Annotated in this window: 112 protein-coding genes, 2 tRNA genes, 6 pseudogenes and 1 riboswitch (1 of these 121 cut by a window edge); of the genes and pseudogenes, 68 read left to right on the top strand and 52 right to left on the bottom strand. The window is 57.0% G+C overall.

The window, feature by feature from the left end; translation table 11 throughout:
• From ACZ1HN_RS14975 to ACZ1HN_RS14960, 4 genes are all read right to left on the bottom strand, one after another.
• A protein-coding gene (locus ACZ1HN_RS14975; protein WP_472728084.1) for an NADP-dependent isocitrate dehydrogenase crosses the window boundary here: on the bottom strand, nt 1–262 show its start. The gene continues 953 nt to the left of window position 1, outside the view; 262 of the gene's 1215 nt are visible here — the first part of the coding sequence; the start codon lies at nt 260–262; the stop codon falls past the left edge of the window.
• A gap of 100 nt (nt 263–362) precedes the next feature.
• On the bottom strand, nt 363–938 hold the full coding sequence (locus tag ACZ1HN_RS14970) for an HD domain-containing protein (RefSeq protein ID WP_472728083.1): 576 nt from the start codon (nt 936–938) through the stop codon (nt 363–365).
• Nucleotides 935–1174 carry a hypothetical protein gene (locus ACZ1HN_RS14965; protein WP_472728082.1) on the bottom strand — a complete coding sequence of 80 codons (240 nt, stop codon included), beginning with the start codon at nt 1172–1174 and terminating at the stop codon, nt 935–937. Before ACZ1HN_RS14965 ends, ACZ1HN_RS14970 begins: the two co-directional genes overlap by 4 nt.
• Entirely contained in the window at nt 1174–1827 is a 654-nt protein-coding gene (locus ACZ1HN_RS14960) for an alpha/beta hydrolase (protein WP_299198384.1), read from the bottom strand. Before ACZ1HN_RS14960 ends, ACZ1HN_RS14965 begins: the two co-directional genes overlap by 1 nt.
• A gap of 158 nt (nt 1828–1985) precedes the next feature.
• Between ACZ1HN_RS14960 and iscR the strand changes: the two genes are divergently transcribed.
• The 13 genes from iscR to ACZ1HN_RS14895 all read left to right on the top strand — a co-directional run bounded on the left by iscR (nt 1986) and on the right by ACZ1HN_RS14895 (nt 12139).
• A complete protein-coding gene (gene iscR, locus ACZ1HN_RS14955) occupies nt 1986–2447 on the top strand; it encodes a Fe-S cluster assembly transcriptional regulator IscR (protein WP_299198381.1) in 462 nt (153 codons plus the stop codon).
• A 54-nt stretch (nt 2448–2501) separates the two neighbouring features.
• Nucleotides 2502–3545, top strand: coding sequence for a cysteine desulfurase family protein (locus ACZ1HN_RS14950; RefSeq protein WP_472728081.1), 1044 nt, complete (start codon nt 2502–2504; stop codon nt 3543–3545).
• A 28-nt stretch (nt 3546–3573) separates the two neighbouring features.
• Complete coding sequence (sufB, locus tag ACZ1HN_RS14945) at nt 3574–5088, top strand: Fe-S cluster assembly protein SufB (protein ID WP_472728080.1); 1515 nt, start codon at nt 3574–3576, stop codon at nt 5086–5088.
• Between the two features lie 3 nt (nt 5089–5091).
• Nucleotides 5092–5283, top strand: a complete 192-nt coding sequence (locus ACZ1HN_RS14940; protein ID WP_472728079.1) for a hypothetical protein — start codon at nt 5092–5094, stop codon at nt 5281–5283.
• Entirely contained in the window at nt 5280–5534 is a 255-nt protein-coding gene (locus ACZ1HN_RS14935; protein ID WP_472728078.1) for a hypothetical protein, read from the top strand. Before ACZ1HN_RS14940 ends, ACZ1HN_RS14935 begins: the two co-directional genes overlap by 4 nt.
• A 90-nt stretch (nt 5535–5624) precedes the next feature.
• A complete protein-coding gene (locus ACZ1HN_RS14930) occupies nt 5625–5957 on the top strand; it encodes a hypothetical protein (RefSeq protein WP_299596733.1) in 333 nt (110 codons plus the stop codon).
• 10 nt (nt 5958–5967) lie between these two features.
• Nucleotides 5968–6282 (top strand): heavy metal-binding domain-containing protein, encoded by a 315-nt coding sequence (locus ACZ1HN_RS14925; RefSeq protein WP_299201084.1) that lies wholly within the window; start codon nt 5968–5970, stop codon nt 6280–6282.
• A gap of 32 nt (nt 6283–6314) precedes the next feature.
• Nucleotides 6315–7070, top strand: coding sequence for a Fe-S cluster assembly ATPase SufC (gene sufC / locus ACZ1HN_RS14920; RefSeq protein WP_472728077.1), 756 nt, complete (start codon nt 6315–6317; stop codon nt 7068–7070).
• A complete protein-coding gene (gene sufD / locus ACZ1HN_RS14915; protein WP_472728076.1) occupies nt 7070–8344 on the top strand; it encodes a Fe-S cluster assembly protein SufD in 1275 nt (424 codons plus the stop codon). Before sufC ends, sufD begins: the two co-directional genes overlap by 1 nt.
• Nucleotide 8345: 1 nt before the next feature.
• Nucleotides 8346–8828, top strand: coding sequence for a YIP1 family protein (locus ACZ1HN_RS14910; RefSeq protein WP_299198295.1), 483 nt, complete (start codon nt 8346–8348; stop codon nt 8826–8828).
• Complete coding sequence (locus ACZ1HN_RS14905) at nt 8825–9430, top strand: Yip1 family protein (RefSeq protein ID WP_472728075.1); 606 nt, start codon at nt 8825–8827, stop codon at nt 9428–9430. The genes ACZ1HN_RS14910 and ACZ1HN_RS14905 overlap by 4 nt, the downstream gene beginning before the upstream one ends.
• Nucleotides 9423–10643 carry a cysteine desulfurase gene (locus ACZ1HN_RS14900; protein ID WP_472728074.1) on the top strand — a complete coding sequence of 407 codons (1221 nt, stop codon included), beginning with the start codon at nt 9423–9425 and terminating at the stop codon, nt 10641–10643. The genes ACZ1HN_RS14905 and ACZ1HN_RS14900 overlap by 8 nt, the downstream gene beginning before the upstream one ends.
• 266 nt (nt 10644–10909) lie before the next feature.
• Nucleotides 10910–12139: an MFS transporter gene (locus tag ACZ1HN_RS14895; protein WP_472728073.1), complete on the top strand. Its 1230-nt coding sequence runs from the start codon at nt 10910–10912 to the stop codon at nt 12137–12139.
• 85 nt (nt 12140–12224) lie between these two features.
• Here the strand turns inward: ACZ1HN_RS14895 and ACZ1HN_RS14890 are convergent.
• The 3 genes from ACZ1HN_RS14890 to mepK all read right to left on the bottom strand — a co-directional run bounded on the left by ACZ1HN_RS14890 (nt 12225) and on the right by mepK (nt 15120).
• A tRNA-Arg gene (locus tag ACZ1HN_RS14890) sits at nt 12225–12301 on the bottom strand.
• An 83-nt stretch (nt 12302–12384) separates the two neighbouring features.
• Nucleotides 12385–14343, bottom strand: coding sequence for a bifunctional 2',3'-cyclic-nucleotide 2'-phosphodiesterase/3'-nucleotidase (locus ACZ1HN_RS14885; protein ID WP_472728072.1), 1959 nt, complete (start codon nt 14341–14343; stop codon nt 12385–12387).
• Between the two features lie 231 nt (nt 14344–14574).
• Nucleotides 14575–15120 carry a peptidoglycan L,D-endopeptidase MepK gene (gene mepK, locus ACZ1HN_RS14880; protein ID WP_472728071.1) on the bottom strand — a complete coding sequence of 182 codons (546 nt, stop codon included), beginning with the start codon at nt 15118–15120 and terminating at the stop codon, nt 14575–14577.
• Nucleotides 15121–15499: 379 nt separating this feature from the next.
• On the opposite strand from mepK, the gene ACZ1HN_RS14875 reads away from it, so the two are divergent.
• Genes ACZ1HN_RS14875 through ACZ1HN_RS14860 form a run of 4 tightly spaced genes read left to right on the top strand, consistent with a single transcriptional unit; the run spans nt 15500 to nt 19696 of the window.
• A complete protein-coding gene (locus tag ACZ1HN_RS14875) occupies nt 15500–17065 on the top strand; it encodes a L,D-transpeptidase family protein (protein WP_299768091.1) in 1566 nt (521 codons plus the stop codon).
• A 37-nt stretch (nt 17066–17102) separates the two neighbouring features.
• Nucleotides 17103–18194 (top strand): UDP-3-O-(3-hydroxymyristoyl)glucosamine N-acyltransferase, encoded by a 1092-nt coding sequence (gene lpxD / locus ACZ1HN_RS14870; RefSeq protein WP_472728070.1) that lies wholly within the window; start codon nt 17103–17105, stop codon nt 18192–18194.
• Between the two features lie 33 nt (nt 18195–18227).
• Entirely contained in the window at nt 18228–18488 is a 261-nt protein-coding gene (locus ACZ1HN_RS14865) for an acyl carrier protein (protein ID WP_472728069.1), read from the top strand.
• Entirely contained in the window at nt 18488–19696 is a 1209-nt protein-coding gene (locus ACZ1HN_RS14860) for a beta-ketoacyl-[acyl-carrier-protein] synthase family protein (protein ID WP_472728068.1), read from the top strand. The genes ACZ1HN_RS14865 and ACZ1HN_RS14860 overlap by 1 nt, the downstream gene beginning before the upstream one ends.
• A 46-nt stretch (nt 19697–19742) precedes the next feature.
• Here ACZ1HN_RS14860 and ACZ1HN_RS14855 read toward each other — a convergent pair whose 3' ends face one another.
• A complete protein-coding gene (locus tag ACZ1HN_RS14855; protein WP_472728067.1) occupies nt 19743–20387 on the bottom strand; it encodes an invasion associated locus B family protein in 645 nt (214 codons plus the stop codon).
• Between the two features lie 417 nt (nt 20388–20804).
• Here ACZ1HN_RS14855 and ACZ1HN_RS14850 point away from each other — a divergent pair.
• Nucleotides 20805–22345: pseudogene (locus tag ACZ1HN_RS14850) on the top strand (helicase HerA-like domain-containing protein).
• Between the two features lie 120 nt (nt 22346–22465).
• Nucleotides 22466–22705 carry a Dabb family protein gene (locus ACZ1HN_RS14845; protein ID WP_367278529.1) on the top strand — a complete coding sequence of 80 codons (240 nt, stop codon included), beginning with the start codon at nt 22466–22468 and terminating at the stop codon, nt 22703–22705.
• On the opposite strand, the gene ACZ1HN_RS14840 is transcribed toward ACZ1HN_RS14845, so the two are convergent.
• The 8 genes and pseudogenes from ACZ1HN_RS14840 to ACZ1HN_RS14805 form a co-directional block, all read right to left on the bottom strand.
• On the bottom strand, nt 22695–23378 hold the full coding sequence (locus ACZ1HN_RS14840) for a DUF2306 domain-containing protein (protein ID WP_472728066.1): 684 nt from the start codon (nt 23376–23378) through the stop codon (nt 22695–22697). The two genes, ACZ1HN_RS14845 and ACZ1HN_RS14840, sit on opposite strands and share 11 nt — an antisense overlap.
• Before the next feature lies 1 nt (nt 23379).
• On the bottom strand, nt 23380–24684 hold the full coding sequence (locus ACZ1HN_RS14835) for a branched-chain amino acid ABC transporter permease (protein ID WP_472728065.1): 1305 nt from the start codon (nt 24682–24684) through the stop codon (nt 23380–23382).
• The gene (locus ACZ1HN_RS14830) at nt 24681–25691 is read right to left on the bottom strand and encodes a branched-chain amino acid ABC transporter permease (protein ID WP_299198077.1); all 1011 of its coding nucleotides are present in this window, start codon (nt 25689–25691) and stop codon (nt 24681–24683) included. The genes ACZ1HN_RS14835 and ACZ1HN_RS14830 overlap by 4 nt, the downstream gene beginning before the upstream one ends.
• Nucleotides 25691–25903 carry a hypothetical protein gene (locus tag ACZ1HN_RS14825; protein ID WP_472728064.1) on the bottom strand — a complete coding sequence of 71 codons (213 nt, stop codon included), beginning with the start codon at nt 25901–25903 and terminating at the stop codon, nt 25691–25693. The genes ACZ1HN_RS14830 and ACZ1HN_RS14825 overlap by 1 nt, the downstream gene beginning before the upstream one ends.
• Before the next feature lie 181 nt (nt 25904–26084).
• A pseudogene (locus ACZ1HN_RS14820) lies at nt 26085–26795 on the bottom strand (ABC transporter ATP-binding protein); the annotation flags it as partial.
• Nucleotides 26795–27367 (bottom strand): hypothetical protein, encoded by a 573-nt coding sequence (locus tag ACZ1HN_RS14815; RefSeq protein ID WP_472728063.1) that lies wholly within the window; start codon nt 27365–27367, stop codon nt 26795–26797. The pseudogene ACZ1HN_RS14820 and the gene ACZ1HN_RS14815, both read right to left, overlap by 1 nt.
• Entirely contained in the window at nt 27364–28146 is a 783-nt protein-coding gene (locus ACZ1HN_RS14810; RefSeq protein WP_299768058.1) for an ABC transporter ATP-binding protein, read from the bottom strand. The genes ACZ1HN_RS14815 and ACZ1HN_RS14810 overlap by 4 nt, the downstream gene beginning before the upstream one ends.
• Before the next feature lie 88 nt (nt 28147–28234).
• The gene (locus tag ACZ1HN_RS14805; protein ID WP_472728062.1) at nt 28235–29434 is read right to left on the bottom strand and encodes an ABC transporter substrate-binding protein; all 1200 of its coding nucleotides are present in this window, start codon (nt 29432–29434) and stop codon (nt 28235–28237) included.
• Nucleotides 29435–29592: 158 nt separating this feature from the next.
• Between ACZ1HN_RS14805 and ACZ1HN_RS14800 the strand changes: the two genes are divergently transcribed.
• The 3 genes from ACZ1HN_RS14800 (at nt 29593) to ACZ1HN_RS14790 (ending at nt 31613) form a co-directional block, all read left to right on the top strand.
• Nucleotides 29593–30681, top strand: coding sequence for a PQQ-dependent sugar dehydrogenase (locus ACZ1HN_RS14800; RefSeq protein WP_472728061.1), 1089 nt, complete (start codon nt 29593–29595; stop codon nt 30679–30681).
• A 40-nt stretch (nt 30682–30721) separates the two neighbouring features.
• Nucleotides 30722–31102, top strand: coding sequence for a VOC family protein (locus tag ACZ1HN_RS14795; RefSeq protein WP_299197943.1), 381 nt, complete (start codon nt 30722–30724; stop codon nt 31100–31102).
• A 79-nt stretch (nt 31103–31181) separates the two neighbouring features.
• Nucleotides 31182–31613 carry a hypothetical protein gene (locus tag ACZ1HN_RS14790; protein ID WP_472728060.1) on the top strand — a complete coding sequence of 144 codons (432 nt, stop codon included), beginning with the start codon at nt 31182–31184 and terminating at the stop codon, nt 31611–31613.
• Between the two features lie 422 nt (nt 31614–32035).
• Here ACZ1HN_RS14790 and ACZ1HN_RS14785 read toward each other — a convergent pair.
• Nucleotides 32036–32125 (bottom strand) — tRNA-Ser (locus ACZ1HN_RS14785).
• 208 nt (nt 32126–32333) lie between these two features.
• On the opposite strand from ACZ1HN_RS14785, the gene ACZ1HN_RS14780 reads away from it, so the two are divergent.
• Nucleotides 32334–33113: a DUF2059 domain-containing protein gene (locus tag ACZ1HN_RS14780; RefSeq protein WP_472728059.1), complete on the top strand. Its 780-nt coding sequence runs from the start codon at nt 32334–32336 to the stop codon at nt 33111–33113.
• Nucleotides 33114–33884, top strand: coding sequence for a DUF2059 domain-containing protein (locus ACZ1HN_RS14775; protein WP_472728058.1), 771 nt, complete (start codon nt 33114–33116; stop codon nt 33882–33884). It begins immediately after the preceding gene.
• Between the two features lie 24 nt (nt 33885–33908).
• Here the strand turns inward: ACZ1HN_RS14775 and ACZ1HN_RS14770 are convergent, their stop codons facing one another.
• The gene (locus tag ACZ1HN_RS14770; RefSeq protein ID WP_472728057.1) at nt 33909–34922 is read right to left on the bottom strand and encodes a Hint domain-containing protein; all 1014 of its coding nucleotides are present in this window, start codon (nt 34920–34922) and stop codon (nt 33909–33911) included.
• A 294-nt stretch (nt 34923–35216) separates the two neighbouring features.
• Between ACZ1HN_RS14770 and ACZ1HN_RS14765 the strand changes: the two genes are divergently transcribed.
• The 9 genes and pseudogenes from ACZ1HN_RS14765 to ACZ1HN_RS14725 all read left to right on the top strand — a co-directional run bounded on the left by ACZ1HN_RS14765 (nt 35217) and on the right by ACZ1HN_RS14725 (nt 41976).
• Nucleotides 35217–35906 carry a 50S ribosomal protein L21 gene (locus tag ACZ1HN_RS14765; protein WP_299768041.1) on the top strand — a complete coding sequence of 230 codons (690 nt, stop codon included), beginning with the start codon at nt 35217–35219 and terminating at the stop codon, nt 35904–35906.
• Nucleotides 35907–35918: 12 nt separating this feature from the next.
• Nucleotides 35919–36188 carry a 50S ribosomal protein L27 gene (gene rpmA, locus ACZ1HN_RS14760; protein ID WP_189370744.1) on the top strand — a complete coding sequence of 90 codons (270 nt, stop codon included), beginning with the start codon at nt 35919–35921 and terminating at the stop codon, nt 36186–36188.
• A 93-nt stretch (nt 36189–36281) separates the two neighbouring features.
• The gene (locus ACZ1HN_RS14755; RefSeq protein WP_472728056.1) at nt 36282–36785 is read left to right on the top strand and encodes a GNAT family N-acetyltransferase; all 504 of its coding nucleotides are present in this window, start codon (nt 36282–36284) and stop codon (nt 36783–36785) included.
• Nucleotides 36782–37333 (top strand): GNAT family N-acetyltransferase, encoded by a 552-nt coding sequence (locus tag ACZ1HN_RS14750; protein WP_472728055.1) that lies wholly within the window; start codon nt 36782–36784, stop codon nt 37331–37333. Before ACZ1HN_RS14755 ends, ACZ1HN_RS14750 begins: the two co-directional genes overlap by 4 nt.
• Nucleotides 37330–37932 (top strand): LysE family translocator, encoded by a 603-nt coding sequence (locus ACZ1HN_RS14745; RefSeq protein WP_299197579.1) that lies wholly within the window; start codon nt 37330–37332, stop codon nt 37930–37932. Before ACZ1HN_RS14750 ends, ACZ1HN_RS14745 begins: the two co-directional genes overlap by 4 nt.
• Nucleotides 37929–38470: pseudogene (locus ACZ1HN_RS14740) on the top strand (GNAT family N-acetyltransferase). The gene ACZ1HN_RS14745 and the pseudogene ACZ1HN_RS14740 overlap by 4 nt, the downstream one beginning before the upstream one ends.
• A 36-nt stretch (nt 38471–38506) precedes the next feature.
• The gene (gene obgE, locus ACZ1HN_RS14735) at nt 38507–39541 is read left to right on the top strand and encodes a GTPase ObgE (RefSeq protein WP_299768035.1); all 1035 of its coding nucleotides are present in this window, start codon (nt 38507–38509) and stop codon (nt 39539–39541) included.
• Nucleotides 39529–40635, top strand: coding sequence for a glutamate 5-kinase (proB, locus tag ACZ1HN_RS14730; protein ID WP_299197550.1), 1107 nt, complete (start codon nt 39529–39531; stop codon nt 40633–40635). The genes obgE and proB overlap by 13 nt, the downstream gene beginning before the upstream one ends.
• A 75-nt stretch (nt 40636–40710) precedes the next feature.
• Nucleotides 40711–41976, top strand: a complete 1266-nt coding sequence (locus ACZ1HN_RS14725; RefSeq protein ID WP_472728054.1) for a glutamate-5-semialdehyde dehydrogenase — start codon at nt 40711–40713, stop codon at nt 41974–41976.
• On the opposite strand, the gene ACZ1HN_RS14720 is transcribed toward ACZ1HN_RS14725, so the two are convergent.
• Nucleotides 41973–42566 carry a histidine phosphotransferase family protein gene (locus ACZ1HN_RS14720; RefSeq protein ID WP_472728053.1) on the bottom strand — a complete coding sequence of 198 codons (594 nt, stop codon included), beginning with the start codon at nt 42564–42566 and terminating at the stop codon, nt 41973–41975. The two genes, ACZ1HN_RS14725 and ACZ1HN_RS14720, sit on opposite strands and share 4 nt — an antisense overlap.
• Nucleotides 42567–42604: 38 nt before the next feature.
• Here ACZ1HN_RS14720 and ACZ1HN_RS14715 point away from each other — a divergent pair, with 38 nt between their 5' ends.
• The 6 genes from ACZ1HN_RS14715 (at nt 42605) to pip (ending at nt 47609) form a co-directional block, all read left to right on the top strand.
• Nucleotides 42605–42787: a DUF3553 domain-containing protein gene (locus ACZ1HN_RS14715; RefSeq protein ID WP_472728052.1), complete on the top strand. Its 183-nt coding sequence runs from the start codon at nt 42605–42607 to the stop codon at nt 42785–42787.
• Nucleotides 42788–42881: 94 nt separating this feature from the next.
• Entirely contained in the window at nt 42882–43643 is a 762-nt protein-coding gene (olsB, locus tag ACZ1HN_RS14710) for an L-ornithine N(alpha)-acyltransferase (RefSeq protein ID WP_472728051.1), read from the top strand.
• A complete protein-coding gene (olsA, locus tag ACZ1HN_RS14705; RefSeq protein WP_472728050.1) occupies nt 43640–44497 on the top strand; it encodes a lyso-ornithine lipid O-acyltransferase in 858 nt (285 codons plus the stop codon). The genes olsB and olsA overlap by 4 nt, the downstream gene beginning before the upstream one ends.
• A gap of 364 nt (nt 44498–44861) precedes the next feature.
• A complete protein-coding gene (gene rpsB, locus ACZ1HN_RS14700; RefSeq protein WP_472728049.1) occupies nt 44862–45677 on the top strand; it encodes a 30S ribosomal protein S2 in 816 nt (271 codons plus the stop codon).
• 73 nt (nt 45678–45750) lie between these two features.
• The gene (tsf, locus tag ACZ1HN_RS14695) at nt 45751–46626 is read left to right on the top strand and encodes a translation elongation factor Ts (RefSeq protein ID WP_299197475.1); all 876 of its coding nucleotides are present in this window, start codon (nt 45751–45753) and stop codon (nt 46624–46626) included.
• A 71-nt stretch (nt 46627–46697) separates the two neighbouring features.
• The gene (gene pip, locus ACZ1HN_RS14690) at nt 46698–47609 is read left to right on the top strand and encodes a prolyl aminopeptidase (RefSeq protein WP_472728048.1); all 912 of its coding nucleotides are present in this window, start codon (nt 46698–46700) and stop codon (nt 47607–47609) included.
• Nucleotides 47610–47978: 369 nt separating this feature from the next.
• Here the strand turns inward: pip and ACZ1HN_RS14685 are convergent, their stop codons facing one another.
• The 5 genes from ACZ1HN_RS14685 to ACZ1HN_RS14665 all read right to left on the bottom strand — a co-directional run bounded on the left by ACZ1HN_RS14685 (nt 47979) and on the right by ACZ1HN_RS14665 (nt 51301).
• Nucleotides 47979–48581 (bottom strand): histidine phosphatase family protein, encoded by a 603-nt coding sequence (locus ACZ1HN_RS14685; RefSeq protein ID WP_472728047.1) that lies wholly within the window; start codon nt 48579–48581, stop codon nt 47979–47981.
• Nucleotides 48581–49330 carry a LuxR family transcriptional regulator gene (locus tag ACZ1HN_RS14680; RefSeq protein ID WP_472728046.1) on the bottom strand — a complete coding sequence of 250 codons (750 nt, stop codon included), beginning with the start codon at nt 49328–49330 and terminating at the stop codon, nt 48581–48583. Before ACZ1HN_RS14680 ends, ACZ1HN_RS14685 begins: the two co-directional genes overlap by 1 nt.
• A complete protein-coding gene (aroQ, locus tag ACZ1HN_RS14675) occupies nt 49327–49770 on the bottom strand; it encodes a type II 3-dehydroquinate dehydratase (protein WP_472728045.1) in 444 nt (147 codons plus the stop codon). The genes ACZ1HN_RS14680 and aroQ overlap by 4 nt, the downstream gene beginning before the upstream one ends.
• Nucleotides 49771–49832: 62 nt before the next feature.
• Nucleotides 49833–50303, bottom strand: coding sequence for a MaoC family dehydratase (locus tag ACZ1HN_RS14670; RefSeq protein ID WP_472728044.1), 471 nt, complete (start codon nt 50301–50303; stop codon nt 49833–49835).
• Nucleotides 50300–51301 (bottom strand): NADP-dependent oxidoreductase, encoded by a 1002-nt coding sequence (locus ACZ1HN_RS14665; RefSeq protein WP_472728043.1) that lies wholly within the window; start codon nt 51299–51301, stop codon nt 50300–50302. The genes ACZ1HN_RS14670 and ACZ1HN_RS14665 overlap by 4 nt, the downstream gene beginning before the upstream one ends.
• Nucleotides 51302–51327: 26 nt before the next feature.
• Here ACZ1HN_RS14665 and ACZ1HN_RS14660 point away from each other — a divergent pair, with 26 nt between their 5' ends.
• The gene (locus tag ACZ1HN_RS14660) at nt 51328–51990 is read left to right on the top strand and encodes a histidine phosphatase family protein (RefSeq protein ID WP_472728042.1); all 663 of its coding nucleotides are present in this window, start codon (nt 51328–51330) and stop codon (nt 51988–51990) included.
• On the opposite strand, the gene ACZ1HN_RS14655 is transcribed toward ACZ1HN_RS14660, so the two are convergent.
• Nucleotides 51987–52982, bottom strand: a complete 996-nt coding sequence (locus ACZ1HN_RS14655; protein ID WP_472728041.1) for an NADPH:quinone oxidoreductase family protein — start codon at nt 52980–52982, stop codon at nt 51987–51989. The genes ACZ1HN_RS14660 and ACZ1HN_RS14655 overlap by 4 nt on opposite strands.
• A 138-nt stretch (nt 52983–53120) precedes the next feature.
• Here ACZ1HN_RS14655 and ACZ1HN_RS14650 point away from each other — a divergent pair, with 138 nt between their 5' ends.
• From ACZ1HN_RS14650 to ACZ1HN_RS14605, 10 genes and pseudogenes are all read left to right on the top strand, one after another.
• The gene (locus tag ACZ1HN_RS14650; protein WP_472728040.1) at nt 53121–53945 is read left to right on the top strand and encodes an SDR family NAD(P)-dependent oxidoreductase; all 825 of its coding nucleotides are present in this window, start codon (nt 53121–53123) and stop codon (nt 53943–53945) included.
• On the top strand, nt 53942–54826 hold the full coding sequence (locus ACZ1HN_RS14645) for an SDR family NAD(P)-dependent oxidoreductase (protein ID WP_472728039.1): 885 nt from the start codon (nt 53942–53944) through the stop codon (nt 54824–54826). Before ACZ1HN_RS14650 ends, ACZ1HN_RS14645 begins: the two co-directional genes overlap by 4 nt.
• Before the next feature lie 91 nt (nt 54827–54917).
• The gene (locus ACZ1HN_RS14640) at nt 54918–56114 is read left to right on the top strand and encodes an acetyl-CoA C-acyltransferase (RefSeq protein WP_472728038.1); all 1197 of its coding nucleotides are present in this window, start codon (nt 54918–54920) and stop codon (nt 56112–56114) included.
• Nucleotides 56115–56178: 64 nt separating this feature from the next.
• Complete coding sequence (locus ACZ1HN_RS14635) at nt 56179–57177, top strand: NAD(P)H-dependent flavin oxidoreductase (protein WP_472728037.1); 999 nt, start codon at nt 56179–56181, stop codon at nt 57175–57177.
• Nucleotides 57177–58206, top strand: a pseudogene (locus ACZ1HN_RS14630) (phosphotransferase family protein). The gene ACZ1HN_RS14635 and the pseudogene ACZ1HN_RS14630 overlap by 1 nt, the downstream one beginning before the upstream one ends.
• Before the next feature lie 183 nt (nt 58207–58389).
• On the top strand, nt 58390–59631 hold the full coding sequence (locus ACZ1HN_RS14625; RefSeq protein WP_472728036.1) for a branched-chain amino acid ABC transporter substrate-binding protein: 1242 nt from the start codon (nt 58390–58392) through the stop codon (nt 59629–59631).
• Between the two features lie 75 nt (nt 59632–59706).
• Complete coding sequence (locus tag ACZ1HN_RS14620; protein WP_299596509.1) at nt 59707–60726, top strand: branched-chain amino acid ABC transporter permease; 1020 nt, start codon at nt 59707–59709, stop codon at nt 60724–60726.
• Nucleotides 60723–62021, top strand: coding sequence for a branched-chain amino acid ABC transporter permease (locus ACZ1HN_RS14615; RefSeq protein WP_472728035.1), 1299 nt, complete (start codon nt 60723–60725; stop codon nt 62019–62021). The genes ACZ1HN_RS14620 and ACZ1HN_RS14615 overlap by 4 nt, the downstream gene beginning before the upstream one ends.
• Nucleotides 62018–62773 (top strand): ABC transporter ATP-binding protein, encoded by a 756-nt coding sequence (locus ACZ1HN_RS14610; RefSeq protein ID WP_472728034.1) that lies wholly within the window; start codon nt 62018–62020, stop codon nt 62771–62773. Before ACZ1HN_RS14615 ends, ACZ1HN_RS14610 begins: the two co-directional genes overlap by 4 nt.
• A complete protein-coding gene (locus ACZ1HN_RS14605) occupies nt 62770–63474 on the top strand; it encodes an ABC transporter ATP-binding protein (RefSeq protein ID WP_472729331.1) in 705 nt (234 codons plus the stop codon). Before ACZ1HN_RS14610 ends, ACZ1HN_RS14605 begins: the two co-directional genes overlap by 4 nt.
• Nucleotides 63475–63558: 84 nt before the next feature.
• Here ACZ1HN_RS14605 and ACZ1HN_RS14600 read toward each other — a convergent pair whose 3' ends face one another.
• Nucleotides 63559–64170 (bottom strand): glutathione S-transferase family protein, encoded by a 612-nt coding sequence (locus tag ACZ1HN_RS14600; RefSeq protein WP_472728033.1) that lies wholly within the window; start codon nt 64168–64170, stop codon nt 63559–63561.
• 77 nt (nt 64171–64247) lie between these two features.
• Here ACZ1HN_RS14600 and ACZ1HN_RS14595 point away from each other — a divergent pair, with 77 nt between their 5' ends.
• Complete coding sequence (locus tag ACZ1HN_RS14595) at nt 64248–65456, top strand: serine hydrolase domain-containing protein (protein ID WP_472728032.1); 1209 nt, start codon at nt 64248–64250, stop codon at nt 65454–65456.
• Nucleotides 65457–65469: 13 nt separating this feature from the next.
• A complete protein-coding gene (locus tag ACZ1HN_RS14590; protein ID WP_472728031.1) occupies nt 65470–66339 on the top strand; it encodes an acyl-CoA thioesterase in 870 nt (289 codons plus the stop codon).
• On the opposite strand, the gene ACZ1HN_RS14585 is transcribed toward ACZ1HN_RS14590, so the two are convergent.
• Nucleotides 66336–67100 carry an SDR family oxidoreductase gene (locus ACZ1HN_RS14585; protein WP_472728030.1) on the bottom strand — a complete coding sequence of 255 codons (765 nt, stop codon included), beginning with the start codon at nt 67098–67100 and terminating at the stop codon, nt 66336–66338. The two genes, ACZ1HN_RS14590 and ACZ1HN_RS14585, sit on opposite strands and share 4 nt — an antisense overlap.
• A gap of 351 nt (nt 67101–67451) precedes the next feature.
• Here ACZ1HN_RS14585 and ACZ1HN_RS14580 point away from each other — a divergent pair, with 351 nt between their 5' ends.
• The 3 genes from ACZ1HN_RS14580 (at nt 67452) to ACZ1HN_RS14570 (ending at nt 72920) form a co-directional block, all read left to right on the top strand.
• Nucleotides 67452–68984, top strand: coding sequence for an ABC-F family ATP-binding cassette domain-containing protein (locus ACZ1HN_RS14580; RefSeq protein WP_472728029.1), 1533 nt, complete (start codon nt 67452–67454; stop codon nt 68982–68984).
• Between the two features lie 167 nt (nt 68985–69151).
• A complete protein-coding gene (locus tag ACZ1HN_RS14575; protein WP_472728028.1) occupies nt 69152–70972 on the top strand; it encodes a sigma-54-dependent Fis family transcriptional regulator in 1821 nt (606 codons plus the stop codon).
• A gap of 145 nt (nt 70973–71117) precedes the next feature.
• On the top strand, nt 71118–72920 hold the full coding sequence (locus tag ACZ1HN_RS14570; protein WP_472728027.1) for an NAD(P)-binding domain-containing protein: 1803 nt from the start codon (nt 71118–71120) through the stop codon (nt 72918–72920).
• 120 nt (nt 72921–73040) lie between these two features.
• Here the strand turns inward: ACZ1HN_RS14570 and ACZ1HN_RS14565 are convergent.
• From ACZ1HN_RS14565 to dctP, 5 genes and pseudogenes are all read right to left on the bottom strand, one after another.
• Nucleotides 73041–74554: pseudogene (locus ACZ1HN_RS14565) on the bottom strand (malonate--CoA ligase).
• 16 nt (nt 74555–74570) lie between these two features.
• Nucleotides 74571–75809: a malonyl-CoA decarboxylase gene (locus ACZ1HN_RS14560; RefSeq protein WP_472728026.1), complete on the bottom strand. Its 1239-nt coding sequence runs from the start codon at nt 75807–75809 to the stop codon at nt 74571–74573.
• Entirely contained in the window at nt 75806–77122 is a 1317-nt protein-coding gene (locus ACZ1HN_RS14555) for a TRAP transporter large permease (protein ID WP_472728025.1), read from the bottom strand. Before ACZ1HN_RS14555 ends, ACZ1HN_RS14560 begins: the two co-directional genes overlap by 4 nt.
• Nucleotides 77122–77670, bottom strand: coding sequence for a TRAP transporter small permease (locus tag ACZ1HN_RS14550; protein ID WP_472729330.1), 549 nt, complete (start codon nt 77668–77670; stop codon nt 77122–77124). The genes ACZ1HN_RS14555 and ACZ1HN_RS14550 overlap by 1 nt, the downstream gene beginning before the upstream one ends.
• 65 nt (nt 77671–77735) lie before the next feature.
• Complete coding sequence (dctP, locus tag ACZ1HN_RS14545) at nt 77736–78722, bottom strand: TRAP transporter substrate-binding protein DctP (RefSeq protein WP_472728024.1); 987 nt, start codon at nt 78720–78722, stop codon at nt 77736–77738.
• A gap of 140 nt (nt 78723–78862) precedes the next feature.
• On the opposite strand from dctP, the gene ACZ1HN_RS14540 reads away from it, so the two are divergent.
• Nucleotides 78863–79510 carry a GntR family transcriptional regulator gene (locus ACZ1HN_RS14540; protein WP_299197032.1) on the top strand — a complete coding sequence of 216 codons (648 nt, stop codon included), beginning with the start codon at nt 78863–78865 and terminating at the stop codon, nt 79508–79510.
• A gap of 92 nt (nt 79511–79602) precedes the next feature.
• Here ACZ1HN_RS14540 and ACZ1HN_RS14535 read toward each other — a convergent pair whose 3' ends face one another.
• From ACZ1HN_RS14535 to ACZ1HN_RS14500, 8 genes are all read right to left on the bottom strand, one after another.
• Nucleotides 79603–80334 carry an ABC transporter permease gene (locus ACZ1HN_RS14535; RefSeq protein ID WP_472728023.1) on the bottom strand — a complete coding sequence of 244 codons (732 nt, stop codon included), beginning with the start codon at nt 80332–80334 and terminating at the stop codon, nt 79603–79605.
• Nucleotides 80331–81059, bottom strand: a complete 729-nt coding sequence (locus tag ACZ1HN_RS14530) for an ABC transporter ATP-binding protein (RefSeq protein ID WP_472728022.1) — start codon at nt 81057–81059, stop codon at nt 80331–80333. The genes ACZ1HN_RS14535 and ACZ1HN_RS14530 overlap by 4 nt, the downstream gene beginning before the upstream one ends.
• Nucleotides 81056–81742, bottom strand: a complete 687-nt coding sequence (gene tenA, locus ACZ1HN_RS14525) for a thiaminase II (protein ID WP_472728021.1) — start codon at nt 81740–81742, stop codon at nt 81056–81058. The genes ACZ1HN_RS14530 and tenA overlap by 4 nt, the downstream gene beginning before the upstream one ends.
• Entirely contained in the window at nt 81739–82677 is a 939-nt protein-coding gene (locus ACZ1HN_RS14520) for an ABC transporter substrate-binding protein (protein WP_472728020.1), read from the bottom strand. Before ACZ1HN_RS14520 ends, tenA begins: the two co-directional genes overlap by 4 nt.
• Entirely contained in the window at nt 82674–83492 is an 819-nt protein-coding gene (thiD, locus tag ACZ1HN_RS14515) for a bifunctional hydroxymethylpyrimidine kinase/phosphomethylpyrimidine kinase (RefSeq protein ID WP_472728019.1), read from the bottom strand. The genes ACZ1HN_RS14520 and thiD overlap by 4 nt, the downstream gene beginning before the upstream one ends.
• Nucleotides 83489–84127, bottom strand: coding sequence for a thiamine phosphate synthase (gene thiE / locus ACZ1HN_RS14510; protein ID WP_472728018.1), 639 nt, complete (start codon nt 84125–84127; stop codon nt 83489–83491). Before thiE ends, thiD begins: the two co-directional genes overlap by 4 nt.
• Nucleotides 84124–84897: a hydroxyethylthiazole kinase gene (gene thiM / locus ACZ1HN_RS14505; RefSeq protein ID WP_472728017.1), complete on the bottom strand. Its 774-nt coding sequence runs from the start codon at nt 84895–84897 to the stop codon at nt 84124–84126. The genes thiE and thiM overlap by 4 nt, the downstream gene beginning before the upstream one ends.
• A gap of 45 nt (nt 84898–84942) precedes the next feature.
• Nucleotides 84943–85032, bottom strand: a riboswitch (TPP riboswitch).
• A gap of 282 nt (nt 85033–85314) precedes the next feature.
• Nucleotides 85315–86634: an aspartate aminotransferase family protein gene (locus tag ACZ1HN_RS14500; protein WP_472728016.1), complete on the bottom strand. Its 1320-nt coding sequence runs from the start codon at nt 86632–86634 to the stop codon at nt 85315–85317.
• Between the two features lie 108 nt (nt 86635–86742).
• Between ACZ1HN_RS14500 and ACZ1HN_RS14495 the strand changes: the two genes are divergently transcribed.
• The 4 genes from ACZ1HN_RS14495 to ACZ1HN_RS14480 all read left to right on the top strand — a co-directional run bounded on the left by ACZ1HN_RS14495 (nt 86743) and on the right by ACZ1HN_RS14480 (nt 91764).
• Nucleotides 86743–87606 (top strand): MurR/RpiR family transcriptional regulator, encoded by an 864-nt coding sequence (locus ACZ1HN_RS14495; protein WP_472728015.1) that lies wholly within the window; start codon nt 86743–86745, stop codon nt 87604–87606.
• Nucleotides 87607–87641: 35 nt separating this feature from the next.
• Nucleotides 87642–88610, top strand: a complete 969-nt coding sequence (locus ACZ1HN_RS14490; protein WP_472728014.1) for a TAXI family TRAP transporter solute-binding subunit — start codon at nt 87642–87644, stop codon at nt 88608–88610.
• A gap of 104 nt (nt 88611–88714) precedes the next feature.
• Nucleotides 88715–91327 carry a TRAP transporter permease gene (locus tag ACZ1HN_RS14485; protein ID WP_472728013.1) on the top strand — a complete coding sequence of 871 codons (2613 nt, stop codon included), beginning with the start codon at nt 88715–88717 and terminating at the stop codon, nt 91325–91327.
• A complete protein-coding gene (locus ACZ1HN_RS14480; protein WP_472728012.1) occupies nt 91324–91764 on the top strand; it encodes a universal stress protein in 441 nt (146 codons plus the stop codon). Before ACZ1HN_RS14485 ends, ACZ1HN_RS14480 begins: the two co-directional genes overlap by 4 nt.
• 266 nt (nt 91765–92030) lie before the next feature.
• Here the strand turns inward: ACZ1HN_RS14480 and ACZ1HN_RS14475 are convergent, their stop codons facing one another.
• Nucleotides 92031–92384 (bottom strand): hypothetical protein, encoded by a 354-nt coding sequence (locus tag ACZ1HN_RS14475; protein ID WP_299596438.1) that lies wholly within the window; start codon nt 92382–92384, stop codon nt 92031–92033.
• Nucleotides 92385–92759: 375 nt separating this feature from the next.
• Here ACZ1HN_RS14475 and ACZ1HN_RS14470 point away from each other — a divergent pair, with 375 nt between their 5' ends.
• The 5 genes from ACZ1HN_RS14470 (at nt 92760) to ACZ1HN_RS14450 (ending at nt 98763) form a co-directional block, all read left to right on the top strand.
• Nucleotides 92760–93377 (top strand): hypothetical protein, encoded by a 618-nt coding sequence (locus ACZ1HN_RS14470; protein WP_472728011.1) that lies wholly within the window; start codon nt 92760–92762, stop codon nt 93375–93377.
• A gap of 193 nt (nt 93378–93570) precedes the next feature.
• Nucleotides 93571–95544 carry a winged helix-turn-helix domain-containing tetratricopeptide repeat protein gene (locus ACZ1HN_RS14465; protein ID WP_472728010.1) on the top strand — a complete coding sequence of 658 codons (1974 nt, stop codon included), beginning with the start codon at nt 93571–93573 and terminating at the stop codon, nt 95542–95544.
• Entirely contained in the window at nt 95525–96472 is a 948-nt protein-coding gene (locus ACZ1HN_RS14460) for a phosphatase PAP2 family protein (protein ID WP_472728009.1), read from the top strand. The genes ACZ1HN_RS14465 and ACZ1HN_RS14460 overlap by 20 nt, the downstream gene beginning before the upstream one ends.
• Nucleotides 96418–96747 (top strand): hypothetical protein, encoded by a 330-nt coding sequence (locus ACZ1HN_RS14455; protein ID WP_472728008.1) that lies wholly within the window; start codon nt 96418–96420, stop codon nt 96745–96747. Before ACZ1HN_RS14460 ends, ACZ1HN_RS14455 begins: the two co-directional genes overlap by 55 nt.
• A gap of 12 nt (nt 96748–96759) precedes the next feature.
• Entirely contained in the window at nt 96760–98763 is a 2004-nt protein-coding gene (locus tag ACZ1HN_RS14450) for a S8 family serine peptidase (RefSeq protein ID WP_472728007.1), read from the top strand.
• A gap of 178 nt (nt 98764–98941) precedes the next feature.
• Here the strand turns inward: ACZ1HN_RS14450 and ACZ1HN_RS14445 are convergent.
• The 6 genes from ACZ1HN_RS14445 to ACZ1HN_RS14420 all read right to left on the bottom strand — a co-directional run bounded on the left by ACZ1HN_RS14445 (nt 98942) and on the right by ACZ1HN_RS14420 (nt 101791).
• A protein-coding gene (locus tag ACZ1HN_RS14445) for an IS5 family transposase (RefSeq protein WP_472726858.1) occupies nt 98942–99699 on the bottom strand; the annotation gives its coding sequence in 2 pieces (ribosomal slippage) (nt 98942–99375 and nt 99375–99699; 759 coding nt in all).
• Nucleotides 99700–99727: 28 nt separating this feature from the next.
• Nucleotides 99728–100021 (bottom strand): ferredoxin reductase domain-containing protein, encoded by a 294-nt coding sequence (locus ACZ1HN_RS14440; protein WP_472728006.1) that lies wholly within the window; start codon nt 100019–100021, stop codon nt 99728–99730.
• An 811-nt stretch (nt 100022–100832) separates the two neighbouring features.
• Complete coding sequence (locus ACZ1HN_RS14435; protein WP_472728005.1) at nt 100833–101030, bottom strand: hypothetical protein; 198 nt, start codon at nt 101028–101030, stop codon at nt 100833–100835.
• 142 nt (nt 101031–101172) lie between these two features.
• Nucleotides 101173–101397, bottom strand: coding sequence for a hypothetical protein (locus ACZ1HN_RS14430; protein WP_472728004.1), 225 nt, complete (start codon nt 101395–101397; stop codon nt 101173–101175).
• The gene (locus ACZ1HN_RS14425; RefSeq protein WP_472728003.1) at nt 101394–101567 is read right to left on the bottom strand and encodes a hypothetical protein; all 174 of its coding nucleotides are present in this window, start codon (nt 101565–101567) and stop codon (nt 101394–101396) included. The genes ACZ1HN_RS14430 and ACZ1HN_RS14425 overlap by 4 nt, the downstream gene beginning before the upstream one ends.
• Nucleotides 101564–101791 carry a hypothetical protein gene (locus ACZ1HN_RS14420; protein WP_472728002.1) on the bottom strand — a complete coding sequence of 76 codons (228 nt, stop codon included), beginning with the start codon at nt 101789–101791 and terminating at the stop codon, nt 101564–101566. The genes ACZ1HN_RS14425 and ACZ1HN_RS14420 overlap by 4 nt, the downstream gene beginning before the upstream one ends.
• Nucleotides 101792–102395: 604 nt before the next feature.
• On the opposite strand from ACZ1HN_RS14420, the gene ACZ1HN_RS14415 reads away from it, so the two are divergent.
• The gene (locus tag ACZ1HN_RS14415) at nt 102396–103187 is read left to right on the top strand and encodes an inositol monophosphatase family protein (protein ID WP_472728001.1); all 792 of its coding nucleotides are present in this window, start codon (nt 102396–102398) and stop codon (nt 103185–103187) included.
• Between the two features lie 570 nt (nt 103188–103757).
• Here ACZ1HN_RS14415 and ACZ1HN_RS14410 read toward each other — a convergent pair.
• The 5 genes and pseudogenes from ACZ1HN_RS14410 to ACZ1HN_RS14390 form a co-directional block, all read right to left on the bottom strand.
• Complete coding sequence (locus ACZ1HN_RS14410) at nt 103758–104819, bottom strand: ABC transporter ATP-binding protein (RefSeq protein WP_472728000.1); 1062 nt, start codon at nt 104817–104819, stop codon at nt 103758–103760.
• A gap of 12 nt (nt 104820–104831) precedes the next feature.
• Nucleotides 104832–107046 (bottom strand): annotated as a pseudogene (locus tag ACZ1HN_RS14405) (ABC transporter permease).
• Nucleotides 107047–108072, bottom strand: coding sequence for an ABC transporter substrate-binding protein (locus tag ACZ1HN_RS14400; protein ID WP_299196867.1), 1026 nt, complete (start codon nt 108070–108072; stop codon nt 107047–107049).
• A gap of 57 nt (nt 108073–108129) precedes the next feature.
• Complete coding sequence (locus ACZ1HN_RS14395) at nt 108130–108597, bottom strand: NUDIX hydrolase (RefSeq protein ID WP_472727999.1); 468 nt, start codon at nt 108595–108597, stop codon at nt 108130–108132.
• Nucleotides 108594–110255, bottom strand: a complete 1662-nt coding sequence (locus ACZ1HN_RS14390) for a Na/Pi cotransporter family protein (protein ID WP_472727998.1) — start codon at nt 110253–110255, stop codon at nt 108594–108596. The genes ACZ1HN_RS14395 and ACZ1HN_RS14390 overlap by 4 nt, the downstream gene beginning before the upstream one ends.
• A gap of 168 nt (nt 110256–110423) precedes the next feature.
• Between ACZ1HN_RS14390 and ACZ1HN_RS14385 the strand changes: the two genes are divergently transcribed.
• Entirely contained in the window at nt 110424–111260 is an 837-nt protein-coding gene (locus tag ACZ1HN_RS14385; protein ID WP_472727997.1) for a DeoR/GlpR family DNA-binding transcription regulator, read from the top strand.
• A gap of 10 nt (nt 111261–111270) precedes the next feature.
• On the top strand, nt 111271–112245 hold the full coding sequence (gene phnD, locus ACZ1HN_RS14380) for a phosphate/phosphite/phosphonate ABC transporter substrate-binding protein (protein ID WP_299699989.1): 975 nt from the start codon (nt 111271–111273) through the stop codon (nt 112243–112245).
• Nucleotides 112246–112249 lie beyond the last annotated feature (4 nt).

Genomic DNA, 112249 nt, shown 5'->3' with positions numbered 1-112249 from the left:
GGCCAAACTCCTCGACCCGTGCCTCATCCGGGGTGATGGTCGCGCATTTGACGGCGACGCCCACCTCCTTGGTCTTTTCGGCGGCATCGATGGTGATCTGATCTTCGGTCTTGTCGCGTTCCTCGATCCCCAGATCGTAGTAGAGCAGGTCGATATCCAGATAGGGTTCGATCAGCTTCTTCTTGATGAAGTCCCACATGATGCGGGTCATCTCGTCCCCGTCCATTTCGACAATGGGGTTCTCTACCTTGATCTTGGTCATGGATGGGTCCTTTGCAGCACTATCGGTCCTGCGTAGCGCTTAGCGGGTTGGAAGGCGTTTGGAAAGACTGTATGCAACGGTATACAGAAATTACGCTGCACTAGAGCGCGTCAAAGAACGCACTGATGCGTTTGCTGGCATAATCCCACAGTCCCGGTGCGCCACGCTCAATCTTAGTTCCGACGCGGGTGGCAATGGTTTCTTCGGTGACATTGTAGTCTGTCCAACTGCCACCGCCCGACGCGAGGTTCAGCATCGGTGGTTGAAACCGGTCCAGCGCTTTCGCAAACTGCGCAGTCGGGGTTTCGGCCGCTTCGAACTCTTCCCAGATCGGGCGCAACGCCTGGGCAATATCGACAGGCAAAAGGCCAAAGATGCGATCGGCCGCAACCTGTTCCTGTGCCGCGACGGTAGCGGCATCTACGTCTTCGAAGATAGGGTTGTCGCCTGCATCAATCTCGACCAGATCGTGGAGGATCAGCATCTTGATGACGCGGTTGATGTCGACATCAGGGCCCGCCTGATCCGAAAGGACCAAAGCATAGAGGGTCAGGTGCCAAGAATGTTCCGCGCTGTTTTCCGCCCGGCTGCCGTCAGCGAGGGTCGTTGCGCGAAGGATGGACTTGAGCTTGTCAGCCTCATTGAGAAAGGCGATTTGCTGGTCCAGCCGCGTCACTCAGATGCCTGTTCCGCGCGATGCGTCTTGAGTTTCTGCGCCAGGAAGCGGCGGCCGGCGTCATTCGCCATTCGCGTACGGATCGCCGTCAGGAATGCCTCTTCGAGCGTTTGGGACGATGCGCCCAGCACATCGCCCACTTCCATGAACAAGCGGTCGTTGCCCAGCTCGTTCTGCACAGCCAGACATTCCTCGGCCAGCTTGTTGGCCATTTCGACGACAACGGGGTCAGCCATTAACGCGTGGTCTCTGTCAGACGCCGTTTCACATAGTCGGTCGTGTTGCCGATCAAAGTGTCCAGGTGCGGCTCTTCAAAGAAGTGGCCGGCCCCTTCGACCTGCGTATGCGTGATGGTGATGCCCTTTTGCTCATGCAGTTTGGACACCAGCGCCTCTGTATCCGCTGGCGGCGCCACCCGGTCGGAGGTGCCGTTGATGATCAGGCCCGAAGACGGGCAGGGCGCTAGGAACGAAAAGTCGTACATGTTGGCGGGGGGCGACACTGAGATGAATCCAGTGATCTCGGGCCGCCGCATCAAAAGCTGCATGCCGATCCACGCGCCGAACGAAAAGCCTGCAACCCAGCAGTGCTTGGAATTGTTGTTCATCGACTGCAGGTAGTCGAGGGCCGAAGCGGCATCGCTCAGCTCGCCGATACCCTGATCATATTCGCCCTGGCTGCGTCCGACACCACGGAAGTTGAAGCGCAGAACAGTGAACCCCATGTTGTAAAAAGCGTAGTGCAGCGCGTGCACCACCTTGTGATTCATGGTGCCGCCAAACTGCGGGTGCGGATGCAAAACGATGGCAATCGGCGCATCACGTTCTTTTTGGGGGTGGTAGCGGCCTTCGAGGCGGCCTTCGGGTCCGGGAAAAATGACCTCGGGCATATGGTGTTCTGTCCTCGCGCGTCTTTTTTTGGGTTCCGATTTCTTGACGAAATTGATCGGGCACCTTAGAACGGTTCTAACTTATCCGACAGGTCATACATCCTGCAGTGGCAACGATGTATGGCCTTGTGTCGGTGACGTCAATTGGGGGTTTTGAGATGAAACTGTCGACCAAAGGGCGCTATGCGATGGTGGCGCTGGCTGACATCGCGATGCAGCCGGGCGATCAGCTTGTGAGCCTGGGCGATATCTCGACCCGGCAGGACATCTCTTTGCCCTATCTGGAACAGTTGTTTGTGAAGCTGCGGCGCGCTGACCTGGTGTCGTCAGTGCGTGGGCCGGGCGGGGGCTACAAGCTCGCACGTTCGGCGTCCGACATCCGTGTTGCTGACATTCTGGCAGCGGTCGATGAAAAGGTGGATGCGATGCACAAGGGGGCCGGAGCCACTGGTGCGGCATCTGGGTCCAAGGCGCAGTCGCTGACCAATCGGCTTTGGGAAGGGCTGAGCGCGCATGTCTACGTTTTCCTGCACCAGACGCGGCTTTCGGATGTGATCGGAAACGAATTGGCCCCGTGTCCTGCGGTGCCGAACCTCTTTGCGGTCGTCGATGATGGTTGATGTCGACTGGGGGCCAGCCCCCAGACCCCCGGGATTTTTTGAAACAGGGAAGACATGAGCCGGGTCTATCTGGATCATAACGCGACGACACCTCTGCGGGCGCAGGCGCGCGAGGCGATGCTGCGTGCCATGGATTTGGTGGGCAATCCGTCGTCGGTGCATGCCGAAGGGCGCGCGGCCAAAGCGATTGTCGAGAAGGCGCGGGGGCAGATTTCCGATGCACTTGGGGCTTCGGGTGCCGACATCGTCTTTACAGCCAGCGCGACCGAGGCGGCGGCTCTTGCCTGCGCCGGGCGGTCCTTGCACGGATCTGCTGTTGAACATGATGCGGTGGGCGCATGGATTGACCCGGTTTTGGCCGCGGATGCCAACGGTTATGTTCGGGTAGCAACACCCGCTGCGTCTTGCCTGCAGTTCGCCAACTCCGAAACAGGTGTGGTGCAGGATGTTCAGCAGGGGCTCGCCCTCAGCGATCTGACGCAAGCTTTCGGTAAGCTGCCTTTTGGGTTCGATTGGCTGGGCGTAGAGATGGGTTTAATTTCGGGTCACAAGCTTGGTGGCCCAAAGGGCGTAGGTGCATTGGTCTTGCGACAAGGTCTGGATGTGCAGGCGCAGATACGCGGCGGCGGTCAGGAAATGGGCCGCAGGTCTGGCACTGAGAATGTCATCGGAATCGCTGGTTTCGGCGCTGCAGCCGAGGCCGCACAACGTGACGTTGCCGATGGAAAGTGGGACCGGATCGAGAAACTTAGAAATATTCTAGAAAAGGCTCTTGCTGCCGCGTCAAAGACAACTATTTTTGTCGGGAAAGAGGCGCAACGCCTGCCGAACACTTCCTGTTTCATCACGCCCGGCTGGAAGGGCGAAACGCAGGTGATGCAGATGGATCTGGCCGGTTTCGCCATCTCGGCGGGTTCGGCCTGTTCCAGTGGCAAGGTCAAGGCCAGTCGGGTGCTGAAGGCCATGGGCTATTCGGAGCTTGAGGCGGCATCGGCAGTGCGGGTGTCGCTGGGGCTTGAGACAACGGAAGAAGATGTTTTGCGCTTTGTCGATGTGTGGGCGCAAAAGCTGAAGAAACACGAGGCGCGGGCGGCGTGAACCGCTCAGATGCGAGAGGATGTCCGACATGGAAAATGTGGTAGTCAAGGAAGGTGTTGATCAGGAAACGGTAGATGCCGTTGCCGAGGTGGGTGGAGCGTACAAGTACGGTTGGGAAACCGACATCGAGATGGAGTACGCGCCAAAGGGCCTGACACCAGACATCGTCAAGCTGATCTCGGAAAAGAATGAAGAGCCGGAGTGGATGACCGAATGGCGTCTGCAAGCCTATGACCGTTGGCTGCAGATGAAAGAACCCGACTGGGCCATGGTCGACTATCCCGAGATCGACTTCCAGGATCAGTATTACTACGCGCGCCCCAAATCGATGGAGGTCAAGCCCAAGTCGCTGGACGAGGTCGACCCCAAGCTGCTCGCCACCTATGAAAAGCTGGGCATTCCGCTGAAGGAGCAGATGATCCTTGCTGGCGTTGAAGGGGCCGAGAATGCACCCGCCGAGGGCCGCAAGGTCGCGGTGGATGCGGTGTTCGATTCTGTGTCGGTCGGCACCACGTTCCAAGCGGAGCTGAGAAAAGCTGGCGTGATCTTCTGCTCGATTTCTGAAGCCATCAAGGAACATCCCGAACTGGTCAAGAAATACCTCGGTTCGGTCGTGCCGGTGCAGGACAACTTCTATGCCACGCTGAACAGCGCGGTCTTCTCGGACGGCTCATTCGTTTACATCCCGCCGGGTGTCCGCTGCCCCATGGAACTGTCCACCTATTTCCGCATCAACGCCGAAAACACCGGCCAGTTCGAACGCACGCTTATCATCGCGGACAAGGGCAGCTACGTGTCCTACCTTGAAGGGTGCACCGCACCTCAGCGCGATACCTCGCAACTGCACGCCGCTGTGGTCGAAATCGTGATCATGGAAGATGCCGAAGTGAAGTATTCCACCGTTCAAAACTGGTATCCCGGGGATGAAAACGGCAAGGGCGGCATCTACAACTTCGTGACCAAGCGCGCCGATTGCCGGGGCGACCGGGCCAAGGTGATGTGGACGCAGGTGGAAACCGGGTCTGCTGTAACATGGAAATACCCGTCCTGCATTCTGCGCGGTGACGACAGCCAGGGCGAGTTCTACTCCATCGCCATCGCCAACAATATGCAGCAGGCCGACACCGGCACCAAGATGGTGCACCTGGGCAAGAACACCAAGTCGCGCATCGTGTCCAAGGGGATCAGCGCAGGCAAGGCCCAGAACACTTATCGTGGTCTGGTGTCCATGCACCCCAAAGCCAAGGAAAGCCGCAATTACACCCAGTGTGACAGCCTTTTGATCGGCGACAAATGCGGCGCTCACACGGTTCCGTACATCGAGGTGAAGAACAACTCGAGCCGTGTCGAACACGAGGCAACGACGTCCAAGGTGGACGACGACCAACTGTTCTACTGCCGCAGCCGTGGCATGGACGAGGAAGAGGCGGTGGCCCTTGTGGTGAACGGTTTCTGCAAGGATGTGCTGCAGGCGTTGCCCATGGAGTTTGCCATGGAAGCGCAGCAACTGGTTGCCATTTCGCTGGAAGGATCGGTGGGCTGATCCATGTCTGATCAGAAGGAACCCCGGTCCGCCCTTGCGACCATGGCCTTATCCGTCCTTGGGGGTGCGGCAATCGGCGGTGGTGTGGGTGTGCTGTTGTTGCCTGACTTCGCGTCGGCGCTCGCCATCGGCGGGGCCATGACAGGTGGCGCAATCGGGGCGGCGTTCTTTCTTTTTGCCGGGGCGGATCGATGACAGATCTGTCCAACACACAGCAATCCGAAGCCAGGATCAAACGTCACGTGGTCTCTAACCTGGACGGCACGCAGCAGGGCGGGCTGGCCTTTGTCATCACCGTGATCGGTGGAATGATTGTGGCTGCGTCACTTGCGCCGGGGGCGCTGACGTCCTTCTGGGTGTGGCTTGCGCTTTTGATGCTGTCTGTTGCAGTGGCTACGGGAACCCAACGGTTGTTCGCCCGCGCTACGTCGGAGGATGTGGAATGAACTGCAAAACAACAGCGCCCTGCGTCGACGTCACCGATGGACAGGTCCGTGGTCGGCAGCAGACTGCGCTTGTGCAGGGAGGGTAATTCGATGGCACCTGATACACCACGCAAGCCAAGCGGCCTGCAGGTCCGGTTTGGGCACCCCGGGCGGCTTTTGCCGGAAACGCGCGAACTGACCTTGGTGATCCTCGGCCACCTGATCGTGTTCATGCTGTCTATCGCGCATGACGAAATTGTTGCCGAGATGGTCGAAGACGGCTGGTTCATCGCGAAATACGCCGAACGGTTCGAGATCCTGATGGGGCTTGTCCTTTTCATCTGCTGGGGCGCGCTGACACTTCGGTTCGTCACAATTCTGCGGTGTGCCCGTGCCGGTGACGGTCTGTGCCGAGACTGCAGTCAGCCACATGGAAATGACTGAAGGGCGCAAGATGATCCTGACCACGACAAACACGGTCGAAGGCCGCAAGGTCACCGACTACCGCGGCATTGTCGTGGGCGAGGCGATCATGGGGGCCAATATTGTCCGCGATTTCTTTGCCGGCGTCAGGGACATCGTTGGCGGTCGAGCCGGCGCATATGAATCCAAACTTCAGGACGCACGCGATATGGCGATGGCGGAACTGGAACAACGTGCGGCAGCGCTCGGCGCGAACGCCGTCATCGGAATAGACCTCGACTACGAGGTCGTTGGGGACTCAATGTTGATGGTCAGTGTTTCGGGCACTGCTGTCATTCTGCAATAGCGCGCGACAGGCGCGAGACGAGGAAAAGAAAAATGCTGAACATCAAAGACTTGCATGTGCAACTTGAAGAAGAAGACAAGCAGATTCTGAAAGGTGTCGACCTCACGGTCGAAGCGGGCAAGGTGCACGCGATCATGGGGCCAAACGGCTCGGGCAAATCCACCCTGTCTTATGTTCTGTCGGGCCGCGACGGCTACGAAGTCACGAGCGGGGAAGCCACGCTGGATGGTGAAGACCTGCTCGACATGGAACCGGAAGAACGCGCCGCGGCGGGCCTGTTCCTGGCCTTCCAATACCCGGTCGAAATTCCTGGCGTCGGCAACATGACCTTTCTTCGCACGGCTGTGAACGCGCAACGCAAAGCGCGCGGCGAAGATGAAATGAGCGCCGCTGACTTCCTGAAGGTCATCCGTGAACGTGCCAAGGCCCTGAAAATCGACGCGGATATGCTCAAGCGTCCCGTCAATGTTGGATTCTCGGGTGGTGAGAAAAAACGCAATGAAATCCTGCAGATGGCGATGCTGGAGCCCAAGATGTGCATCTTGGATGAAACCGATTCCGGCCTTGATGTCGACGCGATGAAGCTGGTCGCCGAAGGCGTGAACGCGCTGCGCAACGAAGGGCGCGGGTTCCTGGTGATCACGCACTACCAGCGTCTGCTCGATCACATCAAACCTGACGTTGTGCACATCATGGCAGACGGCAAGATCGTAAAAACCGGTGGCCCCGAGCTGGCGCTTGAAGTTGAAAACAACGGCTACGCCGACATCCTGGCCGAGGTGGCATAATGGCTGAACCCGCACCAAAATCGAACCCGACCGAGGATCGGTTGGACACCCTGACCATGCCGCAAAACGGCTGGGCAGATGCCGCACGCAAGGCGGCCTTGGCCCGTGTGCGTGAAATGGGTCTGCCCGGACGGCGCGACGAGTATTGGAAGTTCACGCGGCCGGACAGCCTTGTGCAGCCCACAGCCCCCGTCGCCGCGCTGTTCCACAATGAAGAGAGGCCGTTGTTTGGCGACCTTGACCGGCTCAAGATCGTGTTTGTCGATGGTGTATTCGACGCCGATCAGTCTGATGATCTGACCTTGTCTGGTGTGCGCATCGACCGACTGGCCGAAAGCGCAGATATTCACTGGGCGTCCGACCTTTACGGTGCGCTTGAGCGGAACGGTCACTACGTGCCAAGGCCGTTGGCAGCGTTGAACACGGCCTATGCCACCGATGGCGTGTTGATTCATGTCACGGACAAGGCTGAAAAGCCTATCAATTTCATCTACTTGCATGAAAACGAAACGTCGGACGCGATCTTGCACCACGTGATCAAGCTTGATCCGGGTGCCGAGGTGACCTTGCTCGAAACCGGCCCGGCCGCTGCGCGTTTCAATAAGGTAATGGAAGTGGATGTGGCCGATGGCGCGACCTTCCATCATGTACGTGCGCAGGGGCGGGACCACGAACGCCGCGCAGCCACGCATATTTTTACGCGGTTGGGCGCCGAATCCGTGTTCAAGTCGTTCACACTGACCGTGAATGGTCGCCTGACCCGCAACGAATGCGTGATCGATATCACCGGTGACGATGCGGTGGCGCATGTGGCCGGCGCCTGCGTGGGCGATGGCGATTTCCACCACGACGACACGGTGTTTGTCACCCATGACGCGCTGCGCTGCGAAAGCCGCCAGGTGTTCAAGAAGGTGCTGCGCAACGGTGCTGTCGGTGTGTTCCAGGGCAAGATCCTGGTCAAGGAAGGGGCCCAGAAAACAGACGGTTATCAGATCAGCCAGTCGCTTTTGCTGGATGATGACAGCCAGTTCCTCGCCAAGCCCGAGCTTGAAATCTATGCCGATGACGTTGCCTGTTCCCACGGGTCCACGTCCGGTGCCATCGATGAAGATGCCTTGTTCTACCTGCGCTCGCGCGGTGTCCCGTCTGAGATCGCAACGGATTTGTTGACGTTGGCCTTCCTCGCCGAGGCGGTGGAAGAGATCGAGGACGAAGTTTTGCGCGAGGCATTGGTTGAACGCCTGCAAGGCTGGCTGGAGCGTCACCGGGGCTAAGATGGCCATCACGCGGAACATTTCGGCCACGTATCGTGGTCCAGGGCGCGTCATACGGCGCCTGCTTGAGCTTGGCCAACGCGAAGATCGTGCGCTGGCCTATCTCATGGCGTCATGTGCCCTGGTCTTCATCGCGCAACTGCCGCGACTGGCCCGAGAGGCGCATTTGACCGGTCAGGATCTGAACATGCTGATGGGCGCATCGCTTCTGGCGTGGATTTTTGTGGCCCCGCTGTTGTTCTACGTGATCGCTTTTGCCGCGCATGGTATCGGGCGGATTCTACGCGGGCAGGGCACATCTTATGGCGCGCGGCTGGCACTGTTTTGGGCGCTGCTTGCGTCATCGCCATTGATCCTGCTGCATGGTCTGATAGCGGGTTTCATCGGCCCGGGGATCGGGCTGCAAACCGTTGGCCTGGTCTGGTTCGTGGTGTTCATGTGGTTTTGGATCGGTGGATCCATCGCGCAGGAGCGGGCAGCGTGAACGCCGTCGCGGACCTGGCGGTCGAAACGCTGCGCAATCCCAAAGAGGTAGCACAGCGGATCATCGGGTGGCATCTGGACCGGCAGACCCTGTATTTTGCGCTATTTGCGGTGGCTGCGGTCAATACCATTCTGGCCTCAGCGCCCGCGGTGCTTGCCCCCGGTTCGATTGATCCTGCCGCACGGGCGGCGATACCGCTTCTGGCCCTGCTTGAACGGCCCTTTGCGCTGTTTGCGATGATCGCGGGCGGGCTTCTGGTCATGGTGCACGGGCTTGTCTGGGCCGGACGGGCCCTTGGCGGACATGGTGAACTCACCGACATGCTGGCGCTGCTGACCTGGTTGCAGGCCCTGCGTGCGGCTGCACAGGCGCTTGTGCTTGTGCTGAGCTTGATCGTGCCGGGCATCGCGGGCCTTGTGGCGCTGGTTGTTGCCATCGTCGCCTTTTGGCTTTTATTGCATTTTGTCAGCGCGGCCTTGCGCTTTGACTCGCTGTTTCGTGCCTTTGGCCTGCTTATCATCGTGCTGGCAGGCCTGTTTGTTGGAATGATGATGCTTGTGACGCTGACCGGCGTGACGGCAGGAGGACTTGCGAATGTATGATGTGAACGCCATCCGGGCGGATTTTCCCATTCTCGACCGTGAGGTGAATGGCAAGCCGCTGGTTTATCTGGACAGTGGCGCATCGGCTCAGAAGCCGCAGGTCGTGATTGACGCCATTTCCAAAGCTTATTCCGAGGAATATGCAAATGTTCACAGAGGCTTGCATTTCCTTTCTAATCTCGCGACCGAAAATTACGAAGGCGTCCGAGGCAAGTTGGCGCGTTTCCTGAATGCAGGCTCCGAGGATGAGATCGTGATGAACTCGGGCACAACCGAAGGCATCAACATGGTGGCCTATGGGTGGGCCATGCCACGGATGGAGGCCGGCGACGAGATTGTGCTGTCCGTGATGGAACACCACGCCAATATCGTGCCCTGGCACTACCTGCGCGAACGGCAGGGTGTCGTTTTGAAGTGGGTCGATGTGGACACGACAGGCGCGCTTGATCCGCAGAAGGTCATTGATGCGATTGGACCCAAGACCAAGCTGGTGGCCGTAACGCATATGTCCAATGTGCTGGGCACCAAGGTGGACGTGAAAGCGATCTGCGAGGGCGCCCACGCCAAGGGCGTGCCGGTGCTTGTCGACGGGTCTCAGGCTGCGGTGCACATGCCGGTTGATGTGCGGGATCTGGGTGCGGATTTCTACGCGATCACCGGTCACAAGCTCTATGGTCCGTCGGGATCCGGCGCCATCTACTGCAAAGCTGAACGCATGGCCGAGATGCGCCCGTTCATCGGCGGTGGTGACATGATCAAGGAGGTCAGCAAGGACGGTGTGATCTACAACGATCCGCCCCATAAGTTTGAGGCGGGCACGCCGGGTATCGTGCAGATGATCGGGCTTGGGGTCGCGCTGGATTACATGATGGGTCACGGGATGGAGGCCATCGCGGCGCATGAGGATTCGTTGCGTGACTACACGGTGGAGAAGTTGGGCGGGCTCAACTGGCTGCAGGTACAGGGGACGACCCCGGATAAGGGCGCCATTTTCTCGTTCACTTTGGACGGGGCTGGGCACGCCCATGATATCTCGACCATCCTCGACAAAAAGGGTGTCGCGGTCCGGGCGGGACAGCATTGTGTGGGCCCGTTGATGGAGCACATGGGGCTGAACGCCACCTGTCGGGCGTCCTTTGGTATGTACAACACCAAGGAAGAGGTGGACGTGCTCGTGGACGCTTTGGAGTTGGCACACGACCTGTTTGCGTGATCTGTCCCCGCGGGGACAAGGCGTGCGGTCGATTTGCGAGTTGTTGAGCGACTTGTGAAAGCGTCCGTAAATCAGGGGCTTGAGGCGCGCGCGCTGCGTTCTATCAAAGTTAACCAGCCGAGAGTTATGCTGTTGCCCGAAGCCGGGCGGCGGTTCGGCACAAGCGTTTACGTCGCGCCGTTTCCATCTGTGATTGCACGTCATATAGAGGGGCAGGCGCATATTCCTTTGCGTGATCTCCCCGCTGCTCAGTCTGGAACTCATCAATGATCAAGACGGCGCTGACCGACAGACTGCTTCAAGTGGCGCTGGTTGGCTTGATCCTTATGGGCGTTGGCGCGGCAGCGGTTGGCCCGTTCCAGTCGATCATTGGGATCGAGGAGATTGGTTTTTCCGATGCCGCCTACGCCCTGATCGTGACGGGTGGGGCGTTTTTCAGTGTCGTCGCGTCCATACTGGTGGGCATCTACACGGACCAGACAGGACGATTTCGCGAAGCGTTGCTGGCCGCATTGGTAGTTGGCGCTGCAGCCGGGCTGTTGATGTTTTTCGTGCCTTCGAAGATCGCTTTCTTGCTGGTGCATGTCGTGCTGTTTCCCGTTGGAGCGACGGCGTTCACCCAATATTTCGCAATCTCTGTTGTGGCGGCCAATGAGAACCCGAAGCTTGATCGTTCTTATGCGGCCACGCTGTCCCGGGCGACGTTTTCCGGCGCATTTGCACTGACACCCGTGGTGTGGGGGTATGCCCTCGTAAAGGGTGTCGATGTGCTCGCGGCCTATGCTGTAGTCGCTTTTGCAAATGTCCTGGCGCTTGCCGCCGTCCTGACGTTGTGGCGCCGGGACCATACGGTGTCGCAGACCGCGAAATCAGGCAAGGGGTTGTTGGCGTCTTTGTCGGAACTGACAGAGCCGGGCCTGTTGCTGCGTATGGTTCTGATCTGCGTGATCTCGGCCACCAATGGACTGTACAATATTCTGCTGGGCCTTTTGATCCTCAACAACCTTGGCGGTGTCGAATCCGACGTCGCCGTCTTTGCGGGCCTCGTCGCATTCATCGAAATTCCCGTCATGATGCTGACGGTTCGGTTTTTGCGTGTGGTTTCAGCCTCGTTTCTTATCCTGATTGGTGTTGTGATTTATGGTGGCTTTCTCGCTGTCTTGGGTCTCATGCCGTCTATTGGGTTTGCGTGGTGGCTGGTGCTGCCAGCGGGGATTGGTGCGGGCATCATCCTGTCTATCCCTATTGGGTATGTGCAGAACCTTGTTGCAGACCGGGCAGGGGCCGGAAGTTCTCTGTTGTCCGTTAATCATTTTGGCGGCGCGATCATTGCATCGGCGATTTTTGCGGTTGGGACGAGCGTGACCGACTATCAAGGTGTCGCGATGATTGGTGCGGTGATTGCCATTGCGTCGTCAGCTTTTTTGTTTGTCCTGGACTACCGCAAAGCGCGACGGATGTCCCCGGCACAGGCGCTGGATCATGGCAAAGGTTAGTGCGGGATTGGCTGAGGTTGATCACCTTTAAAGTCGATGCAATCGGAACTGGTTAGTACGATGCACGCGATCAGTGTGTGGGAGATGGCGGACCATAGAGGATTCGAACCTCTGGCCTCTGCCTTCGGAGGGCAGCGCTCTATCCAGCTGAGCTAATGGTCCACTGGGGCGCGGTATAGCGGTGCCATCCACGCCCTGCAATTGGAAATCTGTGTATGGCGCAGGACACCAGCGCCATACAGTGATCAGAGTGAGATGCGGAACTGGGCGAAGCCGTCAGGGCCATCTCCCGCAGGCTCGATTGTCACCCCTTTGACATCGTCGATATAGTCCTGCGCCTTGGGGCCCGTTTCGAACAGGACCGATGTGCCGTCGAGCGGTGCAAAGGACCAGTTGGCGTCGGCACGGGGGCTGATTGTGCCTTGTTCGACGATGTAGCGCACGATTACATCGCGGTTTGTGTCGGGGGCTTCGAACACGATGGTGTCGCCCTTGGCGCCGGGGAAGTTGCCACCGCCGCCCGCGCGATAGTTGTTTGTGGCAATGATGAACTGTTGTTCAGGGTCAATGGGTTCTCCATTGAACTTCAGGTCAACGATGCGGTTCGCATCGGCATTGATCAATTCGCCCTTGGGATCGAATTTGGACGGTTGGCTGAGGTCGATCTGGTAGGTCACGCCATCCATCACGTCGAAATTGTAGCTTGGGAAGTCGGGGTTCAGGAGCGGGGCGTCGGTGCTGCCCGCCTCGACCTGGTTGAACATGCCGGCTGAGCGTTCGAGCCAATCCTTGACCTCGGACCCTGAGACCAGCACGGCGCGGGCGGTGTTGGGGTAGAGGTAGAGGTCGGACACGTTTTTGATCGCGACATCGCCCTTGGGAACATCGGTGAAGTATTCGGGGCCTCCACGGCCGCCGGCCTTGAATGGGGCGGCGGCAGAGAGGATCGGCAGCCCTTCGTATTCAGTGCCCTGCATCATCTGGGCGATGTACCAGCTTTGGGCAATCGACACGATCTGGACCGAGGGGTCATCCGCCACGAGCGCGAAGTAGCTGTGCAGCGGTGCGTCGGTCTTGCCCACGGCGCGGCGGACATAAGCCAGCGTAGCGTCGTGGTCGGCTTGGACGCTGTCGAGGACCGGTTGGTGGTCTTGGACGAGGGCGGTGACAGATCGGTCTTCGTTCCGTTTCGAGATTGGCCGTGCTTCGGACCCGTGGCCGGTGATGCGCCAGCTGGAGCCATCGCGTTCCAGCATCAAGTCGATGACCCCCAGGTGCGAGCCCCAGAAGCCGCCCATGGCTGCTGGCTTGCCATGGATCGTGCCGTTTGCCACGTCGACGGCGGGCATGTCGGCATAGGTGGGCGAGGGGAAGACCTGGTGGTGGTGGCCCGTGAGGATCGCGTCGATTCCGTCCACGGCGGCGAGGGGGACGGAGGCGTTCTCCATCCCGTCGCTGTGGTCTGCGGCCCCGATGCCGGAGTGGCTGAGCGCGATGATGATATCGGCGCCTTGTTCTTTCATCAGCGGTACGAGGGTTTTAGCGGTGTCTACGATGTCGCGGGCCTGCACGTTGCCTTCGAGGTGGCGGCGATCCCAGTTCATGATCTGCGGTGGGACGAAGCCGATGAGGCCAACCTTGATCGGATGCGTTTCACCCGAACCATCCGCAACCGTCCGGTCCAGGATGACGAAGGGAGGCACTAGCGTGGTATCCGCTGCGGCGTCCGCGCCTTGTTCCTTGGACACATTGGCGCAGACCACGGGGAAATCGGCCCCGGCCAGCGACTTCATCAGGAAATCGAGCCCGTAGTTGAATTCGTGGTTGCCCAACGTGGCCGCGTCGAAGCCCACTGTGTTCATGGCAGTGATGATCGGGTGGCTATCCCCTTCCTTCATGCCCCGTTCGTAAGCGATGTAGTCGCCCATCGGGTTGCCCTGCAGGAAGTCGCCATTGTCGATGAGCATCGAGTTCGTGGCCTCGGCCCGGATGCTTTCGATGATCGAGGCCGTGCGCGACAGACCTACTGTGTCGCGGGGTTTGTCTGCATAGTAGTCATAGGGGAAGACGTGCACGTGCAGGTCTGTGGTTTCCATGATGCGCAGGTGCGCCTGATTGGTGCTTGCGCGCAAGGAGAACGGGTGCATGGCCGCGAAGGTGGCCGTAGTGGCCAGAAAAGTGCGGCGTGAAATGAGATGTGTCATTTGGATCCCCCGGGAGTTGTTCTGTTGTTCACGTTAGGCGCGTAATACCGCCGTGTCACAGTTTCATGTCTGTTCTGGCAGAAGATCGCGCATTCTTGCCGCGTTTGAGCACAGGGATTGACCAAATTCTTGCCGATGGCGCTGCATGGATTACGGCGGGTAAAAACATCGTTTCTCTGAAACGAAAAAAGGCGCCTATGGCGCCTTACTTCGAGCTACGATCGTGCAGGTTTATCCGCCCCAGGATCGCACAACACCGCAATCCATATGAACGAAGTTCGAGCCGGAGTATTTGCCAACACCGCCACCGCGGCATGCCTGTGCGGCACGAGCCATCTGGCTCACTGATCGGGTGGACAGGCGCAAGTCGGCGGCCTGACCTTTCATGTGTAGAGAATTCTTGGCCACACCCCGGCTGCGCGAGCGCAACATGGCGTTTGTTTTCGGGCTGCGGTAGCCCGAGAGCAGCATGTAGGGTTCATCGATGTTGAGCAGGTTGTGCGCTGCCGCCATGATGTCAACATTGCGCAAATCCATGGATTTCACGTCATCCGTCCGCCAGTCACGCATGAAGTAGTTCACTTCCTTGACCGCGTCCTTGATGTAGTGACCTTCAATCCAATAGATCATGTCGATCCGTTCACCAGTGCGACCGGAATACATCCGAAGCCGACGAATATCGCCAGCGCCTCGAAGAAATCCTGCTGCGTTTGAGAAAGTCGGTGCCGCCGTGATGGCCGTTGCTGCGAATGCACCAAGTACTGCCCGGCGGGTCATGCCCGTAGAGGTATTTTTTGTCATGTCACTGCGCGTCCCGTACGCCTGCCTGTCCGTGATGTTACACGGAGTTTGCTATCTCATCCCCAGATGCAACATTTGTATTGCATAGCTTGATCTCGTTTACCAAGTGCTGAATCGGGTCATGTAACGGTCGCAAGTCATTTGGGCAGATTTTTGCGCAAACTCTGACCATTGTGGCGCAAACGCCCCAGAGCGATGCAGGTGCGCATCATGCAGGTGCTTCTTGCTGCTCTACCGGCAATGTGAATAGACAGGGCGCGCGACGCTTTGGGATAACCCAAATCAATTGGCGTACAAGAATAATAGGTGCAACGTGACGGTGATTTTTTCTCGAATTTGGATGATGGCGCTGGCCATGACGGCGGCAGCGTTTCTAACTGTCGTACCGCAAACGGTTTCGGCTGAGGTTACGGCTTTCAAGCAGGCCGTGGCCGAGGCAGCAGCACGGGACGCGGACATTGCCGAATTCTACAAGGCCAACGCCTATGGGAGCCTGTGGACCGGACGGACGGGCCGCGAGCGCCAGCGTCGCGCAGCATTGTTCAAGGCGTTGTCCAATGCGGACCATCACGGTCTGCCCGCCGCGCGCTATGATGCGGCAGGCCTTCACGCCAAGATGAAGGCGGCCAAGACCCAGCGTGATCGTGGGCTGGTCGAAGTCGAGATGAGCCGCACCTTCCTTCAATATGCGCGTGACCTGCAGACCGGTGTGCTGGTCCCGTCGCGCGTGGACCGCGCCATCGTGCGGCAGGTGCCATACCGGGATCGCACGTCGTACCTCGTGAATTTCTCCAAGTCTTCTCCATCCGGGTTCTTCAAGGCGCTGGCGCCGAAGACGATGGAATACAACGCCCTCATGAAAGAGAAGCTGCGCATGGAGCGGCTGCTTGCCAAGGGCGGCTGGGGTCAGAAAGTACCGGTGAATTCCCTGAAACCGGGTCAGACGGGCGATGCTGTCGCGATCATGCGCAACCGACTGATTGCCATGGGTTTTCTGAAGCGCACGAACACGCAAACCTATGATGCGAGCATCCAATCCGCTGTGCAGCAATTCCAGTTGGCGCATGGCCTGGTGGCCGATGGCGTGGCCGGTCAGGGTACGATGACCGAGCTGAACACATCTGTGCAGCAGCGCCTGCAATCCATCATTGTCGCGATGGAGCGGGAGCGGTGGGTCAATCAGGAGCGCGGCAAACGTCACATCCTGGTCAACATCCCCGACTTTACCGCCAAGATCATCGACGGTGGCAAGGTGACATTCGAAACCCGTTCGGTTGTCGGTGCCAATAAGGATGATCGTCCGACGCCCGAGTTTTCGGACGTGATGGAGTTCATGGTCATCAACCCAAGTTGGTACGTGCCCCGTTCGATCGTGACAAAGGAATACCTGCCGGCACTCAAGGCCAATCGCAACGCCGTGCGCCACATCGAGATCACCGACAGCCGAGGCCGCAAGGTCAACCGTGGTGCGGTCAACTTCTCTCAGTACACGGCCAAGACATTCCCATTCGCCATGCGCCAACCGCCCAGCAAGGGCAATGCGCTGGGTTTGGTGAAGTTCATGTTCCCGAATGTGCACAACATCTATCTGCATGACACCCCGGCCAAAAACCTGTTCGGCCGCGAAGTGCGCGCCTATAGCCACGGTTGTGTGCGTTTGGCCGATCCGTTCGACTTTGCGTATGCACTTCTGGCCAAGCAGGAAGCGCAGCCGGAGAAGTACTTTCAGTCGGTCTTGGCGACAGGGCGTGAAACGCGTGTGGATCTGAAGGCTCCGGTGCCTGTCCATCTGATCTATCGCACCGCTTTCACAACTGCGAAGGGGCATACACAGTACCGCCGCGACATCTATGGTCGTGATGCCAAGATCTGGAATGCTCTTGCGAATGCAGGGGTGGCCCTGCGCGCCGTTCAGGGGTAAATCCTGCCCCCGAAGGCCGCAGTCAAAGGGGACCGCCATGCGTTACACCATTGCCGAGATTGCCAATGCACTGGAGGCGGAGGCAGTTGGTGATACCAGCATGGTTGTAACCGGCCTGTCCGAGCCGGGTCAGGCGGGGCCAGAGGATTTGGCCCTTGCCAGCAATGCCAAGTATGCAGGTTCTATTGCGGCGGGCGCAGCCAAGGCGGCCCTGCTGTGGGATGGAGCCGATTGGGAAGAATTGGGCCTGAACGCGGCCGTTCTGCCTCAACGTCCACGGTTTGCCATGTCGCAGCTGACCACCATGGCTGATCCGGGGCAGGGGTTTGGATCGGGCATTCATCCCAGTGCGGTTGTAGATCCAACGGCACGGATCGGTGACGATGTCACCATTGCAGCGGGTGCCGTAGTCGGCCCTGACGCGGAGATCGGTGATGGGTCGATCATAGGTCCCTTGTGCTTTGTCGGTTGGCATGCGTCTCTTGGCCCGAACGCGTATTTGCGTGAACATGTCAGCATCGGCGCGGGTGTACGTATTGGTGCCAATTTCATCGCTCAGCCGGGCGTTCGAATTGGTGGCGACGGGTTTTCCTTTGTCACTCCGGAAAAGAGCGGTGTGGAGGCGATCAGGGAGTCCTTGGGGGATCAGGGCGAAGCCTCCGGGCAACCGTGGGCACGCATCGCCAGCCTTGGCGCAGTTTTTGTTGGCGACGATGTGGAAGTGGGCAGCAATACTGTCATCGACAATGGCACGATCCGCCCCACAACAGTCGGAGATCGAACCAAGATCGACAACCTTGTTCACATTGGCCACAACTGTGTCATCGGCGAAGACAACCTGCTGTGCGGTTGTGTCGGCCTTGCCGGGTCGGTGACCGTTGGCAATTTCGTTGTGATGGCGGGTCAGGTCGGCGTGTCCGACAATCTGACCATTGGAAACAACGTGGTGTTGGCAGCAGCCTGCAAGGTGCTGAGTTCGGTACGCGATGGCAAAGTCATGCTTGGCTATCCGGCCACCGAGATGAAAACCAGTCTGGACATGTTCAAAAACACACGGCGGCTGTCCCGCATTCTTCGCGACGTCGCGGAGTTGAAGAAAGCTGTTTTCAAGTCCGGCACCAATGACTAAATCAACCTCAAGTCAGGCAAGGGGGCGGCTGTCATGAGTATCAAGGACAGGGTGATCGAGATCGTTGCAGAACAGGCAATGCTTGAGCAGAGCGATGTGGCGCTGGAAAACACGCTCGAAGATCTTGGCATCGACAGTCTTGGCCTTGTCGAAAGCATCTTTGCCATTGAGGAAGAGTTCGACATTCAGATCCCGTTCAATGCCAATGAGCCAGAGGCGAGCGATTTCGATATTTCGAGCGTGCAGTCGATCATCACTGGCATAAAGAAGCTGGTCGCTGACCAGAAAACCTGATGCACCGCGTCGTCATTACGGGTGCGGGCACCGTCAATGCCCTGGGGCACAATGTCTCCGAAACGCTTGCGGCGATGCGCGAGGGGAAATGCGGCATTGGTGAGCTGGATTTTCAGGATGTTGATCGGCTGGCGATCCAGATCGGTGGCCAGGTCCGTGGGTTCGAAGCCGAGGGGCTCTATAACCGCCAACAGATGAGCCTCTATGATCGGTTCACGCAGTTCACTTTGGCGGCTGCTAAGGAAGCGATCGAGCAGGCGGGACTGACGTTTTCGGGCGATGAAGCCGCCAGATCCGGTGTCATTTTGGGCACGGCGGCGGGTGGCGTCAGCACTTGGGACCAGAACTACCGCCTTGTTTATGAAGAGGGAAAGAACCGCGTTCATCCTTTCGTAGTCCCGAAACTGATGAACAATGCGGCGGCCAGCCATGTGTCGATGGAATGGAACCTCAAGGGGCCGTCCTTTACCGTCGCAACGGCATGCGCGTCCTCCAACCACGCCATGGCGCAGGCCTTTCAGATGGTGCGGACCGGCATGGCCCCGGTCATGGTCACGGGCGGGTCGGAAAGCATGTTGTGCTTCGGTGGGGTCAAGGCTTGGGAAGGGCTGCGTGTGATGTCCAGGGATGCCTGCCGTCCCTTTTCGGCCAATCGCAATGGGATGGTGCAGGGCGAGGGTGCGGGCGTTTTCGTGTTCGAGGAATATGAACATGCACGGGCACGTGGGGCAGAAATTCTGTGCGAGGTTGCAGGCTTTGCCATGTCGTCGGATGCGGCTGACATCGTGATGCCGTCCAAAAACGGTGCGGCGCGTGCCATGTCCGGTGCGCTGGCGGATGCTGGCGTCAACGCGGATGAGGTCGGTTACATAAATGCCCACGGGACAGGCACCGCCGCCAACGACAAAACGGAATGCGCTGCTGTTGCCGACGTGTTTGGGCCGCATGCTGACAAGCTGATGATTTCATCCACCAAATCGATGCACGGGCATCTGATTGGCGGCACCGGTGCAGTGGAGCTGCTGGCGTGCATCATGGCCCTGCGCGACGGTGTGATTGCACCCACGATTGGCTATGAAGAACCTGATCCCGAATGTGCGCTTGACGTTGTTCCGAACGAAGCGCGAGAGGCTCAGGTTGATGTTGTCCTGTCCAACGCCTTTGCCTTTGGCGGTATGAACGCGGTGTTGGCCCTGCGCAAAACATAAAGGCCACCCGAAAGGGCGGCCTTTTCTGTCCGGTTGTGGACTGTCTTCAGAATTGAGCGATCGATGTCTTGTCGAAAGAGGCTGTAAACCCTTTGAGCGACATGTTCAGCTCGACCTTCTGGTCGGGGGCCAGTGCAGGAACAATCGTCAGCTTGGCATTTGAGCCGCGACGGAGTTGCGCGACCTCTTCGGCCACGAGGCCGACGCGCGAATAGCACCCGATCGGGTTGCAGAACGCATATGGGTAGCGACGTGCTTGGTTGCCATCGACTTCTATGGTCAGCTGCTGGGGCAGGGAGGTTTCAAGCGGGACTATGATTGTTGCCCCTGCAACGGCGCGACCACCCTCGGGCAGGCGGAAGATCGAGATCTCAGCAACCGGTGTGCCCTCGTCGTCGGACATCAGCTGGTACATCTGGCACGGTTCTTCACCCTCTTCTGCCTTGATGCAGCGCAGTTGCCAATCACCGTTAGTCTCTTTGGTATAGGTCTGGCCCACCTGAGGCTGTGCTGCGTCCTCGCCCAAGCTAAGCTGATCTTCGATAGGGTTTCCACCAGTTGGAGCATCGTCAGTGTTTTCGGGCGCCGCGTCTTCGGTCGTCGTATCTTCGGTTGTCGTGTCCGTGGATTGGGCCATCGCGCCAAGTGGCAGCAAAAGGGCCACGGAGAGGGCAATCAGTGAAGTGCGCATGTCAATTCCGCTCTTGTTGCATTTGCCTGACTGCTAACACGGACCAAAGGCGGTGTCAGGGGTAAAGGGCAAAGTTTTCGTGACCGGCATTAAACAGCAAAAAAGGGGACCCCAAAGCCCCCTTTTCCAATCTCTTCTCTCCCCGTCGGACTGGCCGACTTATGCGCGAGAAGTTACGAGAGCGCCGCGCAACGGTCAACAGTGAATGTCGGAAAATAAAAAGACCGTGAAATCAATATCTAAACCGTTCGGTTCAATTTCGAAAAAAAGGCCGCGCACGAAGCGCGGCCCAGTCTGACAGGGAGGAAGTGTTCAGCGCCGGGAGGACATCTCGACGAGAACAAAAACACTATGGCACCCAAGTGTTAACTTTGTATGGTCGGCGCGGCAGGCCCAATGGACAAAAGGTTAACAGCAATGAGTGACAGTCTTTTTATCGGTGGAGGCGGCGTAGACTATGCTGAGAAGCAAGGGTTGACGCTGAAATACGCCAATCGCCATGGGCTTGTTGCCGGAGCAACTGGAACGGGCAAGACCGTCACGCTCCAGATTTTGGCCGAAGGTTTCTCGAATGCCGGGGTGCCGGTGTTTCTGTCAGACGTCAAAGGTGATTTGTCGGGCCTCGCCAAGTCGGGCACAGCTGATCACAAGCTGCATGTTCCGTTCACTGAGCGAGCGCAGAAGATCGGGTTTTCAGACTACACGTATCATGCCTGCCCCGTGACGTTCTGGGACATGTTCGGTCAACAGGGGCATCCGGTACGCACGACGGTGTCCGAGATGGGGCCGTTGTTGCTGGCGCAATTGCTTGAATTGACCGAAGCGCAAGAGGGCATTCTGAACATTGCCTTCCGTCTTGCAGACGAAGAAGGCATGCCGCTCTTGGACCTGAAAGACCTTCAGGCGCTTCTGGTTTGGGTCGGCGAGAACGCCAAGGACCTCAGCCTGCGCTATGGCAATGTGTCGTCCCAATCCATTGGGGCGATCCAGAGGCGCTTGCTGGTGCTGGAGAACCAGGGGGCGAGCCAATTGTTCGGTGAGCCGGCATTGGAGCTGTCAGACCTGATGCGCACGGATGCCTCTGGCAAGGGGATGGTGAACATTCTTGCCGCAGATCAGTTGATGGGGGCTCCGAAACTCTATGCCACGTTCCTGCTATGGCTGCTGTCCGAGCTGTTCGAGGAACTGCCCGAAGTGGGTGACCCCGACAAACCCAAGCTCGTGTTCTTCTTTGACGAAGCGCATCTGCTGTTTGAGGACGCGCCCAAAGCGTTGGTCGACAAGGTGGAACAGGTGGCGCGACTGATCCGGTCCAAGGGGGTTGGTGTGTATTTCATCACCCAGAACCCTGCTGATGTACCCGAGGACATCCTTGGCCAATTGGGCAATCGCTTTCAACACGCCTTGCGTGCCTTTACCGCGAAAGATCGCAAAGAGCTGCGGATGGCGGCAGAAACCTACCGCGAAAATCCACGCTTTGAGACGGAAGAAGCCATTCGCGAGGTTGGCGTGGGTGAGGCCGTAACGTCGATGCTGCAAAAGAAGGGCGTGCCGGGAATTGTCGAACGTACGTTGATCCGACCACCCTCATCGCAACTGGGGCCGATCACCAAGGCCGAGCGCACTGCTCATCTGGCGGCCAGCGATATGGCGGGAAAATATGATGAGCCGATGGATCGCAAATCCGCCTTTGAAATTCTCAAGGCACGTGCGGATACGGCAGCCAAAGAGGCGGCTGACGCAGAGGAGAAGGCTGAAGAGCTGGAACCTGTCCTACGTGAGTTCAATGCGGGTCGCCGGTACTCTGGCGCGCGGGTTACACGCTCAACATCGCGGTCCACACGCCGGGGGCCAGTTTTGGCGAGGCGATGACCAAGATGGTTGTGAAGGAGCTGACCGGCACCACGGGGCGGCGCATGGTCCGCGGCATTTTGGGTGGCCTCTTCAAAGGGCGCTAGTCTTGCACCATATCGGGCGGGAAGGCGTTGCGCCTTCGCCAAGATAGGGGCTGGATTGCTATGCCTGACGCGCATCGACTGAGACATGTTGTGTTTTTCCGGGCGAAGGAGCGCAAGGACGTGGACCGTGTGTTTGATGGCCTATCCATTCTGGAAGCGAACCCGCACGCTGATGTGATCTCGGTACGGAAGAACACCCATAACGATGCTCTTTCGGATGAGGTTGATGTGGTTGTCTATGCCGAGTTCAAAGACACTGGCGCACTGGAAGCGTACAAGGCGCATCCGCTTTATCAGAAATCCATAGATATTGTGCGACCCCTGCGCGATCTGCGCGTTGCGGCGGATATCACGTTCTGATTGGAGCTGGCGCGCGGCGCAGCCACCATTCGAGCGCAAGCAGGTAGGGGGCGTAGAAGGCAAAGACCTGAATTTGGTCGAACAGCCCGGAAAAGTCCGGTTCGGCAGCAAGGCCGCAGGTTTGCTCTCCGATCGCGCAGGTGATCCCGTACCACAGGCCGTAGTGCAGACGGTACAGCCAGGATCCTAGGCCCAGGACGATCAGGCGCAGGCCCCAGCGCCTGTGGCGCGCGTAGTCGCGGGCCATGGCCAAGCGGGGCGTCTGGATCGCAGCAGTGATCATCAGTACACCGTAGACGCCGAACCCCATCGACATCAGCGGCCCGCCAACTGTGCCGCTAAGAGCGATGTAGATCAGACCGCTGATACCCGTCAGCAACGCCATCACGGAAAGAACGCGGCCCGACATGCGATGAACGCGTGGCCAGCGATCACGGAGCGGGCCAGCCAGCTGGATCACGGACAGCGAGGTCACAAGCGCACCCGAAATCATATGGGCGAACAGGGCCAAAAGACTGACCTGGGGCCCGATAAGCCGTTCAATGGCAGCTGGATTGCCCGATAGGCCAAGCGTACCGCGTGACGCGGAATGCCAGACAAAGCCTTGGATCAGCACGAAAAGCAGCACAAGCCCGGCAATCGTCCATCCGGTACGGCGTGCTGTGCGCTCCATGTTACCTCTCCGGTATCAATCCTCTCGGGCTGAAACGTAGCACCAGAAGCAGGACAACTCCCATGGTCAAAAGTCGCATATGGGCCGCGCTGTCGAGCAGGTGTTCACGCAGCCAGAAGCCTTCGGCCATGCCGGAGGTGACGACCTGCATCACCCACAGCCCAATGGGTTCCACCATCACCCAGAGCCACCAGATCAGAAAACCGCCAAGCACCGCGCCGAGGTTATTGCCCGAGCCACCCACGATTACCATGACCCAGATCAGGAATGTGAAGCGCAGGGGTTGGTACGTGCCGGGTGTCAGCTGTCCGTCCAGTGTCGTCATCATCGCCCCGGCGATGCCGCAGATGGCGGAACCGAGCACGAAAATCTGGAGATGGCGGGCGGTGACGTCCTTGCCCATGGCCTCTGCCGCAACTTCATTGTCGCGGATGGCGCGCATCATGCGGCCCCAGGGCGAATGTAGAGCCCGTTGGGCAAGGATGAAGAGGATCAGTAGGACAACCGTGAAAAGCCCCGCGTAGATGGCCTTGACCCAAAGGGTGGAGGCCGTGACCGGGTCGAAGCCAAGGTTTGTTACACGCTCCACAAATGTTTCACTGTTTTGCAGATTGATCTCATAGGGCGCAGGGCGGGGCAGACCGACAACATTCTTGACGCCGCGTGCCAGCCAATCTTCGTTCTTCAGTACGGCGATGATGATTTCCGCGATCCCCAAAGTGGCGATAGCTAAGTAGTCCGAGCGCAACCCGAGTGCCGTCTTGCCAATAATCCACGCAGCACCTGCGGCGAGCAGGCCGCCCACGGGCCATGCCATCAACACGGGCAGCCCAAGCCCGCCCAAGTAACCTGCGTTGGCAGGGTTCACCGCCTCAACCGCCTGCACACCGCCGTCAAAAACGGCGCGGTAGATGAAGAACCCGGCAACCAGGATCACAATCATGCCGATGGCCCGCAACCGCCCCTTGGGCAACGCGTTGTAGGCGAGAATTGCGCCAACGATTGTCGCCGCCCCGAGGATCAACGCGAGGATCACACGGACGCCGCCTGCGGTCCAAGCCTCCCCCACAGGGGGCATGGAGATCAGCACAGTGGCGAGCCCACCGAGCGCGACAAAGCCCATGATGCCCACGTTGAACAGCCCCGCGAACCCCCATTGCAGGTTCACCCCCAGCGCCATGATGGCTGAGATCAGCCCGAAATTGACGATCGTGATGGCGAGGTTCCAAGAGGTCATCATGCCAGTGCCGACGATCAGCGCAGCGATGAAGCCGAAGTAGACGAAGTTGCGTGTCGTATCGGTCATACGGATTTCCCCGCGAACAGGCCCGTGGGCTTGAACAGAAGCACGATCAGCAGGATGACGAAGCTGACGGCGAATTTGTAGTCGGTGGACAGAAGCTGTGCCAACCCGTCCGGGGCGAGCGCATCGGGTAGGGCATAGCCAGCTACTTTCTTCCATGCATAGGTAATCATCACTTCGGAGAACGCGATGGTAAAGCCGCCCGCGATGGCGCCCAGCGGGTTACCAAGCCCGCCGACGATGGCGGAGGCGAAGATGGGCAGCAGCAGCTGGAAATAGACGAAGGGCTTGAACGACTTGTCGAGGCCGTAGAGAACGCCCGCGATTGTCGCCAGTGCCGCCACGATCAGCCATGTGACCATGACCACCCGTTCAGGATTGATGCCGGACAGCAGCGCGAGGTCTTCGTTGTCCGAGTAGGCCCGCATGGACTTGCCCGTTCGGGTCCGGTTCAAGAAATAGAACAGCAAAGCGACAACGATGATAGCGGTGATGACGGTCAGCCCTTGGGTGGTCTTGATCGCGAGCCCTTCCTTGAGCCCCGTGAGTGCCTTGAATTCGCGGACCGAGATGATGAATCGCTCACCGTCCGAAAAGCGCTGATCATTGGGGCCGATGATGAAGCGGACAAGGCCGTTCATGATGAACATGACACCAAGGCTGACCATGACAAAGATGATCGGTTTCGCCTTTTGCGTACGGTAGAAACTGTAGACCCCGCGATCTGTCGCCAGCACGAACAGTGCGCAGACGGCGATGCCAAAGGGCAGGGCGAGCAGGGCGGTGGGCAGGGGACCGGCGCTGATCCCAGCGGCTTGGAACGCCCATGTGATCAGGATTGTCGCCATGGTGCCGAAGGCCATCGTGTCGCCATGGGCGAAGTTGGAAAAGCGTAGGATGCCGTAGATCAGTGTGACCCCAAGCGCGCCGAGGGCGAGTTGGGAACCATAGGCGATGGCGGGGATCAGGACGAAGTTCGAAAGGGTGATGAAGGCGTTGAGGAGGTCCATTATTCCGTCACCTCGCAGGTTCCAAGCAGTCTTGATATCGTTGGCGCGCCCGAGTTTGTTTGTGCGTGCTCGCTCAGAACGACCGATCCATCGCCGTAAACCGACAGAGTGGCGACGTAGCCTGTTTTTGTGCCGTTCATCAGAAAGTCGCGGCGAGCAGATGCATCGTCATCGAGTTGGATGAAGTCAACAATGCTGTGCCCCAGATCCATGCGCGCTTGTGCCGAACCTGACCCTCTTGAAAGCAGCGAGAAGGAAACCGCCGTTGTGTCAGTACAGCCCAGTTCAGCGTTGCATGATTGAGTGAAAGCACAATCGTATTTCCACGCCAATGCGGAGCCCGGGCACAGCAAAAAGAAAATTACAGCTGATAGTGAGCAAATTCTCATCCTCACCCTCCCAAAAGCTCTTGCGCACTTCAGGATCCGCCAGCAGTTCCTTGCCCGTCCCCGTATACGCGTTCCGCCCCTGCACCAACACATAGCCTTTGTCTGCGATCTCAAGCGCTTGGCGGGCGTTTTGTTCGACCATCAGGATCGGGATACCGGTGCGAGCAACCTCGATAATGCGGTCAAAGAGTTCATCCATGACGATGGGGCTGACGCCCGCAGTGGGTTCGTCCAACATCAACACCTTGGGCTGGGTCATCAACGCGCGGCCTACTGCGACTTGCTGACGCTGGCCACCCGACAACTCTCCCGCAGGCTGGCGGCGCTTTTCCTTCAAGATCGGGAACAGGTCATAGACCTGCGCCATCGTGTCAGAGAAATCGTCGCGCCGGATGAAGGCCCCCATTTCGAGATTCTCCTCGACCGTCATCGAGGTGAAGATGTTGGAGGTCTGGGGGACAAACCCCATGCCCTTGGCTACCCGGTCCTGCGGGGTGAGGTCCGTAATGTCTTCACCATCCAACCGCACCGCGCCTTGGCGCACGTCCAGCATGCCAAAGACGGCTTTCATCGCCGTCGACTTTCCTGCGCCATTGGGGCCGACAATGACGGCAATTTCACCAGGCTCAACCGCCACGGTGCAGTCGTGAAGGATGTCGGGGCCATTGCCGTAGCCGCCGGTCATGGTGTCGCCAATCAGGAAGGGGTCGGACATCACAGGCCAATCCTGTAGTCTTGCATAGCGGCGGCATGGGCGGCACGCATTTCATCTGTAATGGCTTCGACCTTGGGACCGGGCCGACCGCCGGCTTCCCTAGCGTGACGCTCTTGAACTGTGTAGATCAACAAAACCGCATCAGCACCCGGCAGTGCCTCCACGATGTACCCGCCGCGCGGGTTGTTGTCCTTGCTCAGGGCCATGAAATCGACCTGAATGCTGGCGCGTCCGTCGATGGTAGAGCCGCGCACCTGCAGGTTGCCAACGTTGGAAAAGTGCGGTGTGCCGCGGCGGTACTGCTCAAAGATCATGTCGACCATGTCATTGCTGTCGATGAGCGTACGGTCGAGCGGCATGACCACTATATTTGTGGAAATCAACGGGTCGTCCGATAGGGTGAACACACCGAACAGATCGGGATAGATCGCCTGGCTAATGAAACCGCGACGCTGTTCCGCGTCCGTGCAATATTCCACACCTTCGGTAACGTCATGGCAGGTTTCCTGCGCCAGGACCGGCATTGCTGTCAGTGCGAGCGTTGCGCAATATGCAAGTGCGATGCGTTTCATGCGCCCACCTTGTCCTTGTTCTTGAGGCCGGTGCCCAGATACGCCTCGATCACCTGTTCGTTGGCTTTGATCTCGGCCAACGTGCCCTCGGCCAGTACCTTGCCCTCGGCCATGCAGATGACCGGGTCGCAGATCTTGCCGATGAAATCCATATCGTGTTCGATCACGACGAATGTGTAGTTGCGTTCCTTGTTCAGACGAAGGATGGCGTCGCCGATGGTGTTGAGTAGGGTGCGGTTCACGCCTGCGCCGACCTCGTCCAGGAACACGATCTTGGCGTCGACCATCATGGTGCGTCCGAGTTCCAGCAATTTCTTTTGTCCACCTGAGACCTGGCCCGCCTTGTGGCCGGACAGATGTTCGATGGTCAGGAATTCCAGCACTTCATCGGCCTTGGCCGCGAGTGCGCGTTCTTCATCCGCGATGCGTTTGCGCCCGAACCATGTGTTCCAAAGCGTTTCACCTGATTGCGCGCTGGGGACCATCATCAGGTTCTCGCGGCAGGTCATGGAGCTGAACTCGTGCGCGATCTGGAAGGTGCGCAGAAGCCCTTTGTGGAACAGTGTATGTGGTGGCAGGCCGGTGATGTCCTCGCCGTCCATGGTCACGCGGCCAGACGTCGGTGGAAGTACGCCTGCGATCACATTGAAAAGTGTGGTTTTTCCTGCGCCGTTCGGTCCGATCAAGCCAGTGATCGAACCGGGCTGGATCGACAGCGATGCGCCGTCAACGGCATGAAACCCGCCGAAATGTTTGTGAATGTCGTCAACGACGATCATATGTTTCCCCGTGCCGCTTTAAGAGCGGTCTTCAAGATATTGAAACAGCCCGGGAATGCCCGGGCTGTCCATCAGTTTGGATAACCGTTTAGCGGTACTTGGCCGTGGTGATTTCGCCGCCTTCGACGACGATCTGGCGGTAGTTGCCCGCCGATTCACCCGCACCGATCAGTTCCACGGCTGTGGCGCCGACATAGTCGATTTCGCCGCCGTCCTTGAGGATTTGCAAGGCCTTTGCCAGCTCACCGGGGAATATCTGTTCGCCCGGCGTGTTGGCTACGTCCATGATATGCTCTTTGTAGTCGTTGCTGTCCTTGGAGTTGGCCGCTTGCATCGCCAGCATGATCAACGCTGCTGCATCATAGCTTTCGGGTGTGAAGGGCGAGGTGGCGTCGAACGCGTCACCAACCATCTCTTCGAACTTCGCGGCGCCCGGGCTGTCGGTGCCTGGGTGTTGACCGGTCGAGCCTTCAATCTCGTCCCCGAAGTTCTCGGCCAGCTTGGCGCTGATCATCCCGTCGGGGAAGTGGAAGGTGTCGAATGCGCCGGAATCCAATGCTGCACGCACGACGCCGGAGCCGCCCTGATCCACATAGCCTGCGACCACGAGACGCTCACCGCCAGCCGCTGCCAACGCGCCCACTTCGGCCGAGTAGTCCGCCTTGCCATCTTCATGGGCCGCGTTGATGGTTACAGTACCACCCGCGGCTTCAAAGGCGGCCTGGAACGAATCTGCCAGACCCTTGCCGTAGTCGTTGTTTGTGTAGGTTACTGCGACTTCCTTGATGCCTTCTTCCATCAGCACCTCGGTCATTACGACGCCTTGGCGCGCGTCGGAGGGCGCGGTGCGGAAGAACAAGCCGTTGTCTTCATTGTCGTTGTGCGACAGGCCGGGCGAGGTCGCCGAGGGCGACACCATGACGACACCATTGGCGACTGCCACGTTGTTCAGGATCGCGCCGGTCACACCTGAACAGTCCGCGCCCATAATGCCGTCAACTTTGTCCGAGGTTACCAGACGTTCAGCGGCTGCGGTCGCCGCACCAGCATCAACGCATGTGCTGTCCGCGCGTACCGGTGTCACGGTGGCGCTGTCCAGCAACAAGCCGGAATCGGTGACTTCTTTCATTGCCAGTTCAGCGCCATCGGCCATCGACGGTGTCAGAGATTCAATGGGGCCGGTGAAGCCCAGAATGATACCGATTTTGACTTCTTTTGCGTGTCCGTCGGCGAATGCAGTGCCGGCCATCAATGCCGTGGCGGCTGACGCCATAAGCAGTTTTTTCATTGTCTTTTCTCCCTGTGGATCATTGTCCTGCGGCGGAGCGTAAGCGGGCGATGCAAAAAAGAAAAGTCGAATAGTCCGTGGTAACCCACGGGAATGTGGGTGGACCGCGCTGGATGAATGATTAGCTAAGATACATACCCAAGATGGAGGATGCTCAGATGCGCCGTTTTGCTGTTTTTGCCATGACCTTTTTGCCTGTATCCGCCCTTGCGCTGGAAACGGATCAGGGGGCTATAACAGTGACGCCGGTCGTCACGGGGCTGGATGAGCCTTGGGGGGTCGCGGAACTGCCGGATGGTTCGTTGTTGGTGACTGAACGTGATGGACGTTTGGTGCATGCGTCTGGTGGTGAAGCGAAAGCGGTGGATGGCGTGCCACGTGTTGCTGCCGCAGGGCAGGGCGGGCTTTTGGATGTTACTATTGCGCGCGACTTTGCGACTTCGCGGACCGTTTTTCTGACTTACTCCAAACCGCAGGGCCGCGGATCGGGTACCGCACTCGCAGCGGCAGAGCTGAGCACGGATGGAACACGGCTCGAAAATCTGCGTGACCTGTTTGAAAGCGCACCAGGGGGAAGCAGTGGGCGCCATTTTGGCAGTCGCGTGGTCGAAGCACCGGATGGCACTTTGTATGTGACCATCGGTGATCGAGGTGATCGCCCGTCCGCGCAGGACCGGTCCAATCACAACGGTGCAATCGTTCGAGTAAACAGGGATGGCACGGTGCCCGCTGACAATCCGTTTGTTGGCCAGGAAGGCATCCAGCCGCATATTTGGTCCTACGGGCATCGCAACCCGCAAGGGGCGGGCCTGGATGCTGATGACACGCTGTGGACGGCAGAACACGGAGCGCGCGGAGGGGACGAGGTGAACCGCGTCCAGAAGGGAGCGAATTTCGGGTGGCCCGTGATTTCCTATGGCGTCCATTACTCCGGTGCGAAGATCGGAGAAGGCACGTCGCGAGCTGACATGGAGCAGCCGGCATTCTACTGGGACCCGTCGATGGCCCCATCCGGACTTATGATTTACCAGGGCGACATGTTTCCTGAATGGAAGGGTGACATGTTCGTTGGTTCGCTGAAGTTCAGCTACATTTCGCGACTGGCGGTGGACGACATTAGCGCCAGCGAAGTCGAGCAGATCGAGGGCGATGAAACCTTGCGTGTGCGCGACATCGTCGAGGCACCTGACGGGAGTATCCTGTTCATATCGGTCGGCAACGGCACCGTGTACCGGATGACGCGTTGAGAGCAGTGCGATAGGGTGGCTGCGGAAGAGGAGTACACCCATGCCTATCGAACGTCTCGATCACGTGAATCTGCGCACAACGCGCCTTGCCGAAATGATCCAGTGGTACGAGGAGATCCTTGGGCTTTCAGCGGGTGTACGTCCCGCGTTCAGTATGGATGGTGCGTGGCTTTACGCTGGGGATGTTGCCGCTGTTCATTTGGTTGCGGTTGAAGACGATGGGGCTGCGGGATCTGAAACGGCCCTCAAGCTCGAACACTTTGCCTTTCGCGCCTCCGGGGATGCAGAGGCATTCCAGGATCGGCTACAACAAAGGGGTGTCGCCTATCGCCGTTCCGGCATCGAAGAGATGCATCTATCGGCCTTCAATGTCTGGGATCCAGACGGCAATCATATTCACATTGATTTTGTTGGTGAGTGAGTGCCACTAGCAGAGTCTGCGGCATGCTTGCTGCAGGGTTTGGTTTAAAAGTGCTTTGTAAGAGGCGACGTGTCTGTTTTTGATGCTCGCCGTCGGCGGCAATGCGCAAATCGCAGTCATTTTGGTTGTCATTGGGCGCCCTGACAAACACAGTGCCATGGCGCGTTACGTCTCGGGTGGTGTCTTTGGATTCTTGGTCCCGCAGTTGCGTGCTGGTTCCATGCAAAGCGGGCCGACGTTTATTGCGCGATTAAACCATAAGGTTTGCAAAATGGCTAAAGCGAGTTGTACGAGCCAAGGGGCTTTGATTTCTGGTGCGCGTGCGGCGCGTCTGGATGGTCGCCCGAGTGAAGCATGGCGTCTTCTGGGGTTGGCCAAGGACGTAGGTAATGCGTCAGGTATGCCCGCGATCTTGATGATCGAGGCGGAGCTCTTCCACGATGCAGGCAGGGTTGAGGCGGCCGAGGACCGGCTGCACAGACTGTTGGATCATGTGCCGGATCACTCTTAAGTTGTATTTCGTCTGACCGCTGGAGCGTGGGATTTGAATTGGCACACTCTGAAGTCTTCTTATCAACCTGACGCCGGACTTGGGCCAGACCAAACAAGCCGATCACCTGTTGTAGCGGCCGGCTCGGGCATTTGAAAGCGACCCATGGCCAAGGCAACGGACGCAGCTCAACAGGCGCGTTTGGCCTATCCGGCTGGACTTTTGCTTTATCGGCTGGCTCTGCAGCGGTCTGTTTGGGAGCTTTGTCCGCCCTGAGGCCGGAAAGGACTGGGCCAGCAGTTCGTCGGCGGCATTTTGCCCGATGCAAGGCTGAGTTGTCGGTGTGATTTGTAGCTGTGTCCGGCCAAAGCGGAGAAACAGCGGATGTATGAAGGTGCAAGCGCCACTCAACCGATTGAAAAATAACGCTAAATTAAGATATGTGGCGGAGAGACAGGGATTCGAACCCTGGGTGGGCTTGCACCCACAACGGTTTTCGAGACCGCCCCGTTCGACCACTCCGGCACCTCTCCGCGGGGGTCTGGTGCGCTCAATTACGGTGAACGACGCCGACGCGCAAGGCAGTTTTTCATCAAAGCCGTTTACACGGGAAATTTGATGGACGCGCTCGCAAAAACACATACCCTTGGTGCTGAGGTTGATATGCCCGAGCAGATAGAAATGAGGTATCCCATGCGTGCTCTTCGATACGGATTTGCAGCTCTTGTCTTAACATGTGCCATGTCCGTTTCCGCCTTTGCGGCGGATCGGGCCAAACTTCAGGACTTCCTCGAAGTCACGGGCTTCGATGTTGCGCTTGAAAGCATCCGGCTGTCGGCAAGTTCGGCCCCTGAAATGCTGGGCTTGCAGGCCGAAGATTTTGGAACGGAATGGACCCGCCTAACAAGGGATGTCTTCAAAACCGAGGTCATGCATGATCTTGCTTTGGATATTCTTGAAAGGACCCTCGAAGACGACATGCTGACCCATGCGGCGGATTTCTATGCAACGGACCTTGGGCAACGTCTGGTTCAAGCGGAAAACGCCAGCCATATGAAGGAAGATGATGCGCTGAAGCACGACAGTGGCGAAGCTATTGTTGCGGGGCTTGAACGATTGGACAGCCCTCGTCTTGACTATCTCAAGCGTATGAACAAAGCGTCTGACAGCGCGGGGGTAAGTATCCGGGCAATTCAGGAAATCCAGGTCCGGTTTCTTATGGCTGCCGCGGGTGCGGGTATCATTGAATTGCAGCTGGAGGAGCCGGATTTGCGCGAGCTTCTGTCCAGTGATGAGGATGTCTTGAAGGAAGAGATTGCGGCAAGCGCGTTGACTGGCGCCGCTTACACGTACCAGTCTTTTTCCGATCAAGAGGTGCTGGAATATGCCAAGGCACTCGAAAACCCAAAAATGCGTCACGTATACGACCTGATGAACGCGGTGCAGTACGAGATCATGGCAAACCGGTTCGAGGCATTGGCCCGTGCCATGCAATCGTTGCAACCCAGTCAGGAGCTTTAGATGCGCCTTGCCGTTCTGAGCCTGTCACTATGGATGCTCGCGCAGGCGGCCTGGGCTGACGTCAACCGTTTGATTGATGCGATGGGCGTGCCCGAATTGATTGCAGCCTTCGTCACGGAAGGTCTGGAAGCCGGGCAATCGATTGACGAGGCATTTCTGAACGGGCAGGGCGGTGATGTATGGGCGGATACCGTGCAGCGGCTGTATGATCCTTCGCGCATGGAAACCGAATTGCGCACCATAATGGCGGAGCACTTGGAGCCGGAGGCGGCGGCGCAGGCGCTGTTATTCTTCGAGAGCGAGCTGGGCGAACGTATTGTTGCGCTGGAGGTGCAGGCGCGGCAGACATTTCTCGATGATTCCGTTGAAGATGCCGCCAAGGCCAGCCCGGCTGCGCGCGACGACAAGGTGACGGACTACTTGGTGTCTCGGGATTTGATCGAACGGAATACGGACGTTGCCGTTGCGGCACAGGCCGCTTTTTTAGATGGGTTGTCGGACAGCTCAGGCCGAAATGACGAAGCCCCGGATATGGATCAACTGCGCGCGCGTATTCTGGTCGATACGGAGAGCTGGTTGCGCGGGTACAACGCGCTGGCCCAATCGGCGATGACGGATGACGAGATTGCCATCTACACAGCCTTTTGGGAAACCGATGTGGGCATGGCTGTTGACGATGCCCTGTTCCTTGCTTTCGGTCAAAGCTACACAACGCTTTCCTATGGATTGGGACAGGCGGCGGGCCGACTTCTGCCGCAAAATGAACTCTGAAATGATGTCAAACGATTGTTTGCTTCAAAGGTAAGTCGCCAATATGCGGCCCTCGTGAGAGCTTGCAATGGGATATGCCATGTCTGCTTCCGGACAGTTCGTGTGCGCCAATTCCGGGAAGAGCGCTATGATTTCTGCGGTTTGGTCTGGGTCCAGTGTGCGACGGGCATGCGGGCCAAGATAGAAGCTTTCTGCAGCGCACCCATTTGCCCAAACGACTCGGTGTGCGTCGAACATGATGTGGACGTATGTGACGAAGCCGTTGGGTGCGCTGCGGATGGTGTCGCCGTTCACGAGGTGTTTGGCGGCGACCAGAAGACGCGACTCTCCCGTCAGGACTTCGGTTGCACCACTTTCAAGCAGGATCCTGTGATTTGGTGACACGGTCAGATCGCGCCTTGTGCCCAGTATGCCCGCCGAAATTGTTACCGGCACACGCTCACCGATTGCAGGTACGGTTCGCGTTCCGACCCACTGCACCGGTTGGGGGCCATGATCCATGGTGCTGACCAAGTCGCCGGGCTTCAGCTTTTCGACAGGACTTGTGCCGCCGGGGACCCGGATGCGGGTGCCTGGTGTAAAGCAAACAAACTCGGAGTAGGGTCGTGGGCTACGGCCAATATTACCTTCATCCGTAAATATGTATTGCTGGCCCGGAACCATTGGTTGGTTGGAAATGAAGGCTGTCGTTGTGTTGTTTCCGGTATTGTTCTCACCGATCGTAATTGAAAAGCCTTCAAACCCGTTGTCGTCGGTTAGAACATAGTTGATGACTACCTGCGAACCGGCCGGGTAGGTGACGTTATCAATCGTGACTGGGCTCGCTAACACCTGATTGGTGTCTGTCGGTGCTTCGTTGAAATTCGGATCGTCATCATCAATGACAATCTGAAGTGGCTGCGCGCTTGGATCCAACCGGATGTTAAAGGGCGGATCCCCCTGCGCTTGCGCGCTGCGCTCGTTCGGGGGCGCAATGTTCCCGCCGGCTGTGTCAAAATCATCAAGCTGGTAGACCCACTGCAAGGTATATAAAGGCATGCTGTGCTTGACCCGCTTTCAGAGCAAATATTCAAAATGACAATCTGCTATCTTGGGTAGAAATGTGACTGCCCGTTTCGCCATCGGCAAAGTCCCGCTTAAGTGTTTTTTCTTGGGAGTAACGCCAGCCCCTTGACTTGCCGTAGGAATGCTTGAATAAGCGCGCATTCTGGCAGCGTCCGCGTTGTCAGATCATATGGATATCGCCCGAATGGGCGCGCTGTCTGAGGTGGCAAGTGCCGTAAACTTCCGAGACCGGGGACCACAAGACGCGGTAACAAAAGGAAGAACGCAATGTTCGCGGTTATGAAAACCGGCGGCAAACAGTACAAAGTTCAATCGGGCGATACGCTCCGCGTTGAAAAACTGGCCGCAAACGCAGGTGACAAAGTCCAATTCAACGAAGTGCTGATGGTTGGCGGCGACAAGCCCCAAGTCGGTTCGCCCGTTGTTTCGGGCGCAGGCGTGCAAGCCGAAGTCATCGAACAGATCAAAGGCCCCAAGACGATCAACTTCGTCAAGCGTCGCCGGAAGCACAGCTCGAAGCGCACCAAGGGTCACCGTCAGCAACTGACGCTGGTCAAGATCACCGACATCCTTGCCTCTGGTGCGGATAAGTCGGGCGTGATGGCCGCAGTGAACGGCGCTGGGTTCGGTATTGCCGCAGCACCCGCCGCCGCCAAGCCTGCCAAGAAAGCGGCGAAAGCCGAAGCGCCAAAGGCTGAAGCCAAGGCAGAGCCCAAGAAGGAAGCCAAGAAAGCCGCGCCCAAGAAGGCCGCAGCCGGTGGCGACGATCTGAAGCAACTGTCGGGTGTTGGTCCTGCGCTTGAGAAGAAACTGCACGAAGCGGGTGTGACCACCTTCGCGCAGATCGCAGCATGGACCCCAGAGGACGTTGCTGATATGGACGAGAAACTGTCTTTCAAAGGTCGGATCGAGCGTGAAGGCTGGATCGCTCAGGCCCAAGAAAAGACCCAAGGCTAAGGAGAGAGACGCATGGCACATAAAAAAGCAGGCGGTTCATCCCGTAACGGTCGCGACTCCGCTGGCCGCCGTCTTGGCGTAAAGCTTTATGGTGGCCAAGCCGCCATTCCCGGCAACATCATCGTGCGCCAGCGCGGCACCAAGTTTTGGCCGGGTGAAGGCGTAGGCATGGGCAAAGATCACACAATCTTTGCAACCGTCGATGGCGCCGTCACCTTCCACAAAGGCCTCAAGGGTCGCACGTTTATCTCCGTGCTCCCAGCTGCGGAGGCTGCTGAATAAGCCGTACCCAAAAGGTTTTGACAAAATCAGGGATCGGCGGAAACGCCGGTCCCTTTTTCGTTTCCGCCCCCCGCAACCAGCGAGGAGGGTCTGATGACAGACCTAATGACCACTGACCGCCTGACCCTGCGCCGTCCCGGAATGCAGGACGCTGCCGTGTTCGCCGCATTGGTGGGTGACTTGGATGTGTCGCGCTGGCTGACCCGCGTGCCGCATCCCTATACGCTGGCGGATGCCAATGACTTCATTGCGCGCGTTGAAGTCGGTGGAGGCAACACCTTTGTTATCTGTGCGGGAGAGCAGGTCGTCGGATGCATTGGTACCGAGGGCGAGCTTGGATACTGGCTGGGAAAGAACCATTGGGGTCTCGGCTATGCGTCCGAGGCTTGCAGGGCCATGGTTAATCGCCACTTTGCGATGACGTCTTCGGACCTGCAAAGCAGCCATTTCGTGGAAAATGCCGCATCACGCTACGTGCTGCAGAAGCTCGGCTTCGTGCGGACATCGCAGACGCAGGCCAGATGCCCGGCCACAGGCGACTGTCATGTTTTGCAGCGCATGGTGTTGACCCAAAGCACGTGGGAGATGATCGGATGACGGCATCCACCAAACCAGTACTGCGCGGTCCGCGTGTCGTTCTCCGTGATGTAGTTCCTGGCGACGTCGATGCGCGTTTTGCCTTGGGCAACACGCCGGATATCGTGAAGATGTTTGGCGGTGACCCGGGGCAGGTGCGGGACATCACTCGCGATGCTGCACAGGCATGGGTTACTGCGCAGCAAGAGGATCGTCATGCTTGGGTGATTGATGTTGGTGGCGACCTGCTGGGCGCCATCCGTCTGCACTTGATCAATCGCGCCGACCGAAGGGCTCTGATCGGTATCGGCATTCTGGATCCCAATGCGTTGGGGCAGGGTTACGGCTCTGAAGCGATGCGCCTGCTTGGGGCGCATGCGTTTGATGACATGGGCTTGCACCGGTTGGGTTGCCGTGTGCTGGCATTCAACGCCCGCGCCATTGGTGCCTACAAAAAAGTGGGGTTTGTCGTCGAGGGACGCGAACGTGAGTCTGCATTGATTGATGCCGAATGGCATGATGATTTAGTGATGGGCCTGCTCGACCGCGATTTGGTGCGTCTGCCATGACAGTTGCGGCGATGTCCTTTGCCGTGTTTGCGGCCAGCCAGGTCGGAACACCCGGGCCTGCAAACATGGCGCTTTTGGCAACCGGGGCGCGGTACGGGTTTCGCGCGGCTTTGCCATTCGTGGCTGGTGTCGCGCTGGGAAAGCAGCTTATCATCTGGCCAGTTGGTTTTGGCCTGATGGAATTGGCTGATCGCGCGCCATGGGTGTTCCAAACCCTGAAATGGGTATCTGCTGCCTACATCATCTGGTTGGCGTGGAAGGTGTCACAACTGCGCCTTGGTGCATCCGATCCGAGTGCTGCCGCGCCTGGCTTCGTCGCTGGACTTGTGGTGCACCCGTTGAACCCCAAGGCGTGGGCAATGATTGTTGCAGGTTTCACGGGCTTCGTATCGCCTGGTACGGATGCCGTTATTGCAACGGCAACGATTGGTGGAATATTGCTCGCCACGCAGGTGCTGTTTCACCCGCTTTGGACACTTGCCGGTGATCGTATCGCGCGCACCCTCGCAGGAACGCGTGCGGAACCTTACTTGATGTATACCCTCGCGGCCCTGACGGTCGCGTCGGTTCTGTTTGTTTTGTTCGGAGGAGGGACATGACCGTGGAGATGGAAAAAATCGTGACCCAGAATGTGATCGAAACGGAACGCTTCGTACTGCGTCCGTTGCGCCGGTCGGACACGGGGTTGATCGAGATGTATACGAGCGACCTGCGCGTCGCCCGCAACACCCAATCTATTCCACATCCGATCCCACCCGGCATGACCGAAGCCTTTGTGGCGCGCGCCATGGCAGATGAGCGCGAGGAAGATGTCTGGGCGATGGACGGGCTCAAATCCGGCGGCGCTGAAATCATGGGTCTGATCTCCTTGACCCGTATGGATCGCAACCAGTCCGAAGTGGGATATTGGGTCGCTCCACTTTTTGGAACACCGGCCTTGCATCCGACGCGGTTCAGGCGCTTGTGGATGCCAATCCGATGGACAATGCCACGATGTTTGCCAGCGTGTTTCAAGACAATCCGGCCTCGGCTCGCGTCTTGACACATTGCGGTTTCGAATATCTGGGCGATGCCGAAGGGTTCTCGGTCGCGCGGGATGCGACCGTGCCCACATGGACTTATAGTCGCAAACTCTGATTGCGGGGGCTGGTCCCCCGCGCTAGGACACCACCCATGAAGTTTCTTGATCTGACCAAGGTCTACATCCGTTCGGGTGCAGGCGGAAACGGGTGCATCTCGTTTCGGCGCGAAAAATACATCGAATATGGCGGTCCGGATGGCGGCGATGGCGGTGGCGGTGGCTCGGTCTGGGCAGAGGCCGTCGATGGGCTGAACACGCTGATCGACTTTCGCTATCAGCAGCACTTCTTTGCCAAGAACGGCCAACCAGGTATGGGGCGTCAGCGCACGGGCAAGGATGGCGACGACATTCTGCTACGTGTCCCCGCGGGGACAGAAATCCTCGATGAGGATCAGGAGACGGTGATCGCCGATCTGGTGAATGTTGGTGATCGGGTCGAACTGGCGCGTGGTGGGAACGGTGGTTGGGGCAACCTCCATTTCAAGTCTGCCACCAACCAGGCGCCACGTCGTGCCAACCCCGGTCAAGAAGGTGTCGAGCGTACGCTCTGGCTGCGCCTAAAGTTGATCGCGGATGTGGGCTTGCTGGGTTTGCCGAATGCGGGCAAGTCGACATTCCTAGCGACCACGTCGAATGCGCGACCCAAGATTGCAGACTATCCGTTTACCACGCTGCATCCCAACCTTGGCGTTGTTGGCGTGGACAACACCGAATTTGTTGTAGCGGATATCCCCGGCCTGATCGAAGGTGCGTCTGAAGGGCGGGGCTTGGGCGATCTGTTTCTGGGCCACGTTGAACGCTGTGCGGTCCTGCTGCATTTGGTGGATGGCACATCGGAAACAGTGGCTGAGGATTATGAGACCATCATTGGCGAGCTTGAGGCCTATGGCGGTGATCTGGCCGACAAGCCGCGCGTGACCGTGTTGAACAAGATTGATGCGTTGGACGAAGACGAACGCGCCACAGCCCGTACCGCACTCGAAGAAGCATCCGGCGGCCCGGTGATGATGATGTCGAGTGTTGCGCGCGACGGCGTCACCGAAGTGCTGCGGTCCTTGCGGGGGCAGATAGATGAGGATCGTCTGCGCCACCGTCCGCAGGAAGAGGTCGAGCCATGGCGTCCCTGATCACGGCCAAACGGCTGGTGGTCAAGATCGGGTCAGCGCTGTTGGTGGACAGGACCACGGGCGCGCTTCGTAAGGACTGGCTCACCGCCCTTGCGCAGGACGTGGCTTGGTTGAAGTCGTGCGGCGTACAGGTTGTTCTTGTTTCGTCAGGTTCCATCGCGCTGGGGCGCGAGGTTCTGGGTCTACCTGCCACTGATCTTGCATTGGAACAGTCGCAGGCTGCAGCGGCGGTTGGGCAGATTCGCCTTGCCCGTGCTTATGAGGAAGCTTTGGCGCCGCACGACATCACGACCGCCCAGGTGTTGATGACGTTGGAGGACAGCCGCGACCGACGCCGCTATTTGAATTCCAGGGCGACACTGGAGCACTTGGTTGGCTTGAATGTCGTGCCGATCGTCAATGAGAATGACACGATCGCGACCGATGAAATCCGGTTTGGCGACAATGACCGACTGGCCGCTCAGATCGCTGCGACCATAGGCGCGGACGTTCTTGTCCTGCTGTCGGACGTGGACGGGTTCTATTCCGCCAACCCTGCCGATGATCCAGATGCGAAGCGCTATGATTTCATCGACCATATCACGCCCGAGATCGAAGCGATGGCTGGCGATGCCGGGTCGGGGCTGTCAAAGGGTGGAATGAAAACCAAGCTCATGGCGGCAAAAACCTCGACGGCCGCGGGATGCGCGATGGCGATCTGTCATGGTGCTGCCTTGCGCCCACTTACCGGGCTTGAAACAGGCGCGAACGCGACGTGGTTCACTGCCACACTGGACCCGCAAGTTGCACGCAAACGGTGGATTGGGGCCATGAAACCGCTTGGAACTGTGACGCTGGACGCAGGTGCTGCACAGGCATTATCAAGAGGAAACAGTCTGTTACCTGCTGGAGTTCATGCGGTTTCGGGAATGTTTGGCCGCGGTGACCCGGTGGCGATCACGGGGCCGGATGGACACCAACTTGGTCTGGGTCTCAGTCGGTATACAGCGGATGAAGCGCAAAAGATCAAAGGCCACAGGAGCGCCGAGATCGAGAAGCTACTGGGGTATCCGGGACGGGCCGCCTTGATCCACCGCGATGATATGGCGCTGTGATCTTCTTCTGACTATAAATACCACCGCCGGAGGCATGGAAATCTGCGGCGTACCGCCTGAAAAAGGACGTGACCCATGAAAGACTTCGCCGACATCCCTGCATTGATGGCCGATATTGGCACCCGCGCAAAAACTGCCGCGGCGTCATTGGCCTTTGCCAGCGCCGAGCGGAAGCATGCCGCTTTGATCAGCGCGGCAGAGCATGTGTGGAACAGCCGCGATGCGATCATTGCGGCGAACGCGCTGGACATGGAATTTGGTCGGAACAAGGGCTTGTCCGATGCCATGATGGATCGCCTACGGCTGGATGAAGAGCGTATTCAAGGGATCGTCGACGGTCTGCGCGCGGTGGCTGAACAGGCTGACCCGGTCGGAGAGGTTCTGGCCGAATGGACCCAGCCCACGGGGCTGAACATTCAACGTGTTCGGACACCGCTAGGGGTTGTCGGCGTTATCTACGAAAGCCGGCCCAATGTGACGGCGGATGCGGGTGCCCTGTGCCTGAAAGCTGGCAACGCTGTTATCCTACGTGGCGGATCAGAGAGCTTTCATTCGTCGGGTGCAATCCATGCCGCGTTGCAAGCGGGTCTGTGCGACGCTGACTTGCCCGAAGATGCCATCCAGCTTGTGCCGACGCGAGACCGTGCCGCGGTCAGTGAAATGCTGACCATGACCGACACTATCGATGTGATAGTGCCACGTGGCGGCAAAGGTCTTGTCGGTCTTGTACAGCGCGAGGCGCGTGTACCTGTCTTTGCTCATCTTGAAGGGATCGTTCACATCTACATCGACAAGGATGCGGATCCCGAGAAGGTCCTCAAGGTTGTTTTGAACGCAAAAACGCGGCGCACGGGTATCTGTGGGGCCGCGGAGTGTTTGTTGATTCACCGGGATATTGCGTCGACCATCGGTCAGGGCGTTGTCCGCGCGTTGGTGGACGCGGGTGTGCGTGTTCATGCAGATGTCGCGTTGCAGACGATCGAAGGCGTGTTGGCCGCCACCGACGCCGATTGGGGCAAGGAATACCTCGATATGGACATTGCCGCGCGCGTGGTTTCGGATGTTGATGCAGCGATTGAGCATATCCGAACCCATGGCTCAAACCACACCGATTGTATCCTGACCGAGGATGCGGGGGCCGCTGCCAAGTTTTTTGATCAACTCGACAGCGCGATTCTGATGCACAACGCCTCCACCCAGTTTGCAGATGGCGGTGAGTTTGGCATGGGCGCAGAGATCGGGATCGCGACGGGCAAGATGCATGCACGCGGGCCGGTGGGTGCAGCACAGCTCACCAGTTTCAAGTACTTGGTGCGTGGCGATGGAACAGTGCGCGCCTAAAACCGGATTGTCAGCCTGTCCGGCAAAAGTTGTGTCGAAATCTTGCGCTGTGCGTCTGCCGCCACCTCGGGCAACAGGGCGAATTGCACGTGGGCTGGGGCCAGTTCGTTGACGCCTTCTCCTTTGAGCAGGCCCCAAAGCGATGAATCGACACTTTGTTTGGCGGAATGGCCTGTGATGTCCCATGTGCCATCAGTGCACGCAATTTCAATCCGCCCGCCATAGGGCAGAGCCGTTTCAAGACATTGTACCGCCAGAAAGGCCATCCGCACAGCCCAGCGCGGTTGCGGGTCAAGCGGCCCGTAGACGGCCTTCAGCCGTCCACCATCCATGCTGTCCGATAGGATCGACACAACCTCGGCCCGGCCGAGCGGCTGTGCACTTGCGGCACCGTAAGCGATGCGAAAGAATCGAATACGCGCGCTGGCGTTGCCCACGCTTTCCGAAATAAGATCAAGTTCAGGTCCAGTCTGCCCGCTGGACATACCAAGCAGCTCCAGGCCGTTGTTGATGGCCCCGATTGGCGATATGAGGTCATGGCAGATGCGGCTGCCGATCAATGCAGCCAGGTTGATGTTACTTTGGCCCATCAGCGGCCCCCAGACAGTGAAGTTGTAAAGGCCCGGACATGGAAAATCTGAATGCCATTCTGGCTCCCGGCATGTTGGTGCGTCATCCCCAGTACGATGAGTGGGGTATTGGGCAGGTCCAAAGCAACATCGGCGCCAAGGTCACCGTGAATTTTCCCAATGAGGGCAAGGTGGTGATCGATGGAACGCGTATTGCTTTGATCCCGGTCTTTGATGCTTGAACATCCTTTCTAAAACCTTAACGCATTGCAACCTCTGGTCGCACGCGTCGTCAATCTCTACCCTTTTTCAAGATATGCCGATACACCGCCCGCGATGAGCCTGACCAAAGACCCAGAATTTCGTGTGAGCCTTGTGGACGACCCGGCGGACCTGCGGGCAGCGCAGGCCTTGCGTTACGATGTTTTCGTGCGCGAACTGGGCGGTGGTGGCGCGATGGTGGACCATCATGCCGGCCTTGAGCGTGATCGCTTCGATCCCTTTTTTGATCATCTTGTTCTGTACGATGATGCGGTGGGACAGGTTGTTGCCGTTTACCGCATGCTGCGCGTCGAACAGGCCGAGGCAGCGGGGCAATTCTACTCCGAAGATGAGTATGATCTGGCACCCTTGCGCGCGACGGGGCGGAGATTGCTGGAGCTAGGTCGATCTTGCGTCCACAAAGACTATCGCGGAGGGGCGGCGCTGTATCATCTTTGGAATGGTCTTGCCGCTTACGTGGCGGAGCATCAGATTGACATCATGTTTGGCGTCGCGTCGTTCCACGGCACCAATCCACGAGCCATTGCGCAACCTCTGTCGCTCCTATATCACCGTCACCTTGCACCCGAACCGCTGCGCGTGACGGCCCGGGCACCGCACGCCGCCTCTATGGATCTGATATCCGAAGATCAGATCGACAGACGCGCGGCAATGGTAGATATGCCTGCCTTGATCAAAGCCTATCTGCGCCTTGGCGGTGTCGTGGGGGAGGGGGCCTATGTCGATCATGCCTTCAACACGACAGATGTGTGCCTGATCATGGACACTGCTGCTATGTCGGACCGTCAGAGGCGGATTTATGGAGCAGTTTCATGAACATGACATGGGACGGTGCACCGCCGCCTGACCATGTGGTGCGTGGTCCGACCGCGGTGCTGCGCATTCTTTGGCGAGGCGCGGGTATCGTTTTGATCATTCTCATCGGATTGGCGTTGCTCCTGCCTTTGCGTTTGATCGAAAGGCCGTTCTTTGGGTTGACGCGCCCTTGGACGCCCTGGATCACGCAGGTGGTGTGCCGCTTGTCCATGTTCTGGCTTGGGCTGTCCTACATCCGCACTGGCAAACCGATGAAGGGGCGGGGCGCTATCGTGGCCAACCACTCCTCCTGGTTGGACATCTTTGTTCTAAACGCGGCCGACCGTATCTACTTCGTGTCGAAATCAGAAGTGGCGGGATGGCCCGGTATCGGTACGCTGGCCCGCGCAACAGGCACGTTGTTCATTGCTCGCGATCCACGCGCGGCCAAGGTGCAAACGGAGTTGTTCCAAGAGCGGTTGCTGGCCGGTCAAAGGCTTTTGTTTTTCCCCGAAGGCACCAGTACAGACGGTTTGCGTGTTTTGCCGTTCAAGACGACCTTGTTCGCGTCATTCTTCGCTGAAGATCTGCGCCCACATCTGTCCGTACAGCCGGTCACGGTGGTGTACCATGCGCCGCAACGTCGTGATGCTAGGACCTATGGCTGGTGGGGTGACATGGAATTCGGCACACACCTTTTGGCAACGCTTGCATTGCCGCGACATGGACGGGTGGAGGTGATCTATCACGCGCCCTTGCGTGTGTCCGACTTTGCGGATCGCAAGGCTTTGGCGGCGGCGGCGGAGGTGGCGGTACGCGCCAGTCATGCGCTTGCAGCGGGTGAACAGGCGGTAAGCGACGAGACCGGAGTTTAACCTTTTGTTGCGCGCGTGGCCTGTCACCCCTCGTACACCTCCTGTGCACCCCCCGTACACCGGGGATGCACCACACTATGGCAAGACGGCTCTTGCGCACCAGATCTTGTGCTTATTTGATCCAAAGGACGCGCTTGCGCGCGATACCAATCCAGTCGCCTGTAACTGGTGTGCTCGCAATTGTGCAGCCGGGCGTGGATGGTGTCGAATGGGGCTTGCCATTTCAGAGCGCTTGGCATAATCGGCGCGCACTAACTCCGCAGTTCGGGGCGGGCAGATGGGGGAGACATCCCCAGATGTCCACCGGTTGGCGCATCCGCGCTGATACCCCGGGCAAGGCGAAAACCGGAAAAGGATAAAGCACATGGCTCTTCCCGAGTTCTCCATGCGTCAGCTGCTTGAAGCAGGCGTACACTTTGGTCACCAGACACAGCGCTGGAACCCGCGCATGTCGCCCTTCATTTATGGCGCGCGCAACGGCATCCACATCATGGACCTGACGCAGACTGTTCCGATGCTGGATCAGGCCCTGCAAGCTGTCCGCGACACTGTCGCAAAAGGCGGCAGCGTTCTGTTCGTTGGCACCAAGCGTCAAGCGGCACAGCCCATTGCGGATGCAGCCGAGAAATGCGCGCAGTACTACATGAACCACCGCTGGCTGGGTGGCACGCTAACCAACTGGCAGACCGTGTCGAAATCGATCAACCGCCTGAAGTCGATCGATGAGCAGTCCGAGAACGGTTTTGAAGGTCTGACGAAGAAAGAGCGTCTGGGCATGGAACGTGACCAGGGCAAACTTCAAGCCTCGCTGGGTGGTATCCGCGAGATGGGTGGTCGTCCTGATCTGCTGTTCGTCATCGACGTCAAGAAAGAAGCGCTGGCCGTCGCGGAAGCCAACAAGCTGGGTATCCCGGTTGTGGCTGTGGTCGACACCAACTGCTCGCCCGATGGTGTGGACTATATCATCCCCGGCAACGACGACGCGGCCCGTGCCATTGCGCTGTATTGCGATCTGGCATCGCGCGCAGCCCTTGACGGCATGAGCGCCCAACTGGGTGCAGCCGGCGTTGATCTGGGTGCGATGGAAGAAGCACCGGTTGAGGAAGCTGTCGCCGAAGAGGCCCCCGCAGAGGAACCCGCTGCTGAAGTGCCTGCTGCTGAAGCGCCTGCAGAAAGCTGAAGCGTCACACAACTGACATGTGCGGCGGGCTAAGGCCTGCCGCAACCCACACCCATTTGAGGAGAGCCAAGAGATGGCAATCACAGCAGCATTGGTGAAAGAACTGCGCGACAGCACCGGCGCAGGCATGATGGACGCGAAAAAAGCGCTGACCGAAACCGGTGGTGACATGGAAGCCGCTGTTGACTGGCTGCGCACCAAGGGCTTGGCGAAAGCCGCCAAGAAATCGGGCCGGACGGCTGCCGAAGGTCTGGTGGCCGTTGTTGTCGACGGTGGCACTGGCGTTGCGGTTGAAGTGAACTCGGAAACCGACTTTGTTGGCAAGAACGCTGAATTCCAGGAAATGGTGTCCGGCATCGCCACCGCCGCTTTGGGCGTGGACGGTGTTGAAGCACTTGCTGCTGCCGACATGGGTGGCAAGTCCGTTGCAGACGTCGTGACTGACAAGATCGCAACCATTGGCGAGAACATGTCGGTCCGCCGCATGGCCAAGATTTCCGGCGGTACAGTTGTGTCCTATGTCCACAACGCGGCAACTGCCGGCATGGGTAAAATCGGTGTTCTGGTCGCCATGGACGGCGGCGACGAAGCGTTCGGCAAGCAGGTTGCGATGCACATCGCGGCTGTAAACCCTGCAGCTTTGTCCGAGGCCGACATGGATACTGCCGTGGTCGAGAAAGAAAAGCAGGTTCAGATGGATATTGCACGTGAAAGCGGCAAGCCTGAGCAGGTCATCGAGAAGATGATCGTGGGCCGGATGAAGAAATTCGTCGCCGAATCAACCTTGCTGAACCAGTCCTTTGTTGTGAACCCCGACCTGACGGTCGAGGCGGCTGCCAAGGAAGCGGGCGCAACCATCACCGGCTTTGCCCGTCTGGAAGTGGGCGAAGGCATCGAAGTCGAAAAGGAAGACTTTGCAGCTGAGGTTGCGAAAGCAGCTCAGGGCTAATCTTTCCCTTGCATTGAATGTGAAACGGCGCGCCCATTGTGGCGTGCCGTTTTGCGTTGGAGGGGATGTTTATGCTGGATGTGGGCGATGGTCACCGGCTGTGGTTTGAACAGGCCGGGCAGGGCGCAGATGCCCTTGTGTTGCATGGTGGGCCCGGATCTGGCTGCAAGCCGGGACACTATGATCTGTTTGATCTGTCGCGATACCGCGTGACCCTGCTGGATCAGCGCGGTTGTGGTCGGTCAACGCCTCTTGCCTCCGAAACGCTGGACGCTTTGGACGCCAACACGACACAGCATCTGATTGCCGACATCGAAATGCTGCGTGTCCATCTGGGCGTGGATGCTTGGGTGCTGTTTGGCGGATCATGGGGGTCGATGTTGGCTTTGGCCTATGCACAGGCCCATCCCACGCGCGTGCGGGCGCTGGTTCTGGCGGGGGTGGCAACAACGGCGGAGCGAGACTTGCGTTGGTTGTATGGGGATGTGGGGAACATGTTCCCCGAAGCATACAAGGAGTTTTGTGCAGCCGTGCCGGAGGTGAGCATGGCCCCCGAGGCGACGGTGGAGCGTATACGTGCCTATGCTGAGCTGTTGCAGGATCCTGTCCGTGCGCAGTCGGCTGCGGATGCATGGTGCCAGTGGGAGACCGGGATCTTTGGTGGTGATATTCACGCACCGGAGTCCCGTTATTCCGACCCGTCCTTTCGGCTGGGGTTTGCGCGGATCGTTACGCATTATTTTGCCCATGGGGCTTGGATGGACGACGATCAATTGCTGCGGAATGTCGGGACCATCGCGCACGTCCCGTGTACCATGATCCACAGCCGGTTTGATCCGTCTTGCCCGTTGCGCGCGCCGTGGGAATTGGATCAAGTTTGGCCGGCGGCGACCTTGCGGGTGCTGGATGGCACGACCCATTCCGCCTTGGACAAAGAGATGGTCCGGGCCATCCGTTCAGCGACGGATTCATTGGTGCTCTGAAGGCAAAGGTGGGCGAGATCGCGTTTGGGGTCGCAATCCCGCCCGTTTGTCGGCGTCCTTGGCCACGGGGATGAGACACGTGGACGCTACAAAGTCCGACCCACCTGCTGAAAAATACACAGGCGAGCCGGGTCCGGAAGATCCGGTCGAAACGCAGTGCCCTCGTAATCGCGAGAGGTCCGTTTCGCTGTTCCCTGGCTAAAGCCACCACTCACGGAACACGCCTACAATGCCAAATTTACGACGTGTTAGCAAAGTGGGGGATTCCTTACCCAATGGTCAAAAATTTCACCAGCTCGTCTCTGAGTTGTGTTTTTGTATCTTTTTTGGGCAGTCATACACAGAAAATAACCGAACGACCGCATTTGATCAGATTTCGAAGGCTTGTTCCAAAGGCTGCCAGTGCGATCGGACCTGCAGATTCGCGCGGTCAAAAACCATCACGTTGCCACCTCCTCCGGGGCCTTGATCATGGTCACGGCTGATTGGTGTATTGGCGCAAGCGCAATACAGAAGCGCGCCAACCGCACCGTGTCCTACGACCAGGATGTCCCCAGGCGGCGCCGACCGCGCCATGTTTTGCACGCTGGTCAGAATGCGATCTTGGGCATCTTGCGCGCTTTCCCAGCCCCGGATTGACTGCGTGGGGTTGGCAAAGAATGTGTCCGCAGTGGTTTCGAACTCGATTGGGGGCAAGTAGCCTGTGGCAGAACGGTCATTTTCGTAGCTGTCTTCGGCGATGATGACGTCCAGTCCCAAGGCAGAAGCAAGTGGGTGTGCTGCGTCACGTGCTTTGCGCTCGGGGCTGGAAAAAACCGAGTGCGTGCCCTTCAGCCTATCGTGAGCAATTTGGGCGAGTGCGTTGATCCGCGCTTGGCCTACATCGTTCAGTGACCACTCGGTGATCGGTACGTCGGGATCTATCAGAACCTGCGGATGGCTCAGATACATCAGTCGCGCGGAATGAGCCATTATGCTTCGAGGATAAACATCTGATTTGCGAATGCCGCCTTCAGGACGGCTTGGGCTGTGGTTTCCACCGCCAGCGCCTCCCGTGCAAGGCGAAGATGTTTTTCCACCGTCGCCGATGTCAGCCCCATCAGAACTGCAATATCCTGCATGGTTTTGCCGTCACCGACCCATTCCAGAGCTTCGCGCTGGCGTTTTGTCAGGGATCGATTGGGTGCCGTATAGGGCAGGGTAAGAATCTTAAGGTGCGCCACATTGTTCATAAGGTGAATGTCGCGCCCATGTTGGGCCCACACGGCATCGACTTCTTCCTGCGTCATGCCCTCACGCGCGGTCAGGGCAATTGCACCTTTTGAACGGGCCGAGACCGACTTGAAGCTGATCGTGTATCCCACAGTCACACCCATGGAATAGTTGAATTCAAGCACGCGCTGTTCTGACTTGCTCAGCGTTTCAGAGGATTGCATTTGCCCAAGGATACCCCAGCTGCACGCCCCTTCGTTGTTCAAAGCCCAGTTGACCATGGGGGCGTGGACATAATGCTGTTCGCCCAGAAATGTATCCGTGTAGGCGCGGTCGTGGTTTGTGAGGATGATGAAATCTTCGGGATCACCCAGCGAATTGCCGGAGCGGTAGCGGGTAAAGCCATAGATCAATCTGTCAAACCCGTATTCGGCCATCTTGCGCGAATGGGCTTCCCATAGTTCCTCTATGGTTTGACAGTTTGACAGCCTGTGCAGATAGCTTTTCAAGTCCGCCCCCCAAGGTGTCCTATCAACGCGTCCAGAGCCAGAGTATAGCCTGCAACGCCAATGCCGCAAATCATGCCTATGGCCACCGGCGCAATATAGCTGTGATGGCGAAAGGTTTCGCGCGCATGGATGTTGCTGAGATGCAGTTCGACGACCGGCACTTCGGTTCCAAGGATCGCATCATGCAGCGCGATGGACGTGTGCGTGTAAGCGCCCGCATTCAGAACAATCCCGTCATGCGTGCCCTTTGCGGCATGAATCGCGTCAACAAGTGCACCTTCGTGATTGGATTGCGCGCATATGACGTCATACCCGTTCTTCGCCCCGTGATCACGGCACAGCTGCTCGACCTCAGGCAATGTGGTTGCACCATAAATCTCTGGCTGACGCGTGCCGAGCAGGTTCAGATTGGGACCGTTGAGGACCAGAACAGAAGTCATGGGAAAAACCTTAGATTTATGACGGTGTTATCCATTCTGCCCCACATCTGTCCAGTGCAGCTTTATGCCGATGCGTCAAACACCGCCAGTCCAAGCCATTCTGCAACAAGTGCAGGCGTTTCTGAGCCATCTATTTCGATTGTCAGTGCCATGGTGCGCAACAGTTCACTTTCGTTCCGCTTTTGAACGTCGTTGAGTGTGAAACGTCCTCGCAACCGGTTACCGGGCTTTACAACGGCGAGGAATCGCAGGCGATTGAAGCCATAATTTATTCCCATGACCTGCCCAGGCATGAGAGGAAAGCAATCATATGCGAAACGCGACGCCAGGCTGAGTGTCAGAAAGCCGTGGGCAATTGTGCTGCCAAAAGGTGTTCCCTTGGCCCGCGCCGGGTCGACATGAATCCACTGATCATCATGCGTTGTGACGGCAAACTGGTCGATCATTGGCTGATCGACCGTGATCCAGTTTGAAACACCAACTTCGGTCCCGATCTGTTGCGACAGGGTATCCAGCGCTGCGTCGATACTCATGGATCTGCGCCCACACGCACCATGCGCTTGCCAGTGTTGTCCCCGTTCAAAAGGCCGATCAGCGCTTGGGGAGCGTTTTCCAGCCCTTCGACGATATCCTCGGTGACCTTGATCTTGCCTTGCTGGACCCAGGCTTGCAAAGTGCGTGTTGCTTTGGCGTCATCCTGGGCAAAGTCCATGACGATGAACCCCTCCATACGCAAGCGTTTGACAACAACAACGCCGGGCAGGTTGCGGGGGCCGGTTGGATTGGTCGTGTCATACTGGCTGATTGCGCCACAGCATACAACGCGACCACGTTCGTTCATGAGGGCCAATGTGGCTTCAAGAATGTCTCCGCCCACATTATCGAAATAAACATCGATGCCATTCGGACAAGCTGCCTTGAGGGCTTTGAACACGCCGCCCGCCCGGTAGTCGATGCAGGCGTCGAAACCGAGATTGTCTGTGACAAATGCGCATTTCTCCGGTCCTCCGGCGATTCCGACGACGCGGCAGCCAAGGGCCTTGCCGATCTGACCAACATAACCACCAACGGATCCTGCGGCAGCGCTCACCACGATGGTTTCGCCAGCCAAAGGTTGACCAATCTGCATCAGACCGTGGAATGCTGTCTTGCCTGCAATACCATAAACGCTCAGCAGGTGGCTGAGCGGCTGGATCTTTGGCAGTTTTTGCAACTTGTGGGCAGGGCGGATGACATGGTCGGCCCAAACACTCTCTGCTGCGACAATGTCGCCGGGGGCGAGGCGGGGCGATTTACTCTCCATCACCTCGCAGATGGAGTAGGTGGGCATTGGGTCGCCCGCATTCACCGCGTCGCGGTAGGTTGCGCCTTGCATCCACGACCGGTTGGCGGCGTCGATGCTCATCAGGATGGTGCGCAGGAGCACTTCGCCATCCTGTAGCGCGGACATTGCCGCCTCCTGTAGCTCGAAGTGTTCAGGGCCAAGTGCACCCTGAGGCAGGCTAGCGACGACAATCTGGCGGTTGGTCATAGTATGGCTCCTGTGTATGAGGGGGCATGACGAAAGAATACCGCCAACCCGTTTACGCGCCGCCCGAGGGAGCGGCTGACTTGTTTCTGATACGGCATGGGGAAAGCGCGCCAGCGCGTTCCGGCGTGAGTTTTCCGATGAAGGATAGCAGCGGTGACCCGCCTTTGCATCCGCAGGGCGAGCGGCAGGCGTCGGCTGTTGGTGAGCGTCTGAAAGGTGAAATTTTTGCAGCGCTTTACGTGACGAAGTTGATGCGTACACATCAAACGGCCGCACCGTTGGCGCAACATTTGAATATGACCCCGATAGAGAACCCCGATTTGCATGAGGTGAACCTTGGTGACTGGGATGGTGGCTTGTATCGCATCAAGGCGGCGGAGGGAGACCCGATCTATCAACGTGTCAGGGACACGCAGGATTGGTCGCCGATTCCCGGGGCAGAGACGCGTGATGCGTTTTTTGGCCGGGTGCGCAGAGGTTTGTTGGGTGTCGCGGCAGCGCACGCGAACCAGCGCGTCGCGGTATTTGTCCATGGCGGCGTGATCGGTGCAGCTCTTGCGATGGCAACAGGTTCTGAGCCCTTTGCATTCCTTGGCGCTGCCAACGGGTCGATCAGCCGCCTTGTGATCCATGGCGAACGTATGATCGTCCGGGGTTTCAATGAAACGCAGCACCTGGACCACCTCTAGTCGTTTGTAAGCACGACCTTGCCTTGCACCTTGCGGTCGGCGATCAACTCCAGTGCTTTGGCCGCGTCCTGCATTGGGAAACTGGCAGAGATGTGCGGCTTTATTTTCCCTTTTTCATACATTTCAAAGAGTTCCGTGATGTTCTGCATATGGCCCTTGGGATCGCGATAGATTGATGCGCCCCAGAACACGCCGACGATCTGACACGATTTCAACAGGGTTAGATTCAACGGGATGGCCGGAATACCGGCCGGAAACCCAACGACCAGGAACCGGCCGCCCCAAGCCATCGAGCGGATCACCGGTTCGGCATAGTCGCCTCCCACGGCGTCATAGGCCACGTGCACACCTTCTGAGCCTGCAACTCTCTTGATCTCGGCCGAAAGGGCCTTTTGCGCGTCGCGGTCCATCTCGCGCGGGTAAATGATTGCATCGTCAGCGCCCAGATCGCGGCAAAACTGCGCTTTTTCCTGTGAACTCACAGCGGCGATCACACGGGCACCTGCCGCTTTGCCAAGCTCGATGGCTGCCGCACCAACGCCACCAGCCGCGCCAAGAATGAGAAGAGTCTCGCCTTCCTTCAACTCCCCTCGGTTTTTCAACGCGTAGTGGGACGTACCGTATGTGAAAATGAAGCACGCGGCCTGATCAAACGGCATGTCGTCCGGAATTTTCACACAAGATGTTACGGGGGCACAGAGGTGGGTGGTGAAACCACCAAAGCTGGTCATGGCCAGAACACGGTCGCCGACCGCCAGATGCGACACGCCATCACCCAGCGCTTCGACGACACCGGACACCTCGCCGCCGGGGGCAAAGGGGCGTGGAGGTTTGACCTGATAAAGATCGCGAATGATCAATGTGTCGGGGAAGTTGACGCCCGCAGCCTTCACCGCGATCCGCACTTCTCCCTTCTTTGGTTCGGGAGTTGGCTGTCCGGTCCATTCCAGCGTTTCAGGGCCACCGGGTGCGGTGCTGAGCATGGCGTGCATATCGGGTCCTCCCACCCATGACGTTACGGCAGGGGTGCAATGTGCCTGCCTTTGTCACATCCTGCAGTTGAGGAGGCGCGGCTGTAAAGCCGTGGACCGGGCGACGTTACGGTAGCCCGCAGATCGGAGGAGAGAGCCATGGATCCCAAAACCCTTTTTTCATTGGATGGAAAGGTGGCTCTGGTCACCGGCGGTGCGACTGGCATTGGGCGGATGGCTGCCACCGGCCTGATGATGGCGGGGGCCCGTGTTCTGATTGCAAGCCGAAAGGGTGACGCCTGTGAGGCGGTGGCAGCGGAGCTGAACGCCATAGATGCGCAGGGTTCCGCCGAAGGGTTTGCAGGGGACGTCGGCAGTGAAGAAGGAATTGCAGCGCTGGTCGCCGAGGTGTCCAAGCGCACCGACAAGCTGCATATCCTCATGAACAATTCCGGTGTCACCTGGGGCGCACCCATGGGACAGTTCCCACATCAGGCGTGGGAAAAGGTCATGAATGTCAACGTGGCGGGGCTGTTTCACCTTACGCAAAGTCTGTTGCCGATACTGATCAAGAGTGCGACTGCCGATGACCCGGCGCGCGTTGTCAACGTGGGGTCGGTCATGGGCGATGCGCCACTGGGCGATGGGGCGTATTCCTATGCCGCGTCCAAGGCGGCGGTGCTGCATATGACCAAGATCATGGCCAAGGAGCTGGCTGGGCATCATGTGACCGTGAACGCGCTGGCACCGGGCCCATTTGTCAGCAAGATGACCGCTTTCACCACGGCTGACGAAGATATGCGCAACAAGGTTGGTGCGGATGTGCCGCTGGGGCGCGTCGGCCGAGATGAGGATATTGCTGGTTGCATGCAATTCCTGTGCGGGCAGGGCGGTGCCTATTTGACAGGTGCAATCCTGCCGGTGTCCGGGGGGATTCAGGTCATGTCAGGGCCAAACCTGTTCCGTGCGGCGCTGGAGGGATGATCCGCTTCGACGATCAGGTTGCTATTGTGACTGGCGCCGGAGCAGGCTTAGGCCGCTCCCATGCTCTGGGGCTGGCTGAGCGCGGTGCGGGTGTCGTTGTAAATGATATGGGCGACGCCTCTTCAGTGGTTTCGGAAATTGAAGCGGCGGGCGGGCAGGCCATGGCCATCGCGGCAGACGTCTCAGATGCGGGCGCTGTCAGTGATATGGTTGCGCAGGTCATGGATCGCTGGGGGCGGATCGACATCCTGATCAACAACGCCGGCATTCTGCGGGACAAGACCTTTGCCAAGATGGACATGGATGACTTCGCCAAGGTGATCGATGTGCACTTGATAGGAACAGCGCAGTGCTGCCACGCGGTTTGGCGGATCATGCGCAGCCAAGGATATGGGCGCATCGTGCTGACGGCGTCCGGTTCAGGGCTTTATGGCAATTTTGGTCAGTCCAACTATGGGGCGGCCAAGGCCGGTATGGTTGGTTTGATGAATGTGCTGCACCTTGAAGGCGCGCGGGACGACATCCGGGTGAACACCCTGGCCCCCACTGCCGCAACCGCAATGACCGAGGGGCTGCTGCCGCAGGTGGCGCTTGATCTGCTTCAGCCAGGAACAATCACACCCGGTGTGCTGCATCTTGTCAGTCGGGATGCCCCAAGCCGCACGATCCTGTCAGCGGGAGGAGGTACGTTCGCGGTAACTCAAATCACTGAAACCCAGGGCACGTTGATCGGAGGTGACATCACGCCTGAGGCGGTTGCCGCTGCATGGTCTGAAATCACCGATCCTTCAGGCGCCGAACCATTGGAAAACGCTTTTGCACAAACCCGCAAATACGCGTTGCGGGCAGCGAAGGCCAAAGGGGTCGATCTTGACTGGTAGCGGGCAATGCTCCTTCATCTTGCCAAGTAAACTCCGGGGGCCGGGGAAGCGCCCGGGTCCAATTCTCCTAAACCAAGCAAGGACCAGATAAATGCGCGACGCTGTCATCGTCTCTACCGCTCGTACCCCCATCGGCAAAGCGTATCGTGGGGCGTTCAACGCGACGACGCCCCAGGCCCTTTCAGCGCACGCGATCGAACATGCGGTCAAACGCGCTGGTATAGAGGGGGGCGAAGTGCAGGACGTGATCCTTGGGGCGGCGCTGCAGCAGGGGCACACTGCCAGCAACATTGCGCGGCAGGCGGCCATTCGGGCCGGACTGCCTGTGACAGTGGCAGGCATGAGTGTGGACCGGCAATGTGCGTCCGGCATGATGGCCATTGCGACGGCCTCCAAGCAGGTGGTGCACGATGGGATGGATGTGGTCATTGGCGGTGGGGTCGAATCTGTGTCGATGGTTCAGACCCCTGAAATGCGCGCGCATGGCGACCCCTGGCTTAAGGCGAATAAGCCGGAAATCTACATGACCATGCTGGAAACGGCAGAAACTGTCGCTGATCGGTATGGCATTAGCCGCGCAGCCCAAGACCGCTACGCGGTACAGTCCCAGGCCCGCACCGCCGCCGCCCAAGAGGCTGGCAAGTTTGCGGACGAGATCGTGCCCATCACAACGGTGATGAAGTTTCAGGACAAGGAAACCAAGGCGATTTCGGAGCATGAAGTCACCCTAGACAAGGACGAGGGCAATCGCCCCGGAACTACATATGAAAATGTTGCGGGTCTCAAACCTGTGTTTTCAAATGGTATTAACGTAACGCAAGGTGAGTACATCACAGCCGGAAACGCGTCGCAGCTGTCTGATGGTGCGTCAGCGGCCGTCGTGATGGAGGCGTCGCTGGCCGAAAAGAAGGGGCTGGCCCCGCTTGGTCGGTGTGTCGGTGTGATGGCTGCAGGTTGTGAGCCGGACGAGATGGGTATTGGCCCGGTCTTTGCGGTGCCGCGCCTGCTTGAGGCGCATGGGGTCACGATGGACGACATCGGTCTGTGGGAGTTGAACGAGGCCTTTGCCGTTCAGGTGCTGTATTGCCGGGACACGCTTGGCATTCCGGATGAGCTGTTGAATGTGAACGGCGGTGCCATCTCGATCGGGCATCCCTACGGCATGTCGGGTGCGCGGATGGTCGGCCATGCTTTGATCGAAGGCAAGCGGCGCGGAGCCAAACATGTGGTGTGCACCATGTGTGTTGGTGGCGGCATGGGCGCGGCTGGTCTGTTCGAGGTACTTTGAGCACCACATCTTTGAGCGGTCGAGATCTTTTGGGGAAACAACAGGCTGGGCGATGGATAAACAAATGACACAGCAGGACAGGTTGCCAAATGCGTTGCAGGGCTTGCGCATTCCAATGATCGCAGCCCCGTTGTTCATCATCTCTGTGCCCGAATTGGTGATTGCTCAATGCAAGGCAGGTATTGTCGGATCGTTCCCTGCGCTGAATGCACGCGAAGATGAGGGCGAGCCGCCGCTGCTGGATGCATGGCTGACCCAGATTTCAGAAGAGCTTGACCGCCACAACCAGGCCAATCCCGACACACCCGCTGCCCCCTTTGCCGTCAACCAGATTGTGCACAGGTCGAACGGACGGCTGGAGCGCGACCTGGAGATTTGCGTCCGGCACAAAGTGCCAATCTGGATCACGTCACTGGGCGCACGGGTCGAAGTGAACGAGGCCGCGCATTCCTGCGGAGGCGTCGTCCTGCATGACATCATCAACAACACGTTTGCCCGCAAGGCGATCGACAAGGGGGCCGATGGTCTTGTCGCTGTCGCCGCGGGGGCGGGCGGTCACGCGGGCCAACAATCGCCGTTTGCCTTGATCCGCGAGATCCGCGAATGGTTTGATGGTCCAGTGGCCCTATCTGGCGCCATCGCTACGGGTGAAGCATTGCTAGCGGCCCGCGCGTTGGGTGCCGATTTTGGCTATATCGGCTCGCCTTTTATTGCGACAGACGAAGCAAACGCGGTGCAGGGATACAAGGACATGATTGTGGACGCCGGCGCTGAGGATATCGTCTATTCCTCTTTGTTTACTGGGGTGTGGGGCAATTACCTGCGTGGTTCGGTTGAGGCGGCTGGTATGGACCCCGACAACTTACCCACCGCAGACGCGGCATCGATGAACTTCTCTTCGGGGTCGTCAAAGCCCAAGGCCTGGAAGACGATTTGGGGCTCTGGACAGGGGGTGGGGGCCGTTAGCTCGATAGGACCCGCAGCCGCAATTGTCGACAGGATCGCCAGCGAATATGCGGAAGCCGGGGCGCGACTGTCGCAGGATTTTTCAGGAAAACTGTGATGGACACCCAAACGCTTGATACAGCCGCCGTGGCGGCCTTTCTCAAAGACAAGTTGCCAGGGTTTGACAAAGCCATCGAGGCGACAAAGTTCGCAGGGGGCCAATCCAACCCAACTTTTCTTTTGCAGACGAATGCGGGGAACTATGTTCTGCGCCGCAAGCCTCCAGGTCAACTTTTGAAATCGGCTCATGCTGTGGATCGAGAGTTTCGGGTGCAAAAGGCACTACATGGTTCAGACGTGCCGGTCGCGAAAATGCATGTTTTATGCCAGGATCCATCCGTCATCGGTTCGGACTTTTACGTGATGGACCATGTCGCAGGCAGGAACTTCAACGAGACCGACCATGGACGGGGTGAACAATGAGGATCGGTCGGCAATCATCACAGATATGAACCGCGTTTTGGCCGCGCTGCACGAGGTTGATATCGAGGCGGTCGGACTGTCGAATTATGGCCCTCCCGGTCACTATTTGGAGCGGCAGGTTGGGCGCTGGACAAAGCAGTATCGCGCATCTGAAACCCAGAATATCCCGTCGATGAACAGCTTGATTGAGCGACTTGACGCTGACATGCCCGAAGATGATGGCCAGCGTACGCTGGTGCATGGTGACTATCGCATCGACAACATGATTTTCGAAACCGAAGGCACGCGTTGTCTGGCGGTGCTGGATTGGGAGCTAAGCACAATCGGCCACCCTTATGCAGATCTAGCATCGGTCATCATGCAATGGCAGTTGCCCGCCGGACCACAGGGCCGCGGATTGATGGGCGTAGATCGCGCCAGTTTGGGGCTGCCGTCTGATGCAGAATTTGTTGGGGCATATTGCGAAAGACGGGGTTTGGATCGCGTCGACCGGTTCGGTTTCTACGTCGCGTTTTGTTTTTTTCGCATGGGGGCGATCATTCAGGGGGTGCTGAAACGAGCCATTGACGGAAATGCGTCCAACCCGGAACGTGCCATGCAACTGGGCGCGTTTGTTCCTGTGTTTGCTGACAACGGATTGAAGGCCCTAGAAAGTGACCAATAACATAGCCTTATCGCGCTCTTGTAAAGCTATGCATCAAGAATTATTAACGTGTGGCAATCGCGCGCCCGGATTCAACCTAGACGCTTGACTTATCCTGTACCTGTGCAACGCTGGACCTATCCCGCCTCGTAAACTGGCCCGAAAGAGGCCGCCCTGGCGGTCCGCGTCCTAGGGAGGAACATCATGCGCACTACCACCATGCTTGGGCTGACCACTGCCCTTACTTTGGCCGCCAGCGCGTTTGCCGCTGGTGCTGACACGATCAAGATCGCTTTCATCGACCCCTTGTCTGGCCCATTTGCAGGGACAGGCACCAACGGCTTGCATCAATACGAATTCGCTGCCGAGGAGCTGGTGAACAAGAAGGGCGGCGTTCTGGACGGCGACATGTTCGAGATTGTGGCCTTTGACAACAAGATCAGCCCCAAGGAATCCCTGATCCAATTGCAGGTCGCAATTGACCAGGGCATTCGCTACATCGCGCAGGGTAACTCGTCCGGTGTCGCCAACGCTCTCACAGAAGCGATCAACAAGCACAACCGCCGCAACCCGGAGGACCGGGTGTTGTTCCTAAACTATTCTGCCGTGGATCCGGCGCTGACAAACGACAAGTGCAACTTCTGGCATTTCCGTTTTGACGCCAATGCGGACATCAAGATGGATGCACTGACCGATAGCATTGTCGGCAATGATGCCATCGAAAAGGTCTATATCATCGGTCAGGACTACAGTTTCGGCAAGGCCGTGGCAGCTGCTGCTGTGAAGTACCTGGGCGAAAAGGCACCTGAAATCGAAATCGTCGGGAATGAGCTGCACCCGATCGGAAAGGTCAAGGATTTCACCCCCTACAGTCGGAAGATCGTCGCTTCTGAGGCGGACGCCGTCATTACCGGCAACTGGGGTGCCGATATGGTCGGCCTGGGCAAATCCGTGCTGGAGAATGGATTTACTGGCCCGATCTATACATATTACGCCGCAGCTGATGGGATCACCGCAGCCTTCGGGGATGCCGGGGTGGGCAGCTTGCGGCTCGTGGCAGAGGGGCAGTTGAACCCACCGCCAAATGACACTGCGTCAGAATATATTCAGGCGTTCAAGGCCAAGTATCCAGATGGCAATTTGAGCCAGGCCCGCATCACCAATGTGATCGAGATGTTGGCCAAGGCGATCAACGAGGCCGGTACGGCCGACGACGTTGTTCCAGTGGCCTATGCACTTGCCGGAATGGAGCACGAAAGTCTTTGGGGTGGCAATTTGATGATGCGCGAAAGCGATCACCAGCTGATCCAGAACGTACACATCATGGAGCATACTGATGACGTCGTGTACGACCACGACAATTCCGGCTTCGGCGTAAAGGTGGTCAAAACGGTCGAGATGGCCGCGGCCGACAGCCCCACAAGCTGCAAGATGCGCCGCCCGTAACTTGATCCAGTGGGGCCGCGTTTCGTCGGCCCCGCATTTTTCTTCTGACCAAAAATACCACGGGGAGTTTGAGGGGTGGAACCCCTCATTCTCAAACAGAAATCGCGTCGCGCAAGCGGCATTGGGATCACGCCTGATATGGACCTTATCCTCGTCAATCTGATCGATGGACTTGTGACCGGCCTGCTGCTTTTCATGCTGTCGGCTGGTCTGACGCTGATCTTTTCCATGATGGGCGTGCTCAACTTTGCCCATGCCAGTTTCTACATGCTGGGCGCATATTTCGCCTTCCAGATCAGCCTGTATATCGGTTTCTGGATGGGTTTGCTCATCGCGCCGCTTGTTGTTGGTGTGCTCGGAGCAGGTGTGGAACGCTATGGGCTTAGGCGTGTGCACCAATATGGCCACGTGCCAGAGCTAATCTTTACCTTCGGACTCGCGTTGCTGATCGAAGAGGTGGTTCAGTTCATCTGGGGCAAGAACCAGATGCCCTATGCCACGCCCGAAATCCTGCAATTCACCGCGTTCTCCATCGCGGGCAATTCCATCCCTGCCTACAAGATCTTCATGATCTTCATTTCGATCGCGATCTTTATTGGATTGCTTTACGTCCTGACGCGGACACGCGTTGGCATGATTATACAGGCCGCCCTGACATACCCCAAAACGGTCGAGGCTTTGGGTCACAATGTGCCGTTGATCTTCATGGGAGTGTTTGGCGTCGGTACGGCGCTGGCTGGCGTGGCTGGCGTCATCGCAGGGCCCGTGCTGGGCACATTCCCGGGTATGGCCTTTGTCCTTGGCTCAATCGTTTTCGTCACAATCGTCATTGGCGGGCTGGGCTCGCTTTGGGGCGCGCTTGTCGCTTCTTTGCTCATCGGTTGGATCACCACCTTTTCCAAAGCTTACAACCTGCGGATGGAAGACCTGCTCACATGGGCAGGCTTTACCAAACCCGAACCGATCTGGGACAGCGCGTGGCGTGATTTATGGTCGATCACCAGCCCGCAGATTGCGGACATCCTGCCGTACATCCTTATGGTTTTGATCCTGATTTTCCGTCCTTATGGCCTGTTCGGAAAGCGTGACGCATGACAGATCAGTTCACCACAGACCCGGAAAAACCTGCACAGCGGATGCGCGCCGGTGCCATGATCATCCCACTGATGCCATGGGGGATCGCAGCTGTATTGCTCATGGTTCTGCCGTTCATTTTCACGGCCAACTCCGCCATAACCATCATGAACCAGATGGCCATCACAATCATCTTCGCGCTTGCGTATAACATGCTGCTGGGGCAGGGCGGTATGCTGTCCTTCGGCCACGCAGTCTATGCCGGTGTCGGTGGGTTTGCCTGTGTTCACATCATGAACATGGACGATTTCTTTGCCGGTATCCCGCTGCCCCTTCTGCCCATCTTTGGCGGGCTCATGGGTATGGGACTGGCAACCATCGTCGGAAGCTTTTCGACCCGCAAGGCGGGCACAGTTTTTGCCATGATCTCCCTTGGCGTGGGTGAGCTGATCGCGGCCTGTTCCGTCATCATCGTCGCCTTTTTCGGCGGCGAAGAGGGGATATCGGGCGACCGCACTTACGGCATGCCGTTCTTCGGCGTCGAATTTTTACAACAGATCGAGGTCTACTACCTGATCGCTGCATGGCTCTTGATATCTGCTGCATTGATGTATCTTTACTCCCGCACTCCGCTCGGCCGTATGGCAAACGCCGTACGCGACAACCCCGAGCGGGCCGAATTTCTGGGCTATTCCGCGCGCTGGGTCCGCTTCTTTTCCTTTGTCGCATCCGGTTTTTTCGCAGGGGTCGCGGGCGCGCTTTTTGCCGTCAACTACGAGATATTGACCGAAGAAAACTTGAACACCACGCAGTCCGGGCTCATCCTGCTTGCCACCTTCTTGGGCGGTGTCGGTTTCTTCTTTGGACCTATTCTGGGCGCCATAGTGTTCACCTTGGTGCAGACCGTGCTGAGCCTGCAAACCGAACTGTGGGGGTTTTATCTTGGCATCGTCTTTGTCGTGACGGTGATGTTTTTTCCCGGTGGGCTCGCAGGGCTGATCATGATGCATGTGCCAGCCATGCGCCTTGGCAAGCTGGGTCGGCTGGGCATACCCTACCTCAAGACGCTGGGGGCGGGTGCCGTTGGATGCTTGGGGGCCGCCGCACTGATCGAGATGACGTTCCATCTGCGTCATGCAAGTGCGGGCGATCATAGCATGACCCTTTATTGGATCACATTCGACAGCCACACCATGCTGCCTTGGATTGTCGCGATCGCTGTCACTCTGATCGGCTTTGGCGTGGCGCGCGCCACGGCACCGGCACTGGCCGAGGCTTGGAATGATGCGAACACACCTAATGGAGCCCCACGATGACCGCCGCGCTGGAACTGGACGGGCTCAAGAAGTCCTTTGGTCAAACCGAGATCATTCGCGGTGTGGACCTCAGCATCGGCAAGGGTGAACGACACGCGATCATCGGGCCCAACGGGGCAGGTAAATCGACTCTGTTCAACTTGATCACTGGCCGCTTTCCCCAGACCGAGGGCACCATCCGCCTTCACGGTCAGGACCTCGCCGGCAAGGCGCCCTTCGAGATCAACCGTATGGGTCTGTCCCGCAGTTTTCAGATCACTAACATCTTCCCCAAGATGACAGTGTTTGAAAATGTTCGCTGTTCGTTGCTGTGGTCCATGGGATACCGCTATAACTTCTGGTCCATGGTTGGGCGCTCCCGCGCACTGACGGAAGGGACCGATGAAATCCTCGATCAGATCAACCTGACGGCCCGCCGCGATCTGCCCGCGGGTGTGCTCAGCTACGCCGAGCAACGCGCGTTGGAGATCGGGATTACGATAGCCGGTGGTGCAGATGTGATCATGCTGGACGAACCCACCGCCGGGATGAGCCATTCGGAAACCGACTACATCGTCGATTTGATCCGCACCGTGACAACGGGGAAGACATTGATCATGGTTGAGCATGATATGGGCGTGGTCTTTGGCCTTGCAGATCAGATATCGGTATTGGTCTACGGCGAAATCATCGCGACCGGCACACCTGAAGCCGTTCGCGCAAACACCAAGGTTCAGGAAGCGTACCTTGGCGAAGCATTGGAGACGCACTGATGCTCGATGTTGCTGACTTGCATGCCTATTACGGCAAGTCCCATATCCTTCAGGGCGTTAATATCCAGATCGCCGAGGGAGAGATTGTTGCGCTGCTGGGCCGAAACGGGGTGGGGCGCTCGACCACGTGCAAGGCTGTGATGGGGGAAGTGGAACCGCATGGTTTGGTCAAGTTCCGCGGGCAGGAGATTGCGGGCAAGAAAGCCTACGAGGTTGCCAATCTCGGGATCGGGTACGTGCCCGAAAACCGAGATATCTTTCCGGGGCTCACGACCCGTCAGAACCTGATCCTGGGCCTCAAACCCGGTCAAAAGGATGGGCAGGGACGTTGGTCGATGCAGGACATGTTCGACATGTTCGAAAACCTTGCACACCGGGCTGATGTCGAGGCGTCTGTGCTGTCAGGTGGCGAGCAGCAGATGCTGACCATGTGTCGGACTTTGATGGGCGATCCGGACCTCGTGATGATTGACGAACCGACGGAAGGTCTGTCGCCGCAAATGGTGCAACGGGTTGCGCAGTTGCTGCAGGAGATTGCGACACGAGGGATTGCAACACTGCTCGTCGAACAAAAACTGTCCATCGCCTTGGATATCGCGCACCGCGTCTATGTCATGGGACATGGGCAGGTCGTGTTTGAAGGCACACCAGCCGAGTTGAAAGCGCGCGATGACATCCGCAAAGAGTGGTTGGAAGTCTAGGTCTCTGAGGGCTGAACATACCGCAGGGGCGTTGGCAGGCCAGGGGCAACGCCCCAACAGTTTAGATGGCGCGGCGGCCTTTGACTAAAGTGCCACCGCCTTTTCGTACGATGGCCGTGTCGTCAGTCGATCAACGTACTGAGCCAACTGCGGCATCTGAGACATGTCGATGCCAATACCTTTTGCAGTAATCGCCGCCGATCCTGTCATGATGTCAGCCGCGGAAAACTCGCCTGCCAGATAATCCTGTCGGTCGAGAGCGGCATCCACGGGCACCAACATCTGTCCAAGCAGCTTTTTCGCGCGTTTGGCATGGATTTTGGACTGCCGTTCGGGCGGCAAGAAGAATGTTTCGACCATATAGCTGTTCACCTGCGGCATCAGCATACCCTCGGAGTAATGCAGCCATTGCAAATAGTTGGGATAATCCGCGCTGCTCTCAGCCGGTCGAAACCGACCGTCGCCATGGCGTGCGAGCAGGTATTCAAGGATCGCGCCGCTTTCCATGATCTGCAAATCGCCATCAACCAGCACCGGCACGCGGCCCATGGGATGAATGTCGGCGCGGTATTCAGGGCTGCGCATGGCAGGATCGCCGAGGGCGTAGGACACAAGCTCATAATCGAGGCCCATCTCCTCCAGCAGCCATGCCACACGTATCGCCCGGCTGCGCGGTGCAAAGTAAAGCTTGAGCATTGAGATCCTCCCTTGGTTTCAGGCTATCCCCCAGTCTTTTGTCTTGGCAAGGCAGCGAGGCCCCGTATCGTGGCGATATGTCACTGACACTAGATTCACACCGCCTTGCCCGTGTTCAGAATTGGGCAGATCGCTATACATCCGACCAGAGATTTGCAGGCTTGTCTGTCCTAATCCGTCAACACGGAAAGGAAGTTTGTTACGCTCAATCCGGTGTACGGGATCTTGAAGCCGGGGCTGCTTTTGATCGGAACACTGTGGCGCGCATCTATTCGATGACCAAACCGATCACGTCGCTGATCCTCCTGATGCTGGTTGAAGAAGGCTTGCTGCATCTGGATGCGCCGCTGTCCCGTTTTCTACCCGCGTTTTCCGATATGCGTGCCCTTCGACCCGGGGCGGTTGATCTGTCGCAAACCGAACCCTGTGTCACCCCCACTTTGCACCACTTGCTCACTCATCGATCTGGTTTGAGTTACCCATTCAATCCGGGTGTTCTGCCAGAGGCGATGGCAGAGCAGGATTTGCTGTTTAAACCCACAGCGGGCACGTTGGCCGAACAATGTGACGTGCTGGCCGAACTGCCGTTGGCTTTTTCGCCCGGGCGGCGTTGGGAGTATTCGGTTGGCATCGATGTCATTGGCCGAGTGATCGAGGTGGTCAACGGCCAAGCGCTTGATCAAGTCTTTCGCGAACGGGTGCTGGATCCACTGGGTATGGGGGACACCGGGTTCTCGGTTTCGGATGGAACGCTTGACCGTTTTGCCAGCCTGTATACTCCGCTGGCCGGGGATGCCATGGACTTGAACGCTGCCGCAAACGGTGACAGTTCGCTCAGGCTTTTTGATGCTGCTGCAAACTCTCCGTTCCAGCGCACCACCTGTTTCAGTGGTGGCGGCGGCCTGGTCGGGACAATCGACGATTACATGTCGTTCGCCGAATGCTTGCGGAACCGAGGGCAGGGGCTGATATCACCGTCGACGGCCGATTTCATGATGTCGAACCATTTGCCCGGAGATATCGCCAGCCTTGGCCCCGCGAGCTTTGCCGAACAACCGATGGACGGCATGGGGTTTGGGATTGGCGGTGCGGTCGTTATCGACCCGGCCCGCAGCCGCGTACCTTCGTCGATTGGTGATTTCAGCTGGGGTGGTATGGCATCTACGTTCTTCTGGGTCGACCGTGTACATGATGTAAGCGTCGTCTTCTTCACCCAACTCAGCCCGTCCTCCAGCTACCCGGCGCGGGCTGAACTCAAAGCGCTGGTGCATGGCGCATTGATGTGACAGGAAAAAATCCATGACAGATGCACATCAGACGTTGTTGGACCTTCTCGCCGTAGAGCGGCTTGAAGTCGATTTGTTCCGTGGAACCGGGCAGGGTGGCGAGACACCCACGCGTATTTTTGGCGGTCAGGTGATCGGGCAGGCATTGGCGGCAGCTTATCGCACAGTCGAGGACCGGTTGTGCCATTCGTTACATGCCTACTTTATCCGTCCAGGCGATCCGTCCATCCCGGTGATCTATCAGGTTGATCGCGCGCGGGATGGCGGAAGCTTTACGACGCGGCGCGTCGTGGCAATCCAGCATGGGCGGCAGATCCTGAACATGTCTGCGTCCTTTCACGCGGATGAGGACGGCTGGTCGCATCAACACCCCATGCCGGATGTAGAAGGTCCGGACCACCTGTCCGACCGTACAACGCTGCGCGAAGCCGTGGTGGATCGGATACCTGAGAAGTTCCATGAAGAGTTCCTGCGCCCGCGTCCGATTGATATCCGAGAGGTTGCGCCGCGTGATTTCTTCGCGCCGGACCCGATGGATGACCGCAGTCACCTTTGGTTCCGCATGGCTGCGGCGCGCGGGATCAGTTCGCAATTGCAACATTGCCTTCTGGCCTATGCGTCGGATCTGAACCTATTGGGGACGGCATTGCGGCGCCACGGACAAACCTGGTTCACTGGCCGTGTCATGGCAGCCAGTCTTGATCATGCCATGTGGTTCCATGCACCTGCTGAATTCTGCGACTGGCACTTGTACACCATGGACAGCCCATGGTCGGGCAAGGGCAGGGGCTTTAACCGAGGCATGATCTACGACAAGAACGGCACGCTTGTCGCGTCGGTCGCACAAGAAGGGCTTATCCGGCCCATCACACCCAAAAGTTAACCACTATAGGCGCGGTTCAGTTTCTGCATGCCAGCAATCCAACGGTCGTAATCTGCCGCTTTGCGCTGCATGTATTTCAGTACGTTCGCATGGGGCAGAACCAAAAATGTTTCGTCCTGGATGGCGTCGATGCAAGCGCGTGCGGCATCCTGAGGTTCGAGCATTCCATCTATGGCAGCGACATGGTCTTCGTGACCTTCTGTCATTGCTGTGCGAACGGCTTGCGGGCACAAAACCGATACCTTGATGCCTTCGTCGCCGTGCGTCATGGCCAACCATTCCGCAAGTCCCACAGCTGCGTGTTTTGTCACACCATATGGCGCGGATCCAACCTGATTCAGAAGACCAGCGGCCGACGCAGTGTTTAACAGATAACCTTCACCACGCTCTGCCATGCGGGGAACAACGTGCCGCGCGGCCCAGACATGTGCCATCACGTTGATGTCCCACAGACGTTGCCAGTCCGCGTTTGGCGTTTCTGTGCCGCCTTCGACCAAAACGCCCGCGTTTGAGCAGAAAATGTCGATCGGGCCGATGGTTGTTTCGGCGGTTTCAATCAGGGATTTGATCTGCTCTTCGTCTGACACATCAACTTTGACTGCCGTCCCGTTGATTTTATGTGAAGTTTCTTGCGTGCCTATAATGTCTCGATCAGCACAAACGATGTGTTTGGCACCCTTATCTGCAAAAGCATGGCATAGTGCGCGCCCTATGCCGCTGGCTGCACCGGTGACGACGATAGTCTTGTCTTTGATATCCATAAGCAGCCTCAATGCAGCGGTGCCGAATAGCGCACATTTACACACTAGGTCGCATCGATTTTGATGCCAAGCCGGATGGCCCGCGTTTGTTGACGCAAACGGTTGATACGGAACTGTTCGTCTTTCTTTGACTGTTGCGCTGGCCAATGCGGGCATTTGCCAAATGCGCGAACAGACGTTAGCATTTGTACCGTAAGGTTCACATTCACAACAGGAGGGCACACGCTGAGCATGCGCATCATCCGCCGACTTCAGCATGGTCCCCGTTTCGCCCTGTAAACTCGTTTGCAGGGCCGACCACAGGTAATCTCACCACCGGTCTGCTCAAAGCCGCGTTGCGGCACCCTTTTTGTGTTCCGAGATTCCTATGGCTATTCTCCTAGTAAATGCTCTGGCGGTGACGCTGGGCAATCCTCTTTTTCCAACCTCAACCTCACAATTTCCAAGGGCAATCGGATCGGTCTGGTTGCGCAAAACGGCAGCGGGAAATCGACCCTTTTGTCCTGCCTTGCCGGGGAATTTGACCAAACCAGCGGAGAGGTCACGCGCGCACGCGGATTGCGCATTGGCTATGTGAAGCAAGACGTTCCATCAGAGGCACTGTCATACACTATTTATGATTGGGTCTTGGCCGCGCTTCCGTCTGAACAGGCAGATTATGAAAGTTGGCGTGTCGATATGGTGTTGGACGAACTGTCGGTTCCTTACGAGTTTCAACACAGATTGCTTGCAGAGCTTAGCGGTGGGTGGCAGCGCATCGCGATGCTCGCCGCGACCTGGGTCAACGAGCCTGGCTTGCTGTTGCTCGATGAACCGACCAATCACTTGGACTTGCACCGTATTGCCGTTCTCGAGAATTGGATGGCGGGGCTGCCCAGCGATCTGCCGCTTGTGATGACTTCGCATGATCGGGCATTTCTAGATGCTGTAACCAATTGCACACTGTTCTTGCGTCCCGAGCAGTCACGTATTTTTACGCAACCGTTCTCGGCTGCCCGCGCCGCGCTGGAAGAAGCCGACATGGCGGACACCCGTCGGTTTGCCAACGATCTGAACAAGGCGCAGCAACTAAGGAAACAGGCAGCCAAGTTAAAGAATGTCGGTATCAATTCCGGCTCTGACTTGCTGTTGACCAAGACAAAGCAACTGACCGAACGGGCGGATAAAATAGAGACCGCTGCAAGACCTGCGCACAAGAATAGAAACGCAGGCGACATCAAGCTTTCGAACAGCGGGACCCACGCCAAAGCACTGATTTCCCTTGATGATGTCGAGGTTAGAACGCCAAACGATCAGCTCCTGTACAAAACCGGCAAGAAGTGGATTTCACCCGGTGATCGTGTTGTGCTGCTTGGTGCGAATGGCTCGGGCAAAACGCAACTGGTCAAGATGATTGCGCGTTCTTTGGGCGGGGAAGGCACACAGATCAAATGCGCAGCATCTGCGGTCGCGGCGTATTCTGATCAGCATCTGAGCCAGCTTTCGGACAGAGACACGCCCATGAGTGCCGCGACACGTACATTCGACATTGGCGATCAACGCGCACGTGGCGTGTTGGCCGGCGCAGGCGTCAGCTACCAGATGCAAGATACGCGAATAAGTGCCTTGTCCGGCGGGCAGAAAGCCCGCTTGGTCATGCTGGTTCTTCGCCTTCAAAATCCAAACTTCTACCTGCTGGATGAACCCACAAACCATTTGGATATCGATGGTCAGGAGGCATTGGAGAACGAGTTGATCATACGCGATACGTCCTGTCTTCTGGTCAGTCATGACAGGCGTTTTCTGCGAAATGTGGGCAATCGCTTTTGGTGTATTCGGGGCCAGATATTGGAGGAGGTCGACAGCCCCGAGGCGTTCCTCAATTCTGAAATGCAAACAGCCTAGGGGCTGGTTGATGTCGCACGATCTTGCCCATATGCGGCATCTGCAATCACAGAGCGGAGCCGATACGCCGTCCTTTTTAAGTCCAAACAGAACAGCGCATTGGACAAACCCGTCACAGGCAATACTCTGGCATAGAGGTAAAGAGCAGAACCGTTTTGGAGGAAACGATGTCTGCAGTAGACCATATCAAGGAGATCGAAGCCGCGCTGTCAGAGCGCCCGGTGCAACGCGATGACTTTGTCGTTGCGTCGTGGCGCAGGTGTATCGAACAGCACGGGCTTGATCCCACCAAACCAACGCCTGCGTATATTCTGCCAGAACGCCAACTTCGACATCATCAGCAACAGGCGGAACGATTGACCTCAATTGCCCGCTTGGGGCTGGAAGATCTCTTTCGGCAGGTCGCGGGCCAGAACTACGTTTTATTGCTTACGGATGCGCAAGGCGTCACCGTTGACTACTTCGGTGATGCAAATTTTGAAGACGACCTTCGTGCGTCGGGATTGTTCTTGGGGTCGGCATGGTCCGAGGCGCAGTCGGGAACAAATGGCATAGGTGCTTGCATCGAAACCGGCAGGGCGGTGACAGTTCATCAGGAAGATCATTTTGATCTGCACCACGTTCCCTTGAGTTGCAGTGCTGCCCCCATTTATGATCTCAGGGGCGGTTTGGCCGCTGTTTTGGATGTGTCATTGCTGCGGTCTCCGCAGCCAAAAGCGACACAGGCATTGGCGTTGCACATGGTCAAGACGGCAGCGCGGCGCATTGAACTTGCCAATCTGATGGCCGAGATGAGGGCGAATTGGGTGCTGCGCTTTTCTCGACGACCAGAGTTTGTCGAGGTGGACCCGGATGGTGCACTGGCCATCGACGATTCCGGAACGATCATTGGCGCGGCGCGTCAGGCTCAACGCATACTCACAGGTCCGGAGGCAGAGGGCTGTGCGGTTGTCGGGCGTGCACTGAATTCGTTTCTGGACCTTGAAATGGATGATCTTCCTGCATTTTCCAGGGGGCGCTCAACGCGAGACCGATGCGTGTTCTTGAAAACAGGTGATGTTGTCTATGCACATGCAATTGCCCCACAGCCCTCTGTTCGTCCTGGCAAACCGCGGCCGTCGGCAAAGCTGTCAACTGCGTTTGCGGCTTTGCACTGCGGTGACCCCATTGTTGAACAGACATTGAACATCGCCGAGCGCCTGGCGCGGAACGATCTGCCGATCTGGATTACAGGTTCGAGCGGAACCGGGAAGGAGCGGCTCGCACGTGCAATTCATAAAAAGCGTGGCGAACGGTCCCCCTTTGTTGTCGTTCAATGTGCGGATTTCCCGGGGCGGGAATTGGAAGCCATCCTTTTTGGCGACACGGGTGGTGATGGCGGCCTTGTCGCCCGTGCACGCGATGGCGTGTTGTTTTTGGACGCGGCAAACGAATTACCTGCAACCGTGCAAGCGCGTCTGGCCCGCGCTCTCACCGATGATGGGATAAGGCCTGCAAGTGGGACCAATCCGATTGCGATCAAGGCCAAGATCGTTTCAGCAAGCACCGTGTCGCTTTCCGAATGCAATTTACGTGATGATCTGATGTTTCGATTGGGTGGTGCATGCCTTGATTTGCCTGACATTGATGACCGCACTGATTTTGATGGCCTTGTCGACAAAATCATACGTTTTAACGGCATAGCAGCACCAAAGGCGTTTAGGATCACGGACGGTGCTCGATCCCATCTTCGAAATCGCAAGTGGCCCGGAAATATCCGGGAACTGAAGAACGCGTTGCGTGTCTCAATGGCGCTGAGTGACGATGGCTGTATTGACATTGAACATATTCCAAAGCCGGTGACACAGCTTCGGAGTAACCAAGTTGCTGACCTTGAACACAGTTTGGAGGAATGCGGGTGGAACATATCGCGCGTGGCGCGTTTACATGGTGTGGATAGAACCACGATCCACAGACAGATGAAGCGCGCCGGGGTCAAACGCCCATAACGCCACACAGTGTTGCATTGGTTTGGAATGCAACACAATTTCAGTCACATCTGCGCTGCGGCGCAGCGCATTTACCGTCTTCGGATATGTCCGTTTGGTCAGTCGGGCAAAAATCACCTTTGAATTCACGGGAGGAGATCACGCTATGCTGGATACGTCACACAGCGATCAAATGGAGGACACGCTGAACCGGTTCGGTGATGCGTTGGCACACGGTCAGATAGATGAGGCCGTGTCCATGTTTCAGAGCGATTGCTATTGGCGCGACCTGGTTTCGTTTACATGGAACATTCGCACGATGGAGGGGCAGGACGCCATCCGCGACATGCTGCACGCGCAGCTTGCAACAACCAAACCGACAGCTTGGCAGATTGCAGACGGTGAAGTGGCCACAGAAGAAGGCGGTATCGTTACGGCATGGATATCTTTTGAAACCGATGTCGCGCGGGGCTATGGCCTCATCCGTTTGAAAGACGGTTTGATCTGGACACTGCTCACGTCGATGACAGAGCTGAAGGGGCACGAAGAGCCACTGGGCCATGAACGCCCGCTTGGCGCCAAGCACGGCGCAGGCAAGGGGCAAAAGTCGTGGCGTGAAGAGCGGGATCAGGAAAACGCCGAGCTGGGGCACTCACTCCAACCTTACACAGTGATCATTGGAGGCGGGCAGGGTGGAATTGCGCTTGGTGCACGGCTGCGTCAGCTTGGTGTGCCCACAATCATTATCGAGAAAAACGACAAACCTGGAGACAGTTGGCGCAATCGCTACAAGTCGCTCTGCCTGCATGATCCGGTCTGGTACGACCACCTTCCTTATCTGCCGTTCCCATCAAACTGGCCTGTCTTCTCGCCCAAGGACAAGATCGGCGATTGGCTTGAGATGTACACCAAGGTCATGGAGTTGAACTATTGGACCAAGACCACGGCGAAATCTGCCAAGTTCGATGAAGGCTCCAAAGAATGGACTGTGGTGGTCGAGCGTGACGGTGAAGAAATCACATTGCGACCAAAACAACTGGTGATGGCCACCGGGATGTCAGGCAAGGCAAACGTCCCGAGTTTCCGCGGCATGGATAAGTTCAAGGGAGATCAGCATCATTCATCCAAGCATCCGGGTCCCGATACCTACAAAGGGAAGAAAGCTGTTGTCATCGGGTCCAACAACTCCGCCCATGATATCTGTGCCGCATTGTGGGAAAATGATGTTGACGTAACAATGGTTCAGCGGTCGACAACCCATATCGTCCGATCTGATCCCCTCATGGAGATCGGCCTTGGCGATCTCTATTCAGAGCGGGCCCTCGAAGCTGGCGTGACGACCCAGAAGGCGGACATGATTTTTGCGTCCTTGCCGTACAAGATCATGCACGAGTTCCAAAAGCCGGTGTACGACAAGATCAAGGAGGTGGATGCCGACTTCTATGCAGGCCTTGAAAAGGCAGGCTTCCAATTGGATTGGGGGGCTGACGGATCAGGGTTGTTCATGAAGTATTTGCGTCGCGGCTCGGGCTACTACATCGATGTCGGGGCGAGCCAATTGATCATCGATGGCAAGATCAAGCTTGCCCACGGTCAGGTCAGCGAAGTTGTCGAAGATGGCGTGCTCCTTGAAGATGGCACCAAGCTTGAAGCGGATCTGATCGTTTATGCCACGGGCTACGGCTCAATGAATGGTTGGGTAGCTGATCTGATTGATCAGGATACGGCCGACAAGGTTGGCAAGTGCTGGGGGCTTGGCTCCGACACACCCAAAGACCCGGGTCCTTGGGAAGGGGAGCAGCGTAACATGTGGAAACCAACACAGCAGGAGAACCTTTGGCTGCATGGTGGAAACCTGCACCAGTCACGGCACTATTCGCAGTACCTGTCTCTGCAACTGAAGGCGCGATATGAGGGGATCGACACGCCCGTTTACAAATTGCAGGCCTCTCACCATCTGGGTCGCTAATCAGTGTACCCGGGGCAACACGTGTTACCTGGGTACACGCTTACGAAATTGTGAAACAGATTTCACGCCCTATTGGGCGCCGGAGTGGTTCACCCAAGCTGTGGGAGTGAGCCGATCATTTCACTTGGTGAAGGTATCGGCAAATTGCTCTCTCAACGCCTTCTTCTGAACTTTCCCCATCGTGTTTCGGGGAAGTTCAGGAAGTATCACGAGCTTTTTTGGCTGCTTGAAGCGCGCAAGCGAAGAACCGATTTCGGCGGCTATGGCATCGAGATCGGGTTGGCGGTCAGGCATCGCAACAATAATGCCGAAGACACTTTCGCCAAAATCTCTGTGCGGCACCCCGATCACGGCGCTTTCGAGAACGCCGTCCTGCTCATCCAAGATCAACTCTATCTCCTTTGGATAGATGTTGTACCCGCCCGAGATGATCAGATCTTTGTTGCGCCCAACGATTGTGACGTAACCGTCCTCGTCAATCGTTCCCAAATCACCAGTGATGAAAAATCCGTCTGCACGCAGTTCTTCGGCCGTCTTTTCAGGCATCTGCCAGTATCCCTGGAAGACATTTGGACCGCGTACTTCTATCTGGCCGATGTCTCCATTCGGCAGTGACACACCGCTCTTGGGATCAGTGATCTTCAACTCAACTCCGGGCAGAGGAATGCCAACGGTTCCAGCGCGGCGCTCTCCCGCATAGGGATTGGACGTGTTCATGTTGGTTTCGGTCATGCCGTATCGTTCGAGGATGCGATGGCCTGTCCGTTCTTCGAACTGGATGTGTGTTTCGGCTAGTAGTGGGGCGCTGCCGGATACAAACAGCCGTATATGAGTTGTGAGGTTTTTGTAAAACGGGCGTCTCCCAAAAGGCGCGTGTAGAACGTTGGCACACCCATCATTGTAGTTGCATTCGGCAGTTGGGTGATCAGCTGGTCCAAATCGAATTTTGGCAAGAAGATCATCTGGCCGCCGCACAGCAGGGTGATATTGGTTGCTACGAACAAACCGTGCGTGTGAAAGATTGGAAGGGTGTGGAGCAAAACATCCTGTGAGGTGAAGCGCCATTCCTTTTGCAGCACCTGAGCGTTGGACAGCAAGTTGCTTTGAGTCAGCATGGCCCCTTTGGACCGTCCAGTCGTGCCGGAGGTGTACAACAGTGCTGCAAGGTCGCTGCCCGTGCGAGATACGGTTTCAAAAGATTTCAAGTAGGGCGCAGCGTTGTCCGCAAATGAACCTGAACCATCCGCATTCAGAGTCTCCAGCTTCGCCCCGTACCGTTCTGTGATCGCAGCCAGAGCATTGCGTTTACTGCCCTCTACAAGCACCAGGCGTGCGCCGCTGTTTTCGACAAAATAGGCCACCTCGTCCGGGGTGTAGGCCGTGTTCAGCGGTAAGAAGACCAAACCAGCCTGTACACACGCGGCGTATACAGCCAGCGTTTCTGGAGACTTGGCGGTTTGAACAGCAACCCGATCTCCGGCCGTCAGGCCCATATCGGCCATCAACCCTGCATACTGTGCTGCGATGTCCAGAAAAGCCTCGTAGGTGAGCGAAAGGCCTCCGGGCAAATGCAGGAACACCGCATCGCTTGCGCGGTGCTGACCAAACAGTGTGTCGTAGAGTGGGTTGGGCATCGGTCGCTTTGACTACCTAAGTGTTGGTTGAGAGCGTTGAACTGAGCGCGCGGACGTCGGATGACGCTGCCACTGTTTTGTGGGTCACGAAGTGCTCGTGGTTCGTTGTGATGCGAGAAAGGTCATAGATATAGTTCACCATGGCACCAGACGATTGTCGTATTCCATTGTCGGACAAATCCGCATCGGCATGGACCGCATGTACCGATGCACCGTTTCCCAAATGAAAGCGTGCAACTGGGTCCACGGGTAGTCCATCCTCGCGCTTTGCTTCTAGCAGATAATGCGCGACCTTTACCTCAATGGATGCGTTTTGCAAAAGCGGAGCATCCGCCCGGTCCAGCCATCTTGTCAGGCCGGGGATTGGCGACAGGGTCACAAATGTCTGAAGGTTTGAAAGGTCACGAGACAGGTCCGCAACCACCTGTTTGATCAACGAATTTCCGAATGAAATGCCCGCAAGCCCATCCTGGCAATTGGAGATGGAATAGAACACTGCGGTGTCAGCCTCTTCGGCATCGATGGGATTGCGCCCATCAGCCAGAAGGTTCTGAATGGAATTCGGGATGCCCTTGGTCAGCGCGACTTCGACGAAGATCAAAGGCTCATCCGGTATCGCGGGATGAAAGAACCCAAAACACCTGCGGTCCGAAGGTTGCAGGCGGCGGCGCAGGTCTTCCCAGCTGTCGATCGCGTGGACAGCTTCGTACGCGATGATCTTTTCAAGGATTTCGGCGGGGCTTGCCCAGTCGATGGGGCGCAGCACCAGAAAGCCGCGGTTGAACCATGATGCAAACAGATGTTGGAAATCCACATCAAGGGGCTCCAGCACTGGAGCGTCACGCATCATACGCAAGAGATCTTTGCGCATGGATACCAGGTGCCGTGTCCCACCCGGTACTTGGTTCAAACGACGCAACAGCTCTTGCCGTTTCGGTTCGCTAGCGCGCACAAATTCACGGTAACTGCGCTTGGAAGGTGTTTCCTTGTAGGTCTTGAGGCTTTCGACAACATCCACTGGATCGATTTCCAGATCGCGCATCATGAATTCAAAGAGCGCCTGCTTAAGCTGGTCATCGCCGCCGCTGTATTGATCCAATATAAGCCTTGCAAGCGTACTGCCGGAAACTTCCCCGCGTGCACTCAGCAGGTCTTGGGCCAATTCGGTTATGGCACGCCCTTGCGCATCAGATGACACCGCACGTGCATAGCGGCGCTCGAAAACCGTGGAGATGAGATCAGCGAAGTAACTCATATTGCGGTGCCCATGACTGCGTTGGGGAGCCACGTGGCCAAACCCGGGAAGAGGCACAACAGGATGATCGCAATCACCATACACGCGACGAATGGAAGTGACCCCTTTAGGATCGTTTTCAATGAGATGTCAGGCGCGATCCCGTTGATGACATAGAGGTTCAACCCAACGGGGGGCGAAATCAACCCGATTTCCATGTTGATGGTCAGCACCACGGCAAACCAGATGGGGTCAAAGCCAGCCGTTGTGATGATCGGCAGCAGGATGGGGGCCGCCATGAGGATCACGGCAACCGGTGGCAAAAAGAACCCGGCAATCAAAAGGAAAATGTTGACCGCTCCCATCAGCACCCAGGGATTCACGTCCAATGTACCAATCCACGCCGCAATGGACTGCGTGATGAAAAGGCTGGACAGCATGTAGGAAAAGACGCCCGCCGCTGCGATGATGAACAGGATCATCACGCTTTCCTTCGTGCTGTCGCGCAGCACCATCCACAGGTCTTTGGGGTTCCAAAGCCTGTAGATGATCATCGCGATCATCATGCACAAAAGGGCTCCGACGGCAGCCGTTTCAGATGGTGTAGCGACCCCTCCGTACATCGCATAAAGCACGCCAATGATGATGAAAATGAAAGGCAGGACGCGCGGCAGTATCTCGAGTTTTTGCCTCCAAGTGTAATTTGTGTGCGCCAGCAAGGCACGATCCCCTGATCGCCAAGTGGAGTAGAGAGACCACACCATGAACAGGCCCACCAGCATCAAACCCGGGATAACGCCCGCGAGGAAAAGACGCCCAATAGATTGCTCGGTGGCGATGCCATAGACGATCATAGTAACAGATGGCGGTATCAGGATGCCGAGTGTGCCACCGGCGGCAATGGAACCTGCCGCGACGCCATCCGGATACCCGCGCTTGCGCATCTCGGGAATACCCATCTTGCCAATCGCGGCACATGTGGCAGGGCTTGATCCGGACATTGCTGCAAAGAGTGCGCAGGCCCCGAGGTTCGAGATCACAAGTCCCCCCGGAACGCGGGTCAGCCAACGTTCAAGAGCCTCATAGAGATCGGCACCCGCCCGCGTTGACGCGATGGATGCCCCCATGATGATGAACATTGGGATCGACAGAAGCGCGAAATTGTCCAACTTTCCGAACAGGATCTCTGGCATCAGTTCGAGTGATCGCACGCCATCAAAAACCATGATGAAGCCCGTGGAGACAATCAGAAGCCCCAGAGCGACTGAAACGCCCGAGAACAAGACCAGGATTGTGCAGACCGCGACAAGTGCACCAAGCGTGAGCGGGTCCATTACATGTCCTCCAGGCCGAACGGCTTTTCGATCCCGAGCAGCATGGCGACCATGTCGGCAATCAGTTGCAGCAGGAACAAGCCGAAACCTATAGGCAGCGCAAGGTAGGGTATCCACAATCGGACACCCCAAACCGTGTCCGAACGCCAGTTCCGTTCCCATGTCAGATGCCAGAACTCATAACTGTACCACAGCATGATCGACACCATGATGATGGACAGCGAAAGAGTGAAAACGGCGAGGGCAAAGCGCAAACGTCTGCTCAACGCCAATGGCACAAGGTCCACGTTCACGTGCCCACGCAGACGCTGTACGTAGGGCAGGCCGATTAATGTTGCACCGATGGCAAGATAGATGACGGCCTCTGTTTGCCAGATGGTCGACCCGTTCAGAACGAAACGGATGAAGATCATTTGGCAAGTTATTGCAACAGCAGCAACAATCATCGCTGCAGAACACCAGCCTGCCAGTGTGGATAGTGCAGCCACGAAGCGCAGAAACGGATTATTGCCGGTGCGCGCAATCGTGGCGGAGCTTTGACCCGCCATCATGATGTCCTTGGAAGAAACTGTTCAAGAGGGGCCACCGGTTCGGGCGGCCCCTTGGAAAGATGTCACTCTACGGCCAGCGCCATATCCAAAAGCTCTTGACCGCCTTCGACTTCGGACACGAACTTGGCATAGGATGTTTCCTGAGCCAGAGCGCGCCAAGCTTCGAAATCTTCGGCTGACATCTGTGCGATTTCTACGCCAGCGTCTCGGAACACTTGCTCTGATGCTGCGTCCTGCTTTTTAGCTTCTTCAAGATAGAAGGCCTGTGCATTCGCTGATGCATCAAGCAGCGCTTGTTGTTGCTCAGGTGTCAGCGCATCGAAGCGCGATTTGTTCATGAGCAAAGGTTGATACATGAACCACAGAGCAACATCGCCGGCTGGTGTATAGCAACTGACCTGTTCATAGATGCGGTAGGACACAAACGACGATGACGACGTATTTGCGGCGGTCAGAACACCCGTCTGCATCGCGTTGTAGATTTCGGACGAGGCCATGGACGCAATGGATGCCCCGGCACCGGCCAGCATTTGCTCAAAGGCCTTGCCTGCCGCACGTGTCTGCAGACCCTGCACGTCTTCCGGCTTTGTGATGCACTTGTCCTTACCGACAAACCCACCGGCCAGATAGCCGTGAACCAGAACCATCACGTCGTCATCGGCCATCTTCTCTTCCAATGCCTCCATGAAAGGCGACTCGCTGAGACGTGCGGCGTGGTCATGGTTCTTAACCATGCCGGGCATAAGCGTCAGGTTGAAAGCGGGTTGTTGGCCACCGGCATAGCTGAGTGGCAGCACGGTCATGTCCAACTGGCCGCGGCTTAGTGGTCGATATTGCTCACGTGGTTTGAATAGCGATTTTGAGCCAAAGATCTGGATTTCGAGATCAACGTCAGCGGCTGCCACTTCGTCGGCAACCATCTGGGCCACTTGATGGCGTACGTCTTTGTTGGACCATTGATGCGATAGACGAAGTGTTTCCGCGCTTACGGTCGACGCGGCAGCGACGCACGTCGCAATGGCTGCGGCTGTGAGTGATTTGAATTTCATGTTGTCCTCCCTAGGCGTGAATCAACGTTCGTGGGTTGAAACTGCACTTCAACGCTTCCACACCGTGCATAACAAGTCAACTTTCTTGTATACAATATTAAGGTGGTTGCATTTGAGGAGGCGAATGGTACACCTCCTTTATGGATATCAGGCGCGCAGATCAGATTGCAGCATCCCTTGAGCAACTTGTTTTCTCAGGGGAATTTCGCGATGGCGAACGACTGGATGAACTGCGGTTGGCGGAACAGTTTCACGTATCGCGGACGCCTATCCGCGAAGCGTTGCAGGTTTTGGTGACGTCTGGGTTGGCCGAACAGGTGCCTCGTCGCGGTGTGTTCATCCGGCAGCCCGGTCCTGTCGAGCTGATGGAAATGTTCGAAACGATGGCCGAGATCGAAGCCGTATGCGGGCGTCTGGCCGCCATGCGCATGACGGATCAAGATCTTGAAGCGCTAACGGCTGCAAATGAGCGATGCCAGGAAGCCACTCAGGACACCGATCCTGACCGTTACTATTCAGAGAACGAAACATTCCACCAAATCATCTATCGTGCCTCGACGAACAGCTTTCTCGAAAAACAAGCGCTTCAACTTCAAAACCGCCTTAAGGCATATCGTAGGATCCAACTTCGGTTTCGAGGCAGGCTGGAGCAGTCCATGAGCGAGCACTCAGAGGTTCTGCTTGCGCTGCAAGAGGGCAACGCAGACAGAGCTGCATCGGTGCTACGCAGTCACGTTGCTATCCAAGGTGAGAAATTTCACCAGCTTGTTGCCAGTTTGAAACGCTGAAATCCATCAGCAACCATGACTGACCAGTTTTGGACTTTGGGCCAAGTTCTAACGTACGAACAGCGGTGGCTTTGATGGTGTTGGTGCCGCGTTCAATTCTGCTGCAACCGCACTGCTGCTTTTGTCACGCCAAAGTGCAGCGTGGCTGTCATCACGGCCAAGACGATCAAGCTTGCAAACATCAGGTCTGTCTTTGCTCGCCCGTTCGCCAACAACATTAGATATCCGAGCCCTTTCGAAGCGCCGACCCATTCACCAATGACCGCGCCGATTGGAGCGTATACGGCAGCGAGGGTCAGCCCGGTTCCCAATGACGGAAGAGCATAGGGTATCCTGATCCTTTGCATGATCTGCCTTTTGCTCGCGCCCATGGTTCGGGCCAGGTCCAACACGTCTGGCGGGATGCGGCTTAGTCCATCATAGAATGCGCTGGTGACTGGAAAAAATATGATGAGGACCGCCATCACGATCTTTGACGCGATGCCGTACCCAAACCACAGCGTAAGAATGGGGGCGAGAGCAAACACAGGAACGGCCTGCGTGAATACCAGAAGCGGCATGAACAACCGGTGCAGCCGGGGGAAAAGTGCCAGCTGGATTGCGGTGAATGCTCCCAAACATGAGCCAATCAACAGGCCCAATAGAACTTCGGTCAGCGTGATGCTGGCATGGTCCATCAGCAAAATGCGATTGTCCCAGGCGGCGGCAGCGACGCTGGATGGCGGCGGCAGGATGAATTTTGGAACGTCGGTGGCCCAAACCACTCCTTGCCATAAAAGCAGTCCGAGGGCACAGGCACCAATTGTGTAACCCGGCCTGCTCATTTTAGCCCCCGCAAGACGGAGAGAAGATCACTCTGGCAAGTGATGGTATCTGGCGCAAAGGAGTCGCGGATCGGTGGATTGGCGGGCGCAGGCCATTTTTGCACTGATGTTCGCCCAAGAACAATGATCTGATGGCCAAGGCGCACCGCCTCTGTCGGGTCGTGGGTGACAAGAAGCACTGTCTTCCCAACCAGCACCTCGGCAGCCAGTTCCTGCATTTCGGCGCGGCTACTGGCGTCAAGGGCCGAGAACGGCTCGTCCAGCAAAACGATGGGACGGTCTTCCATCAATGTACGGGCAAGCGCGTTACGCTGGCGCATCCCACCCGACAGTTCCCTGGGTTTCTTTTTAAGGTGGTCGGCAAGACCTACACGTTCAAGCAGGTTCTTAGCGCGCGGAAAATCAGGTTGCTTTCCGCGGAGGCGTGCGCCCAGAACCGTGTTCTCAAGTACGGTAAGCCAAGGCAGCAATAGGTCCATTTGCGCCATGAAACTCACCCGGTTGTTGACGGGGTGGTGGTCAGACGCGGCGATCGTCCCTTGGAAAACTCCGCCGCACTCCAATCCTGCCGTCAAGCGCAGAAGCGTTGATTTTCCGACGCCGGAGCGCCCCAGAACACAGGTCCAGTGACCTGCGTTCAGTGTCATTTCCAAAGGCCCAAACAAAGGCAGGCCGTCGATAGAGCAGGAGCCGTTGATATGGATAGATGGGGCTGTCGGTGTCACGCGGCCCGCATTCCCATATCCCAAAAGCGCACCTCCAACTCTGTGGCTGTGGTAAAGCGCTGCTGCAAATGTTCCCACCGGGCGGCGTGTTTGGGTTTGTCCCCCAAACGGCGCGCGACAGAAGCGTCGATCATGCGCCCGACATTGGCCATGACAGTTTGGTACTCTTCGCCCGCATATGTGTTGATCCAGTCTCGATAGGGCGTATCCGTGGCAGCATCTTGCGCCAAGCGCGCCCCGATCTCTCCATAGCCAAAACAGCAAGGGGCCAATGCGGCCATCAGATCCAGAAAATCCCCTTGTAACCCGGCATCCATCACGTAACGCGTGTAGGCAAGATTTTCGAACTCCTCGGATGCGTTGAACAACGTAGCTTCATCAATCCCTTCGGCTGCACATGTTTTGATGTGCAAAGCCATTTCGTGATTGACCAAGGCGTCGACGGTGCCCGCGCAGACCTTCATTTCATCCAATGTTTCCGCTTTGACGACGCCGAGGGACCATGCGCGAGCGAAGTGGACGAGAAAGACGTAATCCTGGATCAGATAGTTTAGAAACGCGGAGCGGGGCAGGGTGCCCTCGCGCAACCCTTCGACGAACCTGTGATGCGTGTAAGCCCGCCATGGTTCAGGGCAACCGCTGCGCCACATGGCAAAGATCTGCCCGTACGGTTTCATATTCATTGCGCCATCACGTCGATGGCTATGTCGGAGACCAAATTTATGCGTGGGATCAGGCCTGCTTCGAACAAAAAAGTTTCGAAATTGGCGTAACGACCGACATCCACTGCCGAGGGACGCAAGGCAAACCGGGGCAATGTGTCTGCCCACGCACGTCTGTTGAGTTCGTCCTGCAACTCAGGCGCCGTGCCCGAAAAAATCTCCCAGCTCTTTTCTGGGTGATTGATGATGTATTGTGTCGCCTTTTCCGTGGCAGCCAGGAAACGCTGGATCTGGTCAGAATTCATTGTGCCCGGGTTGGCGATGTAGATCAGTTCATCGTAAGGCGGCAGCCCTTCTTCCTCGACGTAGAAGCAGCGGCCGGGTACGCCTTCGATATCCATCTGGTTCAGTTCAAAATTGCGGAATGCGCCGATGACTGCGTCCACCTGACCTGACATCAAAGATGGTGATAGTGACCAGTTCACGTTGATCAGTTCGACATCGTCCAAGCTTAGTCCATGGGTGTTCAATACATGACCCAAAACGGCTTCTTCTACACCGCCGACGGAAAAGCCCACCTTGCGCCCTTCGAGATCGGCTGGCGACGCGATTGGACCGTCATCAAGTACCAAAAGGCAATTTAGCGGTGTTGCGACCAGCGTACCGACACGTTGTAAAGGCAGTCCTTCGTGAATTTGCAGGTGTAGCTGAGGTTGATACGAAATCGCCATGTCAGCTTGACCAGCTGCTACAAGCTTTGGTGGATCAGACGGATTGGCAGGGGCAATGATCTCAACCTCCAAATCCACGTCTGCGAAGAAACCTTTCTCTTGTGCAACGATCACCGGTCCATGGTCGGGGTTTACAAACCAGTCCAGCAGTAGGGTCATTTTATCTTGGGCCCAAAGTGGCGTTGCGCAGATCGACAGGGCGACTGCGAGGGCAATCGGTTTCATGCGTGAGTTCCTTCCACGTCGGCGTAGAAAGCCGTGAAATGGTGTGTTGGCCCGTGTCCGTGTCCGACCGCAAGGTCATCTGCACGCGCAATGGCGCTGGTGACGTAGCTTTTGGCAGCTGTGACCGCAGCGGGGAGGTCTTGCCCCTTGGCCAGCTGCGCTGCCAATGCCGAAGACAGCGTGCACCCCGTCCCGTGGGTGTTCCGGGTCTTTGTTCTAGGGCTTTCAAACCACCTGACATCTTGGCCTGTGACGAGACAATCGGGGCTGTCGGGGCCGTCAAGATGGCCACCTTTCACTAAAACTGCGCCCGGTCCGCATTGGATCAAGGCACGGCCTTGCGCTTCCATTTCGGTCCGCGTGGCTGCTGTTTTGGTTCCCAATAGATGCGCTGCTTCTGGCAAGTTGGGGGTTAACAGCGTCGCCCGTGGCAACAGTTGATTCCGGACAACGTCCACAGCGTCGGCCTGAAGAAGCTCGGCGCCGCCCTTGGCAATCATGACAGGGTCAACGACGACCGGAGCCTTACAGGTGTCAAGCGTGGTCACAACGGCTTGGGCGATCTCTGCATTTGCGATCATCCCAATTTTCACGGCATCCACTCGAATATCGGTGAAGATCGCGTTGATTTGAGCCATGACGAAGTCTGGTGGTACGAGATGAATGCCGGTGACACCTCGTGTGTTTTGCGCCGTCAAAGCCGTCAGCGCTGCCATTGCAAATGCGCCATTTGCGGATATTGCTTTGATATCCGCTTGAACACCCGCGCCACCGGACGGATCCGACCCCGCGATACTCAGGACATTGGGTATCATAATTTTGCCTCCGTTTCTGCGAAAGCGCGCGCAGCGGCTGTCGCATCCGGTTGACCACAAATGGCGGAAACCACAGCCAGCCCATCGGCGCCGCTTTCAAGAACTGCACGCTGGTGTTTTGCCTTCAGCCCGCCGATCGCGACGTTGGGTAGTGGAGACTGTGCGACCAATCCCTCCAAGCCATCAAAGCCGATTGGTTGCTTGTGATCAGCCTTGGTTGTCGTGCCAAAGACAGGACCAAGCCCGAGATAATCCACGACTGCGGGATTGACCGCGTGCACGGCTTGGGCATTCTCACAAGAGAGCCCAAGTATTTTATCCGGCCCCAGCATCGCGCGTGCGTCAGCGGCTGATATGTCGCCCTGACCGACATGAGCCCCATCCACATCCGCTGCAACCGCAGCCTCGACGTCATCGTTGATGACCAGAGGGACGCCCGTGCCAGACAGGACGTCCCTCAACGCGCGTGCCATGTCGATGCGGGCCGCGGTTGTCGCATGCTTGTTGCGCAGCTGAACCATCGTGACGCCGCCGTCCACGGCCTGTCGCACCGTGTTCTCCAAACCCGCATCGCGACAAAGCTGCGGATCGGTCACGAGGTACAGACGCAAGCGCGGCCGAAGATCCCGTATCATGTGACGGCCCCCGCCAAGTCGGCAGGCTGAGTAGCTGCCAGCGCATCAAGGAAATGAATTTGAAAGCTGCCAGGGCCCTGTGCCTTCGACGCGGCTTGTGATCCGGCAACTTTGAAATGCGACAAAGCGCCGACGGCTGCATCGTATGCGGGACCTGCTGCAGCATATGCACCCATCAGCGCGGTCTGAGCGCATCCCAAAGCAGTGACCTTGGGCATGATCGGCGAGCCACCATGAACCTGGGCCGACTGAGAGCCATCGGTTACGAAATCAGTCGGACCGGTTACGGCAATTACTGCGTCATATCTTTCAGCGAGGTTTTGCGCTGCGCCTTTTGCAGCTTCGACCGCATCCCCACTGTCAGCCCCTTTGCCAGCGCCGGACTCTCCGGCAAGTGCCAGTATCTCGGATGCATTTCCGCGAATGATGGTTGGACGTAACGCCAGCAAATCCTGGGCGACGGCCTTGCGATATCCACTGACGAAATGCGCAACAGGGTCGAACACCCATGGTATGTTACTGTCATTGGCCAATTGTGCGGCCGCCAGCATGCTTGCCACCCAAGACGTGGAAAGCGTTCCTATGTTGATCGTCACGGCCGCGCATACTGGTGTGAAATCCGCAATCTCTTCCGGAGCGTGCACCATTGCCGGTGATGCGCCCGCAGCGAGAACAACATTCGCGGCAACGTTCATCGCGACATAATTGGTGATGCAGTGCACCAGAGGGTTCTTATCGCGAAGGGGCGTCAATACGTCTTGGTAAGCCATAGTGTCTCCGTTTTCGCAGACGAAAATGGAGACGTGTCACCTATTGTTGAGTGACCTGCGACCTCCCTCCGCCAGCATTATCTGGTTCAGGTTCAAAGGGTACGTCTCAGCTTTGCAGCGCCCCTGGCACTGCGAGGTGTAGAACGGTGAGATTACGTAGTCAAACAAGATCGGACGCCATTGTGAATGGCCCAGACACGGGGCGTTGATTTACAGCAAGCCTCAGTTCTCGTCCGCTGTGCCCACTTGATGCCACCGCCGTGATCTGCTTGTTCGACCCTGACCGTGCGCAGCTTTTAACCGAGTTTATTGACGAGCCGCGCTTGCGATGTTGTTCTCTTGCAAAAGCATTTTTCAGAGTCCACTTACGACGGTGAGTTGACCGTTCCCTTGGCAGAACTAAAATTTTACAGGCGTTTACAAAACGTCTTGCAGGCTTTGCGCAAGCTTCTCGACCAACTCGTCGATCTGTGCCTCGGTGCAAATGTAGGGCGGTGCCAGCAAGATGTGGTCGCCGTGTTTGCCATCGATTGTGCCGCCGTTGGGATAACAGATTAACCCATTCTCCATCGCCTTTGCCTTGACGGACTTTGCCAGGCCTTTTTCAGGTGCGAAAGGAGCCTTTGTGTCCTTGTCTTTGACAAGTTCCAACGCGCGAAACATGCCGCGCCCACGGATATCGCCGACGTGCTGGTGTTGACCGAATTCCGCGTTGAGTGACTGCTCGAGGTAACGACCCATTGTCGCAGAACGTTTGGTCAGACCTCCTGCCGTCAGCTTGTTTACGACGGCATTTGCCGCAGCGCAGGCAATTGGGTGGCCAAGATAGGTGTGCCCGTGTTGGAAGAAGCCGCTTCCTTGCTTAATAGCATCGTGAATTGCCTCTGAGCATAGCATTGCACCAATGGGTTGATATCCGCTGCCCAGACCTTTCGCGATTGCAACGATGTCAGGGCGGACATGTTCCTGTTCACAGGCAAAGAAGGTGCCGGTTCTGCCCATGCCGCACATCACTTCATCAAGTATTAAAAGCACGCCATACTTGTCACAGATTTCGCGAACGCGTTTGAAATAGCCTGAGGCAGGGGGAACAGCACCGGCTGTTGCACCGACAACCGGTTCCGCGATGAAGGCAACGACGGTTTCAGGACCGAGGCGCAAGATTTCATCCTCCAACTCGTTTGCCGCGCGCAGCGCGTAGTCGCGTTCGGTCTCTCCGGCTTCTTGGAAGCGATAGGCATAGCAAGGTGCGATGTGGGATGCAGACACCATGATCGGGTCAAAGGGCGCGCGTCGCCGCATGTTACCACCGGTTCCAAGTGCGCCCAGAGTGTTCCCGTGATAGCTCTGACGTCGGGCAATGAAACGCTTTCGTTCCGGCTGGCCAATTTCGAGCATGTATTGACGCGCGAGTTTGAGTGCCGCTTCAACTGCCTCGGAACCGCCTGAAACGATGTACACTTTTTCAATCCCTTCAGGGGCGTGAGCTACGAGGCGCGTGGCCAATGTTTCAGCAGGTTCTGATGTTAAAAAACCCGTATGCGCGAACTCCAACTTCCTCATCTGGTCAGCCATCGCAGCGATGACATCTTTGTCCCCGTGACCAAGGCACGAAACGGCTGCACCTCCTGATCCGTCTAGATAAGATTTCCCATTTGAATCATAGAGATATATTCCTTCGCCGCGCACTGCGACAGGTAGGGTGGTATTCGAATTCCGCGAAAAAACATGCGACATGGCTGATCCAGTGGCGTTCATTGGGTGCAGCGACTGAAACAGATGACCCATTCATTGACAATGACTGAAACAATAGAAACACTTTCGGCATGTCCTGAGGGGGTCCATTTGGATTCGACATTTGAAACACGGCTTTCCGATCGATACAGCGATCTGAGCTATACGCTTCGCCAGGCGGCAGATTATCTTGCCAATAACCCGGTGGATGTCGCGTCGCGAACTCTGCGAACTGTGTCTCGTGAAAGTGGTGTTTCACCTGCAGCGTTTTCGCGCTTGGCCCGCGCTTTGGATTACGCAGACTTCGAAGAACTTCGCGAAGAGATGCGCACGAAGATCGGGCGAAGTGTGAACAACTTTGCTGAACGTGCGGAAAGGCTGCATAGCGAACATCAGGAAGGGCGCGCAAGTTTCGTGGATGCTCATCTCGCGGCGTGCCAATCCAACTTGCAGACGTTCGTAGAAAGCCTGGATCGCAGGGCACTTGAAGGTACCGTGGATCGAGTGGCTGCTGCACGCAAGGTGATGTTGTTGGGGGCACTAGGGTCGACAGGGGTCGTGGAATACCTGTCCTATATGGCAAGCTTCTGTGTGGACAACTGGATGATGGCGAGCCGCATGGGCGCATCTTTAGGTGGCGGGATGGCTGGCTTGGATGAACGCGATGCATTGATAATCGTGACAAAGCCGCCATTTTCGGAACGCGCTATTCAAGCGGCTGCACTCGCGCAACAGCAGGGTGTTTATGTTGTTTTGATCACTGACACGCACCGTTGTCCGGAGCTGAAACACGCATCGGTCAGTTTTGTCGTACCGACAGACAGCCCTCACTTTTATTCATCCTACGTGGTGACAATGTTTCTGGTCGAAGCCATCATCGGGGTTTTGGTGAGCCGAACAGGACCGGCAGCACGGACACGAATTGCCGAGGTGGAAGCGGCCAACAGGGTGCTTGCCGAGGTTTGGGATCAATGATCAAATTGCTGAATATCAATCAAAGGGAGAACAGAATGTTCAATAAATTCAAGATTATGTCGGTCGGTGTTGCGGTTGCAACATTAACGGCACCCGCCGCAACTGCGGAAGAGTTCATTACAATCGGCACGGGCGGTGTGACGGGCGTGTACTACCCGACAGGTGGCGCAATTTGCCGCCTCGTGAATAAGGGGCGTCGCGATCACGGCGTGCGTTGCTCGGTCGAGTCGACCGGTGGTTCTGTCTACAACATCAACACAATTCGCGAAGGTGAGCTGGAGTTTGGTGTGGCGCAATCCGACTGGCAGTACCACGCGTTTAATGGATCATCACGCTTTGAAGAAGCCGGTGCTTTTGAAGGCCTCCGCGCCGTGTTCTCGGTCCACCCAGAGCCCTTTACCGTTGTTGCACGGGCAGATTCCGGCATCTCGACAATCGCAGACCTGAAGGGCAAGCGCGTGAACATCGGTAACCCCGGTTCCGGTCAGCGCGGCACAATGGAAGTGCTTATGGAGGCGCTCGGTTGGACCACGGATGATTTCGCTTTGGCGACAGAGCTGAAAGCTGCAGAGCAATCTGCAGCCCTGTGTGACAATCAAATTGACGCGATGGTCTATACTGTCGGTCACCCTTCCGGGTCGATCCAAGAGGCAACAACCGCCTGCGACTCCGTCCTCGTCGAAGTAGCTGGCGATGCCGTGGACATGCTGGTTGAACAGAACTCGTTCTACCGAACAGCGACCATCCCCGGTGGGATGTATCGTGGCAATGATAACGACACCATGACCTTTGGCGTTGGCGCGACATTCGTGTCGTCCGCAGATGTATCCGAAGACGTGGTCTACACTCTGGTGAGTTCTGTCTTCGAAAACATTGATGACTTCAAAGGGTTGCACCCTGCATTTGCAAACTTGGTGCCAGAAGAGATGGCATCGGCGGGTCTGTCCGCACCGCTGCATGATGGCGCTGCAAAGTACTATCGTGAACAAGGCTGGGTCGAATAAGACCACCTGTCTATTTTGTGACCAAGGGCGTTTCGGCGCCCTTGGTTCCCTAATCCGCCGAAAGAGCGGGACGCCGGCACAAGCCATCACATGACGGGGACACCATGACACAGACCGACAACCGCACACTCAGCGAACAAGAGCTTCAGGAACTGGTTGCGGCCAGCGACAGCGGAGCCCGCAGCCCTACGGGCGCAATTGGAACGGCCATCGCGGTGGTAGCCTTGGTTTGGTCGGTTTTTCAGGTCCTGTTGGCATCACCTGCCGCGCCCTACATTTTGCCCGGCGATTTGATCAACAACTCTCGTCAGATACACTTGGCCTTTGCCGTCTTCCTTGCAGCGATGGCTTACCCTCTTTTCAAGTCCTCGCCACGGCATCGCATACCGTGGTACGACTGGGTTCTTGGTCTGGGAGGCGCGTTCCTCGCGCTTTACGGCTATTTTTTCTATGAGAAAATCGTGGCTGCTGGTGGCCTTGCCGATGCCGCAGACGCCAATTTCGCTCTCGCGGGCCTGACACTGCTCTTCATTGCGGCCTACCGCACGCTTGGACCGGTGATGGTCATCCTCGCCATTGTCTTTTTGTGTTATGTTTTCTTTGGATCTTCAGAATGGGTGCCAGATCAGATTCGATGGGCCGGTGCGTCGCTGCGCAAAGCGATGAGCCATATGTGGATCACCTCCGAGGGCGTCTTCGGCATTGCGCTGGGTGTATCGACAAAGTTCGTTTTCCTCTTCGTTCTCTTCGGCGCGCTGCTCGATAAGGCCGGGGCAGGGAACTACTTTATCAAGATGGCGTTTGGCGCCCTGGGGCACTTGCGCGGCGGCCCGGCAAAGGCGGCTGTTGTGGGATCGGCCGCGACTGGGCTGATCTCGGGCTCTTCGATTGCCAATGTCGTAACCACCGGAACGTTCACCATACCGCTGATGAAACGCGTTGGCTTTAGCGCGGAAAAAGCCGGGTCAGTCGAAGTCGCATCCTCTGTAAACGGTCAAATCATGCCACCTGTTATGGGCGCGGCTGCGTTCCTGATGGTTGAATACGTAGGCATTTCATATGTCGAGGTGATCACGCACGCCTTCTTGCCTGCTGTCATCAGCTATATCGCGCTCGTCTACATTGTTCATTTGGAAGCTGTTAAAAACAACATGCCGACAATCGGCAACAAGGTCGTCAGCATGGGTCGGACAATCGGCGGCATGTTTGCCTTTTTTGCCGGTTTCGCTGTTCTTTGTTACGCGACGCAGTATCCGGTCGGTTGGGTCGTTTCGCTCTTCCCGTCTGGGTCCGGTTGGATTTTGGCTGCGCTGCTGGGGCTAATTTATGTCGCCTTGGTCTATCTCGCGGCGCAGGTTCCCGATCTTGAGCCGGACGATCCCAATGCCGAGGTCGTGGAGTTGCCCGAGGTCGCGAGGATTTATAAGTCGGGGCTGTATTACCTGCTGCCCATCATCGTTTTGGTCTATTTCCTGATGATCGAAAGGAAATCGCCTGGCTTGTCTGCCTTCTGGGCGACGTTCCTGCTGTTTGGGATTTTGCTCACGCAAAAGACGCTCAAGGCGATGTTCCGAGGTGAAGACAATTCGATTGGTCGGCTGCGAGATGGTGTCATTGATCTGATCGAGGGGATGATCGACGGCGCACGCAACATGATCGGTATCGGTCTTGCAACAGCAACTGCCGGTATCATTGTTGGTACGGTGTCGCTGACGGGCATCGGTCAGGTAATGGCAGATTTCGTCGAGTTTCTGTCAGGTGGCAATCTGATCCTGATGCTTATCTTCGTTGCGATCCTGTCCCTTATACTCGGGATGGGTCTGCCCACGACGGCTAACTATATCGTCGTGAGCTCGCTCATGGTTGCGGTTGTGGTCGAACTGGGCGCGCAGTCGGGACTGATTGTGCCGCTCATCGCGGTCCACCTCTTCGTATTCTACTTCGGGATCATGGCGGATGTTACGCCACCTGTTGGATTGGCGAGTTTTGCAGCGGCTGCCGTGTCGGGCGGTGATGCGATCCGAACCGGGTTCACCGCCTTCTTCTATTCGCTGCGGACAGTGGCCCTGCCATTTGTGTTCATCTTCAACACCGATCTCTTGCTGATCGATGTCACATGGACGCAAGGGATCATCGTGTTTGTTGTCGCTACGATCGGGATACTGGTCTTTACGGCCGCAACGATGGGTTGGTTCTTTGCACGCAATCGCATCTGGGAAACGGTTGCATTGCTTGTTATCGCCTTTGCGCTGTTCAGGCCGGGCGTGTTCATGAACCAGATCCAACCACCGTTCGAGGATGTGGCCCCCGCAGCCTTCTCCGAAGCCGTTGGCAACGCGTCACCGAGTGACCAGCTTAGGGTGATCATTTCCGGTCCGGATTTCGACACGCTTGAGATGAAAGACCTGACAGTGCCGGTCACCATACCGGATGTTGAAGGAGCGGATGCGCGGCTGGATCAACTTGGGTTCATGCTCGTCACTGAAGGGGACACAGTTATTCTGGAAGAACCCTTGTTTGGAACAGAGCTGGGCAATGCGCTGGATTCATTTGATTTCTACGGGGACAATCCCGTTTCGATCAGCGCGGTAAGAGCGACGGCACAGCAGTTGCCAAAAGAGCTTATCTTTATCCCAGCACTTTTGCTTCTGGCACTAATCATGTGGTTGCAAACGCGGCGCGTCACGCCAGCTGTGCGCGAAGGAGAAATGGCATGAGTAAGACAGTTCTTTGCGCCGTCGACATCAACAGACCCCAAGATGAAACCAAGGTTCTGCAAGCAGCAAAGCGGCTTGCGGACATGGAAGGTGCGCAGCTTGATCTCATTACAGTTGTGCCAGATTTTGGGGCGAGCGTTGTTGGCGCCTACTTCAAAGACCACGACGTGCAGACAGCCAAAGACGGGGCTGCCCAGTTGCTGTCCTCATTTGGAGAAGATGTGTTGGGGGCCAAGGCAAACCAATCCGTTCGCCATCTTGTAGCAACAGGCAGTGTTTACGAAGAAGTTTTGAAGACAGCGAAATTGGACAATGCGGACCTGATTGTTTTGGGTGCCAGCCGTCCGGATTTGAAGGATTTTCTGCTTGGGCCTAATGCGGCACGAATAGTCCGGCACTCAACTTGCTCTGTCTACGTTGTTAGAAGCGCCCCGTAGCCGCACATTGCTAGCCGCAGTCTGCGGTTGTTGCTTGGCCCTCATCAAAGGTGTGTATCCGAGGTGCAATATGGTCGTTGTCTTGCTCGCGAGGACAGTCTGCCGTGAACGACGCGACCGTCTTAGGCTGGAACACTAAGGTTGGAGCATGAAAATGCCTCCGACATCGTGCATAAAACCGATGTCGGAGGTCTGTTTCATCTATGACTTGTTTTAAATTTCTCGGCCTCTGATGTCCGTCTCAAGACCGTTTGAAATTGTTTAGGTCAGCATTTGCCGAAGGATTTCGAAACGATCACTTTGCCCGCGACGCTGATGGTCACCTTGACCCCGGTTGGAATGCCCCAGGTGGTGCAGATGTGCAGGCATGCCTCTGCAGCGGTCCCGTTCGGGATGACGTTGGGAATGGGAAAACAGTACTTACCGAAACCAAGCGGCAAGTTGAGACAGACTTTGCCGTTTTCCACTGTTACAGAAACGCACCCGGCGGCCATCGACAGGTGACCATCCTCTGTAACGCCATCTGCCATTGCATCGACTTTGTCAGCATAGTGGGACCGCGCTGCCTCCAATGCTGCAGCAACCGCTTCCTTATCAAATTCATATACTTCATCGGCCATCTGAAAAATCTCCATGTCAAAAGCTTAGTTTGTATTTGGCGGAACTGATCCAATCGGGATGCTAGGCAACCAACCAACACGGCCCGCTCCACAAGCATGGCCAAACGCTAGCGCACTGTCTTGAAATCGGGCCGAAACCTTCCCGAAATGAAAATATCTCGGTCGCAAGGGTGGTTGTTTGGAGATTTCGGAAAGTTTTCAGAATTATTTCAGTACACTGAGCATTATTCAGGCCACCAATGAACGCGGAGAGGGGCAGGGTATTGTTGCGGCCGCCGTGGCGCATGATCTCTTGGCAGGCTGGCTTTCTCTACATTCATATGGATCGTTTGTTGCTGGGCAGGAATGGAATTGTCAGTTCAATCACTTACAGACGTGGAGCTGTTTCCGTACTACGCGGACATTCCCTTGGAGGTGCCGCATTGCCTCACTGGTGGCGAGGCAGAGTATGTACGTGGTACTGTAAACGGATTGGTCTATGAGGGCTTGAAGGTTTCGACCAGCATTTCACGCGGAGAGCTGCAAACAGGCGCCACCTACGTTGCTCTAGGGCGCGATGCGCGGGGCATGCAGGTACAGACACATTGGATGTATTGCACACAAACTGCGCCGATCCCAACGCTTGCGGTATCACATAATCACGGCACGCCTGGCGTGTTTGCCCCAGCACCCCATCTCGATCGATCCATGTTTGTAACGCTGGAGCCGCTTGGAGAAATTATAGGTGTGTCATCGTACCTGCCATCACACCTGGACGTATTCGAATTCAAGCTAGGTACGTCGGGCGATTTGATCTCTACTGCTTTCGGCGCGCCCCATGTCATGGGCATTCGGATCAAAGACCCTTTTCTGCCGCCACACTTCCTCACTGGGGCGCGCCGCTTGACGGTTACGGCCCGGTCAACGCGCACAGGCCAGTCCATCGGACTTCAGGATTTGATATGTGTACAGTCCAGCGATCCGGCCGTCTTTTTGCAAGAGGGTGGCAAGTGACTGGTGCCGCGGCAATGACACCTCCGCATGAAAATGCGCGCAAGGAACGTAAGCAGGCGGTGGAACGCCATGTCGAGACGTCCGCTAAATACGCGCATGGCGGGCAAAAAGTTCTCTTTTTTGTTGAAACCCCCGCCGCTTTGCGAAAACTTAATGGTGAACACAATGGCGCGGTCCGGGGGAAGGAATCTGCGTGTCGGGGAAACTCAACACAGACACACTGGTTGTGTTGGGGGACGTCACTTACGATCCCAACCGTGATCAGCTGCAGCGCGCCGACGGCACGCATGTTGTGCTTCGTGCGCAATCAGCAAGCGTATTGCGCTGTCTGGCGCAAAGCCCAGGCGTATTGGTGCCGCGGGACGCTCTGATTGAGACGGTGTGGGACGGCCTGTCTGTCACAGACGATAGCCTGACGCAGTGTATTGCAGACATACGCCGCGCAATCGGCGACACAGAGCGCGCGATCTTAAAGACCGTCCCCAAACGCGGGTTTATTTTAAACGCCGTCTTGGAAAGCGTTGAACGGCCCGATCAGACAAGCATGCTAGCTGATCTGGGGACGATGGCAGAGTTAAGCGCAGGGCATGGGAATGTCGTCGTCTTAACAAAGCAAGCATCTTTCCAAGGTGCACCGATTGCGCGCGCACCTCAAGACACTTCCTCCGACGCACAGAAACAAACCTTCACCAACCTCACCGAAGCTGCCGCGACATGTCTAAGGCAGGCGCAAAGCAACGGTGCGTCAAGTGCACTCGCCGCTGAATATAGCGATCCCGCACAACTCGCTGCACTGCTCGATGCCGCGCGGCCGGGAGAAGTACTCAGCAGCCTTGATATTCGGGATATGGCCCACGCGCATCCGCAACTCGTCTTTGAGGACGTCGGATACGTCGGAGATCAACAAAACACGCGCGCATTTCGCCTGCTGTCGGAGGGACCAGGCGATACATTCGGGCAAGGTTTTGATGATCAACCTCTCTTGCCAACCATTTCGGTGCTGCCTTTGCAGAACATGAGCCAAGATGGGCCGGACATCCTTGGCACCGTTTTTGCGGATCGGGTGACAGCGGTGTTAAGCGCATCGGAAGAGATCAACGTGACCTCACGCTTGTCTACTGCGTCCTTTGTGCATGGTCCGGCCGATCTTCTTGAGGCCGGACGGTTGCTGAACGCGGAGTTTGTTCTTTCGGGCATGTACATCAAGCGCGGCGACAAGCTGCAACTCAATCTTGAATTCACGGAAGTGGCCAGTCAGCATGTTCTGTGGGCTCTCCGTCTCGAAATGACCCAAGACGAGCTTTTGGGTGATTGCGAGCAGGCCTACGAGATTGTTGCAAAGGTTCGTCGCGCCGTTCTGATCAATGAAATTCGCCGGGCCAACACCAAACCGTTGGCAAGTTTACAGAATTATTCGCTGATGTTTGCCGCCGTGGGGTTAATGCATCGGCTTTCCCCCAAGGATTTCAAGAAGGCGCGCGATCTGATTGATGTATTGTCGGCGCGCGTGCCAAATCATCCCACCCCGTTTGCGTGGCGCGCACGCTGGCATCTTCTGCGCGTGGTTCAAGGCTGGTCGCAGGACCCTGACACAGATGCCCGAGCCGCATTGGATTGCACGGGGCGCGCACTGGATCTTGACCCGGAAAACGTGCTGGCTCTCGCGTGCGAAGGGCACGTTCTGACCAATCTTTTGCATCGGTTCGATGATGCAGAAGACCGCTATGACATGGCGCTAGACATCAACCCAAACGATGCCAATGCCAGATCACTGAGAGGCATGCTTCTGGCATTTCAGGACCGCGGTGTCGAAGGCGCGCGCGACACAGAGCGTGCGCTGCACCTGGCGCCACTTGATCCGCATCGTTTCTTCTATCTGGCTATGGCAGCTGGTGCTTGGATGTCCGCAGGGGATTATGAAAAAGTGGAAACCTACGCAAAAGCATCACTGCGGTTGAACAGAACACACGTTTCCACATTGCGAATGCTGGTCGTTGCTCAGGAAAAGCAAGGAAAGCTGGCGAGTGTTCAGGAAACTCTTTCAGAGTTGATGCGCCTGCAACCTGGTTTGCGTGTCAGCTCTTGGCTCAAGTCTTCCCCGAGCGCGAATTTTGAAAACGGACGTTCATTCGCCCAAGCCCTGCTCGATGCAGGTGTTCCAGATTAAAAAACAGAGGATCGGCAACATGACTGCAGAGTTTTTTGGTAGCCCACAGGGAGCGTATGGAGCTTACGGTGCGTATGGTGCCTACGGGGCGTATGGTGCTTATTCCGGGAGTGGCGCTTACGGTGCGTACAGTGCCTTCGGCCTTCCCGAAAGCCCTGTCGCAGCAGAAGCATTTGTGACCAATCGCGACGGAATTGTTGGCGCCCCTTTAGGGCCTATTCCAGGCACCAAACCGGGCGTGCCTAACGATGTCCAGAACCTTCAACGCCTTTCGCGTGAAGTGCGCGCCGCAATCTTTTCTTTCGCACTGGATACCCAAGTTGAGCTGACCTTCGAACAAGGCACAACAGCAAAAGCAACACTTTGGCGCAAAAAGGATGCGCAAACGAGCAAGCCTGGATGTAATTACAAGAAACTCGTCAAAATCAAGGCGCCCAAGATGGACGTCTTTGAACAACAGATGGGGTTTCTGACGGGTTACGCGGATATTCGTCAGGATCGCGGCGCGGAAATCATCTCTCAGATCGCGGCACCTGTGCCGTTCTATCAAACCATCGGGTTTATCGATCCGGCCCGCACGCCCTACACACTCGAGTTGCTTGCCACCGGTCTTCGCTTTGCGAATTTCTGCGAACAGCAATTCAAATACGTTCTCGCCGTCAAGCGCCCGATCGAATTGTCCCCGCAAGTACAACCGATGATCGCCACGCCCACCCATGGTTCGTTGCCCAGTGGACACGCGACAGAAGCCTTTGTGATGGCCCGCTTGATTTGGAAGCTGATGCTGCATTCAGGAACACCGCAATACGGGGCAGGGGGACATTGGGGGAGATGCTCATGCGGCTTGCCGCACGCATTGCAACCAACCGCACCGTGGCGGGTGTCCACTACCCTGTCGACAGCGCAACCGGAGCGATGCTTGGGCTGACCCTCGCTGACTTTATCTATGACCTGAGTACCGGGAACGGCTGGACGACCGCCAAGTTCAACGGACATCAATACGCTGGAAGCAGCGATTTCGAGTGGCACAAGCTCTACAAAGCCGATGACGACACCCAGAAGGACCAATCCATAGGACCGGACGGAGTTTGGGCAACGGCGACACAGCACACATCCTGCAGCGCACCAGATCCAAGGCTCGCTTGGCTATGGGACAAGGCGCAAGCCGAATGGGTTGATTTCAACCCCAATCCATCGGTTTGAGGATAGATAGCCATGGCCTATTCCTGGACATCTTCATCAAAGGGCGAACAAATACCCATCGATGCGCTCACCTTTACCAGGCTGTCTAAGTCCTTGGATATCCTGGACTCTGATTGGCTTTCAGCGATGGTAGAGCTAGAAGACATCAGCATCGCTGAATTCGAGGCGCGCTTGGCGGTTGACTATCCCCGCGATCTGCTTGTGCCGTCCGCGTATGATGAAGCTGATCGTAACAGACGCCCAGACAGGCAGTTCGTAAGCCTTTTTGCGCGTCGAAACGTGATCGAAGCGTTAAACGACACCCAAAACGAGTACAGTGTTGCCAATGTGCATTTGGGGCTGCTCACGCCAGAAGAATGGCTCTCATTCGATGCAGATGCGCCAGATCTGTCACCAATCGAAGTGCCCAAGGGCAGTGTTGTAACCGCGATGATCGATGACGGAATTGGCATCGCCCACGAACTGTTTCGCGCTGAGCCTGAAGAAACGCGTGTCGAATTTTGCACGGTTCTTCCCGCTCCGCCAAACCCTGAACGCGGTGACGCCTCGCAGGGCAGGGTGCTCGACGCCGATGAAATTGACAAATATCTCCGTGAGTTCACCCGGTCAGGCCTTCTGGACGAAGATCAGTTCTATAGCCGCACGGCTCAAATCGACTACAGACAAGGCAAATTCTCACCCATATCGCTGCGACGCTCACACGGCACGCATGTGATGGGCCTATCCACGGGCTTCGCTCCCGAACTTGATGACGGCACGCGCCCAATCATTTGTGCTGTACTGCCACCCCGCGTGGTCGAGGACACCTCAGGTATCAGTCTGTTGCCGGCACTTTCACTGGCCCTCCATCTGCTGGGAAAACAGGCCTCTCGCTTTCAGCATAACGGTGAGCCCGTGCCGATGGTCACCAACTTTTCGTATGGCAACTTCTCGGGTCCTCACGATGGGACCAGTGAGGTGTCTCGCTTGTTCGAGCAGTTTCTTTCGAGCGATCCTGAGCAAACACGTTGGATGACACTGCCAGCGGGCAACGGTAACCTGGCACGCGCACACGCCGAGCTGCAATTTGACGGCAAGAATACGGACGGGATCACACTTGATCTTCGGGTTTTGCCGGACGACCGGACTGCAAGTCACGTTGAACTCTGGATGCCATTTTCCGACAGTGATCCACCGCCAGACTACGTTTCAGTCACCGTGACGCCGCCTTTTGGTCCCGAAAGCCTGACGGTCAAAGCTCAGCCAGGACAGCACCAAACACTTCTTGACGAGCTGGGTCGGGTGGTGGCGACGCTTCTCTACACTTTTGAGCCGGCGCCAACGGCGCGGGGGCTCATCACCTTGGCTATTGAGCCGACCGCCAGTCTTGATCCGGGCCGTGCATTGGCACCATCAGGACGATGGAATATCTGTGCCAAACCCAATGACATCGCCCCCGATCAGAAGGTGCAGGTCTGGGTCAGACGCGATGAAACACTCCCAGGATACCGACCCGGCGGCCGCCAGTCCTATTTTGACAATGGCGATTATGTGCGCTTTGGCCCATTTGGCGCTCCTTTGCCTGTTGATCCTCCGGACACGCCAAGCCCGATCAGACGTGCGGGAACGCTCAGTGGGTTTGCCTGTGGGCCTTCTCCGATCGTGGTTGCCGCCTATACAAAGCGAAACGAGATTATCTCATACTACTCTGCAGCGGGGCCACTAACCCATACGCCAATGACACCCGAACCTTCGCGAAATGGACCTGATGTCGCTGCGGAAGGTGATGAATCCCTGGTGCTGTGGGGTGTGGTTTCAGCGGGATCGCGCAGCGGATCTTATGTGCGCCTCAATGGTACCAGCGTATCGGCACCAAGGGTTGCGCGCAAAGCGTCGGACGCGATCACTGATTGGAACGGAACTGCACGTGAGTGGGTCGCACTTGCAGCCAAGGAAGATCCTTTCGATCTGCCTCCGGGCACAGAACCGGAAAGAATGGGCCACGGCGGCATCACTATCCCAATCGAATGGTCTTGAAACGAACGCGCGGCCCTAGGCCGCGCAGGTTTCCTAGATGTAGTAGGAAACTGGACAAAGGCGGCTTATTCTTCGTTTGCACACTTGATTGAGCTGGGTGCTGCATTGCTGACCTCATTGTCCTTTAATGGTGAACAATCAGGTCGACCCGCGGGGCGTCACATTCTAGGGTCAGGATTCATAACCAATAGATTACGGTCGCTGCGAGAGCGATTGCGGACAGGAAGACCTTGGGGCACCTGTCGTAGCGTGTCGCCACCCGCCGCCAGTCCTTGAGCCTGCCGAACATGATCTCAATCCGGTTACGCCGTTTGTATCGGCGTTTGTCGTACTTCACGGTAGTCTTGCGTTGCTTTCGACCCGGGATGCAGGCGCGTATGCCTTTGTCTTTTAACGCATCTCGGAACCAGTCGGCGTCATAGCCGCGATCACCGAGCAGCCAGTCCACATTTGGTACGCTGTTCAGTAGCGCTCGCGCGCCGATGTAGTCACTGACTTGACCAGCGGTGACAAAAAGGCTGAGCGGCCGCCCTTGGCTGTCACAGATAGCATGCAGTTTGGTGTTCATGCCGCCCTTGGTTCGACCAATCAGGCGGCCACGCCCCCCTTTTTCGCGGCCATGCTGGTCGCGGTACGGTGTGCTTTCAGATAGGTCGCATCAATCATCACGGTCTTTTCCTCGCCGTGTTCGGCAGCCAGGCCGACCATCATCTGGGCGAAGATACCTTTCTCGCTCCAACGTTTCCACCGGCTGTAGAGCGTCTTGTGCGGCCCGGAGGCCTCAGGCGCATCTCGCCATCGTAACCCATTGCGGTTGATGAAGATAATCCCGCTCAACACCCTTTTGTCATCGACCCGTGGCCTGCCGTGCGACTTCGGGAAGAAAGGGGAAAGCTTGGTCATCTGCTCGTCGCTCAGCCAGAAAAGGTCGCTCATGTCACCGCTCCGTTTTCCAAGCCGTGAATCATGCAGCGCACTGAAAATCAATGCATCCTGACCCTAGTGCATCGGCCCACGCCAAAAACGGTGTGATCCCGATGCCACCTTCGACCCTAATCTCGGCGGTTGGTCCAGAGCGCCGAAATCGGCCAAACGGGCGTTGGATAGCAACCTCTCGGCCAAGCAAAGTGACGGTTTTGAGGTATGACGTAAAATCTCCGAGGTCTTTGACCGTTACGCGAAGCAACCCGTCGCTGCCGATCTTCGAGAAGCTAAATGGATGCGGCTCTTCTGTGCCAGCGCCTGTAAATCGCAGCACTCCGAATTGTCCGGGCATGGCCCTCAAAGACTCTCCAACTGGCGACATAGTAACTGCCGGTGCTTTGAATATTTGTGATTTGGTATCCAAAACCCGGGCGCATTTTATCGGGAAACAGCATCCATATGTATGCTGCCAGTCCCGCCATGGAGAAAAGGCCAGTATACAGCCTCGCTGGATCGCCCATCGTGAACGGTTTCATGATGAAGAAGAAATGAAAAGCGCCAGCCGTGAACAGAGCTCCCGTGGCTTTGTGTGTCCATCTCCGAAGGTGATAGGGGGATGAAGGTTGCGAACTGAGATCACGACGAGGATCAACAGGCCATACAAGCTGATCTCACGCCAGGTCTCGGCAAGCTCATTGAGCGGGGTTTGGGCTCCAAACCAAGCGTGTCTGCATCAATGGTATCGTGAATTAGAAGCGCGAACATAGCGACGATACCCGCCCACTTATGCATAACACAGACCCGATCCAATTCACTGAAGAGCGTTTCAGTGCCCTTGAGCCGGGTGGACAGAGTTTGCCCGAAGCCATGAGAACCAAAGCTCCCAAGCCAAGGTACTGCGAGAAGAGCGCGACTTGGTTCGTCACATTCGGCAGCATGAAAAGTTGATGGGCGGGAAGCAGTGCGGTCGCCGCAACTAGGATCATCCCCATGGGGTTCATGGCTACTCCCTAAAGCGCAGCGTTTTGTGCGGCAGAGACCAAATCATCTGCCATAAGATAATCAAAAAAGACGCTTAATGGCTGCAAACGCCCTGCGACGTCGGCTTTTCGGTAAACGGATGCGCATTGTGCTTTGACTGTGCCTTACTTGGTTTCGCGGAGTTCTGCCATTTCTGCGATAGAGAAGCCCTTGATCGACAACATCGCGATTTCACGCTCGACGCTTGTCAGTGACCAAGCTTTGAAGCGCGCCTCCATCACTTCGCTGAACGCACCTGAGGCAATCTTAATCTGATCTTGGCGCGTCAGTGTTTGGCGCAATTCATTGCTGGTGAACGCCAAACCAAAGAAAAGTGCGATCGTAACCAAGGCCTCGAATACGTCGCTGTCCGCGAGACGGTTTGTGGACAGCGGGCCACAGCAAGTCCCAAGCGATGTCCATCAGAAAGTATGCGCAACAGATCGTTTGAAGCGCGAACACAAATCACAACACCGTGGCACGAGACAAATTCATTCGTTCATCCTGACCAAAGGTGCGCACCGGGAGATGTTTATCGTCGTCTTCTCCTTCGTCATCATTGTCGTCCGAGGCTTCTCCCTCGTCATCATCGTCGTGGTCGTCTTCATAGGCCGCGAGAACCAAGCCCGTCTCTGGTGAAATATCGAATTCGATGGATGGAGCACCGTTTGCGGCTTCAACTTCAATCACTCCATCCTCGTTTTTATCTCTGTGGCGATGTATCCGTGCGCTGCGAGCGCGGCTCGAAGTGCAGTTTCTGATGTGCCAAGCGCGTCACCGATGTTGATCTGCGACTGCGCCTGCGCTGCGGAGGGGATGAGAAGCGTTGCTAGAAGAGCCGACTTGCAGTGCTCAATCATGTTGTGTTCCCTTGCATTAAGTCTTCACCGCGCCGTTGCGGTTGCCTTGATATTGCTTCCATTGCAGGAAAAAATAATTGGACTTTCGGTGGATTTTGAGTAGCCTGGGCCGAAGGTTTGTCGCTGAAATGCAAAGAAACGTGGCCGTTCATGCCTGTTGGACCATCAGTCAAAATGAGCTTTTTGCACAGCTTCGCGGCGACTGGCATGAACTTTGTTTGCACGTGCACGAAGCCATAAAAATCGACCGGGGCGACAAAAATAAATGCTTTGCACCCTTGGTAAGCGGGTGGTCAAGCGAGGTTCAAACCGAGAAGTTTGCTCCAAAACACGCGGTCGGGGTCGAAGTAACTAGCTTTCGGTTCAAGACAGCGAGGTCAAAGCCCAAAATGCTCATTAGGTTGAGTCGGCCTGAACACTTTAATCCAGGAAAGCTGAATTAACTGCTTCCTGAAACGCCACCCGTGTTTGCTCTAGGTCGGTTTCGGCAATTTCGAGCGACGGACACAGCTTTCCCGGTGATTTAAAGAAACTGTAACCACGCAATGTGTCGTTGTATGCAACATTTTGATTGGGATCGTCATGTTGCGCCGAGCGATAATCCCAGCGGGTATTCCTATTGAAAACGATATCGAGCAGGGGTTCATCTCCGCAGATTTGGTGCGGAGTACCAACTTGTAAAGCACATAAACTTGGACGCTTCTTAACTGGAGAAGGGTAGCTACGGTGTTGTCTCGTCCTGCGATTGCCGTGCCGAAGATCTGTGCGTCGCAGCGAAAAGGGCATAAGTGTCTTCAAAGGCAAAAAATACTGGGAGGGACTGGAAAGTTGGACAGCGTATCAGAACGTTTGGAATTTGCGACGGAACTTTGCCACGCGGCTGGTGGCGTTGCACGCGACTATTTTGCAAATAGGGCTACACTTGTTGTCGATCAAAAGGGCACTCAGGATTGGGTGAGCGAGGCCGACAGGAACGTCGAAACCTATATCCGTAAACAAATCGAAACGGCCTGGCCCGATGACGGGATCGTGGGCGAGGAGTACACACCGAAAGCTGGGAGCAGCGGCTTTGACTGGGTGGTCGACCCGATCGATGGGACCACCAATTTCGTGAATGGCATTCCCACCTGGACCATCGTTCTTGCGGGTGTAAGGGATGGGCGCACAGAGTTGGGCGTCATCCACGATCCGATTGTTGGCGAAACATTTGCCGCACTTCGGGGCTTTGGGGCACAGCTGAATGACGCTCCGATGCGGGTTGCCAGCGGCACTCCCCTAAAAGCGGGCACCGTCGCGGTTGGATACTCGAACCGCGTGGAGGCGCGGCACGTGGTACCGATCGTGGCTGGCCTGATTGAGCGGGGGGCAATGTTCCATCGTAACGCAAGCGGTGCCTTGTCTCTTGCCTATGTCGCGGCTGGACGGCTGCTTGGATACGTTGAAGAACACATGAACGCCTGGGATTGCCTGGCCGGTCAACTCCTGGTGTCGGAGGCTGGCGGCGTGATCGAGGATCAGGATGCCGATGCGATGATCCGTGAGGGGGGACGAGTTATCGTTGGCACGCCAGATGTCTTTGAAACCTTGCTTGAGATGTCGGAGAATGCCTGGAGAGTATGACCGCCAACCGATGCTTTGCTAGCCAATGGCCGGCTGAAATGCGACAAGATCGGCGGTCCAGAGATGGCATTTCTCTGGCTGATCATGTGTTCGGTCGGTGAGACGCTTTGCCAGTGCGCACCACAGAGATGTCCCAACGGCACCATGAGTGGAAACCCCAAGGTCTGCCCTTGTGCGGTTGTCGATGATTTTGGTCACGGCTACGACGATGCGGGACCAGGCATCGTGGGCAGTTTCCCAACGTCGAAAATTGGTGACACGGAAGTCACAAAGAACGCATCTGCCGCAACTTCAAATTCGGCAGGTGGCAGAAAACCAGCGGAGCTGCGGTCGTTCTCACCAAGCTGTGGATGGATGTGCACCTCAATTCCACGGGCGCAGCCAAAATGGCTGCCGTGTCGCGTGTTTTTTGCTCAAAGCTGGACCAGATATGCGTGACATGACAAATTCTGCCAACATGGCGAAGGCGGCGGTCCGATTACGACCCGTTTCATTTGGCCCCCAGTCGGGGATGGGAATGCTCGGATCGACGGTAACCTTGGGATGCGAGACGAAGATGAGTTGCGGGGTTTATTCGGGGAGAAGAACGGGGCCCTTGGCGGCAAACCCCATGCAGACTTCGGCACCCGGCTCAAGCGGTGCCTCCACGTCGTCGTGGACAGCGAAGACCTGACCAAAGGCACCGGTGAGCGTGTATTCCATACGCACACCGACATAGGTGGATTTGGCCACCTTGGCAGATATCCCTGCATCAACACCGACGACAAGGCGTGAGGGACGCACCGCGATGGTCGCAGGCCCTCGGCCCAAACCGCGTGACGGCAATGCGTGTTGGTAGCCTTCGATCTCGATTGTGGCCGTATCACCGTCAACGGCGATAATTTCACAGGACAGCAAATTCGCCTCGCCGATGAAATCGGCGACAAAGCGATCGTTGGGCGCGTCATACAAATTGCGTGGCGTGCCCATCTGGGCGATGGCAGCGTTGCGCATGACGACGATCTCATCCGAGACGGCGAGTGCTTCCTCCTGATCATGTGTGACGTAGACAACTGTCAAACCAAGATCTAGCTGAATGGCGCGAATATCTTCGCGCACCTGCCTGCGCAGCTTGGCGTCTAGGTTGGAAAGCGGCTCATCAAAGAGAAGCACCTGAGGTTCCAACACCAACGCCCGCGCGACGGCGACTCGCTGCTGCTGGCCACCCGACAACTCGGATGGCAGACGGCTGTCAAACCCTTTAAGACCGACAAGATCGAGGCCATGCAATGCGCGGCTGCGCGCCTCATCCTTTGCAAACCCTGAAAAGGTCAGCCCATACATGACGTTTTCAAGCACTGACATATGCGGAAACAAGGCGTAGGACTGAAACACCATCGAAACATCGCGGTCAGTGGCGGGCAGGGTGGTCACATCGAGATCTCCGATCGTGATCTTGCCCGATGTCGCCATTTCGAGCCCCGCGATCATGCGCAACGTCGTCGTCTTGCCGCAGCCGGACGGGCCGAGCAGTGTCACCAGCTTGCCCGCCTCGACATGGAGGTCGATCGCATCAACGGCGACCACATCCTTGCCAAATTTCTTGGAGACCTGTTCGAACCGCACCGGTGCTGCCTTGGATTGAATGCTCATGAGCGTAGGTCCTTACACATTGGTGCGCGATTGGGTCATGCGCCGTCCGATCTGTGTCCGCCCAACAATGAACTGCATGCAGGCGACAACAGACAGCATCACGAAGATCAGCGTCGTGGAGTAGGCGATTGCAAGGCCGTAATCGTTATTTTCGACCCGGCCGATGATATAGCTGGTGGCCATGTCATATTCCGCTGAGACCAAGAAGATCACCGCCGAAATCGCGGTCATGGCGCGCACGAAACTATAGACCAAAGCAGCAAGGATGGCTGGGCGCAAGAGCGGCAAGATGATCCGGCGGAAGGTCTGCCAGGAATTGGCTCCGAGCGTGAGAGAGGATTCATCAAGCGATTTGTCCAGCTGGGACATGCTGGCGATGCCGGCCCTGACCCCCACCGGCATGTTTCGAAAGATGAAGCTGACCACAAGAATGACCCCGGTGCCGGTGATCTCGATCGGGGGCACGTTGAAGGCGAGGATGTAGCTGACGCCGATCACGGTGCCCGGAATGGCAAAGCTGAGCATCGTGCCGAACTCGAAGGTGTCCTTGCCTGCGAAACTCTGGCGGGTCAGCAGATAGGCGGTTACCAAACCCACCGCGGCGGTTAGAGGCGCTGCAAGCGCGGCAATGGTGATCGTCGTCCAGAAACTATCCCAGGCGGCCCCTGTCCAGCGGATACCCTCCGCCTCGATGCGGACGGAGAAGGCCGTGACATAGTGCTTGAAGGTCAGGGTGTTGTTGACGCCCCAAAGCTCCACCACGCTGCCATAGATGATCATGCCGTAAACGATGACCGTGAAGACAGCCCAGAACAGCGCAATCAGCAGAACCGGCACTGAAAGGCCTGCTGGCATCAGGGGATGCACACCTGCGTCGCCTTTGCCCGTCACTGTGGTGTAGCTCTTCTTCCCGAGCCAGGCGCGCTGTGCGTAGAAGGCCGATAGTGTGAAAAACAGCAAGACCATGGCCAGAACCGCCGCGCGGCCCTGATCATATTGCGCGCCCACAATGGCAAAGAAAATTTCGGTCGAGAGCACGTCAAAATTGCCGCCCAGAACCAGCGGGTTACCAAAATCGGCCATGCTTTCGATGAAACCCAGCAGGAAGGCATTTGCGAGACCTGGGCGCATCAGCGGCAGCGATACGGTTCGGAATGTCTGCCACCGGTTCGCGCGCAGCGTTTGCGCGGCTTCCTCCATGGAGGGTGACACCCCCTCGACCACGCCGATGAGTACCAGAAAGGCAATGGGCGTGAAGGCAAGTGTCTGGGCTATCAGCACCCCTGGCATGCCGTAAAGCCAGCGGGTGGGTTGGGTGCCGAAAAGGTCGGCGAAGAACACGGTGACCGAGCCAGACAGACCAAAGAGCAGGATCAGTGCCAGACCAATTACGAAGGGCGGAGTTATGATCGGCAGGACCGTTAGCGCTCGCAACGCGCGTTTGTAGCGGAAGCCCGAGCGGGTCACCACAAGCGCGAAGCAGAGGCCAAGAGCTGTGGTTATGAGGCCCACAAGGATGGCAAGAATTAGTGAATTCCACGCCGCCCCGCACCGCGCGCCCCAGAAACAGCCCAAGCTCCATAGCCGCTCGTCGAAGAATTTCGACGCAAAGACCGATGCGGAATATGCTCCATCTTCGGTCACGAATGCAGCGAAGAGCATCTTGGCAATTGGGAAAAATACGAAGACGGTGACGATGGTGATGATCCCGCCAATGGCACTGACGACAAAGACATCGCCGTTGATCGCACCCCGTGCAGCGATGCCTTGAGTTAACACAAACAGGAAGGCGGAGGCACATATCATGGCGCCGTAGCCCATGCCGAATTGGCGAGATCTTGAGGTCTCCGAACAGGGCCTCCTGCCATTCGAAATTGAACCCACGGATGCCGATTGAAAAACCCTGGAAAATCAACCAACCAAAGCCGAGCGTACCTGCAAGGATCAGTATCTTGGCGTAGAATGGGTCGGACTTCGGACGACTGAGAGCCAAGAGCGGCAAGGTTAGCGGGATCAGAAGCGGTGCAAGCCACAGCTTTTCGCCCTGTACGGTCAGGAACAGTCCGGGCGCGTAATCGGCGTCAAACGGGTAGCCGTCAAACAGCCATTCGAACGACCAGAGGCCGTCCTCTACCATATACCATGGCAGAAGGCAGAAGCCGACCCACCCAGCGATGATCCAGAAGATCAGAGCCGGATGGGTCGTTTTTGTTGTGGTGTCGCTCACTTACTGCGGCAGGACCGAGACCTCTTCGTCCCATTTCTGCAGCAGGCGTTTGCGCTCGTCCGACGATCCGTATTTCTTGAAGTCGTAGTCGATCAGCTTGATCGTCGACATATCCGGTGCGCTTTCAGAGGTTTCTGCGCCCTTGTTCGAGGGCACCTGGAAGGCGTTCACCTGTAGGGCAAGGTTCTGCGCGTCGGTGCTGAGAGCCCAGTCATAGAACTTCTTGGCTTCCTCCTCGTTCCGCGCACCGTCGATGATCGACATGGAGCCGATCTCATACCCGGTACCTTCGCAAGGCGCGACAACCTTGATCGGGAAACCCGACACAGCCTGTTTCACTGCGTCATGCATGAATACGATGCCAACAGTGTTTTCACCGCGGCCCGCGGCCTTGATCGGAGCAGAACCGGACTTGGTGTATTGGTTGATGTTGGCGTGCAAGCCCTTCATGAATTCGAACCCGTCATCCTCGCCAAAGATCTGCACCATAGAGGCCAGAGTGGTGTAGGCCGTGCCAGACGAGTTCGGGTTGGCCATCTGTACGTGCCCTTTGTATTCGGGCTGCAGAAGGTCTTTCCAGCAGGCGGGCTCCGGAAGATTATTCGCTGCGAGAAGGTCGGCATTATAGCCGTAGCCCAAAGCGCCCGAATAGATACCGATGGTCTTGTCGCCGGCACTTTCGGCTTGAGAAATCGCCCAGTCATGCAACTGGTCGCGCATGGGCGAGACATATTCCATGGTCAGGCCTTCTTCGGCCGCCTGGAGGTGTGGGTCGCCGGTGCCACCCCACCAGACATCTCCCTTTGGATTCGACGATTCCGCGCGGATCTGCGCAAAGGTCTCGCCCGACGACTTGCGCGTCATGTTGACGTCGATACCCGTGGCATCCTCAAAGCTCCGCGCCATGAGCTGGCACCAGTCTTCCTGTGCCGAGCAATAAAACGTCAGCTTGTCAGCCTGTGCGGCACCCATTGATGCGGCCAGCGTGATCAGCGAGCTTGCCGCTGTCAGTGTCAGTTTTTTCATTGTTGTCCTCCCATTGGATCAAGTCATCCGGTTTGCCCGGCTTTAATTAATCCCGGCTCATGCGGCCGGGCGTAGGTCTTCCAGTGCTGTCAGGATGTCCGGGGTCTGAGCCAGATCCTGTAGCATTGTCATCAATTCTTTTTCTTCGACCAGCTTTGCAGCCTCCTTGAGCGAAAACCAGTGTCTCTTGCGTTCCTCGCGTTCTTTCCAGCGACATTTCAACTTATCAACGATCATCGGATAGACCGTCACCCGGCAGAGAACGGACTGCCCTTTCGCAAGTTCTTTCATGTAGTGATAGTTGCCAATCGGCTGATCCGATACAAAGCCGACAGCGCCAGCTTCCTCTAGGGCTTCGATCTTGGCGGCCTGCCACGGCTTTTTGCCATCCATTGTCCAGCCCTTGGGCATGATCCAGCGCCCCCGGTCGCGGGAGGTGACCATCAGGACACGCAATCTGTTTTTCCTCTCCCATCGCAAAGGCAGGGCCGCGATCTCTTCGGCGTCATTACGCGTTGCGCTCATGCCAGACCTCCAACGCGCCTGCGGTGTGCCAACCGGCTGCCCAGAAGGTCGCCGGTTTCCTCGGCAATCGGATAGGCAACGTAGCTGAGAGCGGCGTTCACCTGTTTCAGCAGGCGCAACACGTCTTGATGGATGTTGGTTGTCTCGATGCTCGCCGTTTTGCCAAGTTGCAGGCGCTTCAAATGCCGTTCTTGCAACCTTAGTTCCTCGACACGGATACGATCCTTTTCAGCAACCAACTGCCGGGCCGCTTCAGCATCGCCGGTGGTAAGCACCTGAAGCGCAAGTTGACCGTTGGTGACAACTTGATCGTGGAAATGCTCAAGGTCTTGCAGGCCTTCATCCGAAAAAGACAGAGCGCTATCGTGCATATTTCGTGCCAATGCAGCCAGATTGACGGCGATACGATCGCCTGCTTCCTCAAGGCTGTTTGCCGTTGCGACGATTTCGAGTGTTTTTTTCTGCTCCGCCTCGGTGAGATCACGTTCTCGTAGGTGCGAGATGTAGATTTTGGTCCCGAAGTGCATCTGGTCAATCTTGTCTTCGCAAAGGTCGATTTGCCGCGCCATGTCTGGGTTCCAGCTTCGAAACTGTTTCATCACTGGGACAAGGATCGTTTGAACAGTTTCGGCCATGCTCAGCAATTCGCGTTGCGCACAGGCCAAGGCCAAAGGCGCGTGATCCAGCGTAGTGGTGTCTAGCGCACTGACCGTGTCCGCGGTGGTGTCGGATCGCGCAGGCACCAGAGCCTCGCCCAAGCGGATCAGCATACTGACGCAAGGAAGCGCGACCAAAAGCATGATAAAGTTCAGCAAAATATGACTCATAATAGCCAATTGGCCGGCGGGAACGAGCCCAATGAGTGGCTGGAACGCACCCAGAACCAGCGCTGCAAGAAACGCGAGCGTTACCCCACCTCGCGCAGCAAGATTGCCGATAGCCACAATGCGCGCAGGCCGTTCGGCACCTGACAGCAAGACAAGGGGGATGACCGCACCGCCCAAGTTTGCGCCGATCACCAGCGCCGCCGCAACGGCGGGAGATACAAGCCCAGTCGCAGCAAAGGAGGCAAAGGTCAAAACTGCGGCAAGGCTGGAATGCATCACCCATGCCAGTATAGCCGCTATTACAAAGGCACTAACCAGATCACCATGAAGATACGCAGCGATCGATTGCACGATCTCGCTTTCGCCGATTGGAGTTGTTGCCATACGGATCATCTGCAGTGACATCAGTACAAGCGCAAAGCCGATCAGAATGCGTCCAACTTGTTTGGTCTTGCGCTGACGTGCCCTAAAAAACGTTAGGATGCCGGCCAGCAAAGCGAATGGAACGGCAGCCTGCACGGGCAGGAACAACACCTGCGCCATAAGTGCGGAGCCCAGATCGGCCCCAAGGATCAGAGCCAGTGCGGCAGGGACTGCCAACATACCGGAGACGGCGAAACCAGCCCCGATCAAGGCAACGGCAGTAGCGCTTTGCACCACCATCGCGGACACAATGCCACCCGATGCAGCTGAGATAGGGCTGCCGGAGAGGGCGCGTAGCCACCGTTTTAACTCTGGCATGAAGGCCCGTTCAACACCAGTTCGGATCAGGTTTACGGACCAAAGCAGCAAGGCGACCGCCGCCGCGAGTTGGGCGGCCAAAAAAATCATGGGCGCTTTGTTTTTGGGATGTCCCGTAAGTGCTGCATTCGCATACTGAGTTCCGGGTTTTTGCCAATCTTTTCAAAAACGTTGCATTAATTTGTGGCCTAAGCAACAAATTAATTGCACCGGCGACGGAAAGGTCACATTTTGGAAGGGCAGGGGATTTGTTGCTATATGCCGGAACCAAAGGACAAGCGTAAGGAAAAGGCCCGGTTTAAAAAAACCGAGCGACGACGGCAAATCCTCCTCGAACTCAAGTTGCGCCCGCATGTGCGGATCAACGAACTTGCCGGACGCTTCAACGTTTCAACCGAGACTGTTCGCCGTGATTTAGGCGCGTTGTCTGATGATGGCCTCATCGCGCGAGCACATGGCGGCGCCTCCGCACCAGCTCAAGGGCACTATCCCGGCCTCGATGAACGCGCCAATGCGCGCATTGATGAGCGCGAGAACATAGGCCGGCGTGCAGCCGAACTGGTGCGGGACGGCGAAACGTTGATGATCGATGCCGGTTCGACCACTATCGAGATGGCGCGCGCATTGGCATATAGAGGAACGCCGTGCACGGTGATCACAAACTCCATTCCGGTAGCTATGACTCTTGGCCATGGCGCGGCACAGGTCCTGCTATGCCCGGGCGACTACTTGGCAGCGGAATCGGCTGTCATCGGAACTGAGACGTTGGAATTTCTAGGCCGGTTCAATGTGGATCGCTGCATGATCGGCTCGTCGGGGTTTTCCGAAGAAGGGCTGTCCGAGACGGTGCGGGGATTTGCGGCGGTCAAGCGCATGATGCTGCAGCGCGCAGCATCACGGCATCTTTTGATTGATTCCGAGAAATTTGGGCGCAAAGGATTGGCGCAAGTGGGTGACCTGTCAGAACTTCAGTCTATTGTGGTCAATACAAAACCAACCTGCGCGCTTCTCGGCGCCCTTGTCGCCGCGGGAGTGGAAATTGATGCCGCGGACGAAACACAAAAATCAAACGCGGCTGAAAGTGTCGCATCCTAGGGAGGACAATATGAAACTGGATATCAAACTACTGCTCGGCGCATCTGCCATTGCGCTCATGTCACTGGGCGGTACGGCATCTGCGCAGGACTGCCCACGTGGTGATCTGGACGCGCGCTTTTGTGACGCGGATGGCGACCTGATCGCAGACATCCCCACCGATGCGGCGGACCAACTGGATCCCGACACATTGATCTTTGCCTATACGCCGGTTGAAGATCCCGCGGTTTACAAAACGGCCTGGTCAGATTTCCTTGAACATCTTGAGGCGGAAACCGGCAAGGACGTCGTGTTCTTCCCTGTCCAGAATAACGCAGCTCAGATAGAGGCGATGCGTTCGGGCCGTCTGCACATTGCGGGTTTCAACACCGGCTCCAACCCGCTGGCTGTGAACTGTGCGGGCTTCCGTCCCTTCACCATCATGGCCTCCAAGGATGGCAATTTCGGCTATGAGATGGAGATCATCACCTATCCTGACTCCGGTATCGAGGCGGTCGAGGATATCAAGGGCAAGCAGCTTGCATTTACATCGCCCACCTCGAACTCAGGCTTCAAGGCCCCGTCAGCGATCCTGAAGGGTGATTTCGACATGTTGCCCGAGCGGGACTTCGAGCCCGTCTTCTCGGGCAAACACGACAACTCGATCCTCGGTGTGGCCAACAAGGACTACATGGCGGCTTCGATCGCGAACTCGGTAAAGTCCCGCATGATCAGCCGCGACGTGATCAGCGAAGACGACGTGGTCACAATCTACAAATCGCAAACCTTCCCCACCACGGGCTTTGGGACGGTCTACAACCTGAAGCCGGAATTGCAGGACAAGATCCGCAATGCTTTCTTCAACTTCGAGTGGGAAGGCACCACGCTGCAGGCCGAGTTCGAGAAATCGAACGAGGGCCAGTTCCTGGAAATGACCTATCAGGAATTCTGGGAAGTCATCCGCAAGATCGATACGGCCAACGGCGTTTCCTACGCCTGCGAGTGATCCA

Source organism: Tateyamaria sp. GN1-10 (genome assembly GCF_055693845.1).
This window is presented reverse-complemented; position numbering and strand designations above follow the sequence as displayed.

Excerpts from the sequence above, each read along its gene's own strand:
- ACZ1HN_RS14965 (WP_472728082.1), bottom strand. The coding sequence starts at position 1,174 with ATGGCTGACCCCGTTGTCGTCGAAATGGCCAACAAGCTGGCCGAGGAA.
- ACZ1HN_RS14960 (WP_299198384.1), bottom strand. The coding sequence starts at position 1,827 with ATGCCCGAGGTCATTTTTCCCGGACCCGAAGGCCGCCTCGAAGGCCGC.
- iscR (WP_299198381.1), top strand. The coding sequence starts at position 1,986 with ATGAAACTGTCGACCAAAGGGCGCTATGCGATGGTGGCGCTGGCTGAC.
- ACZ1HN_RS14950 (WP_472728081.1), top strand. The coding sequence starts at position 2,502 with ATGAGCCGGGTCTATCTGGATCATAACGCGACGACACCTCTGCGGGCG.
- sufB (WP_472728080.1), top strand. The coding sequence starts at position 3,574 with ATGGAAAATGTGGTAGTCAAGGAAGGTGTTGATCAGGAAACGGTAGAT.
- ACZ1HN_RS14940 (WP_472728079.1), top strand. The coding sequence starts at position 5,092 with ATGTCTGATCAGAAGGAACCCCGGTCCGCCCTTGCGACCATGGCCTTA.
- ACZ1HN_RS14935 (WP_472728078.1), top strand. The coding sequence starts at position 5,280 with ATGACAGATCTGTCCAACACACAGCAATCCGAAGCCAGGATCAAACGT.
- ACZ1HN_RS14930 (WP_299596733.1), top strand. The coding sequence starts at position 5,625 with ATGGCACCTGATACACCACGCAAGCCAAGCGGCCTGCAGGTCCGGTTT.
- ACZ1HN_RS14925 (WP_299201084.1), top strand. The coding sequence starts at position 5,968 with ATGATCCTGACCACGACAAACACGGTCGAAGGCCGCAAGGTCACCGAC.
- sufC (WP_472728077.1), top strand. The coding sequence starts at position 6,315 with ATGCTGAACATCAAAGACTTGCATGTGCAACTTGAAGAAGAAGACAAG.
- sufD (WP_472728076.1), top strand. The coding sequence starts at position 7,070 with ATGGCTGAACCCGCACCAAAATCGAACCCGACCGAGGATCGGTTGGAC.
- ACZ1HN_RS14910 (WP_299198295.1), top strand. The coding sequence starts at position 8,346 with ATGGCCATCACGCGGAACATTTCGGCCACGTATCGTGGTCCAGGGCGC.
- ACZ1HN_RS14900 (WP_472728074.1), top strand. The coding sequence starts at position 9,423 with ATGTATGATGTGAACGCCATCCGGGCGGATTTTCCCATTCTCGACCGT.
- ACZ1HN_RS14895 (WP_472728073.1), top strand. The coding sequence starts at position 10,910 with ATGATCAAGACGGCGCTGACCGACAGACTGCTTCAAGTGGCGCTGGTT.
- ACZ1HN_RS14885 (WP_472728072.1), bottom strand. The coding sequence starts at position 14,343 with ATGACACATCTCATTTCACGCCGCACTTTTCTGGCCACTACGGCCACC.
- mepK (WP_472728071.1), bottom strand. The coding sequence starts at position 15,120 with ATGACCCGCCGGGCAGTACTTGGTGCATTCGCAGCAACGGCCATCACG.
- ACZ1HN_RS14875 (WP_299768091.1), top strand. The coding sequence starts at position 15,500 with ATGACGGCGGCAGCGTTTCTAACTGTCGTACCGCAAACGGTTTCGGCT.
- lpxD (WP_472728070.1), top strand. The coding sequence starts at position 17,103 with ATGCGTTACACCATTGCCGAGATTGCCAATGCACTGGAGGCGGAGGCA.
- ACZ1HN_RS14865 (WP_472728069.1), top strand. The coding sequence starts at position 18,228 with ATGAGTATCAAGGACAGGGTGATCGAGATCGTTGCAGAACAGGCAATG.
- ACZ1HN_RS14860 (WP_472728068.1), top strand. The coding sequence starts at position 18,488 with ATGCACCGCGTCGTCATTACGGGTGCGGGCACCGTCAATGCCCTGGGG.
- ACZ1HN_RS14855 (WP_472728067.1), bottom strand. The coding sequence starts at position 20,387 with ATGCGCACTTCACTGATTGCCCTCTCCGTGGCCCTTTTGCTGCCACTT.
- ACZ1HN_RS14840 (WP_472728066.1), bottom strand. The coding sequence starts at position 23,378 with ATGGAGCGCACAGCACGCCGTACCGGATGGACGATTGCCGGGCTTGTG.
- ACZ1HN_RS14835 (WP_472728065.1), bottom strand. The coding sequence starts at position 24,684 with ATGACCGATACGACACGCAACTTCGTCTACTTCGGCTTCATCGCTGCG.
- ACZ1HN_RS14830 (WP_299198077.1), bottom strand. The coding sequence starts at position 25,691 with ATGGACCTCCTCAACGCCTTCATCACCCTTTCGAACTTCGTCCTGATC.
- ACZ1HN_RS14825 (WP_472728064.1), bottom strand. The coding sequence starts at position 25,903 with ATGGATCTGGGGCACAGCATTGTTGACTTCATCCAACTCGATGACGAT.
- ACZ1HN_RS14815 (WP_472728063.1), bottom strand. The coding sequence starts at position 27,367 with ATGAAACGCATCGCACTTGCATATTGCGCAACGCTCGCACTGACAGCA.
- ACZ1HN_RS14810 (WP_299768058.1), bottom strand. The coding sequence starts at position 28,146 with ATGATCGTCGTTGACGACATTCACAAACATTTCGGCGGGTTTCATGCC.
- ACZ1HN_RS14805 (WP_472728062.1), bottom strand. The coding sequence starts at position 29,434 with ATGAAAAAACTGCTTATGGCGTCAGCCGCCACGGCATTGATGGCCGGC.
- ACZ1HN_RS14800 (WP_472728061.1), top strand. The coding sequence starts at position 29,593 with ATGCGCCGTTTTGCTGTTTTTGCCATGACCTTTTTGCCTGTATCCGCC.
- ACZ1HN_RS14795 (WP_299197943.1), top strand. The coding sequence starts at position 30,722 with ATGCCTATCGAACGTCTCGATCACGTGAATCTGCGCACAACGCGCCTT.
- ACZ1HN_RS14780 (WP_472728059.1), top strand. The coding sequence starts at position 32,334 with ATGTCCGTTTCCGCCTTTGCGGCGGATCGGGCCAAACTTCAGGACTTC.
- ACZ1HN_RS14775 (WP_472728058.1), top strand. The coding sequence starts at position 33,114 with ATGCGCCTTGCCGTTCTGAGCCTGTCACTATGGATGCTCGCGCAGGCG.
- ACZ1HN_RS14770 (WP_472728057.1), bottom strand. The coding sequence starts at position 34,922 with ATGCCTTTATATACCTTGCAGTGGGTCTACCAGCTTGATGATTTTGAC.
- ACZ1HN_RS14765 (WP_299768041.1), top strand. The coding sequence starts at position 35,217 with ATGTTCGCGGTTATGAAAACCGGCGGCAAACAGTACAAAGTTCAATCG.
- rpmA (WP_189370744.1), top strand. The coding sequence starts at position 35,919 with ATGGCACATAAAAAAGCAGGCGGTTCATCCCGTAACGGTCGCGACTCC.
- ACZ1HN_RS14755 (WP_472728056.1), top strand. The coding sequence starts at position 36,282 with ATGACAGACCTAATGACCACTGACCGCCTGACCCTGCGCCGTCCCGGA.
- ACZ1HN_RS14750 (WP_472728055.1), top strand. The coding sequence starts at position 36,782 with ATGACGGCATCCACCAAACCAGTACTGCGCGGTCCGCGTGTCGTTCTC.
- ACZ1HN_RS14745 (WP_299197579.1), top strand. The coding sequence starts at position 37,330 with ATGACAGTTGCGGCGATGTCCTTTGCCGTGTTTGCGGCCAGCCAGGTC.
- obgE (WP_299768035.1), top strand. The coding sequence starts at position 38,507 with ATGAAGTTTCTTGATCTGACCAAGGTCTACATCCGTTCGGGTGCAGGC.
- proB (WP_299197550.1), top strand. The coding sequence starts at position 39,529 with ATGGCGTCCCTGATCACGGCCAAACGGCTGGTGGTCAAGATCGGGTCA.
- ACZ1HN_RS14725 (WP_472728054.1), top strand. The coding sequence starts at position 40,711 with ATGAAAGACTTCGCCGACATCCCTGCATTGATGGCCGATATTGGCACC.
- ACZ1HN_RS14720 (WP_472728053.1), bottom strand. The coding sequence starts at position 42,566 with ATGGGCCAAAGTAACATCAACCTGGCTGCATTGATCGGCAGCCGCATC.
- ACZ1HN_RS14715 (WP_472728052.1), top strand. The coding sequence starts at position 42,605 with ATGGAAAATCTGAATGCCATTCTGGCTCCCGGCATGTTGGTGCGTCAT.
- olsB (WP_472728051.1), top strand. The coding sequence starts at position 42,882 with ATGAGCCTGACCAAAGACCCAGAATTTCGTGTGAGCCTTGTGGACGAC.
- olsA (WP_472728050.1), top strand. The coding sequence starts at position 43,640 with ATGAACATGACATGGGACGGTGCACCGCCGCCTGACCATGTGGTGCGT.
- rpsB (WP_472728049.1), top strand. The coding sequence starts at position 44,862 with ATGGCTCTTCCCGAGTTCTCCATGCGTCAGCTGCTTGAAGCAGGCGTA.
- tsf (WP_299197475.1), top strand. The coding sequence starts at position 45,751 with ATGGCAATCACAGCAGCATTGGTGAAAGAACTGCGCGACAGCACCGGC.
- pip (WP_472728048.1), top strand. The coding sequence starts at position 46,698 with ATGCTGGATGTGGGCGATGGTCACCGGCTGTGGTTTGAACAGGCCGGG.
- ACZ1HN_RS14685 (WP_472728047.1), bottom strand. The coding sequence starts at position 48,581 with ATGGCTCATTCCGCGCGACTGATGTATCTGAGCCATCCGCAGGTTCTG.
- aroQ (WP_472728045.1), bottom strand. The coding sequence starts at position 49,770 with ATGACTTCTGTTCTGGTCCTCAACGGTCCCAATCTGAACCTGCTCGGC.
- ACZ1HN_RS14670 (WP_472728044.1), bottom strand. The coding sequence starts at position 50,303 with ATGAGTATCGACGCAGCGCTGGATACCCTGTCGCAACAGATCGGGACC.
- ACZ1HN_RS14665 (WP_472728043.1), bottom strand. The coding sequence starts at position 51,301 with ATGACCAACCGCCAGATTGTCGTCGCTAGCCTGCCTCAGGGTGCACTT.
- ACZ1HN_RS14660 (WP_472728042.1), top strand. The coding sequence starts at position 51,328 with ATGACGAAAGAATACCGCCAACCCGTTTACGCGCCGCCCGAGGGAGCG.
- ACZ1HN_RS14655 (WP_472728041.1), bottom strand. The coding sequence starts at position 52,982 with ATGCACGCCATGCTCAGCACCGCACCCGGTGGCCCTGAAACGCTGGAA.
- ACZ1HN_RS14650 (WP_472728040.1), top strand. The coding sequence starts at position 53,121 with ATGGATCCCAAAACCCTTTTTTCATTGGATGGAAAGGTGGCTCTGGTC.
- ACZ1HN_RS14645 (WP_472728039.1), top strand. The coding sequence starts at position 53,942 with ATGATCCGCTTCGACGATCAGGTTGCTATTGTGACTGGCGCCGGAGCA.
- ACZ1HN_RS14640 (WP_472728038.1), top strand. The coding sequence starts at position 54,918 with ATGCGCGACGCTGTCATCGTCTCTACCGCTCGTACCCCCATCGGCAAA.
- ACZ1HN_RS14635 (WP_472728037.1), top strand. The coding sequence starts at position 56,179 with ATGACACAGCAGGACAGGTTGCCAAATGCGTTGCAGGGCTTGCGCATT.
- ACZ1HN_RS14625 (WP_472728036.1), top strand. The coding sequence starts at position 58,390 with ATGCGCACTACCACCATGCTTGGGCTGACCACTGCCCTTACTTTGGCC.
- ACZ1HN_RS14615 (WP_472728035.1), top strand. The coding sequence starts at position 60,723 with ATGACAGATCAGTTCACCACAGACCCGGAAAAACCTGCACAGCGGATG.
- ACZ1HN_RS14610 (WP_472728034.1), top strand. The coding sequence starts at position 62,018 with ATGACCGCCGCGCTGGAACTGGACGGGCTCAAGAAGTCCTTTGGTCAA.
- ACZ1HN_RS14600 (WP_472728033.1), bottom strand. The coding sequence starts at position 64,170 with ATGCTCAAGCTTTACTTTGCACCGCGCAGCCGGGCGATACGTGTGGCA.
- ACZ1HN_RS14595 (WP_472728032.1), top strand. The coding sequence starts at position 64,248 with ATGTCACTGACACTAGATTCACACCGCCTTGCCCGTGTTCAGAATTGG.
- ACZ1HN_RS14590 (WP_472728031.1), top strand. The coding sequence starts at position 65,470 with ATGACAGATGCACATCAGACGTTGTTGGACCTTCTCGCCGTAGAGCGG.
- ACZ1HN_RS14585 (WP_472728030.1), bottom strand. The coding sequence starts at position 67,100 with ATGGATATCAAAGACAAGACTATCGTCGTCACCGGTGCAGCCAGCGGC.
- ACZ1HN_RS14575 (WP_472728028.1), top strand. The coding sequence starts at position 69,152 with ATGTCTGCAGTAGACCATATCAAGGAGATCGAAGCCGCGCTGTCAGAG.
- ACZ1HN_RS14570 (WP_472728027.1), top strand. The coding sequence starts at position 71,118 with ATGCTGGATACGTCACACAGCGATCAAATGGAGGACACGCTGAACCGG.
- ACZ1HN_RS14560 (WP_472728026.1), bottom strand. The coding sequence starts at position 75,809 with ATGAGTTACTTCGCTGATCTCATCTCCACGGTTTTCGAGCGCCGCTAT.
- ACZ1HN_RS14555 (WP_472728025.1), bottom strand. The coding sequence starts at position 77,122 with ATGGACCCGCTCACGCTTGGTGCACTTGTCGCGGTCTGCACAATCCTG.
- ACZ1HN_RS14550 (WP_472729330.1), bottom strand. The coding sequence starts at position 77,670 with ATGGCGGGTCAAAGCTCCGCCACGATTGCGCGCACCGGCAATAATCCG.
- dctP (WP_472728024.1), bottom strand. The coding sequence starts at position 78,722 with ATGAAATTCAAATCACTCACAGCCGCAGCCATTGCGACGTGCGTCGCT.
- ACZ1HN_RS14540 (WP_299197032.1), top strand. The coding sequence starts at position 78,863 with ATGGATATCAGGCGCGCAGATCAGATTGCAGCATCCCTTGAGCAACTT.
- ACZ1HN_RS14535 (WP_472728023.1), bottom strand. The coding sequence starts at position 80,334 with ATGAGCAGGCCGGGTTACACAATTGGTGCCTGTGCCCTCGGACTGCTT.
- tenA (WP_472728021.1), bottom strand. The coding sequence starts at position 81,742 with ATGAATATGAAACCGTACGGGCAGATCTTTGCCATGTGGCGCAGCGGT.
- ACZ1HN_RS14520 (WP_472728020.1), bottom strand. The coding sequence starts at position 82,677 with ATGAAACCGATTGCCCTCGCAGTCGCCCTGTCGATCTGCGCAACGCCA.
- thiD (WP_472728019.1), bottom strand. The coding sequence starts at position 83,492 with ATGATACCCAATGTCCTGAGTATCGCGGGGTCGGATCCGTCCGGTGGC.
- thiE (WP_472728018.1), bottom strand. The coding sequence starts at position 84,127 with ATGATACGGGATCTTCGGCCGCGCTTGCGTCTGTACCTCGTGACCGAT.
- thiM (WP_472728017.1), bottom strand. The coding sequence starts at position 84,897 with ATGGCTTACCAAGACGTATTGACGCCCCTTCGCGATAAGAACCCTCTG.
- ACZ1HN_RS14500 (WP_472728016.1), bottom strand. The coding sequence starts at position 86,634 with ATGTCGCATGTTTTTTCGCGGAATTCGAATACCACCCTACCTGTCGCA.
- ACZ1HN_RS14490 (WP_472728014.1), top strand. The coding sequence starts at position 87,642 with ATGTTCAATAAATTCAAGATTATGTCGGTCGGTGTTGCGGTTGCAACA.
- ACZ1HN_RS14485 (WP_472728013.1), top strand. The coding sequence starts at position 88,715 with ATGACACAGACCGACAACCGCACACTCAGCGAACAAGAGCTTCAGGAA.
- ACZ1HN_RS14480 (WP_472728012.1), top strand. The coding sequence starts at position 91,324 with ATGAGTAAGACAGTTCTTTGCGCCGTCGACATCAACAGACCCCAAGAT.
- ACZ1HN_RS14475 (WP_299596438.1), bottom strand. The coding sequence starts at position 92,384 with ATGGCCGATGAAGTATATGAATTTGATAAGGAAGCGGTTGCTGCAGCA.
- ACZ1HN_RS14460 (WP_472728009.1), top strand. The coding sequence starts at position 95,525 with ATGCAGGTGTTCCAGATTAAAAAACAGAGGATCGGCAACATGACTGCA.
- ACZ1HN_RS14450 (WP_472728007.1), top strand. The coding sequence starts at position 96,760 with ATGGCCTATTCCTGGACATCTTCATCAAAGGGCGAACAAATACCCATC.
- ACZ1HN_RS14425 (WP_472728003.1), bottom strand. The coding sequence starts at position 101,567 with ATGATTGAGCACTGCAAGTCGGCTCTTCTAGCAACGCTTCTCATCCCC.
- ACZ1HN_RS14410 (WP_472728000.1), bottom strand. The coding sequence starts at position 104,819 with ATGAGCATTCAATCCAAGGCAGCACCGGTGCGGTTCGAACAGGTCTCC.
- ACZ1HN_RS14400 (WP_299196867.1), bottom strand. The coding sequence starts at position 108,072 with ATGAAAAAACTGACACTGACAGCGGCAAGCTCGCTGATCACGCTGGCC.
- ACZ1HN_RS14395 (WP_472727999.1), bottom strand. The coding sequence starts at position 108,597 with ATGAGCGCAACGCGTAATGACGCCGAAGAGATCGCGGCCCTGCCTTTG.
- ACZ1HN_RS14390 (WP_472727998.1), bottom strand. The coding sequence starts at position 110,255 with ATGATTTTTTTGGCCGCCCAACTCGCGGCGGCGGTCGCCTTGCTGCTT.
- ACZ1HN_RS14385 (WP_472727997.1), top strand. The coding sequence starts at position 110,424 with ATGCCGGAACCAAAGGACAAGCGTAAGGAAAAGGCCCGGTTTAAAAAA.
- phnD (WP_299699989.1), top strand. The coding sequence starts at position 111,271 with ATGAAACTGGATATCAAACTACTGCTCGGCGCATCTGCCATTGCGCTC.